The organism is Desulfovibrio sp. TomC (genome assembly GCF_000801335.2).
Lineage (GTDB): Bacteria > Desulfobacterota > Desulfovibrionia > Desulfovibrionales > Desulfovibrionaceae > Solidesulfovibrio.
In genome coordinates, this window is record NZ_JSEH01000009.1 from 1 (window position 1) to 115343 (window position 115343).

General features: G+C 63.6%; 103 protein-coding genes, 3 tRNA genes and 1 pseudogene (1 of these 107 running past the window's edge). 67 read left to right on the forward strand and 40 right to left on the reverse strand.

The features are described from left to right. Positions 1-143: 143 nt before the first annotated feature. From NY78_RS10010 to NY78_RS10020, 3 genes are all read left to right on the forward strand, one after another. Entirely contained in the window at positions 144-2000 is a 1857-nt protein-coding gene (locus NY78_RS10010; RefSeq protein ID WP_043635122.1) for a 4Fe-4S ferredoxin, read from the forward strand. Between the two features lie 303 nt (positions 2001-2303). Further along, positions 2304-3104, forward strand: coding sequence for an electron transfer flavoprotein subunit beta/FixA family protein (locus NY78_RS10015; RefSeq protein ID WP_043635125.1), 801 nt, complete (start codon positions 2304-2306; stop codon positions 3102-3104). A 15-nt stretch (positions 3105-3119) separates the two neighbouring features. Beyond that, positions 3120-4139, forward strand: a complete 1020-nt coding sequence (locus tag NY78_RS10020; protein ID WP_043635128.1) for an electron transfer flavoprotein subunit alpha — start codon at positions 3120-3122, stop codon at positions 4137-4139. A 221-nt stretch (positions 4140-4360) separates the two neighbouring features. Here the strand turns inward: NY78_RS10020 and NY78_RS10025 are convergent, their stop codons facing one another. From NY78_RS10025 to NY78_RS10035, 3 genes are all read right to left on the reverse strand, one after another. Beyond that, complete coding sequence (locus NY78_RS10025; protein ID WP_043635129.1) at positions 4361-4723, reverse strand: STAS domain-containing protein; 363 nt, start codon at positions 4721-4723, stop codon at positions 4361-4363. Positions 4724-4899: 176 nt separating this feature from the next. Further along, positions 4900-5136 (reverse strand): hypothetical protein, encoded by a 237-nt coding sequence (locus NY78_RS10030; protein WP_043635132.1) that lies wholly within the window; start codon positions 5134-5136, stop codon positions 4900-4902. Between the two features lie 133 nt (positions 5137-5269). Continuing rightward, complete coding sequence (locus NY78_RS10035) at positions 5270-5932, reverse strand: CBS and ACT domain-containing protein (RefSeq protein ID WP_043635134.1); 663 nt, start codon at positions 5930-5932, stop codon at positions 5270-5272. A gap of 153 nt (positions 5933-6085) precedes the next feature. On the opposite strand from NY78_RS10035, the gene NY78_RS10040 reads away from it, so the two are divergent. Then, the gene (locus NY78_RS10040; protein WP_043635137.1) at positions 6086-7312 is read left to right on the forward strand and encodes a zinc-dependent alcohol dehydrogenase; all 1227 of its coding nucleotides are present in this window, start codon (positions 6086-6088) and stop codon (positions 7310-7312) included. Between the two features lie 234 nt (positions 7313-7546). Continuing rightward, a complete protein-coding gene (locus NY78_RS10045) occupies positions 7547-8515 on the forward strand; it encodes a bile acid:sodium symporter family protein (RefSeq protein ID WP_047960127.1) in 969 nt (322 codons plus the stop codon). Here NY78_RS10045 and NY78_RS10050 read toward each other — a convergent pair. From NY78_RS10050 to NY78_RS10060, 3 genes are all read right to left on the reverse strand, one after another. Continuing rightward, on the reverse strand, positions 8467-11673 hold the full coding sequence (locus NY78_RS10050) for an ATP-binding protein (RefSeq protein WP_043635139.1): 3207 nt from the start codon (positions 11671-11673) through the stop codon (positions 8467-8469). The genes NY78_RS10045 and NY78_RS10050 overlap by 49 nt on opposite strands. 146 nt (positions 11674-11819) lie before the next feature. Next, positions 11820-12296, reverse strand: coding sequence for a C40 family peptidase (locus NY78_RS10055; protein WP_043635142.1), 477 nt, complete (start codon positions 12294-12296; stop codon positions 11820-11822). A 51-nt stretch (positions 12297-12347) separates the two neighbouring features. After that, positions 12348-13076: an MBL fold metallo-hydrolase gene (locus NY78_RS10060; protein WP_043635147.1), complete on the reverse strand. Its 729-nt coding sequence runs from the start codon at positions 13074-13076 to the stop codon at positions 12348-12350. A gap of 200 nt (positions 13077-13276) precedes the next feature. On the opposite strand from NY78_RS10060, the gene NY78_RS10065 reads away from it, so the two are divergent. The 7 genes from NY78_RS10065 (at position 13277) to NY78_RS10095 (ending at position 18910) form a co-directional block, all read left to right on the forward strand. Beyond that, positions 13277-14329, forward strand: a complete 1053-nt coding sequence (locus NY78_RS10065; protein ID WP_043635150.1) for a class I fructose-bisphosphate aldolase — start codon at positions 13277-13279, stop codon at positions 14327-14329. A 283-nt stretch (positions 14330-14612) separates the two neighbouring features. Continuing rightward, positions 14613-15113, forward strand: a complete 501-nt coding sequence (locus NY78_RS10070) for a periplasmic heavy metal sensor (RefSeq protein WP_043635153.1) — start codon at positions 14613-14615, stop codon at positions 15111-15113. A 13-nt stretch (positions 15114-15126) separates the two neighbouring features. Continuing rightward, on the forward strand, positions 15127-15717 hold the full coding sequence (locus NY78_RS10075; RefSeq protein ID WP_043635155.1) for an RNA polymerase sigma factor: 591 nt from the start codon (positions 15127-15129) through the stop codon (positions 15715-15717). Between the two features lie 10 nt (positions 15718-15727). Continuing rightward, on the forward strand, positions 15728-16192 hold the full coding sequence (locus NY78_RS10080; RefSeq protein WP_043635158.1) for a hypothetical protein: 465 nt from the start codon (positions 15728-15730) through the stop codon (positions 16190-16192). Positions 16193-16201: 9 nt separating this feature from the next. After that, positions 16202-16972 (forward strand): hypothetical protein, encoded by a 771-nt coding sequence (locus NY78_RS10085; protein WP_082139959.1) that lies wholly within the window; start codon positions 16202-16204, stop codon positions 16970-16972. Positions 16973-17143: 171 nt separating this feature from the next. After that, positions 17144-17854, forward strand: a complete 711-nt coding sequence (locus tag NY78_RS10090; RefSeq protein ID WP_043635162.1) for a superoxide dismutase — start codon at positions 17144-17146, stop codon at positions 17852-17854. 261 nt (positions 17855-18115) lie between these two features. Next, positions 18116-18910 (forward strand): acetoacetate decarboxylase family protein, encoded by a 795-nt coding sequence (locus tag NY78_RS10095; protein WP_043635165.1) that lies wholly within the window; start codon positions 18116-18118, stop codon positions 18908-18910. A 100-nt stretch (positions 18911-19010) separates the two neighbouring features. Here NY78_RS10095 and NY78_RS10100 read toward each other — a convergent pair whose 3' ends face one another. From NY78_RS10100 to NY78_RS10125, 6 genes are all read right to left on the reverse strand, one after another. Then, positions 19011-19811, reverse strand: a complete 801-nt coding sequence (locus NY78_RS10100) for a hypothetical protein (RefSeq protein WP_043635168.1) — start codon at positions 19809-19811, stop codon at positions 19011-19013. Then, complete coding sequence (locus tag NY78_RS10105; protein WP_043635170.1) at positions 19808-20059, reverse strand: hypothetical protein; 252 nt, start codon at positions 20057-20059, stop codon at positions 19808-19810. The genes NY78_RS10100 and NY78_RS10105 overlap by 4 nt, the downstream gene beginning before the upstream one ends. An 83-nt stretch (positions 20060-20142) precedes the next feature. Beyond that, positions 20143-20751 (reverse strand): DUF4881 domain-containing protein, encoded by a 609-nt coding sequence (locus tag NY78_RS10110; RefSeq protein WP_043635173.1) that lies wholly within the window; start codon positions 20749-20751, stop codon positions 20143-20145. 30 nt (positions 20752-20781) lie between these two features. Further along, positions 20782-21837 carry a sulfite exporter TauE/SafE family protein gene (locus NY78_RS10115; protein ID WP_043635176.1) on the reverse strand — a complete coding sequence of 352 codons (1056 nt, stop codon included), beginning with the start codon at positions 21835-21837 and terminating at the stop codon, positions 20782-20784. A 31-nt stretch (positions 21838-21868) separates the two neighbouring features. After that, entirely contained in the window at positions 21869-22165 is a 297-nt protein-coding gene (locus tag NY78_RS10120) for a DVU0150 family protein (protein ID WP_043635178.1), read from the reverse strand. 17 nt (positions 22166-22182) lie between these two features. Further along, on the reverse strand, positions 22183-22599 hold the full coding sequence (locus tag NY78_RS10125) for a universal stress protein (RefSeq protein WP_043635181.1): 417 nt from the start codon (positions 22597-22599) through the stop codon (positions 22183-22185). 220 nt (positions 22600-22819) lie between these two features. On the opposite strand from NY78_RS10125, the gene NY78_RS10130 reads away from it, so the two are divergent. Beyond that, positions 22820-25300, forward strand: coding sequence for a sigma 54-interacting transcriptional regulator (locus NY78_RS10130; RefSeq protein ID WP_043635183.1), 2481 nt, complete (start codon positions 22820-22822; stop codon positions 25298-25300). A 13-nt stretch (positions 25301-25313) separates the two neighbouring features. On the opposite strand, the gene NY78_RS10135 is transcribed toward NY78_RS10130, so the two are convergent. The 7 genes from NY78_RS10135 to NY78_RS10165 all read right to left on the reverse strand — a co-directional run bounded on the left by NY78_RS10135 (position 25314) and on the right by NY78_RS10165 (position 29019). Next, on the reverse strand, positions 25314-25643 hold the full coding sequence (locus tag NY78_RS10135) for an AzlD domain-containing protein (protein WP_043635185.1): 330 nt from the start codon (positions 25641-25643) through the stop codon (positions 25314-25316). Further along, positions 25619-26338 (reverse strand): AzlC family ABC transporter permease, encoded by a 720-nt coding sequence (locus tag NY78_RS10140; RefSeq protein ID WP_043635188.1) that lies wholly within the window; start codon positions 26336-26338, stop codon positions 25619-25621. The genes NY78_RS10135 and NY78_RS10140 overlap by 25 nt, the downstream gene beginning before the upstream one ends. Positions 26339-26434: 96 nt before the next feature. Further along, positions 26435-27109 (reverse strand): redox-sensing transcriptional repressor Rex, encoded by a 675-nt coding sequence (locus NY78_RS10145; RefSeq protein ID WP_043635191.1) that lies wholly within the window; start codon positions 27107-27109, stop codon positions 26435-26437. Between the two features lie 83 nt (positions 27110-27192). Continuing rightward, the gene (gene atpE / locus NY78_RS10150; RefSeq protein WP_043635194.1) at positions 27193-27528 is read right to left on the reverse strand and encodes an ATP synthase F0 subunit C; all 336 of its coding nucleotides are present in this window, start codon (positions 27526-27528) and stop codon (positions 27193-27195) included. 62 nt (positions 27529-27590) lie between these two features. Then, positions 27591-28307, reverse strand: coding sequence for a F0F1 ATP synthase subunit A (atpB, locus tag NY78_RS10155; RefSeq protein WP_043635196.1), 717 nt, complete (start codon positions 28305-28307; stop codon positions 27591-27593). Positions 28308-28310: 3 nt separating this feature from the next. After that, entirely contained in the window at positions 28311-28760 is a 450-nt protein-coding gene (locus tag NY78_RS10160; RefSeq protein ID WP_231583908.1) for an ATP synthase subunit I, read from the reverse strand. After that, entirely contained in the window at positions 28747-29019 is a 273-nt protein-coding gene (locus NY78_RS10165; protein WP_043635202.1) for an AtpZ/AtpI family protein, read from the reverse strand. The genes NY78_RS10160 and NY78_RS10165 overlap by 14 nt, the downstream gene beginning before the upstream one ends. A 246-nt stretch (positions 29020-29265) precedes the next feature. On the opposite strand from NY78_RS10165, the gene NY78_RS10170 reads away from it, so the two are divergent. Next, positions 29266-29679 carry a hypothetical protein gene (locus tag NY78_RS10170; protein WP_043635205.1) on the forward strand — a complete coding sequence of 138 codons (414 nt, stop codon included), beginning with the start codon at positions 29266-29268 and terminating at the stop codon, positions 29677-29679. A 115-nt stretch (positions 29680-29794) separates the two neighbouring features. Here NY78_RS10170 and NY78_RS24670 read toward each other — a convergent pair whose 3' ends face one another. The 4 genes from NY78_RS24670 to NY78_RS10190 form a co-directional block, all read right to left on the reverse strand. Further along, positions 29795-31912, reverse strand: a complete 2118-nt coding sequence (locus tag NY78_RS24670) for a methyl-accepting chemotaxis protein (RefSeq protein ID WP_047960128.1) — start codon at positions 31910-31912, stop codon at positions 29795-29797. Between the two features lie 155 nt (positions 31913-32067). Next, on the reverse strand, positions 32068-33261 hold the full coding sequence (locus NY78_RS10180; protein WP_043635208.1) for an MFS transporter: 1194 nt from the start codon (positions 33259-33261) through the stop codon (positions 32068-32070). Further along, positions 33258-35168 carry an asparagine synthase (glutamine-hydrolyzing) gene (asnB, locus tag NY78_RS10185; protein WP_043635211.1) on the reverse strand — a complete coding sequence of 637 codons (1911 nt, stop codon included), beginning with the start codon at positions 35166-35168 and terminating at the stop codon, positions 33258-33260. Before asnB ends, NY78_RS10180 begins: the two co-directional genes overlap by 4 nt. 2 nt (positions 35169-35170) lie before the next feature. Beyond that, the gene (locus NY78_RS10190; RefSeq protein ID WP_043635214.1) at positions 35171-36409 is read right to left on the reverse strand and encodes a glycosyltransferase family 4 protein; all 1239 of its coding nucleotides are present in this window, start codon (positions 36407-36409) and stop codon (positions 35171-35173) included. A 228-nt stretch (positions 36410-36637) separates the two neighbouring features. On the opposite strand from NY78_RS10190, the gene NY78_RS10195 reads away from it, so the two are divergent. From NY78_RS10195 to NY78_RS24680, 12 genes are all read left to right on the forward strand, one after another. After that, complete coding sequence (locus tag NY78_RS10195) at positions 36638-37609, forward strand: chemotaxis protein (protein ID WP_043635216.1); 972 nt, start codon at positions 36638-36640, stop codon at positions 37607-37609. Positions 37610-37909: 300 nt separating this feature from the next. After that, positions 37910-38584, forward strand: a complete 675-nt coding sequence (locus tag NY78_RS10200) for a PilZ domain-containing protein (RefSeq protein ID WP_156180916.1) — start codon at positions 37910-37912, stop codon at positions 38582-38584. Positions 38585-38663: 79 nt separating this feature from the next. Further along, positions 38664-38753 (forward strand) — tRNA-Ser (locus tag NY78_RS10205). A gap of 164 nt (positions 38754-38917) precedes the next feature. After that, a complete protein-coding gene (locus NY78_RS10210; RefSeq protein WP_043635219.1) occupies positions 38918-40132 on the forward strand; it encodes a tyrosine-type recombinase/integrase in 1215 nt (404 codons plus the stop codon). Between the two features lie 108 nt (positions 40133-40240). After that, on the forward strand, positions 40241-41038 hold the full coding sequence (locus tag NY78_RS24675; RefSeq protein ID WP_156180917.1) for a hypothetical protein: 798 nt from the start codon (positions 40241-40243) through the stop codon (positions 41036-41038). Between the two features lie 209 nt (positions 41039-41247). Beyond that, on the forward strand, positions 41248-41469 hold the full coding sequence (locus NY78_RS23685) for a helix-turn-helix transcriptional regulator (RefSeq protein WP_082139960.1): 222 nt from the start codon (positions 41248-41250) through the stop codon (positions 41467-41469). Between the two features lie 417 nt (positions 41470-41886). Beyond that, a complete protein-coding gene (locus NY78_RS10225; protein ID WP_043635227.1) occupies positions 41887-43506 on the forward strand; it encodes a DUF3987 domain-containing protein in 1620 nt (539 codons plus the stop codon). Between the two features lie 126 nt (positions 43507-43632). Then, on the forward strand, positions 43633-44697 hold the full coding sequence (locus tag NY78_RS10230; RefSeq protein WP_197084229.1) for a primase-helicase zinc-binding domain-containing protein: 1065 nt from the start codon (positions 43633-43635) through the stop codon (positions 44695-44697). 35 nt (positions 44698-44732) lie between these two features. Then, the gene (locus NY78_RS10235; protein WP_043635230.1) at positions 44733-44939 is read left to right on the forward strand and encodes a hypothetical protein; all 207 of its coding nucleotides are present in this window, start codon (positions 44733-44735) and stop codon (positions 44937-44939) included. Between the two features lie 86 nt (positions 44940-45025). Continuing rightward, on the forward strand, positions 45026-46024 hold the full coding sequence (locus NY78_RS10240; protein WP_043635233.1) for a hypothetical protein: 999 nt from the start codon (positions 45026-45028) through the stop codon (positions 46022-46024). A gap of 8 nt (positions 46025-46032) precedes the next feature. Then, positions 46033-52563 (forward strand): PLxRFG domain-containing protein, encoded by a 6531-nt coding sequence (locus NY78_RS10245; protein WP_043635235.1) that lies wholly within the window; start codon positions 46033-46035, stop codon positions 52561-52563. Between the two features lie 323 nt (positions 52564-52886). Next, entirely contained in the window at positions 52887-53063 is a 177-nt protein-coding gene (locus NY78_RS24680) for an NrdR family transcriptional regulator (protein ID WP_156180918.1), read from the forward strand. Between the two features lie 678 nt (positions 53064-53741). Here NY78_RS24680 and NY78_RS24685 read toward each other — a convergent pair. Further along, entirely contained in the window at positions 53742-54485 is a 744-nt protein-coding gene (locus NY78_RS24685) for a hypothetical protein (RefSeq protein ID WP_156180919.1), read from the reverse strand. Between the two features lie 405 nt (positions 54486-54890). Here NY78_RS24685 and NY78_RS10250 point away from each other — a divergent pair, with 405 nt between their 5' ends. Then, on the forward strand, positions 54891-55118 hold the full coding sequence (locus NY78_RS10250) for a hypothetical protein (RefSeq protein ID WP_043635238.1): 228 nt from the start codon (positions 54891-54893) through the stop codon (positions 55116-55118). 15 nt (positions 55119-55133) lie between these two features. Here NY78_RS10250 and NY78_RS10255 read toward each other — a convergent pair whose 3' ends face one another. Then, positions 55134-55331: a helix-turn-helix domain-containing protein gene (locus NY78_RS10255; protein WP_043635241.1), complete on the reverse strand. Its 198-nt coding sequence runs from the start codon at positions 55329-55331 to the stop codon at positions 55134-55136. 162 nt (positions 55332-55493) lie between these two features. On the opposite strand from NY78_RS10255, the gene NY78_RS10260 reads away from it, so the two are divergent. The 21 genes and pseudogenes from NY78_RS10260 to NY78_RS10355 all read left to right on the forward strand — a co-directional run bounded on the left by NY78_RS10260 (position 55494) and on the right by NY78_RS10355 (position 80102). Then, positions 55494-55901 carry a hypothetical protein gene (locus NY78_RS10260; protein ID WP_043635244.1) on the forward strand — a complete coding sequence of 136 codons (408 nt, stop codon included), beginning with the start codon at positions 55494-55496 and terminating at the stop codon, positions 55899-55901. Next, the gene (locus NY78_RS10265; RefSeq protein WP_043635247.1) at positions 55894-56226 is read left to right on the forward strand and encodes a hypothetical protein; all 333 of its coding nucleotides are present in this window, start codon (positions 55894-55896) and stop codon (positions 56224-56226) included. The genes NY78_RS10260 and NY78_RS10265 overlap by 8 nt, the downstream gene beginning before the upstream one ends. Positions 56227-56852: 626 nt before the next feature. Then, positions 56853-57190 (forward strand): annotated as a pseudogene (locus NY78_RS25875) (phage integrase central domain-containing protein). A 216-nt stretch (positions 57191-57406) separates the two neighbouring features. Beyond that, complete coding sequence (locus tag NY78_RS23100; protein ID WP_053062182.1) at positions 57407-57829, forward strand: P-II family nitrogen regulator; 423 nt, start codon at positions 57407-57409, stop codon at positions 57827-57829. Between the two features lie 311 nt (positions 57830-58140). Then, positions 58141-59118, forward strand: coding sequence for a hypothetical protein (locus NY78_RS10275; RefSeq protein ID WP_043635250.1), 978 nt, complete (start codon positions 58141-58143; stop codon positions 59116-59118). Positions 59119-59302: 184 nt separating this feature from the next. Further along, complete coding sequence (gene kdpF / locus NY78_RS23690) at positions 59303-59386, forward strand: K(+)-transporting ATPase subunit F (protein ID WP_082139962.1); 84 nt, start codon at positions 59303-59305, stop codon at positions 59384-59386. Further along, the gene (kdpA, locus tag NY78_RS10280) at positions 59383-61197 is read left to right on the forward strand and encodes a potassium-transporting ATPase subunit KdpA (RefSeq protein ID WP_043635254.1); all 1815 of its coding nucleotides are present in this window, start codon (positions 59383-59385) and stop codon (positions 61195-61197) included. Before kdpF ends, kdpA begins: the two co-directional genes overlap by 4 nt. Before the next feature lie 25 nt (positions 61198-61222). Continuing rightward, a complete protein-coding gene (kdpB, locus tag NY78_RS10285; RefSeq protein WP_043635257.1) occupies positions 61223-63298 on the forward strand; it encodes a potassium-transporting ATPase subunit KdpB in 2076 nt (691 codons plus the stop codon). 92 nt (positions 63299-63390) lie between these two features. Further along, entirely contained in the window at positions 63391-63978 is a 588-nt protein-coding gene (gene kdpC, locus NY78_RS10290; protein ID WP_043635259.1) for a potassium-transporting ATPase subunit KdpC, read from the forward strand. Between the two features lie 244 nt (positions 63979-64222). After that, a complete protein-coding gene (locus NY78_RS10295) occupies positions 64223-66901 on the forward strand; it encodes a sensor histidine kinase (protein WP_043635261.1) in 2679 nt (892 codons plus the stop codon). Further along, the gene (locus NY78_RS10300) at positions 66898-67596 is read left to right on the forward strand and encodes a response regulator (RefSeq protein ID WP_043635263.1); all 699 of its coding nucleotides are present in this window, start codon (positions 66898-66900) and stop codon (positions 67594-67596) included. Before NY78_RS10295 ends, NY78_RS10300 begins: the two co-directional genes overlap by 4 nt. A gap of 119 nt (positions 67597-67715) precedes the next feature. Further along, positions 67716-68624 (forward strand): hypothetical protein, encoded by a 909-nt coding sequence (locus tag NY78_RS10305; RefSeq protein WP_043635265.1) that lies wholly within the window; start codon positions 67716-67718, stop codon positions 68622-68624. Positions 68625-69513: 889 nt separating this feature from the next. Further along, positions 69514-69996, forward strand: a complete 483-nt coding sequence (locus NY78_RS10315; protein WP_156180920.1) for a hypothetical protein — start codon at positions 69514-69516, stop codon at positions 69994-69996. A 190-nt stretch (positions 69997-70186) separates the two neighbouring features. After that, a complete protein-coding gene (locus NY78_RS10320) occupies positions 70187-71251 on the forward strand; it encodes a glycosyltransferase family protein (protein ID WP_043635271.1) in 1065 nt (354 codons plus the stop codon). A 78-nt stretch (positions 71252-71329) separates the two neighbouring features. Further along, entirely contained in the window at positions 71330-72508 is a 1179-nt protein-coding gene (locus tag NY78_RS10325) for a BMP family lipoprotein (RefSeq protein ID WP_043635274.1), read from the forward strand. Between the two features lie 22 nt (positions 72509-72530). After that, a complete protein-coding gene (locus NY78_RS10330; RefSeq protein ID WP_043635277.1) occupies positions 72531-74015 on the forward strand; it encodes an ATP-binding cassette domain-containing protein in 1485 nt (494 codons plus the stop codon). Beyond that, positions 74012-75064, forward strand: coding sequence for an ABC transporter permease (locus tag NY78_RS10335; RefSeq protein ID WP_043635279.1), 1053 nt, complete (start codon positions 74012-74014; stop codon positions 75062-75064). The genes NY78_RS10330 and NY78_RS10335 overlap by 4 nt, the downstream gene beginning before the upstream one ends. Then, the gene (locus NY78_RS10340; RefSeq protein WP_043635282.1) at positions 75061-76044 is read left to right on the forward strand and encodes an ABC transporter permease; all 984 of its coding nucleotides are present in this window, start codon (positions 75061-75063) and stop codon (positions 76042-76044) included. The genes NY78_RS10335 and NY78_RS10340 overlap by 4 nt, the downstream gene beginning before the upstream one ends. Positions 76045-76160: 116 nt before the next feature. Further along, positions 76161-78056: a radical SAM protein gene (locus tag NY78_RS10345; RefSeq protein WP_043635284.1), complete on the forward strand. Its 1896-nt coding sequence runs from the start codon at positions 76161-76163 to the stop codon at positions 78054-78056. Positions 78057-78114: 58 nt separating this feature from the next. Continuing rightward, complete coding sequence (locus tag NY78_RS10350; RefSeq protein WP_043635287.1) at positions 78115-79578, forward strand: lipopolysaccharide biosynthesis protein; 1464 nt, start codon at positions 78115-78117, stop codon at positions 79576-79578. Between the two features lie 68 nt (positions 79579-79646). Continuing rightward, a complete protein-coding gene (locus tag NY78_RS10355) occupies positions 79647-80102 on the forward strand; it encodes a hypothetical protein (protein ID WP_043635290.1) in 456 nt (151 codons plus the stop codon). Positions 80103-80182: 80 nt separating this feature from the next. Here the strand turns inward: NY78_RS10355 and NY78_RS10360 are convergent, their stop codons facing one another. From NY78_RS10360 to NY78_RS10375, 4 genes are all read right to left on the reverse strand, one after another. After that, a complete protein-coding gene (locus NY78_RS10360; protein ID WP_043635293.1) occupies positions 80183-81340 on the reverse strand; it encodes a glycosyltransferase in 1158 nt (385 codons plus the stop codon). 245 nt (positions 81341-81585) lie between these two features. Further along, the gene (locus tag NY78_RS10365; RefSeq protein ID WP_043635296.1) at positions 81586-81939 is read right to left on the reverse strand and encodes a hypothetical protein; all 354 of its coding nucleotides are present in this window, start codon (positions 81937-81939) and stop codon (positions 81586-81588) included. 86 nt (positions 81940-82025) lie between these two features. Beyond that, positions 82026-83156: a glycosyltransferase gene (locus NY78_RS10370; RefSeq protein ID WP_043635299.1), complete on the reverse strand. Its 1131-nt coding sequence runs from the start codon at positions 83154-83156 to the stop codon at positions 82026-82028. Continuing rightward, entirely contained in the window at positions 83156-84370 is a 1215-nt protein-coding gene (locus tag NY78_RS10375; RefSeq protein ID WP_043635302.1) for a radical SAM protein, read from the reverse strand. The genes NY78_RS10370 and NY78_RS10375 overlap by 1 nt, the downstream gene beginning before the upstream one ends. A 193-nt stretch (positions 84371-84563) precedes the next feature. On the opposite strand from NY78_RS10375, the gene NY78_RS10380 reads away from it, so the two are divergent. Further along, positions 84564-85007: a universal stress protein gene (locus NY78_RS10380; protein WP_043635305.1), complete on the forward strand. Its 444-nt coding sequence runs from the start codon at positions 84564-84566 to the stop codon at positions 85005-85007. Between the two features lie 188 nt (positions 85008-85195). Beyond that, positions 85196-85654: an SRPBCC domain-containing protein gene (locus NY78_RS10385; RefSeq protein ID WP_053062183.1), complete on the forward strand. Its 459-nt coding sequence runs from the start codon at positions 85196-85198 to the stop codon at positions 85652-85654. A 135-nt stretch (positions 85655-85789) separates the two neighbouring features. Here the strand turns inward: NY78_RS10385 and NY78_RS10390 are convergent, their stop codons facing one another. Further along, positions 85790-87019: a hypothetical protein gene (locus NY78_RS10390; protein WP_043635306.1), complete on the reverse strand. Its 1230-nt coding sequence runs from the start codon at positions 87017-87019 to the stop codon at positions 85790-85792. Positions 87020-87139: 120 nt separating this feature from the next. Here NY78_RS10390 and panC point away from each other — a divergent pair, with 120 nt between their 5' ends. The 6 genes from panC to NY78_RS10420 all read left to right on the forward strand — a co-directional run bounded on the left by panC (position 87140) and on the right by NY78_RS10420 (position 90492). Next, positions 87140-88003, forward strand: a complete 864-nt coding sequence (gene panC / locus NY78_RS10395) for a pantoate--beta-alanine ligase (protein ID WP_043635308.1) — start codon at positions 87140-87142, stop codon at positions 88001-88003. Between the two features lie 137 nt (positions 88004-88140). Further along, the gene (gene metK, locus NY78_RS10400; RefSeq protein ID WP_043635311.1) at positions 88141-89310 is read left to right on the forward strand and encodes a methionine adenosyltransferase; all 1170 of its coding nucleotides are present in this window, start codon (positions 88141-88143) and stop codon (positions 89308-89310) included. Between the two features lie 63 nt (positions 89311-89373). Further along, a complete protein-coding gene (locus NY78_RS10405) occupies positions 89374-89868 on the forward strand; it encodes a DUF721 domain-containing protein (protein WP_043635314.1) in 495 nt (164 codons plus the stop codon). A 40-nt stretch (positions 89869-89908) separates the two neighbouring features. Next, the gene (locus NY78_RS10410) at positions 89909-90253 is read left to right on the forward strand and encodes a hypothetical protein (protein WP_043635316.1); all 345 of its coding nucleotides are present in this window, start codon (positions 89909-89911) and stop codon (positions 90251-90253) included. A gap of 75 nt (positions 90254-90328) precedes the next feature. Beyond that, positions 90329-90402, forward strand: a tRNA-Gln gene (locus tag NY78_RS10415). A gap of 12 nt (positions 90403-90414) precedes the next feature. Continuing rightward, a tRNA-Glu gene (locus NY78_RS10420) sits at positions 90415-90492 on the forward strand. 156 nt (positions 90493-90648) lie between these two features. Here NY78_RS10420 and NY78_RS10425 read toward each other — a convergent pair. From NY78_RS10425 to NY78_RS10435, 3 genes are read right to left on the reverse strand one after another with little or no spacing between them, the layout of a single operon-like run. Next, a complete protein-coding gene (locus tag NY78_RS10425; protein ID WP_043635319.1) occupies positions 90649-90855 on the reverse strand; it encodes a hypothetical protein in 207 nt (68 codons plus the stop codon). 35 nt (positions 90856-90890) lie between these two features. Next, complete coding sequence (locus tag NY78_RS10430; RefSeq protein ID WP_043635322.1) at positions 90891-91154, reverse strand: tyrosine-type recombinase/integrase; 264 nt, start codon at positions 91152-91154, stop codon at positions 90891-90893. Positions 91155-91167: 13 nt separating this feature from the next. Next, positions 91168-91917 carry a sulfite exporter TauE/SafE family protein gene (locus NY78_RS10435; protein ID WP_043635324.1) on the reverse strand — a complete coding sequence of 250 codons (750 nt, stop codon included), beginning with the start codon at positions 91915-91917 and terminating at the stop codon, positions 91168-91170. A gap of 98 nt (positions 91918-92015) precedes the next feature. Between NY78_RS10435 and NY78_RS10440 the strand changes: the two genes are divergently transcribed. Together NY78_RS10440 and NY78_RS10445 are read left to right on the forward strand one after the other, a co-directional pair. Continuing rightward, a complete protein-coding gene (locus tag NY78_RS10440; protein ID WP_043635327.1) occupies positions 92016-92903 on the forward strand; it encodes a LysR family transcriptional regulator in 888 nt (295 codons plus the stop codon). A gap of 929 nt (positions 92904-93832) precedes the next feature. After that, the gene (locus NY78_RS10445) at positions 93833-94633 is read left to right on the forward strand and encodes a split-Soret cytochrome c (protein ID WP_043635329.1); all 801 of its coding nucleotides are present in this window, start codon (positions 93833-93835) and stop codon (positions 94631-94633) included. Positions 94634-95031: 398 nt separating this feature from the next. Here NY78_RS10445 and NY78_RS10450 read toward each other — a convergent pair whose 3' ends face one another. From NY78_RS10450 to NY78_RS10460, 3 genes are all read right to left on the reverse strand, one after another. Continuing rightward, on the reverse strand, positions 95032-95643 hold the full coding sequence (locus tag NY78_RS10450) for a hypothetical protein (RefSeq protein WP_053062184.1): 612 nt from the start codon (positions 95641-95643) through the stop codon (positions 95032-95034). Positions 95644-95676: 33 nt separating this feature from the next. Further along, complete coding sequence (locus tag NY78_RS10455) at positions 95677-96081, reverse strand: hypothetical protein (protein ID WP_043635332.1); 405 nt, start codon at positions 96079-96081, stop codon at positions 95677-95679. 229 nt (positions 96082-96310) lie between these two features. Further along, a complete protein-coding gene (locus NY78_RS10460) occupies positions 96311-96802 on the reverse strand; it encodes a hypothetical protein (RefSeq protein ID WP_043635335.1) in 492 nt (163 codons plus the stop codon). A 657-nt stretch (positions 96803-97459) separates the two neighbouring features. Here NY78_RS10460 and NY78_RS10465 point away from each other — a divergent pair. From NY78_RS10465 to NY78_RS10485, 5 genes are all read left to right on the forward strand, one after another. Further along, positions 97460-99430 carry a sensor histidine kinase gene (locus NY78_RS10465; protein WP_231583909.1) on the forward strand — a complete coding sequence of 657 codons (1971 nt, stop codon included), beginning with the start codon at positions 97460-97462 and terminating at the stop codon, positions 99428-99430. Next, positions 99427-100071, forward strand: coding sequence for a response regulator (locus NY78_RS10470; RefSeq protein ID WP_043635340.1), 645 nt, complete (start codon positions 99427-99429; stop codon positions 100069-100071). Before NY78_RS10465 ends, NY78_RS10470 begins: the two co-directional genes overlap by 4 nt. 393 nt (positions 100072-100464) lie before the next feature. After that, entirely contained in the window at positions 100465-101061 is a 597-nt protein-coding gene (locus NY78_RS10475) for a hypothetical protein (RefSeq protein WP_043635342.1), read from the forward strand. A gap of 93 nt (positions 101062-101154) precedes the next feature. Continuing rightward, positions 101155-101532 carry a hypothetical protein gene (locus tag NY78_RS10480; RefSeq protein WP_043635345.1) on the forward strand — a complete coding sequence of 126 codons (378 nt, stop codon included), beginning with the start codon at positions 101155-101157 and terminating at the stop codon, positions 101530-101532. 174 nt (positions 101533-101706) lie between these two features. After that, a complete protein-coding gene (locus NY78_RS10485; RefSeq protein ID WP_043635347.1) occupies positions 101707-102174 on the forward strand; it encodes a hypothetical protein in 468 nt (155 codons plus the stop codon). 330 nt (positions 102175-102504) lie between these two features. On the opposite strand, the gene cooS is transcribed toward NY78_RS10485, so the two are convergent. Genes cooS through NY78_RS10505 form a run of 4 tightly spaced genes read right to left on the reverse strand, consistent with a single transcriptional unit; the run spans position 102505 to position 107041 of the window. Then, positions 102505-104385 carry an anaerobic carbon-monoxide dehydrogenase catalytic subunit gene (gene cooS, locus NY78_RS10490; protein WP_043635350.1) on the reverse strand — a complete coding sequence of 627 codons (1881 nt, stop codon included), beginning with the start codon at positions 104383-104385 and terminating at the stop codon, positions 102505-102507. A 17-nt stretch (positions 104386-104402) separates the two neighbouring features. Continuing rightward, positions 104403-104936: a 4Fe-4S dicluster domain-containing protein gene (locus tag NY78_RS10495; protein ID WP_047960130.1), complete on the reverse strand. Its 534-nt coding sequence runs from the start codon at positions 104934-104936 to the stop codon at positions 104403-104405. A gap of 47 nt (positions 104937-104983) precedes the next feature. Further along, positions 104984-106249 (reverse strand): NAD(P)/FAD-dependent oxidoreductase, encoded by a 1266-nt coding sequence (locus NY78_RS10500; protein ID WP_043635353.1) that lies wholly within the window; start codon positions 106247-106249, stop codon positions 104984-104986. Positions 106250-106252: 3 nt separating this feature from the next. Continuing rightward, positions 106253-107041, reverse strand: coding sequence for an ATP-binding protein (locus NY78_RS10505; RefSeq protein ID WP_047960131.1), 789 nt, complete (start codon positions 107039-107041; stop codon positions 106253-106255). A gap of 628 nt (positions 107042-107669) precedes the next feature. On the opposite strand from NY78_RS10505, the gene NY78_RS10510 reads away from it, so the two are divergent. From NY78_RS10510 to NY78_RS10530, 4 genes are all read left to right on the forward strand, one after another. Next, complete coding sequence (locus NY78_RS10510) at positions 107670-109355, forward strand: sulfatase-like hydrolase/transferase (RefSeq protein ID WP_043635355.1); 1686 nt, start codon at positions 107670-107672, stop codon at positions 109353-109355. Positions 109356-109586: 231 nt separating this feature from the next. Then, entirely contained in the window at positions 109587-110462 is an 876-nt protein-coding gene (locus NY78_RS10520) for a hypothetical protein (RefSeq protein ID WP_053062185.1), read from the forward strand. A 142-nt stretch (positions 110463-110604) separates the two neighbouring features. Continuing rightward, complete coding sequence (locus tag NY78_RS10525) at positions 110605-112290, forward strand: SulP family inorganic anion transporter (RefSeq protein WP_053062186.1); 1686 nt, start codon at positions 110605-110607, stop codon at positions 112288-112290. 512 nt (positions 112291-112802) lie between these two features. Continuing rightward, positions 112803-115343 carry the 5' portion of a DUF7948 domain-containing protein gene (locus NY78_RS10530; RefSeq protein ID WP_197084232.1) on the forward strand. It continues 672 nt past the right edge of the window, so only the first 2541 of its 3213 coding nucleotides appear in the window; the start codon lies at positions 112803-112805; its stop codon lies off the right edge, out of view.

Consider the following 115343-nt stretch of genomic DNA (forward strand, 5'->3'; position numbering starts at 1 on the left):
GTTCTGGTACTGACGTTACGAAGACCCCTTTAAAAGTTTTTGGGGAAGGTGGGGGTCCGGGGGAGGAAACCCCTTTTTCCCAAAAGGGGTTTCCTCCCCCGGCTCTTCGCCTCTTCTCCTCCCACCCACCCACGGAGGCGCGTATGGATGAGCGGCAGGTCATGGAAACGGACATTGTCTGCGTCGGCTTCGGCCCGGCCATGGGCGGGTTTCTGACCACCCTGGCCAAGGGCATCGTCAACGAAGACGGCTCGGCGGTCATGGAAAGCACTGTCGTGCCCGGATTGCCGCCCCAGGTCATCTGCTACGAGCGGGCCGACGACATCGGCGTCGGCGTCTCCGGCGTGGTCTCCAAGGCGCGCGGCATCCGCGAAAGCCTGCCCGGCCTCGATTCCGCCGCTGTGCCGCTGTGCACGCCCATCACCGAAGAAAAGGTCGTCTATCTCGTCGATCCCCACGGAGCCAGCCGCCGGCCGCTGCCCCTCAAAGCCGCCGATGCGGCGCTCAAGCTCCTCGGCGGAAAATTTCCGGGCTGCCGCTACAAGGACATGGCGGTCGAGTTGCCCTATATCCCGCCGTTTCTGGAAAAGCACGGCGGCCTGACCTTTTCGCTTGGCCAGTTCAACCAGTGGGTGGGCAGCACCATCATGGCCACCGGCGCGGCCCAGATCTGGCCGTCCTCGCCGGTTGCCGCCCCCATCATCGAACATCGCAAGGTGGTCGGCGTGCGGCTGGCCGACCAGGGCGTGGACAAGGCCGGCAAACCCGACGCCGCGTTCATGCCCGGCATGGACGTCAGGGCCAGGCTGACCGTCCTTGGCGACGGGCCGGTCGGGCCGGTCGGCCGGGCCATCGACGACGCGCGCGGGTTGCCCATGGGGCATCACCAGCGCGACTACGCCGTGGGCATGAAACTCGTGGTGGACCTGCCCGGCAACTGCTCCTGGAAGGTCGGCACGGTCATCCACACCATTGGTTTCCCGGAACCCGAAATTTTCGGTTTTCTCTACGTGTTGCCCGGCCATGTGGCCTCCCTTGGCATCTTCGTGCCGAGTTGGTTCGACAACCCCGTGCGCACCGCCTACCGCTACCTCCAGCACTGGATGCAGCACCCCTACCTGTGGAAACAGCTCAAGGGCGGCACGATCCGCTCGTTTGGGGCCAAGACGCTCCAGGAATCCGGCAAAAACGGCGAACCGTATCTGGTCGGCGACGGCTATGCCCGCATCGGCGAAGGGTCCGGCACCACCAACGTGCTGACCGGCTCGGGCGTGGACGAGGCCTGGACCTCGGGCGTGCAGCTGGGCCAGGCCGTGGTCCAGTTGTTGGAACAGGGCCTGCCCTTTACCGCGGAAAATCTGGAAAAAACCTACGTCGCCCGCCGCCGGGCCTCCTGGGTCGAGGCCGAAGCCAAAATTGCCGCCCGCTCCCGTGAAGGCTTTGCCTCCGGGTTTATTCCGGGCATCGTCGGCATGGCGCTTGCCGGCCTGACCAAGGGCGCGCTGTGCTGGCCGGCCGATTCCGAACCCGTGCACAAGCGTATCCCGTCCATTGAGGAATACTACCGGGGCCGCGTCTCGTGCGATGAGATCAAACGCATCCGCCAGGAAGCCACGGCCAAGGGGCTGGCCTTGCACGACGCGCTCATGGACAAGGTGGGCTGGCCGGAAATCGCCTACGACGGCAAGTTGCTCATTTCCCACCAGGATGCGCTGCTCCTTGGCGGCAAGGTGCAGGCCGCGCCGGGCTACGCCGACCACGTCACCTTCGAAGACCACGACACCTGCCGGGCCTGTTGCGAAAAGACCTGCATCGAGGCCTGTTCCGGCCAGGCCATCACCACCAATCCCGACGACGGCGTGCCGCTTTTCGACCGCGAAAAATGCGTGCACTGCGGCGCCTGCCTGTGGAACTGCTCCAAGCCGTCCAAGACCGATCCCGAACGCACCAACGTCCGCTTCGCCGCCGGCGCCGGCGGATTACATTCGGCTGAGAATTAGGAAAGACGAAGAGAAGAACTGGAGAGGCGCTGCCTCTCCAGACCTCACCGCCGGGGCGTTGCCCCGGACCCCACCAGGGCGCTGCCCTGGACCCGCCGTGGGGGATAATCCCCCCCGGACCCCCTTGCCGGGGGGTGCAGCCGGGACATTTTGGTGGTCCCGGCTGCACCCCCGAAAAGGGAAAATAGCGGCTTATAAAATTGAGAGTTTTTGGGAGAGGCGGAGGAAACGAGGGAAAAGACCCTTTTTTGCAAAAAAGGGTTTCCTCCCCCGGTTCCTCCTCCCCCGCATAAGGGAGTGCCTATGTTTCATATCGTCGTATGCGGCGGCATCGTGCCTGATCCGTTGCAGACGTTGGAGCCGGTCAAGGGACCGGCCGGCTGGGGCCTGAAAAACGAACTGATGCTGCCGTCGATCCTTGATCCGTGGGCGTCCCATGCCCTGTACGAGGCGGCGCATCTGGCCAAGTCCGCGCCGGGCAGCAAGGTCTGGCTGGTGTCGCTTGGCCCCAAGGCCAAGTTGCAGCAGGTCATGATGACCGTGGCCCAGAAGGCTCCGTTCGAGCTGGTGGTGGCTGACGGGCCGGCCGGCGGTTTCGTCGATTCCTTCGAGGTGGCCGAGGCCCTTTTTGCCGCCATCTCCGGCATTGCCGGCCTGGACGCCTCCAAGCTGCTGCTTTTTGGCGGCTGGCAGTCGGCCTCGCGCGGTTCCGGTTCCACGTTGCAGCTTCTGGGCGAGAAGCTTGGCATCGTGGACCAGTTCCAGGGCGTGGACAAGCTGACGGTGGGCGCTGACGGCAGCCTGGAAGTCATGGAGCGCATCGAAGGCGGCGCGTACCAGATTTCCGCCTGCGCCGGCGCGCCGGCCGTCCTGGGCTGGGCCACGGGCGAGTTGCCCGAACCGCCGAACAATCCGCAAGTGGGCATGGCCAACATGCGGCTCGTCATGCCGGCTCTGCAAAAGGCCAAACCGGCCGCCATCAATGCCGCAGCCATCGACTACCAGTCGGTGACCCTGCCGGCCCAGAAGCGCGAGACGCGCGTGGTCAAAGACACGCCCGTCGATGACATCGCCAAGGAAATCATTGCTTGGCTGCAGAGCTAGCCGGAGGCTTACCCTATGGAAACCATTCTTTTTGTCTCTCCCGTGGCCGCCGACGGGACCTTGGCCAAAGCGTCCCTTGAAGCCCTGACCTGCGCCAAAACCCTGGCCGAAGGCCTGGGCGCGCCCCTGGCTGTCGGACTCTACGGAGCCGATGTCGCCCCGGCCGCCGCTGCCGTGGCTGCCTGCGGCCCGGTCTTCGCCGTCACCGGCGAAGCCTTTGCCGCCTCGCGCTACGCCACCGATGTCGCGGCCATGGAAGCCCTGGCCGCGGCGGCCGCGGCCACTATCGTCATTGCGGCCGACGACTCCCGGGCTTCGCGGGCCCTGCCCGGCGCGGCCGCCCGCCTGGGCGGACGCATCGATGCCCACGTCACCGCCGTGGCCGCCAAGGACGGCGCGCCCGTGGCCACCCGCGGCTACTACCGCCAGCGCATGGCTGCCGAACTGACCCGCACAGCCCGGCCCTGGTGCCTCACCGTCTCCGGCGGCTGCTACGCCGCTTATGACGGCGCGCCCGGCCAGGCGGCCGTCACGGCCGTGGCTGTGGCCGTCACCGAGGCCATGACCCGCACCACGGTCAAAGCCATCGTCGCCCCCTCGGCCGATGAGCAGACCATCCGCCCCGACGCGGCCACGCTGTTTGTGGCCGGCGCCGGCTGGACCAAAAAACAGGCCGACGGCGTGCCCCACGTCACCGAAGCCGGCCAGTTGATCCTGGGGTTCCTGGGCAAGGCCAAGGCGTCGCTTGGCAGCAGCAAGTCCCTGGTCGATATGGGCGGCGAAGGCGAATCCGTGCTGCCGTTTCTCACCCACCTGCATCAGGTCGGCCAGACCGGCGCGACGCCGCGTCACCCCAAAGGACTGGCCACCTGCTGCCACGGCGAAGAACCGCATGTTGTCGGCTGGCGCTTTATTACCGAACGCCGGGCCGTCAACCTCGACGCCTCCTGCGGCTGGGCCCAGGGCAAAGCCGATGTGCTCTACGTGGCCGACGCCTTTGAGGTTATGCGCAAGATCAACGAATTGTTGGGATAAGATAGACCGGGACGCTGCCTGCGCTCCCAAAAAAGCGGCCCGGAAGGATGTATCCTTCCGGGCCGCTGGCATTTTCTGACGCACTCCGGCCGACAGGGCTTTTGCCCGCTTCCGTCCAGGGTCGCGGCAACGCCGTCCCCCTGAAACCATTTGGGGGGTCCGGGGGCCTCAGGCCCCCGGCCGCCGGAGGCATCTTCGCCTTCGCCTTCGCCCCCGCTCCTTTACAGGTCGCTGGCCAGGAGCAGTTCTTCCTGATCCATATCGGGATGCAGGTCGTGGGAGATTTGGAAGAAGGCGTAGAGGTCGCGCAGGCGCAGTTCGTCGGCCACGGCGGTGGTGGGGTTGGCCAGGATGAGTCGTCGTCCTTTGGTGGCCAGGGCGGTTTGCAGGCGCACGAGGGCCCCGACGCCGCTGCTGTCGACGGTGGGCGACTGGGACAGGTCGAGCACGATGACCTGGTAGCGTCCGACGGTGGCGGCTTCGAGCACGGCGGTTTCCAGTTCCAGAGACACGGGCGCGCTCAGGGGGCCGTCGGTACGGGCCCAGAGGACGCCGTGTTGGTTGGCAATGGCTATTCGGCTCATGTGTGTGGTGTGGTCCATGCGGTCGGAGCGGTTGAACCGTTCCGGCGTCGTTGATGGGCGAGAATAGCCGCAAGGCGGCGCGGCAGGCAAGGATAAAAGCCTGAACATGACAGACTGTTCACCTTGGGGCAGGGCACAAAAAACGCCGGCTGGGCCGGCGTTGGGGGAAGGTCTGGCTAGATTTTGTGCCAGGCCAGCAGATTGAAGCTCTTGTAGCCGTTGTCCGGGTCTTCGGCGTAGCGGCAGCCGAGGCTGTTGTCTTCATCCTTGTGCTGGATATCTGTCTTGGAGCAGCGATAGAAGGTGCATTCGTTGTTATTGCACACGAGTATTTCACCCCAACCGGTTTCCGGGGGACCGACCCAGGGTTGGAGTTTGACTTTGCAATGCGGGCAAATACGGTCTTCGGGCATGGGGCACTCCTTGGGGGCGTTCGGCCGGACAGCGCTTGCCGGCCTGCTGCAACAATAGGCATGATCCTGCCGCCGTCAACCGGTTGGCTGGCGGCGGCAGGAATTGGGCGGGTATCGGGGCGGAAAGGGCGGTCTACATGACGTCTTTGGCCCAGTAGAGCAGGTTGTGATTGGCCTTGAGGCGGTCGATGACTTCCTTGGCCTGGGCGTCGTCCATGGGGCGCACGCGGATATAGACGGTGCGGGTCTCGGGCTTGTCGTCGTCGTAATTGGTGAGGATGCTGAGGATGCGCACGTCATGGGCCTTGAGGTCGTCAAGGACGGTCTTGAGGCTGCCGGAGACGTTGGGCAGTTCGAAGGCAAACTGCATGCCGCCGCTTAAGACGCCGGTGATGCTGACGAGCACCTTGAAAATATCGCTGTCGGTGATGACGCCGACCACAAGTCCGCCGGCATCGACCACGGGCATGCCGCCGACGCTGTGGCGCAGCATGAGCACGGCGGCCTTTTCCACGGTATCGTCGGGAGCGATGGTGATGACCGTTTTGGTCATGATGTCGCCCACCTTGATCTCCGAGAGCAGGTAGTACAGCTCGTGCATATCCAGGGTGGTGGCCTTGGAAGGCGAGGCTTCCTTGATGTCGCGGTCCGAGACGATGCCGACCAGTCGGCCGTCGTCGTCAACCACGGGCAGGCGGCCAAAGCCATTTTCCTTCATGAGCTTGGCCGCCTTCATGATGGAGGTGCTCGGCTTGGCCGTGACCGGGGACTTGCTCATCCAATCCTTTATCAGCATGTGCGTCTCCTTGGCGGTCCCTTGAGGGCGGGCCGATTGTGGTATAAGGCCCGGACATCACGCGGCGCGGCAGCGTCGGGACATTTGCCTGACCTATACGTGTTTCCGCCATTATTTCAAGCTATTCCACCCCGCCGGAAAAGGAAAAAACTGATGAAGGCCCTCCTGTACCGTCGCAGCATTCCGCGTTATCTGGCCTGCACCCTGGCCTCGAAGCTGGCGCCCAGGCGGTTTTTTTCGTCTTTGGCCCCGCTTTCGCTTGAAACCGTGCCCTTTGACCCGCCCAAGGGCTGGGTTGCCCTGCGGCCCCGGCTGTGCGGCATCTGCGGTTCGGAGCTGGGGTTGCTGCGGGGGCTCGAATCGCCGTTGCTCGAACCGTACGCCAGCCTGCCGTTTATTTTGGGCCATGAGATGGTGGCCGAGCTTGAAGAGGACGTGCCGGAGCTTGGGCTGCGGTCCGGGGGACGGGTGGTGGTGGAGCCGGGGCTGCCGTGCGCGGTCCGCGGGTTGCCGGACTGCCCCAGTTGCCGGGAGGGACGGTACAACCGTTGCGAGCGGTTTCTTGACGGCGATCTGCCGCCGGGGTCGTTTCTTGGGTTCACGCGCCGGGCCGGCGGGGCCATGGCCGATCGCACGGCCGCCCATCCCTCGCGCCTTGTGGCCGTGCCGGACGAGGTCGGCGACGAGGACGCGGTGCTGACCGATTCCCTGGCCTCGGCCCTGCAGCCGGTGCTTGACCATTTCCCGAAGGACGGGGCCACGGTGCTCATTTACGGGGCGGGGATCGTCGGCCAGCATGTGCTGCGCTGTCTGCGGGCTCTTGGCAGCCGCAGCCGGATACTGGTGGCGGCGCGCCATCCGGTCCAGGTGGCCCTGGCCCGGGCGGGCGGGGCGGACGCGACCATTTCGCCGCGAAGCCGTCAGGAACTGGCCGAGGCCATCGGGGCGCGCTTTGTGCCGACCAGCCTTGGCGGCGGCAATATCGAGGGCGGGGTGGACCTGATTTTTGACTGCGTCGGGTCGTCGCGCACCTTTGGCGACGGGCTGCTGGCCCTGGCGGCCGGCGGCAGCTACGTCATGGTGGGGGCCGGGGCGCGCATTCACGACGTGGATATTTCCAGCCTGTGGTTTCGGGAGCTGACCATTGCCGGCTCCTCGGGCTGCGCCACCGGCCCGGACCCGCGCCGTCCCGGAGAGCGGGTTCGCACCTACGCCCTGGCGCTTGAGCTGCTGGCCTCGGGCACGTATCCGACGGCGGGCCTCTTGACCCACACCTTTGCCCTGGACGCGTGGCGGCAGGCCTTTGCCACCGCCTTTGACAAGCGGGCTTCCGGTAGCGTCAAGGTGGCCTTTGATCTGCGTCCGGCCTTGGCCGGGTGAGGGCGAGGGTGAGAAGCGAAGGCGGAGGATGCCTCCGGCGGCCGGGGGGATGATCCCCCCGGACCCCTGCACTTGGAGAAGTTTGTAAAGGGGTTTGGGGGCTGATCGGTAAGCCGGTCGGCTGCTGACCGGGACAGCCCGCGCTGGCGTCTGTCGGGAATTACCGTTGTTTCCGGCGGCCGGGGGCGCAGGACCCGGGCTTGACCGCGCGGCGGCGGGCCGGTATCGCCGGCCATGCTCACGCGCGTTGCCCATTTCGTTGAAAGATCATTTTTGTCCCTGGCCCTGGGATTTTCCGCCCTGGCCCTGGTCTGGCCGGGACTTTTCACCTGGCTGGCCCCGTACATCTCGCCGGCCCTGGGCGTCATCATGTTCGGCATGGGCCTGACGCTTCGGGTCGGGGACTTTGCCGGACTGTTGCCCAAATGGCGGCTGGTGGTCCTGGGGACGGCCCTGCAATTCACCATCATGCCCGGGGTGGCCATGGCCGTGGCCCGGCTTTTCGCCCTCGACCCCCAGACGGCGGTCGGCGTGGTGCTGGTCGGGGCCTGTCCGGGCGGCACGGCTTCCAATGTCGTCACCTATCTGGCCGGCGGCAATCTGGCCTTGTCCGTGGTCCTCACCCTGGCAACCACCCTGCTGGCCCCCATCCTCACCCCGGCCATTGTGGCTGCCTACTGCGGCACGCGCCTTCAGGTCGACGCCCTGGCCATGGCCGGTTCGGTGTTCTGGATCGTGGCCTTTCCGGTCATGGACGGCCTGATTTTGCGCCGGCTGCTGCGCCAACGCCTGGAGCCGGTGCTGGCGGTGTTTCCGCCGTTATCCATGTTGGTGGTGGCCATGGTCATCGCCTGCGTGGTGGGACTGAACCGCGAGACGGTGCTGGCCTTCCCGGGAATGGTAATGGCGGCGGTGGTGCTGCACAATCTGGCCGGCTTCGCCCTGGGCTGGCTTGGGGCTAGGGCGCTCACCCGGGACCGGGCCGACGTGGCCGCCATTGCCATCGAGGTGGGGATGCAGAATTCCGGCCTGGGCGTGGCCCTGGCCAAGCTCTATTTCACGCCGGCGGCGGCCCTGCCGGCCGCGCTTTTCAGCCTGGAGCAGAATCTGGCCGGGGTGGCCCTGGCCCGGTGGTGGCGTCGCGGCGGAGGCGGTCAGCCTTCGTCGGGGCAGGTCCAGGTTTCCAGGGCAAGCCGGACCTGATTCCAGAGGGCCTGCATCTGGTCCAGGAGGCTCTGGATTTCGGCCGCATCATGACGACCCAGGGCCTGTTCCAGCAGGACGGCCGCCTGCCGGCTGGCGTAGGAGCCGATGGTGGCGGCGGTTCCTTTGAACGTGTGGGCGGCCAGCACGGCCTGCTCATGGTCGCCGTTTTCAACGGCCAGCCGGGCTTCGGCCAGCCGTTTGGACCCTTCGTCATAACTCGTGTGCAGGAGTCCCCTGAATTGGGGCCAGGACAGGCCCATGGCCTCCCGGGCCTTGCCGGGCGCAAAGACTTCCAGGCCAAACGCTTGCGACGGCAGGGACGGGAGCGGGCAATTTCCCCGCCAGATAGCTTCCAGGGTGTCTTGCAGGGTGCGATAGTTGACGGGTTTGGTGACAAATCCGTCCATACCCGATTCCAGGCATTGCTGGCGCACGTCTTCCACGGCATGGGCCGTCACCGCGATGATGGGCACACCCGGGTCCAGGGCCGGGAGACCGGCCGGGCCGCCGTTTCGGATGGTCCGGGTGGCCGTGATGCCGTCGATTTCCGGCATCTCGATATCCATGAGCACGGCGTCAAAGCGCTGTTGGGCCAAGGCGGCGTAGGCTTGCCGGGCCGAGTCGGCCACGGTCAGCGTGTGCCCCATGCGGCCCATGTGCAGCCGGGTGACGGCGGCATTGAGCTCGTTGTCCTCCACCAACAGGATGCGCAGGGTCTTTTGCCCGGCGGCGACGCCGCCGGCCGGCGCGGCCGCCCGGCGGATCACGGCATCGGCGTTTCCGGGCAGCAGAAACACGGTGAAGGAGAAGACGCTGCCGGCGCCCAAGCGGCTGGCGACGGCGATATGGCCGCCCATGCGCTCCACGAGTTCCTTGCTGATGGCCAGCCCCAGGCCCGTGCCGCCGAAGCGTCGGGCGATATGGCCCGGTCCCTGGTTGAAGCTCTCGAAAAGTTCGGCCGAGCGGGTCGGATCGACGCCGATGCCGGTATCGCTGACGGTAACAGCCAGCCCGACCCGGCCCGGCGGCGTGTCTGGGGCGGCAACCGGGGCAACCGTCAGGGACACGGTCCCGGCAGCGGTGAATTTGACCGCATTGCCGAGGAAGTTGAGCAACACCTGACGCAGGCGGCCGGCATCGCCGCGAAGGGCGGTCGGCACGGCCGCGTCTACGGAAACGGTAAAGGCCAGTCCTTTTTGGCTGGCGGCCAGCGCAACGGTCCGGGCGGCTTCGGCTATGACCTCGCGCACGTCGAAGTCGATGCGTTCCAGGATCAATTTGCCGGCTTCGATTTTGGAAAAATCCAGAATGTCGTTGACCACGCCAAGCAGGTGCCCGGCCGAGTCGCGGATGGTGCGCAGATGCCCAAGCTGTTCCGGGGTCGCTGGCCCGGCCAGCAGAACGTCGGTGAGGCCCATGACGGCATTGAGCGGGGTACGGATTTCATGGCTCATGACGGCCAGAAAGACCCCTTTGGCCTGGGAGGCTTCCTCAGCCACGGTTTTGGCCTGCTCAAGGCTCGCCTGGCGCTGTTTTTCCTGGGTGATGTCGTCAAAAGCCCAGACCACGAGGGAATCCGGAGCTTCGGGGTTTACCCGCTTGCCGTGGATGCGAATCCAGAATTCCTGGCCGTCCTTGCGAACGACCCGGCATTCCTGGCTGATGGAACCCTGGCTGGCGAGGACTTGGTCAAATTGTTCCTTGGCCACCATGTCCTGCTCCTGGGTGCTGAGCAACTCGGCGGTATTGCGGCCGATGAGTTCCTCCTGGGGATAGCCGAGCATCTCCGCGCCCCGGGCGTTGATATCGGTGCAGATGTCGCCGCGGGTGGTGGCCAGCCCGACTTGCGTGTTGCCAAGCACGACGTCGCGTTGGGCCAGGGCCTGGCGCAGGGAATTTTCGGCCCGGTGGCGGGTGGTGACGTCGATATAGGAGAACACCCGGCCGATATAGACGCCGTCCTGGCGGATGGGTCCGCTGCGGCGTTCGATGTAGCGTCCGTCGTGGAGCTCCAGGCAGGTTTCCGACAGGCTTTCGGTGTCGGCCATCAGGCGGTGAAAGAGCAGCCTGACCTCCTGGGCGCCGACAATCTGGTTGAGGATGGGGCTGAAGCGTTGGAAGGCGTTTTCCCCTGTGGCCCAATCCGGCGGCAGGTTCCAGATTTCCAGAAAGCGTTGGTTGAGGGCCAGGACTTCAAAGTTCGGAGGAGCGGCGGAGACGCAGACAACGGCTTCGGCCGTGGATTCCAAAATGGCGATATACAGGGCCATCTGGCGCGACAACAACTCCTCGGCCCGGCGTCGCGCTTCGATCTCCTCCACCAGACGGGTGTTGGCCGTTGCCAGTTCGGCCGTGCGCTCCTCCACCCGCCGGGCCAGCAGCAACCGGTGTTCTTCAACCTCGGCCCGGGATTCGCCAAGCCAGCGCGAGGTCTCGCGCAGCCGGGCGGCCATGGCGTTAAAGGCCGTGCCCACCCGGCCCAGGGCGTCGGCGCTGTTGACGGGCACGGACTGGTCGAGATCCCCGGCCTCCACGGCTTCCAGGGCCTGGCGCAAGGTATCGACCGGCTCAAGCACGAAGCGGTGGAGCATCAGGTTGAGCAGCCCGGCCAAAAAGATATAGGCCCCGACCACGGCCAGGGCGAAGATGGTCCAGACCTGGGCGGCCAGGGGCGAGGTTTCCTGTAAGGCGTAGCGCAGCCGCAGGAAACCCAGATCCTGGCCTTTGTCGTCGCGGATGGGTTCGACCAGGGTGGCGGTCAGCCGGTCGTCTTTGGCCGAAACGGTAAAGACCCGTCCTGTCGGCAGACTGCCGTCGTTTTCGTTGGCCAGCGGTCCGGCTGCGCTGTCGCCGGCCGTGGCCACGAGACGGCCTGTGGCCGTGAACAGGCTGGCTTCGGTGACGCCATCGACCCGAACGAGTCGGTTTAAGATGTCTGCGGCGGCGTTTGCCGCCTGGGCCACATGGAGCAGGGGAGCGAGATTTTCCAGGCGGTGGGCGGCCAGAACGCCAAGCAGGGTGCGGGTCCGATTTTGGGCGGCGGCCTGCCGGTCGTTCATATACAGGCGCAAAACACCGCCGAAAGCTGCCGCAGCAGCCAGGAAAGCGAGTAGAATCGCCGTATTGATCTTGAGTCTCAGGGATACGCCGCGCATGAAGTGTCCGCCGCCTCGCTCCGACAAACCCCGCTGGCCGGGGATTGCCGGGAAAAACCGCGTTGCAGCGGCTGGCAGTATGAATTTCTAGCTTTCTTAAAAACAACCGGGAAAGGTGTCAAAGCCTTTGCGAGGGGGGGGCCGTGTCAGCGCGCCACCCGGTTGGCCGCGTAATAACTGGAGCGCCAGTAGGGGGCCAGCAGATACTCCTGGCGCACCCGGCCGCCCGAGGAAGGGCTGTGAATGAAGCCCCCGTGGCCGTCAAAGATGCCCACGTGGAGGCTGGAGAGTTTGCCCGAGGGCGCAAAAAAGATCAGATCGCCGGCTTGCAGTTCTTCCCGGGGCACGGGGCGTCCGGCCATGAGTTGATCCTGGGTGCGGCGCGGCAGGCGGATGCCGTGGCGGGCGTAGACCCATTGGACAAAGCCCGAACAGTCAAAGCCCTGCCCCGGCGACTCGCCCGCCGCACGATAGGGCGTGCCGATCTGGGATTTTGCCGTCTCCAGCAGGGTCTCCTGGGCCGGGGCCAGGGAAACCGGTTCGCGGCCGCCCCCGGAAAAGGCGCAGCCGCCAAGGGAGAGGGCGCACAGGAGCAGCAGGGTGATGCGGCAGGTGACAGACATGATCCCGGACCTCCGTCCAGGAGATGAGCAAATCCCGTGCCGCTGCCCAGGCTAGCGTAAATCCCGGACCCGGACCTCGATGCCGTCGCCGGCCAGAAGGGCCGCGAGCTGCTTGGGGTCGGTGTCGCCGTAGTGATACGGATACAGCACCTTGGGCCGCACCATGCGGGCGGCCTTGGCCGCCATCTCCGGGGTCATGGTGTAGGGCAGGTTCATGGGCAAAAAGGCGATGTCCACCCCGGCCAGCGCGGCCATTTCCGGGATGTCCTCGGTGTCGCCGGCCACATAAACCCGCTTGTCGCCAAAGGTCAGGACGTAGCCGTTGCCGCGGCCCTTGGGATGAAACGGGTCGCCGGAGTCGCGCTTGTGGACGATGTTATAGGCCGGCACGGCGGCAATGGCGATGCCAAGCCGTTCGGTTGTCTGGCCGTTTTCCAGGACCACGCCCCGGCCGAGCTTTTCCAGGCCGGCTCCGGTCAAGATGATCGGGGTGTCGGGGCTGGTGAGATGGCCCAGGGCGTCGGGGTCGAGGTGGTCGCCGTGTTCGTGGGTCAACAGAACCAGATCGGCCGGGGGCATGGCGCTGTAGTCGCCCACTTTGCCGTACGGATCAACATAGATGATTTTGCCGGCAAAATCGAAGCGCAGGGAGCCGTGGCCGATAAAGGTCACGGTCAGCGGTCCGCCGGTGGTCTCGAAGGTGTCGGATGTCGGGGCGGCCGTCGCCGGTTGGGCGCAGGTCGCCACCAGAGCCAGGGCCAGAAGGGTTTCAAGCAGCATGGCAGGCCTCCTTGCCTCAGGATGCATGGTAGCCGGACCGGGAGCCGGGCGCAAGGGCCGGCGCTGCCCCGTCGCCCGTCTTTGGCCGGATCGCCGCGGACTCGTCGCCGGACCCGGGAGAGAACGGATGTTGTTTTTAGTTGTCGTTACGGCGGCACCTGTCCTACTATCCTCGTAATCTGCCAAAGGAGGCGGCCATCATGATCAATGCCATTACCGGATATCTCGGCGGCGAAGCCGATTCGCTTCTGACCCACGTCTGCCAAACCATTGCCAAGGAGTCCCTGCACCTGCCCGGCCCGGACTATCTGGACACGATATTTACCCAGACCGACCGGCCGTTGCCCGTGCTGCGGTCCATGGCCAGTCTGTATGGGCACGGCCGCCTGGCCGGCACCGGGTACATGTCGATTTTGCCCGTGGACCAGGGCATCGAACACTCGGCCGGGGCCTCGTTTGCCCCCAACCCCATCTATTTCGATCCGGAAAACATCGTCAAACTGGCCATTGAGGCCGGCTGCAACGCCGTGGCCTCGACCCTGGGCGTCCTTGGCAGCGTGGCCCGCAAATACGCCCACAAAATTCCCTTCATCCTGAAGATCAACCACAACGAGCTGCTCTCCCTGCCGCCCATCCACGACCAGACCCTGTTTGCCTCGGTGGAGCAGGCCTACGACATGGGGGCCGTGGCCGTTGGCGCGACCGTCTATTTCGGTTCGCCGGAATGCCGCCGCCAGATCCAGGAAATCTCCGAGGCCTTTGCCCGGGCCCACGACCTGGGCATGGCCTGCATCCTGTGGGCCTATCTGCGCAACCCCGGCTTCGTCAAAGACGGCGTGGATTACCACACGTCCGCCGACCTGACCGGCCAGGCCAACCATCTGGCCGCCACCATCGGGGCGGACATCGTCAAGCAAAAGCAGCCCACCAACAACGGCGGCTATACGGCCATCGGCTTTGGCAAGACCGACAAGCGGGTCTACAGCCAGCTGACCACCGACCATCCCATCGACCTCACCCGCTATCAGGTGGCCAACTGCTACATGGGCCGCATCGGCCTCATTAATTCCGGCGGCGCGTCGGGCGCGTCGGATTTCCCCGATGCCGTGGCCACGGCCGTGGTCAACAAGCGGGCCGGCGGCATGGGCCTCATTTCCGGCCGCAAGGCCTTCCAGCGGCCCATGCCCGAGGGCGTCAAGCTGTTACACGCCATTCAGGACGTCTACCTGTGCCCAGAGGTCACCATCGCCTAGGGGCGCGTCCGTTCGCCGCGGCCTCGTCCGGGGTGTGGCCGGGCCGCACTGCACAGGGGTTCCTCCGGCTGCCCGCTTCACCGGCGGGCAGCCCCGTGGATGGGCCGGAACAAAGGCCGCAGCCGGACGCCAGGGCTTGGGCCGTGCCGGCCGCGACCGGCGCTCAGAGGGTCCGGGACGTTTGGGCCAGGGCGTCTTGCCCCTGTAACCAGTCGGTCGGGGCCGGCGACCAACCGCGTAATGGGCGGCAATGCCGCTCAAACCACGCGGGAGGTTAATCCCCATGAAGAAGTTGTTTTATGGAATGCTCACCCTGGCCATCCTGATCGGCTCGGCCTATGCAGTGGCTGCCGGTCCCGGCCCGGGCGGTCCTGGCGGACCCGGACCGGAAGGATTGCTTGACAGGCTGCTGTCGCTTAAACTGACCGACGCCCAGAAACATGATGTGGCCGTGGTGCTCAAGCACAACCGGCCGGCCTTCGAGTCCGGCATGGCGGCCATGCGCGCCGCCTTTGACGGCATGCGCGACGTCATGCGGGCCGATCCCGGCAATGAGACCAGTGTGCGCCAGGCCAGTCGGGCCATCGGCGTCGCCGCTGAGAACATGGCCGTGCTGCGGGGCAAGGTTGAAGCCACGCTGCTGACCCTGCTGACCCCGGAGCAGCGAACAATTTGGGAAGAGGTCGGGAAGCCGCCGATGCCCAGGGACCCCAAGGAGCGATTTCATGCCGGCCGCGAGTTGGTCAATGATTGGATCGACACCCACGCCGGTACGGACAGCTAAACTCCGGAGCGTTATGGTCGAAGCGGTGGTAGACATGGAGGACGCCCGGGTCCTGAAGGCGATTCGGGGCGGCGACGTGGATGCCTACGCGACAATCATGACCAAGTACCAGGGGCGCGTATCCGGGATTGTTTCCGGACACGCGCCCCGGGACCGGGTGGCTGAACTGACCCATGAGGTGTTTGTGCGGGCGTATCGCTCCTTGGACGGCTACCGGGGGGAAAGTCCCCTGGGACACTGGCTGGCCAAGGTGGCGGTGCGTACCTGCCACGATTTCTGGCGGGCGCAGTATCGCATCAAGGAGCGCTCGGAAAGTGATCTGTCCGATGAATGCCGGGCCTTTGCCGAAGAAGCGGCGGCCCTGGCCACGGGCGAGGCCGCCGAGGAGACGGCCTCGCGCCGGGAAGCCGAGGATTTGTTGCGCTGGGCTTTGGACAAGCTGTCGGCCACGGACCGCATGGTGGTGACCCTGACCCATCTGGAAGAGCGATCCGTGGCCGAAGCGGCCGAGATGCTTGGGATGAGCGTCCCCAACGTCAAGGTGCGGGCCTTTCGGGCCAGGAAAAAGCTCCGGGAGATACTTGGCGATGTCATCGGCGCGTAAGGAGGACTCCATGGACGGAAACGATTCACGGCGCATCGACCGCCTGGAAGCGGTGTTACGGGCGGCCCACGCCCGTCGGCCCGCACCCCTGCCCGAGGCCGGGTTGGCCGGCTCGGTACTGGCCGCCATCAAGGCGACGCCTGCTGTCGCAGCGACGCCGGCCGACGCTTCCCAGCGCATCGACCGCCTGGAAGCCGTGCTGCAACGAGCCCAGGCCAATCGCCCTGCGCCGCCCCTGGACCCAGGCCTGGCCGCATCGGTGCTGGCCACGCTTCGGGCCGAGTCGGCCGAGGCGGACGGGGCTGTTGTCCAGGAAAACCGGGTGTTGTGGCGCATGGCCGCCGGAGCCGGACTGTTGGCCGTGGCCACGGTCCTTGTCGCCCTGACGTTTGGTTCGGGGCTTGAGGAAGAACTGGGACGCCTGTTGTTTTATGATCCCAGCGGCCAGGTCCTGGTTTCCCTGCTTGGCGTGTAAGGTGTGCGCATGAATAAGAAAACAGCCATGGTTTTGGCCGGGCTGGTGCTGTTTGCCTCGGGTGCGGTCATGGGCTTTATCGCCTCCCGCCTGCTCGGCGACCGAGGACCCCTGGCCATGATCCACGGCGACCCCCGCCAATTTGCGGCCATGGCCCTGCACCGCATGTCCAGCGACCTCGATTTGACCGACGAACAGCAGGAAAAACTGCGGCCGCTGATCATGGATACGGCCCGCCAGATCCTGGCCATCCGTCGGGAACAGGAACCGCGTATCCGGGAACTCATTACCACGAGCATCGAGCTGACCAAGGCGATGCTCACTCCCGAACAACGCGAGAAATTTTCAGCCACCATGGCCCGGCTGGAATCCCGGCGTAAAGCCATGGACCGTTTTGGTCCGCCGCCGCCGCCGCCGGGCATGGAAGGCTATCCGCCGCCGCCAGGCATGGAAGGGATGCCCCCGCCGCCGCATGGCTTCGGCCCGCCGCCGGGCATGGAAGGTTTCCCGCCGCCGCATGGCTTCGGCCCGCCGCCGGGCATGGAAGGTTTCCCGCCGCCGCCGCCGGATCTGTTTGATCCGGAGTGGGATCTGCCGCCCCCCGGCCCGCACCCGGGACCGCCGCCAGGGGACCGCCCCGGGTCGCCCCCGGCCCGTCCGTCCGGACAGCCTCCTGCGGCAGGTGCCCCGCAACAGTCTGAAACTTCAGGCAAGAGCGCGGTGTCGCCCCCGGCCGAAACCGGTAAGGCCCCGGACCCTGCGCCCAAGACCGCCCCATAATCGTTTTTCTGTTCCCCTGCTTCGCCTTTTCTGGCAATACTGGCCTCATCCTCTGGCGGACCGCACCCCTGGCGCGGTCCGCCACAACGCCAACGCGCGCTCTGCCATGGCTGCGTCCAGCGGCTTTCGCCTCACCCGTCGTTTGGCAACGGGCGCGCCAAGGAGAAGAACATGCCAGTACCGTGCGACGCATCCCCTTCCCGACGCCAGGTGTTACGTCTTGCCGCCGGAGCAAGTCTCATGCTTTTGGCCGGCGGAATGCTCCGTCCCGGACAGGCCCGGGCCGCCACTTTTGCCGCCCCGCCCCTGCCGTATGCCGAAAACGCCCTGGAGCCGGTCATTTCGGCCAAAACCGTGGGCTTTCATTACGGCAAACATACCCTTGGCTATTTTGACAACGCCAACAAGCTGGTGGCCGACACCCCGCTGGCCGGGCAGCCCCTGGACAAAGTGTTTCTGGCGGCCGCCAAAGACCCCAAGCTGGTGGGGCTTTTTCGCAATACGGCCCAGGCCTGGAACCATGTGTTTTACTGGAACGGCCTTACGGCCGGCGGCGGCGGCGCGCCTTCGGGCAAGCTGGCCAAGGCCGTTGAGACCTCGTTTGGCAGCCTTGAGGCCTGCCAGAAGGCCCTGGCCGAGGCGGCCGCGACCCAGTTCGGCAGCGGCTGGGCCTGGCTGGCGGCCGATGGGGCCGGCAAATTGTCGGTGGTCAAGACCGGCAACGCCGACAATCCCATGCAGGACGGGTTAAAGCCCCTGTGGGTCATCGACGTCTGGGAACACGCCTATTATCTGGACTACCAGAACCGGCGGGCCGACTACATCAAGGGTGTGTTGGAAAAGCTTATGAACTGGGACTTCGCAGCGAAAAATCTCGGCTGAGCCCGCGACCAATCCCGCTCCCCGGGTGAGCCGACTGCGGCCGGTCCACCCGGGCCAGCCGCCCGGCGGATCGTTCGACCGGAAAAGGACAAGGAACCATGGACTGCCATGGTTCCTTTTTTTTTGCTTCTTTGGCGTTCCCTCATGGAATTGACCCCTGCGCAGGTTGGGGGTAGCGGTCTCTTCGGAGGAGACTTCCTCCCTGTTGCATGGCAGTTGCGTCATTCTTGCAGGTAGGCCGACGACCAATGAGGAGATGGCATGGAGTTCGCCCTGACCAGTTTCACCGCGCCCTTTACCGCCAGCGGCCGCGCCGCCCTGGTGCCGCCGCCGCCCTGGCATTATGCCGGATGGCTGATCAATGTGGCCATCACCTGCGAAACCGTGAACAGCCAGCGTATCATACCGCCCGGGCTTGGCCGGTTGACCGGAAACGGCTGCATCCATTTTGCCGATTGGCAGGCCACCACCGACGGCCGGGAAATGGTCGATCCCGTGTACGCCCAATACCGTGAGACCATCGTCATTGTGGAGATCGAACGCCCGGATGGGAGTCTCGCCAATTTCTGCCCCTTTATCTGGGTGGACCAGGACATCTCGCTCCTGCGCGGCCTCCTTCAGGGCTGGCCCAAGAAGTTTGGCTCCACCTTTCTCACGCGCTCCATGCCCCTCGAGCATCCGGCGGCGGCACCGCTGCGCGCCGGCGCCCGGCTTGGGGCTTCCCTGTGCGTCAAGGACAGACGGCTGGTGAGCGCCGCACTCGAACTCACGGGCAATCCTGGGCCTGCCCTGGGTTTTTTGGCCAATAAAACCATTGGCACGGTGGGCTGGCCGGATCTGACCGCACCGGGAAATTCCCCGCAGTTGCGCTGGCTTCTGCCCGACATCCAGGACAAGGTCGCGTCCGGTTGGCACGAAGCGGCGGCGACCATCACGGTAGAGGACCATCCTGTGGAGGAACTGTCGCTTCTTGGCGCAGTGCGGGCGCAAACGGCGAGCGTTGGCTGGATCGGGATCACCGTCGTTGGCGCTCGGGAGCTTCGCTGCGGCGAGTAACGTCGGGGAGCGGCAGGAGAATCAGACGCCGGCGGGCGGGGCGACGCTGACAAGGTGAGCCAGGGAAGCCTTGCCTGACAACCAGGGCGGCGGCAGGGAATCAACCGCCGGCAGGCGGGGCGATGCTGACGAGGTTGCCCAGGGACACCTTGCCGTCCCCGACAACCAGGGCAGCGGCATCGTCCGGGGAGCAGCGCATCACCGAGGCCATGGCCACGGGCAGGCCGGATTGGTCGTGGACGGCGACCGAGGAGCCGATGGCCAGTCCCTGGTCCGAACCCAGGCCAAAGGAAATGAGGAGTCCGTCCGGAGTCTTCTTGGTCATGTAGACCACGGCCTTGCCGAGTCTGGTCCAGATGGCCTCCAGGCGGCGGGTGGTCAGGTAGACGCACAGGCCAACCAGACAGGCGGCAATCAGGCAGTAGGCGGCCACGCTCATGGGGGTCAGGCCCAGCAGGCGCAGGCTTTGGGAATTGGAGGCGGCGTTGAGCGCTGCCCGATCGGGATAGATATGGATGACAAAGGCCTGGACCGGGGTGTTGGCCTCGCCGCCAGGATTGCGCAATACGACGGTGGCTGTGCCGGGCTTGGCGTCCGGGGCGACCTTCAGCGTGCCCAGCCACATGCGATTGCCCATCCAGAAGCCCTGGGCCTGGGTCGTGATGGAAAAGCTCAGTCCGGGGTGGTCGATGACGGCGACCATGGCTGTGGCGTCGGCGGCCTCCACCGGCAGGGGGCCGGAGAGACTTTCTTCGCCGCCCACCAGCACCGAAAAGGTGTTGGGTCCGGTATGAAAACTGTTGACGAAGCTGTCGGCCAGGGCCAGGGCGGCGCACAGGCAAAAGGCGGCGGCTATCCAGCCCAGAAGTTCGCGCAGCCGCGTCAGCCCGGCCTCGTTCACGCTTCAGCTCCGGTTTCGGGGGTGCGATCGCGGAAGCGGCGGATGGCAAAGATGCCGATGGCGATGGTGGGGATGAGCATGGAGAAAAACACCTTCATGAAAACCGGGGTGAAATCGTCAGGTTGTCTGGATGCTAAATAGACGGAAAGGGTGACTTCGGCAAGCATGGCCACATCCATGCAGATAACGGCCCAACGCTGGCGGCTGTTGAGTTCCGGAGCCGGGGAGGAGGAGCGTTCAAACAGCATGGCGGTCTCCTTGGGTTTTTCGCAAGGGCCGTCCCGGCCCCACGGGCGAACCGGGACGGCTTGGCGGGGTGTGGGGTTGATTCCTACTTCTTGAAGATGTTGGTCTTGGTCACGTTCATGAGACGCAGGGCCTTGCCGTCGTCCTTGTAGTAGACGCGCACTTCGTCGCCGGAATCCCAGGCCGCGGCGGGCAGGGCCAGGTACTCGTCGGGGATCACGAAGGTGACGAGCAGCTTCTGGCGGCCGGAGTAGATGGTGACGGTCTTCTTGTCCTTGTCCAGGGCCGGGAAGGGCTTGGCCTTCTCAGCGGCGGCGTCGAAGACCAGCGGGTGCTTCCCGTCGATGCCTTCCTGCTTGTCCACGATCTGGATGGCAATGGTTTCGAAGTTCTGCTTCTTGGGATCGTACAGCACGATCTGGCTCTTGTCGGCATCCAGTTTCATGCGCAGGCCGGCTTTCGGCATTTCACCCATTTCGGCCGGATTGGTCGGGAACGAGTAGGTCAGGGCCGGCAGATAGGTGTAGTCGGGCTTTTGCCAGTCATTGGCCTTGTCGCGGATGAAGGTCAGGGTCTGTTTTTCCTTGTCCACGGCCACGGTGCGGCCCTGGTCAACCTTGCCGTAATCCACGCAGCCGGCCAGGAAGACGACGGGCAGGGCGGCCAGCAGCATATTCTTGAGCATGGTACGCATGGCTTTCTCCTTTCCTTTTGCTGTTGCGCGCTAGGCCTTGGCCTTCTTCATGGCCAGTTCGTGCTTCGCTCCCTGGACCATCTTGATCGTAATGTAGAGAGCCATGCCCGACACCAGTCCCAAGATGAGGTAGGTGGCGATGATGTCGCAGGTGCCTGCGATGGATGGGACGTAGACGCCCATGAGCTTTAAGAAGATCGAGATGCCGCAGCCGATGACGGCCAGGCCGAAGACGTAGCGGATGCCGTAGCCCTTGATGTACTTGGTGGCCACAGCGCCGACCTGGGCGCCCATGGCTGCGCCAATGAGCATGATGATGGCGGCCACGAGTTCGGTGCGGCCCTTGTAGGTGTAGGAGGCTGCGCCGTAGAGGCCGGAGATGGCGACTTCAAAGAGGTCGGTGCCGACGGCGACGTGGGTCGGGCAGCCGACGAGATAGATCAGGGAGGGCATGCGGATGAGACCGCCGCCGATGCCGAGGATGCCGGCCAGCCAGCCGGTGAAGAAGCTGACGGCAATGGGCAGCCAGGCGGAGCAGTAGATGCCGGCCACGTTCAAGTGCACCATGGGCGGGATCTTGATCTTGTGCAGGGCCTTGTGCCACTCGAGGCCGGTGGCGTTCTTGTCCACTTCCTGGCCGGCGGCGATGGCGGCGCGGTCCTTGGCCTTGCGGCGGGAGATGTCGGCAAAGACCATCCAGGTGATAAAGGCCAGCAGGCCGAGGTAGATCCAGCGCACGACCATGTCGACCTTGCCGATGCGCTCGAGCCACATGATCATCTGGGCGCCGACTTCAAATCCGGCGATTGTTCCAAAGAGCATGATGAAGCCGAGTTTGTAATCGACGTTGCCGAACTTGCCGTGGCGCATGGTGGAAATAAGCGATTTTCCGGCCATGTGGGCGATGTCGGTGCCGATGGCGAAGGCCATGGGGAAACCGAGGATATTGAGGCCCGGGGTGACCATCCAGGCGCCGCCCATGCCGAAGAAGCCGCCGATGACGCCAACGCCGATGCCAAGAATGATAAGGCCCGGCCAGAAGATTTTAACGCCCGCGATGGGCATGAGGATATAAAGCCATTCCATGTGGATTCTCCTTTTCGCCTAGCGGTCCGGTTTAATGTTCGGCCAGGTCGCGGGACTTCAGGTCGATGCCGATGAAGTGCATGATGATGTCGGCCAGCACGCCGAAGATGACGCCGATCAGCGGAATAAGGATGACGGTCAGGATGGTGAAGTAGAGGTGGGACTCGTTATAGAGGTTGCCCCACCAGGCCATGATGCCGGAGAGCTTTCTGGTGTCGGCCACCATGACGATGGGCGCTCCGCCGCCGCCGGCGGCAAAGGCCATGGCCGGGGCCATGAGGACGAAGGTCAGGACGGTGGCGAACAGGACCTTGATTTTGGCGTTCATCTCTTCCCCCTGGAGTGTTAGCGGATCACGAGAACCGAACACGGCGCGTGGGAAACCACGCGGGCGGCCACGCTGCCGATCAGGTATTTCGACAGGCCTTTCTTGCCCTGGTGGCCCATGACGATCATGTCGATGCCGTTGTTTTCAGCATGGGCGATGATCAGGTCGGCCGGGGAAACACCCTGTTCGACCACAACCTTGGCGTCGATGCCGGCCTTTTTGGCCACGGCAGTGTAATTCTCAGCAGCCACTTTGGTAGAGGCTAAAATTTTATCGCTTATAGAGTTGACGTCCAGGTAGTCGCCCAGATCGAGAAAGTCCTCGGCCACGGTCATGATGGACAGGGTCGCTCCCTGTTGCTTGGCCAGGGCGATGGCTTTATCCAGAACGGTTACGGCAAAAGGTGATTGATCGAGTGCCACGAGAATCTGCATGAGAACACCTCCTTTTTGATCCGGCGCGTTGCGGGTCGCCGGTTTCGCTCCTATTAAAGCAAGGGGTGTGCCATCGTGATTTATATGTTGAATTTATTGATTAAAATAGTTTCGTGAAAAAAAGCGCTTGACAAAGTTGCGGGTATTTTGCGCATTAATAGCGCCAGATCAGTGGTATCCCGCAAAACGCGCCAGTCGGTTTGGCCGCCCCGGAGTCCCCATGCTGCACCTGTTTCGGCGAAACCCCCGCGTCGTATTCCCGGTGACGTCCCCAAGCGGTCTCTCAGACTGGAGCATCCGCAAAAAACTCCTTGTCTTCCTGATCCCGCCGGTCATCCTGACCCTTGGAGCCACGGGGTTTGTGCTCAACCTCTTTTCCAACCGCTATATCGATCTGGCCCTGGGCCGCAGTTCCCTGACCATGACCCTGGCCCAGGCCCATGAAATCGAGATCGTCCTGGAAGGCTGCCGGGAGGATATCGTGGCCCTGGCCCATCGCCCCATGACCCGGGAGCGGTTGCGCAATTTCATGGACGCCTCGGCCTCCGCCCGGGGGGAGCTGTACGCCGAGGCGGCCTATGTCGGCGAAGGGGCCGACAACCAATATGCCTTTTTGACCAATGGCGAGCGCGTTGAGGAGGTGCCGGCGGAATACGTGCAGCAGGCCAAAAACAGCCCGTTTGTGGTATCGCGCAAAGCTGTCGGGCTGGGGCGGGGGCAGGTGGCCCTGTCTGAACTGCTGGACGTGTATTATCCGCCGACCGGGTTTGGGACCCAGCCGCGGCAGCGGGATCTGACGGTCCTGCGCCTGACCACCCCGGTGCTCGAAGAGCACGGCCGGCTGGCCGGGTACCTGATCCTGTCCATTGATGCCCGGCAATTGCGCAATGTCCTGTCCCTTTACAATTCGCCGCGTTCGCCGCTGCTGGGCTTCAATCGCACCGCAGAGAACCGTCTGAGCCTGTTTCTTGACGAGCGGGGCTGGTTTCTCTTCCAGTCGGAAAATGTGGATGATCCCCAGCGCCAACTCTCGGTGGAAAGCGCCAAGGTCGGTCTGTCCGGGGATCACGGCAAGCCCGGCTATGACGGGGCGTTTCGGCCCGGACCGCGCCACGAGACTTTCTGGCGGATGATCAGCGCCATGCAACAGGGCCTTTCCGGCATCGAACGCGGCGAGGCCGATTTCGGTCCGTCCAAGATTGCCTCCAGCGAGGATTATATCGGGTATGCCCCGGTCCGCTTCCGGGGAGGCGATGCCGAGGGTTCGGAGATTATCGGCGGCATCGTCTATATCGACCGCAGTCTGCTGCCTCGGGCGGCGGAGTTCGGCCAGTTCAACATTCTGTTCGTCACCACGCTTGGCGCGATTGTGACGATGGCGGGATGTATTATCCTGCTGGCCCGGGTCATCACCAAACCCATTCTCCGCTTGGCCGAGGAAGTCCGGTCCATGCGCCTGGAAGGGCGGCTGCACGAGATAGAACTCCCGGACAGCGACCTGGATACCTCGACGCTCAAGCGCGCCATCAACCGCCTGGTTGCGGCCTTGCTCTCCAAGGAAATGGAAATCAAGGTCCGGGACGAACGATTGCGGTCGGTTCGCGCCAGAGAGCGGGTGCAGCTTGTCACGCCACTATCGCGCCAAGGATTGCCAAGCGAGGCCTTGGAAGATCTGGTGGGGGAAAGCTCGGCCATGAACCGGCTCCTGGAGCGTATCCAGAAAATTTCCGCCACCGACGCCGATGTGCTCATTATCGGTGAGACCGGGACGGGCAAGGAACTGACGGCCGAAGCCGTACACCGCCTGAGCCGGCGCAAGGACATGCCCTTTATCTCCATCAACTGTGGGGCCCTGGACGAGAATCTGCTCATGGATGCCCTTTTCGGGCATATCAAGGGGGCCTTTTCCGAGGCCAAGAGCGACCGCAAGGGCGCGTTTCTGGCCGCTGACGGCGGGACGTTGCTCCTCGACGAAATCGGCAACGCCTCGCCCCGGGTGCAGCAGGCCCTCCTGCGGGCCTTGTCCGTCCGGCGCATCAGTCCCCTGGGCAGCGACGAGGAACAGGCCTTCGACGCCCGGGTGATCGCCGCCACCAACGTCAATCTCAAGGATCTCGTGGCCTCGGGGACCTTCCGGGAAGACCTCTTCTACCGCTTGCAGGTCCTGGCCGTCTCCACCCCGTCTTTGCGCGAACGCCAGGACGACATCCCGGTGCTGGCCGGCTATTTCCTGAAGCTGGCGACCCGGCGCATGGGCAAGGGCGAGCTGTCCCTGTCCCGGGGAGCGTTGGACAAACTGCTGCAGCATGGCTGGCCGGGCAACGTCCGGGAGCTCAAAAACTGCATCATCCGGGCCGCAGCCCTGGCCGAGCGGGAACTCATCCTGGCCGAAGACATCCATTTTGAAGACGAGACGCCCGGCGAGACCGCGGTTGGCGGGCAGCCCCAGGCCGGCGGGCCTGGCGAAAGCGAACCGCAGGCTCTGGACGCCCCCTTGTCCGCCCGGCAACGCAAGGCCCTGCGCTCCCTGCTCGACCGGCCGACGTTTTCCCGGCAGGATTATCAGGATTCCGTCGGCAACGATGTGCCCCAGCGCACCGCCCAGCACGACCTGCGCGATCTGGTTGCCCGGGGAATCGTACTCAAGGAAGGGAAAGGCCCGGCCACCCGGTATCGGCTGGTCGGACGCCGCATGAGCTGAGCCGGCCGGCCGGTCAGCCGCCCCAGATGTAACGGGCTGCGGCCACAAGCCCCATGCCCAAGGCCACCGGGCCGAAAAAGCCCTTGGTCCGAAGGGCCAGGGCAAAGGCGGCCAGACCGGCCCAGAAAATGACGTTGCCGGGACTGGCGTCGAAACGGCCCTCGGGCCGCAGCAGGGCCGGGGCAGCCAACGCAGCCAGCACGGCTGCCGGGACATGGGCCAAGAACCGGATGGCTCCTTGCGGCAGGGTCCGGCCGGCCAGAAAGAGCAGCGGCCCGCTGCGGGTGGCGTAAGTGACCGCCGCCATGCCGGCGATGGTCAGGAAGGCTGTCGCGTCATCCATCGTTCCACTCCAAGGCCGCAGCCGGCCCCGATCAGCCCGGCCGCCAAGGCTCCGTAGCCGGTGAGCCCCAGTCCGGACGCCAGCAGGGACAGGCCGCCGCCGCTGACCGCCGCCGCCACCTGGGACCGGCTGCCGAGCTGGCCGGCCAACAGGGCCAGAAACATGCCCGGCAAGGCGAAATCCAGGGCAAAGGCCCGTCCGTCGCCCAGGACGTCGCCCAGGGCCACGCCCAGGGCCGTGCCGGCCACCCAGGAGGCCTGGGCCAGGACATTGATCTTTTGCGTCACGGCCTTGTCCCGGTCGCCCCGGCCAAAGCGCGCGGCGTGCAGGGCAAAGCTCTCATCCGTCAGTTCAAAGGCAAAGGCTGCCAGTTCCCGCTTGCGCCAGCCGGCGAGCAGCGGGGCCATGGCCGCCGAAAAGAGCACATGGCGCAGATTGACGGCCAAGGTCGTGGCGATCAGGGCCGCTGCGCTCGCCCCGGCGGCAAAAAGGCCCACGGCCACCAGTTGGGCCGAACCGGCGTAGACCAGGATCGACATGAGCAGCACGTTTAGTGCCGACAACCCGGCCTTGCCGGCCAGGACCCCATAGGCCATGCCCACCGGCACATAGCCCAGGGTGACGGGCAGCGTCAGGGACAAGGCTTTTTTCCAGGCGCTGCCGCTCCCTGCGGCCCCTGGCTGGGCGTCGTGCATGGTTGCTCCTTTTCGCTGGGTGGGCGGCCCAAAAAAGAAACCCGGCCGCAGCCGGGAGTCAAGGAACCTGCCTGAAGGCGTCGGACGTCTGTGGCGTCAATCGTCGTCGTCGGCGGCGTTTTCGCCCCCTATCCGATCCTGGTGGCGGTCCAGCGTGATGGAAAAGGCCACGGAATAGAAGTGGTGGAAAAAGTCCACGTGCTCGACGTAGATGTCGGCCGGCACGGTCAGCATGGCCGGGGAGTAGTTGATGATGCCCTTGACGCCGGCTTCGATGAGGAAGTTGGCGGCGCGCTGGGCCCGGTTGACCGGCGTGGTGATAAGCCCGATCTCGATGCCCAGTTCCTTGACGGCATCCTTGAGACGGCGGGTGCAGACCACTTCCAGACCGGAGATTTCCTCGCCGATCTTAAAGGGGTCGCAGTCGAAGGCCCCGACGATGTCAAAGCCGCGGAACTTGAAATCCTGATGGCGGAGCAAGGCCTTGCCCAGATTGCCGACGCCGACCAGGGCGCATTTCCAGACGCGGTCAACGCCCAGGGAATGCTTGATGGAATAGATGAGATCCTGGACATGGTAGCCGACGCCGCGAACGCCGAATTCGCCGAAATAGGCCAGATCCTTTCGAATCTGTGAGGGATTGACAGAGCAGGTACGGGCGAGCAGCTCGGAGGAAACGACTTGCGAACCTTCGCGCTTGAGCGTTTCGAGCACTTGCACGTACATGGCCAGACGTTTGATCGTGGCCTTGGGGATGTGTTCGCTTTTCAAGGCGCGGCATCCTTTGGTGCGTGCAGGGTGGGTGGAAAAAAAAGGAGGCCGGAAGCCCGGCCTCCTTTCGGGTCATACCGTCATTAGCCGGTGATGATCTTCGCGAACGGGTGGGCGAAGAGCAGGATCAGGCAGACGACCAGGGCGTAAATGGCCAGGGATTCGATGAAGGCCAGACCGAGAATCAGGGTGACGGTGATTTTTCCGCCAGCCTCGGGGTTACGGGCGGTGCCTTCGCAGGCAGCCTTGAGGCCCAGACCCTGACCAAGACCGCAGCCGGCGGCGGCCAGACCCATGCCGATGGCGGTGGCCCAGGAGATGGTGCCGATGGCGCCCATGGCGTCGCCGGCGGCGAAGGCAACGGAAGCCAGGGACAGCAGGGCAGCGGTCGAGAAGATGGTCATGAAAGCCTTACGCATGTCGATCCTCCTGAAAACAGGTGTTTAAAGTTACGGTCCTAAGGACCATTTCCCCACGAATTCTAATGCGCGTGTTCCAGCGAGCCCTTGAGGTAGATCATGGCCAGCATGAAGAACACGAAGGCCTGGATGCAGTCGGCCAGCGAGAACAGGAAGTACATCGGGAACGTGCCGACGACCGGGGCCAGGGCGAAAAGCAGGACCAGGACGATTTCTTCACCGCGCACGTTGCCGAACAGACGCAGGGTGAGCGAAAGGGGCCGGGCCAGGTGCGAGATGATTTCGATGGGCAGCATCAGGGGCACGAGCCACCAGAAGGGACCCATGAAATGCTTGATGTAGCCGGCGCCCCACATCCGGATGCCCCAGAAGTTGTAGTAGGCGAACACGGTCAAGGCCATGGCGGCGTTGGTGTTCACGTTGTTGGTCGGGGAATCGAGGCCGGGAACCAGACCGATCAGGTTGCCGGTGATGATGAACAGGAACAGGGCGCACAGGAACGGAAAAACCTTGCGGCCCTTTTCGCCGATGTTTTCGACGACGAAGGATTCGAGTCCGCCGACGACGACTTCAAAAAAGTTCTGCAACCCGCTCGGCACCATGGCGAGCTTGCGGGTGGCGAGCATACCCAAGATGATGAGCAGGCCCATGGCGAACCAGGCGTAAATGACGTTGGTGTCGATGACCTGGGCGTGGAAGACATCGTTGAGCTTATACAGCCCAACGTTCTTCGCGACCTCGTCGACGAGCAGAATCGGATGCGGCAACCCACCAGCCATGTCCTATGCCTCCTTTCCCGTAAGCGTTTGGTGCGTCTTGGAGCCGGCGTGGCGCGCGACGCCCCAGACGAGGAAGTTAACCACCACCGTCGTAATGCCGGCCAAAAGCGGCAACGGCGAAGCCCCGAACCAGACAATCAAACCAAAGAGCACGAAACCAGTCAGCGCCAGCCGAGAATAAAACCGGACCAGCACCGCCGCGATGGCCTCGCGCTTGTTCCCATATCCCGTGATCTGCTGGCCGAATTTGGCCAGCGAGCAAAAGTTCAAACTGATAATGAGCGTGCCGGCGGCCAGGGACCAGGCTGCCGCGGATACTCCGGAAAACGGCAGACAGGCCGCGCAGACCAGGGCGGTAATGACCACCTGATTGCGCACCAGCTCGCGCACCTCGGGATGGACGTAGCCGCGCCGAAAAAGCCAGCGCTCCAGTCCGTCCCTAAGGTTTCGCATCCGTGTCGCCATGATCTTCGTGTTCCTCGGCGTCAGCCTTCTGGATTTTTCTGACCTCAATTACGACGTTTTTAAAACCGGCGGCAATGCCCAAAATTAAAAACGTCAAAAGAAGCCAGGGCTTGGTGTCAAGCCAGCGGTCCAACCACCATCCCAGGAGCAGTCCCACGAAGGTGGCCGAAACCAGATTCAGTCCGATCACCGAAGCTGAGGCGATGGACTCGCGAACATTTCTGTCCTTGATCAACTTGCCAAGCATTGGAAAGGCTCCCGCCTTGCGACAGGCGACGCGCCCCATGGCCCGTCGGGCCTGCGCTCGTGCACAACTTCACAAGTCGCGAAGGCCTAGCACAGGCCCCCAGAAAAAGTCAACGGGGATCAGCCCATTTCCAACGGTTCCAACTCCCGCGCCAACCGCACTTCTCTAAACCAAATTCATGACAACAGCCAGAATTTGTTGTAGCCCTCGGATAGCGGAGAACCGTTCCGCAAGGAGGAAACCCATATGAAACGTCTCGTCGTCTCGTTTTTCGTCATGGGCCTGCTGCTCGCGGCCACCGCCGCCTTTGCCCAAACCCAGCTGTATTGCGTCAAACCCGACGGCGCACCCGTCGCGGCCATTGTCATGCCCTACGGCTCAAACCATGATCCGAGCGTTGTCTGCAACGCCGTTGCCCCCCAATGCTACCTGACCTGCGGGGCTGTCCTGCAAATCACCTCGGGCGCAACCATCGCCCCCAATCTGCCCACCATCCAGGTCACCCAGCAAATGCTCGCCTCTATCGGCAACGGCGCGCCGGAAACCCCGGAACAATGCGCCAAACAGTACCAGTCCTGCGTGGCCAAATGCCGCGGCGACAGAGCCTGCGTCGCCTACTGCCAGTCCGTGCGCTCCGGCTGCGGCACCGGCGGACGGTAATCCTAGGGGCGTTGCCCCAGCCCCCACCCGGAGAGGCGCGGCCTCTCCGGGTGGGGGCTGGGCGCTGCCCTGGCGGTCCCGGGGCAACGCCTGGGGGGAGGGGCCGGGGACCGGGTTACGATTTTCGCCCCGCCGGCAGCCCGGGCCGCCCGGCGGCCGGCCCACCGGGCAGGGCGGTCGTTGTGGCGCTGCCTTCAGCCTGCAGGGCGGCGACCAGATCCCGCAGGGCCTGGACCTGATCGGCCAGCTCGCCCACGGCCCGGTCCGCCTGCAGCATGATGTCCGCCGTTTCGCTGGAAATGGCGCTGACGTCCGCAATGGACCGGTTGATCTCCTCCGAGGCGGCCGACTGCTCCTCCGAGGCCGTGGCGATGGAACGCACCTGATCCGTGGACAGGTCCACCAGGGAAACGATCTCGCCCAGGGACGTCCCGGATTGGTTGGCCAGACCCGTGGTCTGGTCAATGCCTGCAGCGGCGCTGTCCACGCCCTCAATGTTTTTCCGGGTTCCCGCCTGGATGGCCCGGATGGCGTTGCCCACCTCCGAGGTGGCGGTCATGGTCTTTTCGGCGAGCTTGCGCACTTCGTCGGCCACCACGGCAAAGCCCCGCCCGGCTTCACCGGCCCGGGCCGCCTCAATGGCGGCGTTGAGCGCCAACAGATTGGTCTGGTCGGCGATGTCGGAAATGACATTGATGACCTGGCCGATGCCGTCGGCCTGCTGGCCCAGCTCGGTCATGTCGCTCTTGAGATCAAGGGTTTCCCGCTGCACCCGGGTGATGCCCGTCAAAACCTGGGACACGAGCTGCGCCCCATCCTGGGCCTTGCCCCTGGCGTTGTTGGCCGTGTCGGCGGCGTTGGCGGCGTTCTTGGCCACCTCCAGCACCGTGGCGCTCATCTCTTCCATGGCCGTGGCGGTCTCGTCCAGGCGTCGGGCCTGGGTTTCGGCCCCTCGTCTGGACTGCTCCACCTGGGAGGACAACGCGCCGGACACGGCGCTGATGATGCCGACGACATCCTCGATCTTGTCGGCAGCGGCGCACATGCCCTCGGCCTTGGAGCGTTGGGCCAGCTCCAGGGCGTCCTTGGCCTGGCGGGTGGCGTCGACGGCTTTTCGAGTCTCGGCCTGGGCCAGGACTTCTTTTTCGGCAATATCGGCCAGGGCCTGTTTCTGGGCGGCCACCATGCTGCCAAGGGACTGAGCCAGTTCCCGGAACTCCGTGCATACGGCGTCGGTCCGCAATTCCCGGTCCAGGTTTCCGGCCATGACCTCCCTGGCGAAGGCCACGCAGCGGGTCAGCGGGGCGCTCACCATCCGGGCGGTCATGGCCCACAGCACCGCGATCAACACCACGACGATCAGGCCGGCCAGCAGGGCCAGACGTCCGACCGTGGACTGCACCCGGGCGTGCAGATCCTCCATCGGGGCCATGACCGCAAAGACCCAACCGGTAAAGGCGTCCCGGGTCACCATGGCGATCCGGCCGTCCGGAGCGGTCCGCAGGCCCTTGTCCTGGCTGGCAAGCGCCTGCTGGATGAAGGGGTCGTTGGCCGCATCCTTTTTGAGTATCTGGGCCGGATCAGGATGGGCGATGGCTGCCCCGTCGGCTTCGAACACCAGGACGCGGCCGGTGGAGCCGATGCGGATGGCGGTGATGGAGTCGGTCAGGTTTTGGAGGTCCACCGTCGCCGTCAGCAGCCCGACCAGTGCGCCCTGGGGGGATTTGACGGCCTGGGAAAAGATGGCCACCGGTTTTTGGGTGAGATTGCTGATCAGGGCCTTGGACAGGAACTGGTCCTTGCCGTCCTTGATCACGGCCTGAAAATAGTCACGGCTGGCGATGTTGGTCCCGGCCAGCGGTCCCGGCCTGGAGGAAGCCACCTGATTTCCGTCCATGGCGTACAGGTTGGTGTAGGCGACGCCAAGGGAGGGCATGACGGCGATGGTGTCGCCCATGAATTTCTGGAAGGCTTCATGCTGGCCGCCGGCGGCTGCGGCCTGGACCACGGGCAGGCTGGCCCAGGCACGAAGTGCCTGGGCTTTGAGCTGCATGGATTCGGAGACATCCCTGACGATGGCCGATGCGATGACCGGGAGATCATCCCGGAACGTGGCTGTGGAGGCGTCTTCGGTGCTGGATGCACCAAGCCAGACCAAGCCGCCCAGGCCGGCCGCCACAATCAGCAGCAGCGGGACCAGAAAGACCGTCCTGAAGGTCTTTTTCAGATGCATCGCACCATGCCTCCTCAGGTTTGGATCAGAGTCCGGGGAAGGACAGAATGCAATCAATCATACAGGATATGGCTGGCAACGCAACAGACTGCGCATGTTGGTTGTTGTGGCAATGATGGGTGGGTGCCGCCGGGGTGCGCCCCGGCGGCGGGTTGCTACGCCTTGGCCGGCGTGCGGATGAACTGGGTGAAGGCCAGGGAGACGACGCCCAGGCCCACGCCGATGAAAAACGGGATCTTGTAGTCCACCATCCACAGGATGCCGCCAAGGACAGGCACGACCACGGCGGCGATGTGGTTGATGGTAAAACCCATGGCCATGCCCGAGGCCATGTCTTCGGGAGCGGCGATCTTCTGGTAGTAGGTGCGCACGCCCACGTTGAAATTAAACAGCAGGTAATCGAGCACGAACATCGTCCCGGCTATGATGTGGGAGTCGGTGTAGGCGTAGACGAGAAAGACGACGATCATGCCGGCGTATTCGATGGACAGGAGCTGGCGTTCGCCGAAGCGGTTGATGGCCCGGCCGATCATGGGATTGAGGAAATAGTTGATGGCGTTGTTGATGACGAACAAAATGGTGATGGACTGGATGGAGTAGTCGAATTTCTTGACCAGCAGATAGACGGCGAAAACGATGAAAATCTGACGGCGTGAGCCTTCCAGGAAGGTCAGCAGGTAGTAGAGCCAGTACTTGCGCCGCAGGTACATCTTCTTTTTCTGGGGCGCGACATTGGTTTCGCAGGGTTTCTTGCAAAGCCCCCACACGCCGACCATGGCCACCACCGCGCCGACCACGGCGAACATGCCCTTGTAGCCCATGGCGTCGGCCATGAAATAGATGAGGATGCCAACGGCAATGTTGGCCAGGGCCCCCACGGCCCGGATGCGCGAGAGCACCACTGGGGCCTCGAAGGTGTTGAAATGCTGCAGCGTGAGCGATTGGTTGAGCGGCTCGTAATAATGAAAGCCCGTGGACATGACGAGCGTGGTGGCGGTCAGGCCCCAGAAGCTTGGGAAATAGCCGGTGGCGGCCAGTCCGATGCCGAGCACCAGGATGGACAACGAGGCGGCGCGCTGTTCGGTCAAGAGCAGCAGCACATAGATGACGAGCATGGAGAGAAAGCCCGGCACCTCGCGGATGGACTGGACGAAGCCTACGGCGTCGGCCCCGAGGTGGGCGGTTTCCACGGCGAAGTTGTTTATAAGCGTCTGCCAGGCCTGGATGCCGGCCGTGGAGGCGATGGTCGAGACGAGCAGGAACAGGAGGATGTCGCGGCGACCCGTGGCCTGCAGGGCGTCGCGGGTCAGCGCATATTCCGGGCGGGCCGGATCGAGGTGTGCTTTCACGGGATGATGGTTGGCTTGTGGGTGGCGAGCCAGAGTTGCAGGACAAGGAGCGTCCAGAGTTTTTTGCGATGATCGGCCGCGCCGGTGGCGTGTTCGCTCACCAGGCGGGTGATTTCCTTGGGGTTGAAGATGCCCTGGTCGGTCAGATGGCGTTCCCCGAGCAGGACATCGACTTGCGGGCGCAGTTGTTTGCGCAGCCAGTCGGCAGTGGGGATGAGGAACCCACGCTTGCCGCGTCCCAGGATGCCCTTGGGCAGCAGATCGGCCACGGCCTTTTTGAGCAGATATTTGCGTTTGGTCCCGCGCAGTTTGTAATGCGAGGGCAGGCGGCAGACGAATTCGGCCAGATCGCGGTCCAGGAAGGGGGCGCGGGCTTCCAGGGAGTGCATCATGGAGCAGCGGTCGACTTTGACCAGGATGTAATCGAGCATGTACTGGCGGGCGAAGACGTAACCGACCCGGGCCAGGGGATCGTCGGCGGCGTAGCTGTCAAAAAGCTCCCGGGTGGGGGCAAAGAGCTGTTGCGGGGCGAGCATTCCCGGGGCGGGATTGCGCCACAGGCCGGCCTGGGCCTCGGCGGTGAAGGCGGACAGCCAGGTCTGGACGCGCAGCCACTGGGGGGCGGTTGCGCCGGCCAGGAAGGTGTCGGCCACAAACCGGGGATTCACGTAGCCGGCCGAGTGGGGGAGCATTTTGGCCAGCGGTTCGATCAGGCGGCGGCGCACGAAGGCCGGCAGCTTGTCGTAGCCGGCGGCCAGACGAAAGGCCGGGAAATATTCATAGCCGTAAAACAGTTCGTCCGGCCCGTCGCCGCCCAGGGCCACGGTGACGTTTTCCCGGGTCACCTGGGAGAGCAGGTAGGTGGGCACGATGGACGGATCGGCCATGGGTTCGTCGAAGCGGGCCACGATTTCCGGCAACAGCGAACCGCAGGCGTCGGCCGAGAGGATGCGCTCGTGGTGGTCGGTGGCAAAGCGCGAGGCCACGAGCCTGGCGTAGCGCGATTCGTCGTAGGAGGCTTCGGTGAAGCCGATGCTGAAGGTCTTGATGCGGCTGACCATGCCGGCGGTCAGGGCGGCCACGGTGGAGGAATCGAGGCCGCCGGAGAGAAAGACGCCAAGGGGCACGTCGGCCACCAGCCGGCGTTTGACGGCCTGGGCCAGGAGCAGGCGCAGCTTTTCGCAGAGTTCCTCTTCCGACTCTTTGGGCTCGGGACCGGGCAGGGGCATTTCCCAGTAGGGCGCGGTGGTCAGTTGGCCGTCGCGCCACAGGAGATAATGCCCGGGGCGCAGCTTGAAGACGTCTTTGTAGATGGTCTCCGGGGTGGGCACGTATTCGTAGGCCACAAAGCGCATCAAGGCGGAAACCGGCGTTTCCAGGCGCAAAAAGGGCAGCTTGGCCAGGGCGGTCAGTTCCGAGGCAAAGGCGAAGACGCCGTTTTGGATGGTGTAGCAGAACGGCTTTTTGCCGAAGCGGTCCCGGGCGGCAAAGAGCGTGCGACTGGCCCGGTCCCACAGGGCAAAGGCGAACATGCCTTCCAGGGCGTTCAGGCCCTCGGGGCCGTCGAGCAGCCAGGCGGCCAGGATGACCTCGGTGTCGGAATTGGTGCGGAAACGAAAGCCCCGGGCGGCGTAGCGGGCCTTGAGTTCCCGGTAATTGTAGATTTCGCCGTTAAAGGTGACGACGGCCCGGCCGTCCGGATCTTCCATGGGCTGGGAGCCGGCGGCCAGATCGATGATCGACAGGCGGCGGTGGCCCAGGGCGGCCGGGCCGTCGATGAGCAGGCCTTCGCCGTCCGGGCCGCGATGGGCCATGGCCCCGGTCATGGCGGACAACAGCGCCCGACGTTCGTCCGCCGGCGGCGGCGTTGCTGTCCCGGGCCAGATGAAACCGGCAATGCCGCACATGGCTAACGGGACCTCCTGACGGGCATGGTGGCGAAGAAATCGAGGATCGACCGGGTGTTGGTTTCGGGGTCGAACAGGGCGGCCACGCGGGCCTGGCCGGCTTTGGCCAGGGCCAGGGCGGCGTTGCGGTCCCCGGCCAGGGCCATAATGGCCTCGGCAATGGCTTCCGGGTTGCGCTGGGGGACGAGCCTGCCGGTGACGCCGTCTTCCACCACTTCCGGGATGCCGCTGACGTTGGTGGCCACCACGGGAATGCAGTGGGCCAGGGCCTCCATGATGACGTTGGGGATGCCGTCGCGGTCGCCGGAGGCGTGGATGACGCTTGGCATGATGAAGATGTCGGTTGCGGCGTAGAGTTCGCTCATGCGGTCGTGGCTGACAAAGCCGGGCAAAAAGACCCGGGCGCGCAGGCCATGGGCCCGGATGCGGCGGCGGATGCGGGCGGTCGGCAGGGGCAGCCCGGCTCCGACCAGGGTGAGCTGGAAGGGGAAATTGCGGCGGGCCAGGAGGGCGCAGGCGTCGATTAAGACGTCAAAGCCCTTGGTGCGGCAAAACCGGCCCACGGCCAGCAGGCGGTAGGGCGGCTCCATGTGCACGGGCGAGGGGGTGCGGCCGGTCAGTGTCAGGCTGTTGTAGATCTGGCGGATTTTGCCGGCCGCCTGGGGGGCCTGTCCGGCCAGATAGGCGATATTGGCCTTGTTGTTGGTGTGGACAGCCACGGCGGCGCACAGTTTTTCGGCCAGTGCGCCGTCTGGCGGGTAGATGTCGCCGGCCCGGGCGGAAAAGGAAAAGGGCAGGCCGGTCAGGCGCGAGGCCACCCAGGCGGCCGTGGCCGGACCATTGGCCCAGCCGGCATGGATGTGTTCGATGCCGTCGGCCAGAAACCGCCGGGCCAGGGAAAATCCGGCGCACATGGCCAGGATGTTCTCGCCGGCCACCTCCAGGCAGCTCCAGCGCCGCCAGGGAATCGTGGCCAGGATGCGGGCCGATTCGATGGGCTTTGTAAGCAGCCACCAGGCCATGTCGGCCAGGACGGCGGGAATGGCCCGCGCGCCGAGCCGGGTGACCGACGGAGCCACGGCAGCCATCTGGGGCGAAAGGTGTTTGCGGGCCTCGCCATAGAGGGAATAGACCGAAAAGGGCATCCCGGCGGCTTTGGCGTTCTCCACCTCGCGGAAAATAAAGGTTTCCGAGGGCAGTGGATACCACAAGAGGATATAGGCTGTTTTGGGAAGGCTCAAAATATGTGCTCGCCGGACAGGGCTTGGCGTTTGGGACTCCGGCGGCGTTGTAGTCCAGGGAAGCGGTGCCTGTAAAGGCGTGGGTTGGAACGGCAAAGGCTTGCGTGTCCGGCTGCGAACGGCTAAAGCTTATGGTGGGGCCTGCCGCATCCGGAGGCTTCGGGCAAGGGCAGGCGGACGGATACATCACAAATAGCCCACAGGGGCCAACGGCATTCGAGGGCGGCGATGGCGCAAACCAATATTTTGCTGGAGACGGGGACCAACGAGCTTGAGATCATCGAGTTCTACATCGATGAGGATACCGAGCCGGGCGGCAAGCCGTACCGGGCGTATTACGGGGTCAACGTAGCCAAGGTGCTGGAGATCATCCGGTTGCCCAAAGTCACGGAGATGCCCCAGACGCCGCACCCCTGCGTGATCGGCACGTTCAACCTGCGCTCGCGGGTCATTCCGCTGATCGATCTGAGCCTGTGGCTCGGCAAGCCCATGGCTCGGGACGAGAACACCAAGGTCATCGTCTCGGAGTTTAACAAGGTCATTAACGCCTTCATGGTGTCGGGCGTCACCCGCATCCACCGCCTGAGCTGGTCCGAGGTGGAACCGCCCTCGGGCTACGTGGCCCAGTTTGCCGCCAATAATTTCACCGGCGTGGTCAAGTTCCCGGACCACATCGTGTTGCTGCTCGATATGGAGCAGATCATCTGGGATTTAAATCCCGCCCTGGCCATGAAGACCGAGCGTGAACGGGAACAGCTGTCCGTGCCCGATCCTGCCCAGGCCCCCTTGAAGACGCTGGTGGTGGACGACTCCAACTCCATTCGCCGGCTCATCGCTTCGTATCTGGAAAAAGACGGATTCGAGGTCATTCAGGACATTAACGGGCAAAACGCCTGGGACCGGCTGGCGGCATGGCGCGAGGCGGCCGCCAAGGGCGGCGCGCCGCTCACGTCCAACGTCAGTCTGGTTGTGACCGACATCGAAATGCCATCCATGGACGGGCATACGTTGTGCAAGAAAATCAAGGACGACCCGGTGCTCAAGACATTGCCGGTGATCCTTTTCTCGTCGCTCATTAACGACCAGCTGTACCACAAGGGTTTGTCGGTCGGCGCGGATGACCAGGTGACCAAACCCGAGGTCGGCACCCTGGCCGAGCGGGCGCGAAAGCTCATCGAGGCCAGCCGGGCCAAGGGGTAGAGCAGCCCCGTCCGGCCTGGATTTCGGGGCTGCCCGGGGCCGGCTGCGGCGATCTCAAGGCCTGCGTCAGCTGGTCTTCGCCCTGGCCGGGGGCTGGTTTCCGGCCGCGGGCTGCGACGACGTCAAGGCCGGCGCCTGGCTCGATCGGCCGAAATGGTGCTGCGGTCGGGAGCGGCAGTCGCCTGCGCCGGCCTGCCAGGCTTGGCAACGGCCGACAGGCGGTGCAGGGCATGCGGGGTACCCGCCCTGGTACGGACGGGTTGTTTGTCCGGGACTTTGACGTGTGGGCGGTCGCAATCCATGCATATGCTGCTTGTGGTTCGCAAGGGACGGGCCAGGGACCGATTTGTCGAGGAGCTTTCCCGGCTTGGCGCAGGGTGCGACGTGGCCGATACGCCGGAAGCATTGGTGCAGGCGGCCCGGCGTCGGCGCTACAACGGGGTGCTCTTTGACGTGCCGACCCTGGTTCGGGAAAAACAGCTGGACAAACGGCTGTTGCAGCATCTGGCCGAGATTTATCCTTCGGCGCGCCTCAAATATGATCCGGTCTCGGATCTGGTCTATGCCCTGGGCACGGACGCCGGGCCGCCGTCGCGGGACGGACTCTCGGTGTTTGTGGCGGCCTGCCGTGATTTCCTGCCGCGCAGCCTGCGCCGCGGGGAGCGGGTGGAGGCGAATCTGCCGGCGGTGTTGCGGCGAAGCCCTCCGGGGGACGGGAGCCTCGGCGCAAGCGGCGAAATGACCTGCACGCTCAATGTCTCCTATCTGGGCTGTTTCCTTTTTACGACCGCCCTCTGGGCTGTGGGGGACGCAGCCTGGGTGGAGTTTCCGGATGTGCTGGAAGGGGCGGTGCCGGCGCGGGTGGTCTGGCACGAAGCCTGGGCGCGGCGTCGGGCGGTGCCTGGGGTGGGCCTGGCCTTTTTGGAGATGCCGGAGGCGCTGCGCGCGGAATTGAGCCGGCTCGGCTGCGAATAGGATGTGCCTGCCAAACCAGCGGAACCCGCTGAAATGGATATTGCATGTGCGGGCAAAGGGCTTTAAACAGCCTTTCTGCGGAGGGATGGCCGAGCGGTTTAAGGCGGTGGTCTTGAAAACCATTGACGGGGTAACCCGTCCGGGGGTTCGAATCCCTCTCCCTCCGCCAAATGATGATCCAGCCAAGTCCGATACGATCCAAAAAGTAAGTAAATTCAGCGAGAAGTCCCGGAAAGATAGTCCGGGACTGTCTTTTAACGTCCATTGACATCCGGGGGCAAGAGGGGGCAGGAATGGGGGCAGCGCCACGGAATGGCAAAGGAGTTGCCCCCGATGCTCACAGATACCGCAGTACGAAACGCAAAACCGGGAGCCAAAGCCGTCAAGCTGTTTGACGGTGGCGGCCTGTACTTGGAAGTTGCCCCGTCTGGGGGCAAGTGGTGGCGGCTCAAATATCGCCACGGGGGGAAAGAGAAGCGTATTTCCCTCGGCGTCTACCCTGCTGTGGGATTGAAGGACGCCCGTACCCGCCGTGACGAAGCGCGTAAACTCATTGCCAATGGCGTGGACCCGAGCAAGGCCCGTCAGGAAGAGAAGGCAGAGGCTGCAGCCGAGGCCCTGACCTTCGAGCATGTGGCCCGTGAATGGTATGAGCGCTTCAAACCCAAGTGGTCCGCCTCCCACTCCCTGGACGTGATCCAGCGGCTTGAAAAGAACGTCTTTGCCTCCCTTGGTCCCAGGCCCATCCGCGACATTACCGCTCCCGAGCTTTTGGCCGCCGTCCGACTTATTGAAGGCCGTGGAGCCGTTGAAAGCGCCCGCCGCATCCTGCAAATGTGCGGTCAAATTTTTCGCTATGCCATCGCCACGGGACAGGCTGATCGGGACATTGCCGCCGATTTGCGCGGATCGCTGCCTCCTGCCAGGGAGAAGCACCACGCCAGCCTCACGGACCCCAAGGCCGTGGCACAACTGCTGAGAGCCATAGACGGTTACGAGGGCTCTATGGTGGCTCGTTGCGCCTTGCGTCTTGCCCCGCTTGTTTTTGTCCGCCCCGGCGAACTGCGCCATGCGGAATGGTCAGAAATCGACTTGGACAAGGCCGAATGGCGCATTCCCGCTGCCAAGATGAAGATGAAGGAGCAACATATTGTGCCGCTGTCCCGGCAGGCCGTTGCCATCCTGCTGGAACTGCATCCCCTGACCGGGGCGGGCAAGTACGTGTTCCCGTCCGTGCGGACCTCGGCAAGGCCCATGTCCGAAAACACCGTTTTGGCCGCCCTGCGTCGCATGGGCTACACCAAGGACGAAATGACCGGCCACGGCTTTCGCTCCATGGCAAGCACCCTACTCAATGAAATGGGCTGGAACCGGGATGCCATCGAGCGCCAGCTTGCCCATGCCGAGCGCAACGCTGTCCGGGCGGCCTATAACTTTGCGGAGCATTTGCCCGAGCGCCGCAAGATGATGCAGGCCTGGGCCGACTACTTGGAGAAGCTCAAAGCCGGGGCGAAGGTGACGCCGCTGCACGCGGCGGCTGGCGAGTAGACGACATTTCCAGGGCCTAGCCGGGGCCTCATGAACCCCGGCGAAAAGCCGCTTCCCTGGCGGCCTGGCCCTGGATCAATTCAGGGATGAAGCCGAGGGGGGCTTAAAATGCCTGACGACGTTGTTAGCCGCGAGGATGTTTTTACCGCAAAGGAACTCCTGGCAAGGTGGAAATGCTCCACATATGATCTTCATTGCATGTCGATGGAAGGAGTTATAAAACCTCTTGTCGTAAATTCGATTATCGACAATGGCGGAGAACTGTATTTTGTATGCAAACAAGGGTATGGAATTGTTCAAATTAGATCGAGTCATCCACACATAAAATCGTACTGGCAACCTGAGCTATATGTATACTTAAAGAAAGAAGTTGATGATTTTTACGATGAATATAAATCAGTAATGAATGAAGTGTTTATTGGCCATGAGCAAACACTTTCCTGCGATGCCCCCCCTGTAGAGACTTGCCAAACAATAGCCGACCTTGAGCTCCGGCTTGAAGAGGCCACGCGAGAACGTGACGAAGCCATACGGGTCAGGGACGCCTTGGCGGGCAGGGCAGCTGCGCTTGAGGCCGAGCAAGAAGCGCCTGCAAGCCAAGAAGCAACTCCGGGGAATGCCAACATGCAGCTCGGTAGCCTCAAAACCCGGGTTAAAGAACTGACGGCCGGCTACGCAGGTGCCGCTAGGCTGGCCCACTTCATAACGTCCGAGGGGCCGAAGCAAGGCACCAACCCCTGGTCGGAGTCGGAAGTCTTGGCCCTGGCTGGCGAGCTTGGCGTCACTATCAAGGGTGACTGCCTGAAAGCCTTCAAGGCAGGGATGCCACCCGAGCTTGTGAAGAAGGGCGCTGGAGCACGCCCGACGATTCCCCGCGAAGAATCCACCGACGTCGTGGGAAGCTAGACAGAACAAGGCTTCCTGGCGATTCCAAGAATTACCTAGCCTCGTGGAGAATGCCCCGGTGTCGTCAACGATGCCGGGGCATTTTGTTGCGATGCCTGGGTATTATTTACGACGCGGGGGGTATTTTTCGCTTGAATAGTCCAACAAATATCAGGGCCAAGTGATCCGGGCCACCTGCATTGGTGGCCATACACAAAGGAGCTTGGCCCATGACTACCCCACAGAACCTTTCCGATTCGGCTTTGTTGCGCCTACCCCAGGTGGTGGGCGACCAGAAGCGCGGTATTGCCCCCCTTGTCCCTGTCTGCAAAAGCACCTGGTGGCAATGGGTCCGTGAGGGCAAGGCCCCGAAGCCTGTCCGCATCGGACCGCGTTGCGTCGCCTGGCGCGCCTCTGAAATTCGGGTCTTTCTTGATGGCCTGAAAGCGTAGGGGGCGTAGCATGTCGCGCAAGAAAAAGGCCTCACGCCCTGACCGGGGGCACGAGGCCAAAAAGAAAAGCGGAAACACGTTCCCCGCCCTCATAGCGCTCCCAGGCAAATGGTGCAACGCCTACATGACTGGTCATGTTCCCCTGGCCGTAAGGGCAGCAGCCCTGGACGTGCTTGGCAAGCCCTGTGTGCTGTGTGGACGCTTATCTCGGTTCGCCGGGGCTATGGAATCGCCCGTAGTACTTGTGGGGCCGCCTCCCGGACCGGCAACCGTCATAGTCGGCCTATGCAAGGCTTGCGCCCCAAAAGAGTTGAGGGAGGGACGCGTAAATGCGTTGCGGGAATCTCCCGAAGCCGTTGAGAAGATCCTTTCCGCTGTCCTCTTCGCGCTGGTCCCGCCGGCATCGGGGGCGGATCAATGATCGACCTCAACGCCTATGCGGCCGAACGCTCCGGCCGCCATCCTCCTGAGGGTGGACCCGGACAGGCGTCCAACTTTTGCGACCCTGTCGTCATCGCCGCCGCGCTCCGTGAAGCGGCGGCTGAGGAAGTCAGGCCGGGGGAGGAACCGGGCCAGGCGGCCGAGGTCGCCAGACTGCCGCCACCTCCTGCCGTGCCGATTCATGTATTTCCAGCCCCCATTCAGGATTCTCTCACGGCAGCGGCCGAAGCCTTCCGTGTTCCGTTGGAAGTTCCTACCTGCGCCGTCCTGGCCATGGCCGCTGCTTGTATCGGCCGGGCTCGAGGCGTCATCATCAAGGCCGGCTGGGTAGAACACGCCAACCTGTACCTTGCTCTGGTAGCAAAAAGCGGGCTGGGCAAGTCGCCATGTACCCGGGCTTTCCTTGGGGCCATCTACAGGGCGGAAAAAGGTTGGAACGCGGAATGGAGCGAGAACCAGGACCGTTGGCAAGAAGAAATGGATGCTTGGCAGGATGCCAAGCGGAAGCACCGTCGCGGAGAAGGAGACGATCCCGGTCCCAAGCCCGATCAGCCTCGGCGGCGGCAACTGGTCCTTGATGACGCCACCATAGAATCCATCACCGACGCCCTGACCGAAAATCCCCGCGGGCTGCTCTGGTGCCGGGATGAACTGGCCGGGTTGCTGATGGACATGGACAAGTACGCCGGCAAAGACGGGGCCACAAAAACCCGCCTCATGAGCGCCTACGACTCCGGGTCCTGGAAAGTGTCGCGCACGAATAAGGCCCGGATCGGGTTCATTGAACACGCAACCTTGTCTATCTTCGGCACCGTCCAGCCTAAGACTTTGGCCGGGATCTTCTGCGGACACGACGCGGCATCCGGTTTCCTTCCCCGGTTCCTTTTCATTCGAGCCGTGCAGGATAAGCCGGCCACGTGGACGGACGCGACATTCGACGGCCGCGACCGGGAACGTATCGACAGCCTTGCCGCGTCCCTCCTTGCCCTGGACTTCGGAGACGATGGGAAGCCGGTCATTATTGGCGTGGATGGCGCGGCGAAGCGGCTTTATCGGGCATGGCATGACCGTCTTGCCATGGAAGCGTGGATGGGCCCCGATGACGATTCCGATTCCCTCCTGTCCAAGCTGCGCGGCCAATGTTTGCGCCTGGCTTTGATCCTCCACGAAATGCACGCGGCAATCCTTGAGCGCGATGATCGAGCGCCGGTTGAGGAAGAAACCATGGCCGGGGCCATCGCGCTTTCGGATTGGCTGCGGGAGCACCAGGGCCACGCCTGGAAGCTCATTGGGAGCGCCGGCCAAGTGGTGGAAAGCGCTCCTTTGGATGTCCGGGTAGCGACCGCCATCGTGTCCCTTGAGGGGGAGATACAAGGCGGCCGGCTGCCCACGGCCAAGGTGGCCGAGAAAGTCAACGCCGGCCTCGACCCCTCATTGCTGGTCGACGTGCGAGCCGTGGGCAAGGCTTGCTCTCGGCTCGGCCTAACCATGGTCAAGACGAACGGTCCTCGGATGATCGAGGTCTTCCCCCATGTGCTCACACGGATGCGCGTTATCGGAAACGCCACAAACGCCACAAACGCCACAAACCCATGAATAGTGCGGTTTCCCGGGCGTGGCGTTTCCAACACAAACGCCACAAACGCCACTCGCCCCGTGGCATTTGTGGCATGAGTGGCGTTCCCCTAGAGGTAAATTAAGATGCCGACAATTTTGGATTTTATGCCTTCTGGAACCTTGAAGCACGTGGCCGGGACCGATGGCGGCGAATGGGCCGGCCCTTGTCCGCAATGCGACGGCCGCGACAGGTTTCACGCTTGGCCCAACAAGGGCCAGTCGGGGAAATTTTGGTGCAGGGCCTGCGGTTGGAGCGGCGACGGCATCCAGTTCCTTCGGGATATGGACGACCTGTCCTACCCGGAGGCCTGCCGGCGCTTCGGCGCGACGCCGCGTCCCGGCCGCCGGGCCATGGCTCCCCAGCAAAAGGCGGTCTGGACTCCCAAGCCTTCCGTTCTGCCGTGCCCGGCCTGGCTGGCCACGGCTGCCGCGTTCGTGGACTACGCCGCCGGCGTGATGGCCGCGTCTGCCGAGGGCCAGGCCTACGCCCTGGGGCGCGGGCTGACGCCGGAGACGATCCGAGCGTGCCGCATAGGTTGGAACCCGGCCACGATCTACGATCCCCGCGAATCCTGGGGGCTGCCGCCCGAGCTCAACCCGGAAACGGGCCTCCCTCGGAAGGTGTGGGTTGCTCGGGGCCTAGTCGTGCCGACCTTTCACGCCGGGCATGTGGTGGCCCTGAAGGTGCGCCGGCCGGATTGGCGCGAAGGGGACCCTTTGCCAAAGTACGCGGCGGTCAAGAGGAGTTCCCAAGGCCCCATGGCCCTGGCCGTGGCTCCAGGCCGCCCCGTGGCCATCGTCGAGGGAGAGCTTGACGCGCTTCTCATCCACCAGGCGGCCGGCGACCTGGTTGCGGCCATGGCCATGCGCACGGCCGAGGGCCGGCCCGATGCCGAGGCCCATGCGCTCCTCAAGGATGCTCCCATGATCCTGTGCGCCTTGGACGCCGACGCCGCCGGCCGCAAGGGCTGGTTGTGGTGGCGCGCCAATTATCCCCAGGCCAGGCGGTGCCCGCCGATCATGGGCAAGGATCCGGGCGAAGGCATGAAAGCCGGCCTGGACCTGCGAACCTGGATCATCGTCGGCCTTTCACTGTTCGAGCCGCGGCCCAACCCCGAAACTCTCCACGCACCTGCCCGGCGGGACGAACTCCCGGCCTGGGCTTTGTGAACAGTTCTAGTGGGATGACCAAAAGGAGGAATAACATGCTGGACCAAAAGCACATTACCGCTTTGCGGGAGGAAATGGCCGTAAGTCAAGGCTGGGTCAATTTGGCGAACGCCGCGTCGTTTCTCTGGGACGTCATTATGAGTGACCAGCCCTTGAGCGAAGCCGGCACGGAAGAGTTTTTGCGCTTGGTCCGGGAGAGCATGGCCGCCGTTCGGACCAACAACACGCGAACGGTCCAGTAAAGGAAGGATGGCTGCTTTCTCTCTGTAAAAGTAGCGATAATATCAGATACATTTAAATGAAACCACGACGAATAGGAGAAGTCACCATGGCCAATTTTCAGACTCCGACGCCTGTGCAGATTACCCCCATCGATTTAGGGGAGATCAAGAAAGAAAATACCCTGGCCGCCATGTACAATCAGCGGCTTCAGGATGCGCAATACGAGACGGGTTCGAGGAACGCGTTAAACGACGTCCTCAAGGCAGACCCGAATGCCACAGGTCAAAACGTCCTCAGCCAGATGGCGGCCAGAGGGTTTGGCAAGGAGGGGCAATCTTACTCTTACAATTGGGCGAACCGGCAGCATGCCAACCTGCAATACGAAATGGATCTTCGCAAAGAGGTGTCCAATCTGATCGGTTCGGTCACGGACGAGAACAGCAAGAATCAGGCAATCGACTATATCCAGTCGAAGTTCCCGGACGCCGACTTCAGCCAATTCCGGGCCATGCCCTGGCAAGATGCAGTGAAGCAGGGGAACAACTTCGCCCTTGGTGCTGCCGGTAGGGTTTCCCGAGAGCGTCAGGACAAGGCCGCCGTCGCCGCTGGTTATCAGCCGGGCATGGACCTCTCTACCCTGCACACGGCCCAGGGGATGGAGAACGCAGCTGCCGCCGAGGGGCGGGCACAGGCGGTGTTCCCCGGCCAGCAGCAACAGCAGGCCGCGACGCTGGAGCACACGCAGGCCAGCACGGATGCCCTGAAGGATCGTCGCAAGGTCGTCATGATGCCTGATCCCAGCGATTGGACTGGAAAGAAGAAGATCCCCGGAATCCTTATCCCCGGGCAGAATGGGGAACCCGACACCACCATGCCCTTAAACTCTAATGCCGGCGGCCAGGGTTTCGGCGGCAACGCTCCGCAATCTGGAAGCATGACTCCGGGTGCTTCTGCCGGGGCGCAGAATGGAACCGGACAGGTGTACGTCCAGCGCGGGAACGGTCAAATCCTGACGCCTGATACGGCAGCCAAATACGCCAAGGCGGCCGGGGGTGACCGGGCCAAGGCAGAAGAAATGGCCCGCGCCGACGGATGGGGCTGGTAGGAAGCACTATGGGAAATCCATTCGACGAAGTGTACGCGGGCCAAAACGCTGGGCCGTCGCCACAGACCAACCCCTTCGACGCGGTCTTCAGCGGTGGCCAGTCGCAAGGGGGCAATCCGTTCGACCAGGTCTTCGCCTCCGATGGCCAGACGGTCACCGACTACGGCGTCACGCTCCGCAAGGCCCTGGATCGGACCGGCGCGGCCATGGGCTACGGGATGCAAAAGCTCGGATTCGATGAAACCGGCCAAGCTGTCCGGGACATTTACCACGGGCGCGAGGCGACCGCGCCGCCGCAGTCCGAGAGCTTTAAGCGTCAGGAGGCCATGCCCTGGACTGAGGCCATCAAGCATCCGGTTACGGCCGCTGGGAAGCTTGCCGGGGATGCTCTGTCCGCTGCGCCTGACATGGCCCTGGCTACCGGGGCCACCTTGGCAACAGGCGGCCTTGCCCTGCCTGGAGTCGTTGGAACGGTTGCCGGCGGCGCGGCTGGCGGCGCTGCCTTCGGTCTTTCTGGGGCGGAACGGGCAGCCCATGAAATCGAGACGATGCCTGAAGACCAGCTTCGGGGTACGCCTGCTTTTCTTGACGCCTATGCCAAAACTGATCCCAACCTTCCCGAGTCCGACCGTCTGGCCCAAGCGCGCAAAGGGGCGGCCGATGCCGTAGCCCGGGCCACCATGGGCGCGAATGTCGGCGTTGGGGCCGTGGTCGGACCTGCCGGCGGTGTGGCCGGCGGTCTGGCAGAAAAAGCCCTCCCTGGTCTTGCCGGGCGCGTGGCCTCGGGCGCTGTTGGCGGATCGTCCTTCATGGGCGGCATGAAGGTGGCGGAAAACGCCGTGCACCAAGGCTATATCGATCCAAACACCAGCCTGACAGAAGGAGTGCCTGACGCTCTGGTCGGCGGTGGTGTCTTTGGTGGTGCGCATGGTGTGGTCAAGGGCAAGGGAGTAGCGGCCGGCGATCAATCCGCCCGCATCGACACCCGCGCCACGGCGGATTCGCTTCACGGCGTGGCCGATGCTTACGACGTGGCGAAGCTCAACGCCACGTCGTTTCCTGGATCTACGGATGGCAATCACCTTTCATCGGATCAGCTTGGCCAGTTCATGGCCGCCACGCCTGCCGGACAGGCCTTGGGCAAAACCATCTCCGACCTGCGTGCCGCCGGCTATGCCGCCCTGGCCGACAAGCTGCAGATCACCAGCGCCAACGCCGGGGAACATGCACCAAAATCGCTGCATTATCGCGGCGAGGCCGTGGACACCAACGCCCGGGGATTGACACCTGACGAACAGGCCACAGTGGCGCAGTTCGCCGGGCAAAACGGTCTTATGCGCGACGTTGCCGGCGAACCCTGGCATTACAGCTACCGTGGACAGGTGCAGCAGTCTGGAACGGCGACTGCTGGCCAGCCCGCGCCTTCCGGACCGGTCGGCCCGGCGCAGAAAGCCGCCGACGCCGTGGGGGCTTCCGATATAGGCCCGTTCCTGTCCCGGGTGATCGATGCAGAATCGAGCGGCGACTCCAACGTCAAGGCCGGAACTTCTTCGGCGTTTGGCCTGGGCCAGCTCACCCGAGACACCCGGCAAGCTGTCCTGGACAAGTACGGCGTCGATGCGTGGTCGAAAGACCCGGAACAGCAAATGCTGGCCCTGGCCTATCTCGCTCGGGACAGCCGCACGGGCTTGGCAAAATCCCTGGGTGTCGAGCCGTCCCAGGTCACGGACGGGCAACTCTACATGACCCATTTACTTGGGGAGGGTGGTGCTCGGCGTTTCTTCACCGGTATGGCTGCGAACCCGAATGACTTGGCCACCAAATACATTAGCCCGGAGGCAGGGACCGCCAATAAGTCCATCTTCCTCGCCAAGGATGGCCGGCCGCGCACGCTCCAGGAGGTCTATGATCTCATGGCGGCCAAGGTCGCGCCGAAGGACGGGGAGACGTCGGCCCGGCCCGAAACATCGGCCCCGGCCGGCCAGATCGGCCCGGAGGCATCGGCCGCGCCCGAGTCCTGGCCGGTGCGCCCTGAACTGGACGCCTTGCGCCAGGACATGGAGACGCGCGCCCCGGGCATCGTGGAAGGCCAGGGCAGTCCCTGGGACACCCGTCTGCCGGCTGATCGCATCAATGAAGGCCTGGGCCTGGACACGCCGCTTGGCCGCCGGGCCGAGCTTGAGTCTCTGCGCCAGGACATCCAGGGCCGGGACGTGGCGGCCAGGGCGGCCGACGAGATGGGCGCACCCGTGCCGGCGACCGAAGCCGCCAGGATCAATGAGCGGCCGGCACTGCCTGAGGGCCAGGGTTTTGACCTGGTGCCCGACGGCATGCGCCAGGACCGGCTACCGGCGAAGCTCGAAGACGCCCCGACCATGCCGGCCCAGGACATTCGCTTCCACCTCAACGACAAGCCGGCCGAAGCCTTCCAAGGCATTCGGCCCGAAGACGTCGCCCACGGCATCAAGGGCTATACCGAGGCGGCCCCGGGTGCGGCACCGGTGCGCATCGTGCGGTCCATGGACGAACTGCCGCCGCACATTCTCGATCAGTACCGCCGGTCCGGCGAGACCGGGGCCATTGAAGGCGTCTACGACCGGGGCAGCCGGGCCGTGTGGCTGGTGGCCGACAACCTGGAGAGCAAGTCCCGGGCCGGGGAAATCTGGCTGCACGAGAACGTGGCCCACCACGGGCTCCGGGCTGTCTTCGGATCGGACAAGGCCTTTGACGGGTTCCTCAAACGCAGTGCGCAGTTCTACGGCTACGGCAGCGACCATATTGCCATGGAAGAGCACATTGCCCGGCTGGCCGAGAAGATGAATGTGGGTCAGGCGCTGACGCCCAAAGAGCGCAGCCTGTGGGGCAAATTCGTGGACTACGTGCGCGGCTGGCTGGTCAAGCACGGCTGGGCCACGCCGAAGGACGCGGACCTGCACAGCCTGCTTCAGGACTCGCTGACCCGCATGGCCAGGGGCGGAGAGAGGGGAGCTGGCTCATTGTTCCCGGACCAGAGTGCGGCGTTCAGCGCGAAGGAAGACCCCAGGCAGTACCGTGCATTTCTGGAAGGTGAACCCGTTGTCCGGTTGCGGGGAGATGAATTTCCACGGTTTCCGAAGCTCGGGCAGTTGGCCCAGGCCGTCGGTGATTGGTGGGCGAAGAAGTACGGGAACAATATCCAGAATCCCGAGCTAGGGGACATCACCATCGATCAGCGCGGCGCAAAATCTTCCGTCGCTCATGGGATGGGGGCCGAGAAGGGCGCGGCGTTTGCGGCTGTCCCGGATATCCTCTCGAAAGGGAAGGTGATCGGCCACGAAATAAGAGGAGATGTAGACGGCTATTTCGTGGGCGCTCCCGTCCATATCGCGGGGAAAGAATATGTGGGTATGGCCTTGGTCAAGAGGGACGCCAATGGCCAGAGGTTCTATCTGCACGAGGTGGTCTTAAAAGAAAAGCTCCAGCGATCCATCAAAACCGGGGCCCCCGATTTCTCGGGCGAGCGGACCGGAGGAGTCGCTGGAGCCTTCAGAGAAATATTAAGTCGCATTTTTGCCCCTGGCAAGCCCGGCGACGGCGAGGGGCGGTTCTCGGCGCGGCCCGAAGACCGACTTGAGGCCGATACCGACGCGGCGGTCAAGTCCATAGCCGAAGGCATGAAAAAGGACATAGGTCCCCTGGCCCGCTGGCTGGGAACCCCCGACTATACCTTCCAGAAGCACCCGGTGGCCAAGGCGATTTATGACGTCTTCCGCAACCGCGTGAACCGCGCCCACGAAATTCTCCATACTGCCCTGGACCTCCCGGACGGCGCCACGGTCATGGACAAGTGGAAATCCCTTTCCGAGAAGTCCAAGGCCATGGTCAATCAGATCATCGACGTGGCCGACGTGCGGGAGATTCGCCGCCCGGCCGTCGAACCGTGGATGGCCGAACAGAATATCTCCGAGCCTGTCAGGGAGATGTACCGGATCATGCGGGACAAATACGACGCCCTGCTTGATGAGCGGCTTCGTCCCTACAAGGAGATGCTGGAAAAAGGCGTCAACCCGGACATCCAATACCGGGACTCTGACGGCAAGCTGGTAACGATGAGCCTCAAGGAGGCCGTAGGCGAGATGGGGCAAATGCGCGGCTTCTATGCCCCGCGCATCCGTCAGACCGGCGACCTGGCCGTGCTGGCCCGGCGCAAATTGCCCGGCGGTGACTTCGAATATGCCCGGCACCATGTCGAATGGAAGCGCCAGGCAAAGGGGCTGGAAAAGGAACTCCGCGCCAAGGGCTGGGAGATCACGGGCATGGAGCCTGTGGCCCGGCTGGGTGAGGGCACACAGCAGGCCATTGCCCGACTTGGAGAGGTGGCCAAGGTCGTGGAGAGCACGGCAAAGGGCATGAAGGGCGTTCCCGACGACGCCAAGAAGGCGTTCCTTGAACAGTTGGTGGCCGAAATATCCGACGACATCAAAGCCCGCGGCTTCCGTTCTTCGGCCATCCGCCGCACCGGCCGGGAAGGTCGCGTGGTCCGGGGCTACATTGAGGACGCCGGGGAACGCTTCGCCCAATACGCCCAGCGGACTTCCTACGGCATCGCCAAGATGGAAGCGGCTCAAAACGCCGTGCGGTCCATGTTCGCCACCGGTCAGGACGGTAAGTTGCTGCTCGATCCCCGCCGGGAGCCTCGCACCTTTCAGATGGTGCAGAACTACCTGCAGGACCAGCTTCGGAACTCCGAAAAGGCCGACCGGGTCATATCGCTTGGCAAGTCCATCGCCACGTTCAAATTCCTGGGCTTCAACGCCAAGAGCGCCTTGCTCAACCTGACCACCCTGGCCACACAGGTTCCACCGGCCATGCGGGTTTATGCCGGGGACAGCAAGGTTTCCTTGTTGCGTTGCGATGCCGAGCTTGTCCGGTCGCTCCCCGATGCAATAGCCTTCATGCTCGGCAAGAGCAGAAAGAACCTGTCCCCTGACGAGCGGGCCTTCCTGGGGGAGATTCAGCGCAAAGATCTGGATGACCCGCAGTTCGCCCGGGAGGCCTTCAAGAGTTATCAGGCCACAGCTGGTCGCGTCTGGTCCGGGGCAATGAACAAATCCATGCTGATGTTCGGGGCCACAGAGCAGTTCAACCGCCTGTCCACCCAGCTTGCCGGGTACCGCGTGGCCCGACTGGCCGGGTTCGGCCACCAGGAAGCCATGGAGCGGGCCTTGACGGCCTCTGACCGGGCGCACGGCGTCTATGGCCGCGAGGCCATGCCAGAAGCCGCCTGGGGCACCAATGGCGGGGCGCGGCTTATGCAGCTTGGGTACGTCTATAAGAAATACGCCCACAACACGCTTCAGCTTTTAGCCGACGTGTGGGGCAAGGGCGATGCCCGATCCTTCATGCACTTGCTTGCCGCGCCCTTGGCCCTTGGCGGCGTCTCCACCGGCATGGGGGCGCTCGGCTGGGCAGCGGCCAAAGCCATCTATTCGACCCTGGGCGATTCCCGCGACCCCAAGGAAGCGTTCTTCTCCTGGGTGCGGAACGTGCTGGGCCAGGACGCTGAGCAGTATGCCCGCTTCGGCGCGTTCGGTGCGCTCGGCATAGACGTGTCCGGTTCCATGGACACGCAGGTCAGGATGCCCGGAACGCTCAAGGATCTGGCCGGCCCTGTTGGCGGTGTGGCCAATGACCTATTTGGAGACCAGGGGGCCGCCCATTACCTCGCCACCGGGCAGCCAGGGAAGGCCCTGGAAAAGACGTTGCCGACAGGCATTGCCAAGCCGCTCCAGGCCATGCGCGAGGCGGAAACGGGCGTCACGTCCAGCAAGGGCTATCCGCTGCGTGATGAGCAGGGGAAGAATTACATGCCTACGCCCGAGGAGACGACGGCGAAGGCCCTGGGTTTTCGACCGGCCAGGGAAGCCCGACTCAAGGACATGGATCAGGCCGCCCGGACAGAGGAGCGCGCCTTCCAGGAACGTCGCCAGGACATCATGGAGGCCTACCGGGCGTTCACAGCGGCCGGCGGCACGGATCGGTCCCGCATGGACGTCATTGTTTCGGACATCGCCAAGTTCAACGCCGACGTTGACCGTATGGACCGGGCCGATATCCAGCCCATCACCCAGCGTTCCATTGAAAGCTCCCTGGCCAGCTTCAGGAACCCCAGCAAGCAGGAGCTTGGCCGGCGTGGCATTGGGGACGCATCGGAGGCTGACCCCATCGGTCCGGAGAACTTCGCCCTGGCTGAACAGATGGTGCGGTTTCGGGAGGTGAAACACCAGATCAGCCAGCTTTACGCCCAGGCCCAGGAATTGGCCGATGCCGGGCGCGTTGCCGATGCCCGGGAGCTTGCCCAGGGAAACGGTTTGATCCCCAAGCACGACCTGATCGAACAGGTGCAGGGCGTTTTCCGGGATGCGGCCGAGCTTCGGGAAGCTGCCGAGAAAAACCCGCGTATCTCCGGGGCGCAGCGCGAGGCGGCGCGACTGCAAGCGGACCATATGGTGAAGCGGGCGCTTCACGAGTTCGAAACCAGATCGGCCGGCTGGCGGTAGGCCCGGCAACGCAGAAGGCCCCGGCGAGGATAGCGTGTCGGGGCCGTGTTTTGCCCAAACGCGCGGCACCTAATAAAAAGGAGGAGGCAATGGCGGAGATTATGATTCGCAGCGCACAGGCCATTGCGAAAGCGATAGGAGAGCATCGAGGTGCGATCCCCGCGTTGGTCAAATTGGAAGGCCTGCCGGCTTGACAGAAGAACGGGAAAGGCCCCTGGTGAGCTTTGCCCGAGGACCTGGCCGAATGGTTACGCGGGCAGCGCATGAAACATGCCCCCGCTTCCCGCCAAACGCTCCGCGCTTAAAAAAAACGGGGAGAAACGGTGGTGACCTGCGAATTGAAAGTCTGCCCGGCCTGCGGCGGCAAGATCGGCGTCATTGACACCCGGGCGCTCGAAAAGGAGATCGTGCGCATTCGCCTCTGCCGGGGATGCCGCCGGCGGCTTGAGACGGTGGAGGCGGTGGCGCGAGTGGTTTATGCGGGTGAGGTGCGTTATTGATTTTGAAAGCCTATTATCTTGCAATCAGGGGGGCAAGAACATGGTCAAAGAGAGGGAAAAGCCAACAGTCGGCGTGTCGGACCGGATTTATTTTGACTTCAAAGGAGGGAAATCCGCGACCTCCAGCGAGGGCGAAGGCTGGCTTGAAGGATCGTCAGAGCCAGGCCAATACCGCCCGTTGTCTCGATTCAAATGGTTGCGGGTTCTGATTGGCCGGTTCCTCGGGCGTTGATGTCAGCCTCTATCTATTGCGAACCAATGGTTGGTCGCTACGACCTCCGAGGCCGCAAGGCCATTCTGGCGTTCTGGGGGGTGGCTGCTTGGTCTGCTGTTGAACGGAAGCGCAGGGCCGGCGCACCCGTACTGAAAGACTCTCGCGGCGTATGGACGGCCTGCAGCGCCGACCTGGATGCGTGGAGCGCGGGGAAATGGCCGCCAGGCAGCCCGGCAGGTGAGGGGCAGGGATAGGCTGGCCCGCGGGCTACTTTCCCCGCGCCCGCAACCACCCAGCCAAGGCATCCCGGCCAAGCATTCCCTTGCCGAGCAGCTCGAACACCATGACGCGCTCCGATTCGGGGGTCTGGACAGTGTCCGTCGATCCGCTGGAGGCTCAGGGAGGTTGAGACGGTGACGTGACTGGCGTATAGCGGGCAATTTTACCTGCCCCAATAGCCAATGTTATTTTATCCCTCTATTCCTCCTGTAGCCGAAAAATCCTAAGACTCCGCCAAGTAATGACCAAGCTATCGCTTTACCTATGGCTTCGCCCCAGTTTATATCCACAATAAATGCGGGGAGTATGTCGTATATAGTTGTCCTGTAGGCAAACTCTTCGCTGGGGATTACAGATGATATTATCGACTGAAAAATAGGTTGGTATAATATCGCATGTTCATCAACAGCATAGCAGAATATTTTTATATATCCAGTATTGGTAGGTATGATTCCTTCTACTATAGAAACAGAACCGACGGCAGGTATGTTTGCCTTTGAAAACACCCATAGAATTTTCTGGTTTTTATCGTAGTATTTCCTTCCTTCTCTAAAATCAGATACCAAGCCATTCATTTCTTTTTCTTCTTTATCGTAATGATTTTTAAATGATTGTTCTGATATTTTTTGTAATTTTGCCTCTTGAATCCTCCCTGGGTTGCTTATATTGATCAAAATATATGGATAAGAAAACCATCTATTTGTATCTTTTTGCTGAAATGCATAGTTATTGCGCGGAATAGATGGTTTGTTTGTGCGAGCAATAATTTCGTCTTCTGTTGATTTGATTACGTCTGCCGGGACTGATATCCATCCAGGTGGAAGTGTAATGGAGAAGTATTTGTTTTTGAATGTTTCGCAAGCGCCATTTATTGGGGAAAAACATGAAATTAATATTGCTGCGATGGCCATGAAGCTAGCATACCCCATGTCTTATCCCTCCTAAGGCCTGAATGATATCGACTGTGTAAACCAGTCGCCTGATATCTGGCATCTGATCCCGATGTTTGGCAAGAACTCCTCTTCGATATCCGCTCCTTTGGTGACGGGTATGACGGGCCATTTCAACCCGTCATGCCCGGGAACCCGCGTGGTTCAGCCATTTGTGTCGGGTGTGACGGGTCTGACGGGTTACAGAATGGAAAAAGAGAAAGTGCCCGTCGCCCCATCCTGTCCGGCTTGCCCCGTGGCGTTAGTGGCATGACGAAACAAAACGCCACGCCCGGGAAACCGCACTATTCATGGGTTTGTGGCGTTTGTGGCGTTTCCCGGAAGGGAAAAATGGGAAACGCCACCATCGTCACCCTATTCCCTCAAACTTCACCAGGAGTCCGTATGGAAATCCAAGGCCCCTTCTTCTCCCTGGCAAAGGCAGCCGAATATTGCGGGTACAAAAGTCCCGAACATTTTGCCGATCTTCTCCGGGGCTACGCTGTCCCAAAATACGGTCCCAAGAAAAATCGCTACGCTCGCTCTGTCCTGGATGCCTTCATGGCTGATCCGAAGAGCCTCAAACGGGGAGCGCCGGCAAGGCGGTATGTCCCCAAAAAAGTTATGGCATAAGCCAATCCCTGCCGACTACTCCTCGCCGAACAGATCCTTGGCCCGGCAACCGAGCGACCCAGCAATGGTTGCCAGGGTATCGAGGGTGCACCGGCCGATCAGGTCACCACGGGCGCGCATGATGGTTTTTTCTGTAAGCCCTGAAGCCTGAGCCATCCCCCTGACCGTTATACCTTTGTCTTCCATTAACCCCTTGAGCAAGCTGGTAATCATCGTGGCCCTCTTTGTTGTTGTGGGAAAGAATTACTACAAACCTTGACTTTGTCTGTGGGAATAAAATACCACAAGCAGGACGGCAACAAAAAACAGCCCGGCAAGGAGGTAGAGACTCCCGGCCGGGCCTGACCACAACCCTACCTGCAAGGAGGTAACGTCATGGTTGGTCTTGAACTATCTATTCCCCGGGCCATCCGCAAGGCTGCGCTCCACGTGGCCGGCTACGTTGAAATTCCCACTGGTGGCAGCATCGGACATCGCGAGAGCGAAGAGGACGGCTACCGGCGCATGCTACGGAACTTCCGCCTTCTCCACTACCCGCACGATCCGCGCCTTCGGCACTGGTCGGCGCTCACGACAGGGAACGAGGACCGGCAAGCTACGCCCGAACAAGTGGCGTTCCAGCTCGAACAACAGCGCCTTGACCTGGAGAAATTCGGGTTGGTCTACGCGGTCCCTGGTGACCCCGATGCCTTTTGCGTGAAATGGAAGGCACGTCCAGAGAGCGAGTGGGCCGAGACGTTCATGCGCGACGTGGCCGAGGGCCGAGAGGTGCGTCATGGTTAACCATTCCCACGCCCTGGTGGCGACATCCAAGCGCCCCGAGGGGATGAGCGATACCGAGGTGGCAATGCGAATCCATGAAATCGCCCACACCATCTACCACGCGAAGGAAGAATTTCTCGGCAAGGTGGATGAGTTGGCCCAGGAAGCCATGGGGCTGGCCCTGGTGCCCCGAGTAAATGGGAACCCTTCCGACGCGGAAATGCTCCAGTGCGATGCTTACAAGCTCATTCGCCAGGGGGTGGAATCAGCGAACACGGGGCTTGATGCCGTGAAGACGGGCATTGAAATTGCCGGCCGGGCCTACAGGATGAACAAGAAGGCATAGCCCTGGGCCTCGGCAACCGGATCAAGGGCGGCCTGTCTCCTGGTGGAGGTGGGCCGCTTTCTCGTTTGCCGGGCTGATTGGGGTACTCACGAAAACTCACGTTGCCGAGGCTTATTCCGCCCTTTTCCGCGGCCTAGTGGCCGACATGGGGAAAGTGCTATGGACGGGGCTTGCATTGAGCCTGGGGGCAGAATGGGGCATCTGGGCCAGCGAGGGAGGGGCGTCCGAGATAGCGCCCCTGACGGGCAAGCCCCAAACCCTTGGCGCTTAAAAAAACGGGGAGAAAACGGTGGTGCTGTATGTGGTGTTGGCGGTGACCCCTCGGTATTAGGCTCACCCATGTTGTTGAAGAAAACTTTGTTGGGGGCAACTTTGGGGGCAATAGAGAAAATGTGAACAGTAAAAGTAATTTTATATTAAGTTGATACGATTCAAATATGGAGTCCTCTCCCCCGCCAAATGATGATCCCACCTAGTCCGATACGATCCAAAAGTAAGTGAATTCAGTAGTAAGTCCCGGGAGTATGGTCCGGGACTGTCTTGTGGCGTCTAGTGACATCCGCCCTTGAACCGGACACGATACCGGACAACAATCCGAGCCGCCGGACAACAGCCGGTGCCGCTCCATTGCTGGAACAAGGACGGTTGTCCGGTATGTCCTCGCACGGGCATGTCCCCGTGCATGGTACGAGCGTTTCAAGACCAAATGGTCCGCCTCCCACTCCCTGGATGTGATCCAGCGGTTTGAAAAGAATGTCTTCTCCTCCCTTGGACCCAGGCCCGTCCGCGATATCCCCCCGTGCTTATGGTCGCCGTGCGACTCATTAAGGGACGTGGAGCCGTAGAAAGCGCCCGCCGCATCCTGCAAATGTGCGGGCAAATCTTTCGCTGCGCCATCGCCCCGGGACAGGCCGACCCATTCGCGACCTTGGGCAGGCCGTTGCCGGAGGCATCGCCGAATTGATCCTCCCCGGCCTTGTCGGCGGCCTTGGCTCGCCCAAGTTGGGATTCCACGAAAGGGACCCTCTGCGATAGCCTCGAGTGAATTTCCAGCAGTCGTTCTTAATAGAATAATTATGCCCCTGGCCTATAAATTGACACTATTTTTATATCGATCCGGATAATTTCGCCCGAGTGGTGTGCTTTTTTAGCAACGCCGAAAAGTGGAGGCACGAAATTTATGGATCGCACGCATATCGACCACGATCAGCAAAGATGGTTCGGTGTATTCAGTCATGAGGATACATGCTTTCCAAACTGTGTTGCGAAAGCAAAGCTGGAAATTATTGTTGCCGCCGACTCGGTGGCAAAACTGTATGCTGTAAAAGCTGCCTTGCAACAAATGGGGGTGGATGAGTTTCTGGAAAGTTCACTCTTGTGCCATGGACACCGGATGGGACGGCAGGCTTCCTATCGGGGTGTGGCCTATACGGCAAATTTTGTGGAAAAACTCAAGCTCGAGATGCTTGTGCCCCTCGACGCGGTTGTCCCCGTCGTTGAGGCAATCGGGAACATTGCGAAAGCGGAGGGGATGGAGGATTGGCGACTCTGTTTAACTCCCCAGGTGTTCCCGATTGATTTGACGGCTTCGCTGGGCTCCTAAACGGGAGTCCGGGACATTCGCGAGGGTATGGGGTGCCGGGCAGGAGGCGATATGCCTTCCGCCCGGCGAGCGTTCATGGAAGTTTTCAAAGGTTACCGGGCGGTTATCGTCCGGCGCGCTCGATGCCTTGCATCTGCCTGAGCGATCATATCCGTCCCGGAACCGGCTTTAACTCTTTTTTTATGCCCCGGATGGATACTTTAACACTTTTTTTACGTGCCCCTTTGTAGTCTTGGGCAAAAGCGAGGGGCGTCCCGGCGGACGCCTGGGCAGGCCGATGGCCGCCGTTTGGTCTCGCCACGGAGAATGCCATGCGCAGATACAGAAGTTTCCTGGGCAACATGGTGTGGATGGCCGTCGGTGCGGCCTTTTTAGGTGTCGTCCTGGCTGCGGTCGGCGTGTTGCGGCCGGCGGGTCTCTCCCCTGAGGATCTTTCCATTCGGGCGGCAAAACACCGGCTGGCCGCCCAGATGCGCCTGGATCTGGCCCGGGAGTCCGAGGCCGAAAAAAGTGCCGTCCTGACCGAGGAGGATCAGGACTCCGTCGCTTTCGCCGACGAGGCCAAGGCGGCCCTGGCCGAGGTCGAACGCAGCCGGGTGGAGCTGGAGGAGTTGATGCGCTTTGGTGCGACCGCCCGGGAGAAGGAGTCTTTCGACCAATTTTCCCAGTCCTTTGCCTCGCTGACCAAGGTGGATGCGGTCTTGCTGGAGTTGGCCGTCCAGAACACCAACGTCAAGGCCTATGCTCTGGCTTTCGGGCCGGCTACCGAGACCCTGCGCGATCTCGACGCCAGCCTCTCAAGCCTGATGGCGGCCGATTCTGCGGGGCGGCAAGCCAGCCGGGTCGCCATGCTGGCCTTTGCCGTGCAGACCGGGGCCTTGCGCATCCAGACCATGCTCGCCCCGCACATCGCCGAAAAAAGCGAGGCCCAGATGGATGCGCTGGAAGCGCGCATGTCCGCCGAAAACCAAACAATCAAAGCTGCCTTCGCGGACCTGTCGGCCCTCTCCGCCGTCAAGGACCAGACGGCCTTTAAGGCGGCCCAGACCGCCTATGCCAGGTTTACGGAACTCACTGGCCGTATTTTGCACTTGTCGCGCGAGAACACCAATGTCCGCTCCCTGGCCATGTCCCTGGATCAGAAGCGCAAGGCCTTCGCCCGGTGCGAGGCCGCCTTGGCGCAGCTCCTTGACGTCTTGCCCGAACCGCTGCCGGCTGGCGGAAAATTCGGACGGCAACCGGCATCTCCCGGAACCAACCGGGCACAGCCTGCCCGGGAGAATATATAAAATTTTTACACATCCCGAGTGCATTTTAACACCGTTTTAATTCCGGAATGTCTATGTTGGAAGAAATCAAACGGAGGCTTCCCGTCATGTTCGAGGATATCGTTTATTCGGGTCTGGTCATCGCCGCCGTGGTCGCAACCATCGCCCTGGCGGGATTTTTCGACCGTCTGCGGAGGGTGTGACCATGGAAGTCGTGAGCGTCATTTTGGCTGTGGCCCTGTTCGTCTACCTTATTGCCGCCCTGCTTAAACCGGAGATGTTCGAATGACATCCAACGCCATACTCCAGATTGTCCTGTATATGGCCCTCCTCCTGGGACTGGCCTGGCCGCTCGGGGCCTATATGGCCAGGGTCTACACGGACCGTCCCTGCGGTCTGGACCGTCTGTTGGGTCCGGTGGAGCGGCTCCTGTACCGCCTTTGCGGCCTGGACCCGGAAAAGGAAATGGATTGGAAGGGCTACGCCGTGGCCTTGCTTGTTTTTACCGGTTTTTCCCTCCTGCTCCTCTATCTGCAACAACGCCTGCAGGCCTTCTTGCCGCTCAATCCGGACGGCATGGCCGCCGTGCCCCCGGATCTGGCCCTGAACACAGCGACCAGCTTCTCCACCAACACCAACTGGCAGGCCTACGGCGGCGAGTCCACCATGAGCTACCTGACGCAGATGGTCGGGCTCACCTCGCACAATTTCCTGTCGGCGGCCGCCGGCATGTCCGTGCTTACGGCCCTCATTCGGGGCCTGACCCGGCGCGAGACCGCCAATCTCGGCAACTTCTGGAAGGACCTCACCCGGTCCACCCTGTATATCCTGCTGCCGCTGTCCATGATCCTGGCTTTGGTTCTCGTCTGGCAGGGCATGCCCCAGACCTTTGCGGGCGCGGCCACGGCCACCCTGATGGAGCCCACGGGCTACGAGGCCCCGGTCAAGGACGACGCCGGCGCGCCGGTGCTGGACGAGGCCGGCAAGCCCAAGACGGAGCCGGCCCGGATGACCGAGCAGACCATCAGTCGGGGGCCGGTGGCGTCCCAGGTCGCCATCAAGCAGCTTGGCACCAACGGCGGCGGGTTTTTCAACGTCAACTCGGCCCATCCCTTCGAGAATCCCACGCCGCTGACCAACTTCCTGGAGATGCTGGCCATCCTGCTCATCCCGGCGTCGCTGTGCGTGACCTTCGGGATCATGGTCCGGGACAGGCGTCAGGGGCTGTCCCTTTTGGCGGCCATGACGCTCATCTTCGTGGTCCTGCTCGGGGCCTGCGTACTGTCCGAACAGGCGGGCAACCCGAAGCTGGCCGGACTTGGTCTTGACGCCCAGGCCTCCGATGCCATGTTGGCCCAGGCCGGCGGCAACATGGAGGGCAAGGAGGTCCGGTTCGGCATCACCGACTCGGCCATCTGGGCCACGGCCACCACCGCGGCCTCCAACGGCTCGGTCAACTCCATGCACGATTCCTACACGCCCCTTGGCGGACTTGTTCCCATGCTGCTCATGCAGCTTGGCGAGGTGGTCTACGGCGGCGTTGGTTCGGGGCTTTACGGCATGCTCGTCTTCGCCATTGTGGCCGTGTTTGTGGCCGGACTCATGGTCGGGCGCACGCCGGAATATCTGGGCAAGAAGATCGAGCCTTTCGAAATGAAGATGGCCTCGCTGGTCATCCTGATTCCGCCCTTTTTAAGCCTCATGGGCACGGCGCTTGGCGTCTTTCTGCCCGGGGCCAAGGCGGCCATCGCCAATCCCGGGGCGCACGGGTTCAGCGAAATCCTGTATGCCTTCTCCTCCATGAGCAACAACAACGGCAGCGCCTTTGCCGGGCTGTCGGCCAACGCGCTTTTTTACAACACGGCCGGCGCGGCCTGCATGTTCCTTGGCCGTTTCTGGCTGGCCATCCCCACCCTGGCCATCGCCGGGTCGCTGGCGTCTAAAAAGATCGTGCCCCAGGGCGCGGGCACGCTGCCCACCCACACCCCCTTGTTCGTCGGGCTGCTTGTCTGCGTGGTCCTGGTGGTTGGCGCCTTGACCTTCTTCCCGGCCCTGGCCCTCGGCCCCATCGCCGAACACCTGGATATGGTCGGCCGCTAGGCTGACCCCTGAAGTGAGCATTGTCATGAGCAAACAGAAACAAAAAGCGCGTCCGCTCTTTGAGCCCGCCCTGGTCCGGCGGGCCATAGTGGATTCCTTCCGCAAACTGACCCCCCAAAACCAGGTCCGCAACCCGGTGATGTTCACCGTTTACATGGGCTCGCTGTTGACCACGGCCCTTTATATCCAGGCCCTGGTCGGACACGGCGAGGCCCCGGCGGGTTTCATCCTGGCCATTACGGTCTGGCTGTGGTTCACCGTGATTTTCGCCAACTTCGCCGAAGCCATGGCCGAAGGGCGCGGCAAGGCGCAAGCCGATTCCCTGCGCCAGGCGCGTCGGGACATCCAGGCCAAACGACTCGCTTCCCCAAGCCGCGAGGCCCCGGTGGACATCGTGCCGTCGGCCAGCCTGAAAAAAGGCGAAGTTGTGTTGGTTGAAGCCGGCGATTTCGTCCCCTGCGACGGCGACATCATCGAGGGCGTGGCCTCGGTGGATGAATCGGCCATCACCGGCGAGTCGGCTCCGGTCATCCGCGAGGCCGGCGGCGACCGCAGCGCCGTTACGGGCGGCACCCGCCTGCTGTCGGACTGGGTGCTGGTGCGGGTGGCGGCCGAGGCCGGCGAAACCTTCCTGGATCGGATGATCGCCCTGGTCGAGGGGGCCAAGCGCCGCAAGACCCCCAACGAGATCGCGCTCAACATCCTGCTGGCCGCCCTGACCCTCGTCTTCCTGGTCGTATGCGCCACGCTCCTGCCTTTCTCGGCCTTTGCCGTGGAACAGTCCGGGCATGGCGCGCCCGTGACCATCACCGTGCTGGCGGCGCTTTTTGTCTGTCTTGCGCCGACGACCATCGGCGGGCTGCTCTCGGCCATCGGCATCGCCGGCATGGACCGGCTCATCCAGGCCGGGGTCATCGCCACCTCGGGGCGGGCTGTGGAGGCGGCCGGCGATGTGGACGTGCTGCTCTTGGACAAGACCGGCACGATCACCCTCGGCAACCGTCAGGCTGATGATTTCCTGCCCATGCCCGGGGTGACGGAAAAGGAATTGGCTGACGTGGCCCAGCTGGCCTCCCTGGCCGACGAGACGCCCGAGGGCCGGTCCATCGTGGTCCTGGCCAAGGAGCGCTTCGGCATCCGGGCCAGGGACATGAATGCTTTGGACGCCGCCTTCGTGCCCTTTACCGCCCAGACCCGTCTGTCCGGCGTAGACCTCGCCGGCCGCGTCGTGCGCAAGGGCGCGCCGGACGCCATCAAAAAATTCGTGACCGAACAGGGCGGCGCGCTGCCCAGGGAAGTGGACGAACAGGTGCGCGCCATCGCCGAATCCGGCGGCACGCCGCTGCTGGTGGCGGAAAACGACCGCGTGCTCGGCGCGGTGTGGCTCAAAGACATCGTCAAGGGCGGCATCCGGGAACGCTTTGCCGCGCTTCGCAGCATGGGCATCAAAACCGTCATGGTCACCGGCGACAATCCCCTGACGGCTGCGGCCATTGCGGCCGAGGCCGGCGTGGACGACTTTCTGGCCGAAGCCACCCCGGAAGCCAAGCTGGCGCTCATCCGCAAGACCCAGGCCGAGGGCCGGCTGGTGGCCATGACCGGCGACGGCACCAACGACGCGCCCGCCCTGGCCCAGGCCGACGTGGGCGTGGCCATGAATTCCGGCACGCAGGCCGCCAAGGAAGCCGGAAACATGGTGGACCTGGACTCCAACCCCACCAAGCTCCTGGAAGTGGTGGAGATCGGCAAGCAATTGCTCATGACCCGCGGTTCGCTCACCACGTTTTCCATCGCCAACGACATCGCCAAGTATTTCGCCATCATCCCGGCGGCCTTCGTCGGCATCTACCCCCAGCTGGGAGCCTTAAACGTCATGGGACTGGCCACGCCCCAATCGGCCATCCTCTCGGCGGTTATTTTCAACGCGCTCATCATCGTTGTCCTCATTCCCCTGGCCCTGCGGGGGGTGCGCTACCGGGCCTTGGGCGCGGCCCGGGCCTTGCGCGACAACCTGCTCATCTACGGACTTGGGGGCGTTATTGTGCCGTTCGTCGGCATCAAGGTCATCGACCTGACCCTGGTCGCCCTTGGGCTGGCCTAGAGACGCGAGAGGAAAGAGAGAAGACGCCTCCGGCGGCCAGGGGGATGATCCCCCCGGACCTCCAAAGGGGGACGTAAGTGAAGGAGACCGCTATGTTTTCTTGCGCATTGCAACAGATGAAATCGGCGTTGCTCATACTGGTGATCCTGACGCTGCTGACCGGCTTGGTCTATCCGGGCATCGTGACCGGCGTGAGCCAGGCCCTTTTCCCGGTCCAGGCGGCCGGCAGCCTCATCGAAAAAGACGGCAAGGTCGTCGGCTCGGCCCTGATCGGCCAGCCCTTTGCCGATCCGGCCCATTTCCAGGGCCGGCCCTCGGCCACCTCGCCCAAACCCTACGACGCTTCGGCCTCCTCGGGCTCCAACCTCGGGCCGACCAACCCGGCCTACCTGAGCACGGTGGAGGAGCGGGTTGCCGGCCTGCGCCAGGACAACGGCGACGGCCCGGTGCCCATCGAGCTGGCGACAGCCTCGGGCAGCGGCCTGGACCCGCACATCTCCCCGGCCGCGGCCTTCTATCAGGTCCCCCGGGTGGCCAAGGCCAAGGGGCTTGACGTCAAAACACTGCACGAGCTGGTGGAAAAGAGTGTAGAGGGGCGTCAATTCGGGATGTTGGGCGAGGCGCGGGTCAATGTGCTCAAGCTCAATCTGGCCTTGGACGCCCTGACGGGGCAGAAGTAAGACTAAGTCGACAGGGCTGGCCCCCGCTTGCCGGCGGAGGCCAGCCCTGGTTCCCGGAGATCGCCTGTTGGCAGGGCGGCGCGTTTGCGCGACCCTGACCGATGGCCCGCCGCCCCCGGCCTTGTCCGGTGGCGGGAGCGCGCGCCGCTTGGCCAGACCCTGACCGAAACGGGCGTGCCGCACTTGGCGGAAAGAGAAGAACGGCCGCGGCCTTGTGCGCCGCAGGAGGCTTGCCCCCGTGTCCATGGATGCTGACCATCGCCCCGATCCGGATCGACTCCTGGAGTACGTGAACCGCGAGGAAAACAAGAAGCGCGGCGGTCGGCTGCGCATATTCCTCGGCATGGCTCCAGGGGTCGGCAAGACCTATTCCATGCTCGAAACGGCCCGGCTCAAACAGGCCGAGGGCGTGGACGTGCTGGTGGGGGTGGCCGAGACCCATGGTCGGGCCGAAACCGAGGCGTTGCTCACCGGTCTGGCCATTTTGCCGCGCCAGCGCATTGACTATCGCGGCCACACCTTGTCCGAGTTCGATCTGGACCAGGCCTTGAGCCGCCATCCGGAACTGCTGCTGGTGGATGAACTGGCCCACACCAATGCTCCGGGCTGCCGTCACGACAAACGCTGGAAGGACGTCGTGGAACTGCTCGACAACGGCGTCGATGTCTGGAGCACGCTCAACGTGCAGCATCTGGAGAGCCTGGGCGACATTGTGGCCCAGATCACCGGCGTGCGGGTGCGCGAGACCGTTCCGGACACGCTGCTGGAACGGGCCGAGTCGGTGGTGCTGGTGGATTTGCCGCCCGACGACCTGCGCCAGCGGCTCAAGGAGGGGAAGGTCTATTTGCCGCAGCAGGCGGATTGGGCCTCCACGAACTTTTTCCGCCAGGGCAACCTGATGGCCCTGCGCGAACTGGCCCTGCGGGCCACGGCCCAACGGGCCAACACGGAAGTCCTGGTCTATCGGCACGGGCGTTCCATCCAGACCACCTGGCCCACCTCGGAGCGCATCCTGGTGTGCGTGGGGCCTTCGCCCAGTTCGGCCAAGCTGGTCCGGGCGGCCAAACGGCTGGCTTCCGAATTGCACGCGCCCTGGCTGGCCGTCTCCATCCAGACCGCTTTGCCGCAAAAAGCCCGGGACAGCGCCTTGCGCCATTTGAAGCTGGCCGAGGAACTCGGCGCGGAAACCTTTGTGATCCAGGGCGTCAGCGTGGCCCGCGAGATCGTCGCCTTTGCCCGGCAGCAAAACGTCACCAAAATCATTGTCGGCAAACCGGTGCGGCGAAGATTTCGGGATCTAATAACGGGCAGCCCGGTGGACCAGCTTATCCGCGAGTCGGCCGAGATCGACGTTCATGTCATCCGGGGGGAGACCGGCGAGGCGGCCGTGGCTCCTGTGGCGAAACGGCCTCCTCTGGCGCTGCCCTGGCGACAGTATCTGGCCGCCGGCGGCATCCTGGGGGCTTGCACCGGGATCAGCTTCGCCATGTTCCCGTTCCTCGACCTGGCCAACCTGATCATGGTCTACATGTTGGGGGTCATGGCCGTGGCCATCTGGCTTCGCCGGGGACCGGCCGTGGCCGCCTCGGTGTTAAGCGTGGTGACCTTCGACTTTTTCTTCGTGCCGCCGCGTTACAGCTTTGCGGTTTCGGACGTGCGCCATCTGATCACCTTCGTGGTCATGTTTCTGGTGGCGCTGGTCATGAGTTCCATGGCCGGCAAACTCAAGCGTCAGGCCGAAACGGCCGGGCAGGCGGGACGCCAGAGCGTGGCCCTGGCCGCCCTGGCCCGGGAGCTGGTGGCCACGCGCGGCCTGGACAGTCTCCTGACCGTGGCCCAGCGGCATCTGGTGGACGTCTTCAGGGTTCGGGTTGTCTTCCTTTTGCCCGACGATGCCGGCGGTTTGCTGGTCCGGGCCAAAACGCCGGGAACGCCTGCCCTGCACGGCAAGCAGCTCGGCATGGCCCAGTGGGTGCTGGCCAATGGCCAGCCGGCCGGCTGGGGCACGCAAACCCTGGCCGACTCGGATACGGTGTTTTTGCCGCTCAAAGGAGCTGGGGGCGTTGTGGGCGTCGTGACCCTGGAGGCAGGGGCGGCAGAGACGAAAAACCAGATGCAGCTCCCGGATCAGCAGCGACTCCTGGAAGCCTTTTTGGCCCAGATCGCCCAGGCCCTTGAGGTCGACCGCCTGGAAGACGCCGCCAAGGCCACCCTGGTTGAGATGGAATCGGAAAAGCTCAAATCGTCGCTGCTGTCTTCGGTGACCCACGACTTTCAAACGCCGCTGGCCGCCATTGCCGGTTCGGCTGAAACGATTATGCTCTTGGGGAAGTCTGCGGAGTTTGACGTCCTGTTTGGCCTTGCGCAAAATATATACAATGAATCAGCGCGGTTAAGCCGCCTTGTGGACAATCTGCTGCGCCTTGCCCGGCTTGAGTCGGGAAAATTCAAGCCCAATCTCCAGGCCGTTCCCCTGGAAGAGGTGCTCGGAGCGGCGCTCAACAGGTTGGAACCGTCTCTGGCGTCCCGCCCGGTGACGGTGGACCTGGCGCCCGATCTCCCCCTCGCCGTCGTGGACGAGGTGCTTATGGAGCAGCTTTTCGTCAATCTCCTGGAAAACGCCGTGAAGCATACCCCGGCCGGCACGGCGGTGTCTGTTTCGGCCAAGGTCCGGGAGGCGCAGTTGCTCATCCAGGTGGCCGACCAGGGCCAGGGCCTGCCGCCTGAGGAACTGGAACGGATTTTTGATCGGTTTTACCGGGTGAATCGGGGCTCCGGAGCCGACGGCTACGGGCTGGGGCTGGCCATCTGCCGGCTCATCGCCAAGGTGCACGGCGGGGACATCACGGCCCGCAATGTTTCCGGGGGAGGGCTGCGCTTCGACTTGACATTGCCGCTGCGCACAGGGTTCAACGAAGCATGAGCGCAACAGCCCAAGAAATTCTTCTCGTGGACGACGAAGCGCCCATCCGGCGTTTTCTGCGCACGGTGTTGGAGGATCAGGGGTACAAGGTCTCGGAAGCGGCGACCGGCAAGCAGGGACTGGCCATGGCCACCGGCGCGAACCTTGTTTTGATCCTGCTCGATCTGGGATTGCCCGACCTGGACGGACTGACGGTCCTGTCCCTGCTTCGGGGCGTGACCGACACGCCGGTCATCGTCCTGTCCGCCCGGGAGGGGCAGGACGACAAGATAGCCGCCCTGGACGGCGGGGCGGTGGACTACCTGACCAAGCCCTTCGGCGTCGGCGAGCTGGCCGCCCGTATCCGGGTGGCCCTGCGTCTGGCTGCGGCCAAAAGCGGACCGGCCAAGCAGGAGGTAGTGTCCGGGGAACTCCGCGTGAACCTGATCGACCGTCAGGTTTATCTTGGCGGAAAGGAAATTCACCTCACGCCCATCGAGTTCAATCTCCTGGCGTATCTGGCCAAAAACGCCGGGAAGGTGGTCACCCACCGGCAGTTGCTCCAGGAAGTATGGGGGCATAACGCGACGGACAAGGAACACTACCTGCGCATCTATGTCCACCAATTGCGCCAGAAGGTGGAACCCATCCCTTCGCAGCCCCGGTTTGTACGGACGGAATCCGGCGTGGGGTACCGGTTCGTTCAGGGCGAGTAGGCAGGACCACCGCGGCAGCTTGGCGTTTTGTCCTGACCGGGACATGCTGTGAGTGGGCATGTGCCGGACTGTGTCTGGAAGCCGGGCCGGATTCATTACTGATCCATAAGGGGAGCGCCATGAGCAACCATTTCCGCAGAAACGTGATTATCGCCGGTATCTGTGTCGGCGTCCTGGTCGTGTATTGGGGTTTTACCTCCTACGATGCAGGGAGCGGGTTCAAAGGCGTCGCCGCCTCGCAACTGCGGAAATCACGGCAGGTGACCCAAATGCTCTCCGATCTGCTGGCTTCGGTCGAAGCGGAGAAAGATGCCATCCTGGCCGGCTCGGATGCAGAATCCGGGGAATTCGCGGCGAAGGCCAAGGCATTCTCGGAGAAGGTCGAACAGGGCCGGCTCGAGTTGCTGTCCGGTTCCAAAAATGATCTCACCGGGGCAGAAACCAAACTTATTGATGAATTCACGGTGGCCTGGGGGGAGTTCCAGGCCATCGACAAGGAACTGCTCGGACAGGCGGTCCTTAACACCAATCTGAAGGCCTACCGCATATCCGCCAGCGAGGCGGTACAATCCTTCAAGGATTTCGAAGCGGCCATCCGCCAGACGGTGCAGGCCGAAAGCCAGTCCGACGAGATCGGACGCATTGCGACCCAGGGCTTGCTCGCCCTGGGCATGACGGCCAGGATTCTGGCCATGCAGGCTCCTCATATCGCGGAGGCTTCAGATGCCAGAATGGACGAAATGGAACGGGAAATGGCCATAAGCGCCAAGGCTGCGCAAGATGCCCTGGATGCGATGGGAAAAATGGTCACGGGCCAGAGCCGTGCATCGTTCCAGGCGGCTTTGCAGGCGTTTGCGACATTCGATGCGGTCAACACCGAGGTGGTCAGGCTTTCCCGCATCAACTCCAACGTGAAGGCTTTAGCGCTTTCCATGGGGCAAAAGCGTCGGGTCACAGCCAGGTGCGAAGAGCTGTTGGAAACGCTTCGAGACCTGATAGACACGCGTCTGTCCAAGGCCACCCGGTAGCGTACTCGTCGGCCGCAGTTCTTTTGCCTCCTTGTCCCCCGCAAGCGAGGAGCGACTCGGCCGGTCAAGAGCATCGTACGCGGCCAGTCTCGGTCATGGGCAAAGCCCTGGCTGATTTGGAGCCGCTGCGAAGCGCCAAGAAATTGGCCGTGGGCCTTACACGCGACGGGCGTCTCATCACCCTGCAGGACGCATATGCGGTCCAGGCTGGGGAGCTTCTGGGCTATTTCATAACGCATGGATCGTTGTTTGCGAGTGTAATCAGTATGTTATAGGTCAAGTGTGGAGTCCTCTCCCGCCAACGTGTCGCTTCTGACTCGATTTAAGCACTGTTCTTCCACTATCCCCGGCACACCACACCACTCTGACCAAACGCTTCCAGCCCGGCGGCCGGGTTTTGGGTGTGGGCGCTTTCTCCTCCTCCTTAAGCCCCGAGCTTGTGCGGTACGGCCGTGCCTGTCCCCTGTCGGTTCAGCCTATGGTCCCCGAGGAGTTGGCCCGGTCTGGGCCACGGGGAGCCATACCTGCCAAAGCCCGCCTGAGCGGTTTGTCAGAGCAGGGCAGGCTTTTCACGTTACAAAAAACTTTACTAGCAGAAAAATTGCCATGGAAACTTGCTTGAAGGAAAGGTTGGTAACCAAAGGCTTTTACCCGGCGACCATAAGCTAAATTCAATATGAATAAGAGACTTCCAGTCTCGTGTATAAATGATGAAATACCGACATTTTTGAGATTCGAAAACCGAACAAATTTTAATATCAAGGTTGCTCTGGTATTGATTTTCCGTATTCACCTGATACCTTGCAGTATAATCATGTACTTCTTGTGTTGGAATCGTCTTGTTTTGTGTTTGATCTCGCCACGGGATCTGTAAAATGGGGAAAAATCAGTGTTGCCCGTAAGCGTGCTTATCATCTGCTCGGATCTCGTAGAGATGGCGGCCATCGCCTGTATGCTGTCCGAGCATTTCGGCGTTCTGACCGCCCATAACCTGGAGGGGGCCATGCGCCTGATCGAGCGCCCCCATGCCTGCCGGCTGGCCTATTATGAAGTGGGAGACGATGCCGATGTTGCACGGGAGGCAATACACGTTCTCGGCAATGCCGGGATGGAGGTTATTGCCCTGTTCCGGCCGCCCTGTCCGCAAATCGTGCAGGAAGCAGCGGCAAGCGGCCGTATCCAGGGATGCTGCGCCCTGCCCATCTGCGCGGAATCGTTTCTGGCCCAGTCCAGGGAGATTCTCTGCCGGCTCTGTCCGGCTCCAAGCCGTGAGCCGGCGCAACCCTGCCTCCTGACCCGCGAGGAAGTGAAGTTTCTCCTCGGTCCGCCGGGCATCGGCCAGAGGGATGCCCGTCTTCATTCCCTGGGTTGATGGTGCCGCGCCCGGTCTGGCGGCCTGACGGAGTGTCCCTCCGTCCCCCAGGGAGCATGCCGCAGTTGACGCCGGCGGCCTTGCCGTTTAGTGCTCCCCGGGCTATCCACCGTCCGATCCGGGCCGCCGCGTCCCTTCCCCGGGGAGACGGCCGCGCCCGAGACTGCCCCGGAGGCGACAGACCGCACCCATGGCCCGCATTCTTTACGGCGTCCACGGCACCCAGCACGGCCACGCCATTCGCGCTCTGATCCTGGCCCGCCATCTGGCGGCGCTTGGGCATGAGTTCCTCTTCGTTTCCAGCGAAGAAGGGGCCGGTCTTTTGGCGCGCGAATTCCGGGTGGAACGGTTTGAAAATCCCGGCACGCGCTATAAGAACCAGCGTCTGGACACCCCAGCCACCCTCAAACTGGCCGCCCGGACCCTCCTCAAACGCCCGGCGGAACTGGCCCGGCTGGCCCGGCTGATTGCCGAGTTCCGGCCCGACGCCGCCATCTCCGACTACGAATATTTCGTGCCCATTGCCGCCAAAAAAGCCGGCATCCCCTGCCTGTCCATCGACCACCAGCACGTCATTTCCTGCTGCGACCACCCGGTGCCGCCGCGCCTTTGGCCCGACTACTGGGGCATCCGGGCTTCCATCCGCTTCCTGTTTTCGGCCTGCTCGGACTATCTGGCCATCTCCTTTTTCCAGCCGCCGGCCAAACCCGGCGCCCACGCCCTGGTGGCCCCGCCGATCCTGCGCCAGTCGGTCATGGCGCGCGCCCCCAGCCAGGGCAGCCACATCGTGGTCTACCAGAGCTGCGGCATCTGCGACGCCTTTGCCCCGTATCTGCGCACCATTGATCGGGAATTTCGGGTCTACGGCTACAAGATGGACAAGGTCGACGGCAACCTGACCTATCGCAACTACTCCGAAGAGGGGTTTCTCGACGATCTGGCCTCCTGCGCCTACGTGGTCTGCGGCGGCAGCCACAATCTCATGAGCGAGGCCCTTTTTTACGGCAAGCCCGTCCTGTCCTTTCCTGTGGCCGGGGCCTTTGAGCAGCAGCTAAACGCCATCTATCTGGAGCGCCTGGGCTATGGCCGGGGCGCGTCCATGGATCGTCTGGAGCCGGGCCTGCTGCCGGATTTCGAACAGGACCTGGAGGCCATGCGCCAGCGCATTGCCACCGGCCGGTTTTGCGGCAACGACGAAGTCTTTGGCCTGCTCGACAGTTTTTTGCGCCACGGCCGGCTGCCGGGGCGATCCTGATGGTTTCGGTCCTGGCCTATTGCCCCTGGTTTTTTTAAGGTGCCCCCACGCCAATCCCATTTCAAGGAGATCTGCCCTATGCGTCGCCCCCTGTCCCTGGCGCTTGCCGCCGTCTTTGTCCTGGCCTGTGCCGCCCTGGGCCTGGCCGCCGACAAGCCGCTCACCTTCGGCCTGCTCCTAGTCGGTCCCTACAACGACAAAGGCTACAGCCAGGCCCAGTACGAGGGCGGCAAGTACGTGGAAGCGCACCAGCCCGGCACAAAGATGCTCTATCTCGACAAGGTCAATCCGGCCGACCGGCCGGGCGTGACCATTCCCCAGCTGGTGGATGATCTGGTGGACAAGGGGGCAACGCTCATCCTGGCCGGCTCCGACGACATGAAAGACGGCATCCGCGAGGCGGCCGAGGCCCACCCCGACCTCACCTTCGTCCATCTTTCCGGCGACGACGCCCTGACCGGCAAGGCCCCGAAAAATCTGGGCAACGTCTTTTCCAAGATGGAATATGCCAAGATGCTGGCCGGATTTTCCGCGGCCATGACCACCAAGACCGGCAAGATCGGGTTCCTGGGACCGCTCATCAACGACGAGACCCGCCGGCTGGCCAACGCCGCCTACCTTGGCGCGCGCTACGCCTGGGAAACCGTGCGCGGCCAAAAGCCCGAGGCGCTCAATTTCAAGGTCAGCTGGATCGGCTTCTGGTTCAACATTCCCGGCGTCACCTCCGACCCCAACCAGGTGGCCGGCTCCTTTTTCGACCAGGGCTACGACGTGGTCATTTCCGGCATCGACACCCCCGAGGCGCTGACCGTGGCCGGGGCGCGCAAAAAGGCCGGGGCGGCCGTCTTTGCCCTGCCCTACGATTACAAGCTAGCCTGCGAGGCTGCGCCCGACGTCTGCCTGGGCGTGCCGTACTTCAACTGGGGACCGCCGCTTCTGTCCATCGTCAAGGATGTGGCCGCCGGCACCTACAAGCCCGGGTTTACGTGGCTGGCCCCGGATTTCGCCGCGCTTAACAACCCCGACAAAAGCCCCATCGGCTTCACCGAGGGCGCGGCCCTGTCGCCCGAGGCCAAAAAAGCCCTGGATCAGTTTATCGCCGACCTCGGCACGGGCAAGGTCAACCTCTACGCCGGACCGCTCCAGTACCAGGACGGCACCACCTTTGTGCAGGCCGGTTCCGTGGCCACGGACAAGGACATCTGGTTTTGTCCGCAGCTCCTTCGCGGCATAGAGGGCGCCAGCGCCTCCAAGTAGGGGGCGACCGGGAGTATCGCGCATGGATGTCGTTTTATCGCATATCGTCAAGCGGTTCGGGCCGCTTACCGCCAATGACGACATCTCCGTGCGCTTTGCCCCGGGAACCATCCACGGGGTCCTGGGGGAGAACGGGGCCGGGAAATCGACGCTCATGCGGGTCGTGTGCGGCGTTCTGGCCCCGGACGGCGGCGAGATCACGGTCGGCGGCAGCGCCTACGCCCGCCTGACCCCGGAAGCGGCCGGGAGCCTGGGCATCGGGATGCTGTGCCAGGACCCGTTGGATTTCCCGCCGCTTGCGGTCTGGGAGAACTTTGCCCTGGGCGGCGGCCCGGTGCTCGCCCGGGGCGAGGCCAAGGCCCGGCTGGCCGCCGTGTGCGCGCGTATGGGTTTTGTGTTGCCGCCAGACGGGCCGGCGGCCCGTCTGAGCGTGGCCGAGCGCCAACAGTTGGAGCTGGCCCGGCTTTTTGACCGCGACGTGCGCCTTTTAATTCTCGACGAACCCACCACCGGCATCTCGCCGGCCCAGAAAGAAGCGCTTTTTGCCGTCCTTCGGGCCTTTGTGGCCGACGGCGAGCGGGCGGTGGCCCTGGTCACCCACAAGCTCACCGAGGCCAGGGAGCTGTGCGACACCGTGTCGGTGCTGCGCCAGGGCCGGCTGGTCGGGAGTTTTGACGCCCCCCTTTCCACTCCGGCCATCCTGGCCTCCATGTTCGGATCGCAGGCTGCCTGCGTTGCCGCGCCCCCGTCGCCGCGACCCGACCCGGTCACGGCCGCCGCGGCCCTGGTGGTGGTCGAAGACGCCGTCATTGCCGACGAAAAAGTCGTTTTGGAGCCGTTGTCCGTGGCCATCCGGCCGGGTGAGATCGTGGGCGTGGCCGGCATTTCCGGCGGCGGCCAGGAAGTCTTTTTGCGCGGACTGGCCGGCATAGCCCCGGTGGTCGCCGGCCGTCTGGCCGTGGCCGGCCGGGAGCTGGCCGGCCGGCCGCTCACCCGGTTTCTGGACGCCGCCGTCCACTATCTGCCGGCCTCGCGGATGGAAGAGGGCCTGTTCCCGGGACTGACCCTCCTGGACCATGTCCGGTTGGCCTTTCCCGAACGCCGGGATGCGGCCCGCGAGATTTTCGCCGAGCGCTGCGTGGGCCGGTTTCGCCTGACCAATGTGCCCGATTCCCGGGCGGCCCGGCTTTCCGGCGGCAACCAGCAGCGCCTGCTTCTGTCGCTCGTGCCCGACGACACCAGGCTTCTTTTGGCCGACAACCCCACCCGGGGCCTGGACGCCGCCTCCATCGCCCAGATCTGGGACCATTTCCGGGAACGGGCCGCAGCCGGCGCGGCCGTGGTCTTTTTTTCCGAAGATCTCGACGAGCTGCTTGACCACGCCGGCCGGGTGCTGGTTTTTTACAACCGCGCCCTGGCGGCGGATCTGCGCAGCGGAACCTACGACGCCGCCTGTGTGGGTGATCTCATGACCGGCCGGATGGCCGCCGGGGAGGTGCGCTCGTGACCGGCCGCGCCTCGCCGTTTGTGCGGGCCGGGTTTTCCCTGGCCCTGGCCGTGGTCGTCACCCTGGCCATTGTGGCCGCCGCCGGCGCGCCGCCCTTTGAGACCCTGGCCGTCATGGCCGAGGGGGGCCTCGGGTCCGGCCAGGCCTGGCTGCGCACCCTGTCCGCCCTGGTCCCGCTGCTTTTGTGCGGCGCGGCCCTGTGCGTGACCTTTGCCGCCAACCTCTGGAATATCGGGGTGGAAGGGCAGATCACCATGGGTTCGGTTTTTTGCCTGTGGTTTCTGCGTGTGGCCGGGCTTTCCGGCCTGCTTCCCGCTCCCTTGGCCGTGGCCGGGTCGCTGGTCGCGGCCATGGTTGGCGGCCTTGTCTGGGCGCTGTTGTCCGGCGTGCTGCGCACCCATGGCCGGGTGCATGAGATTTTTTCCGGCCTGGGGCTCAATTTCGTGGCCATGGGCGTGTCCCTGTGGCTGATCCTGGGCTTTTGGAAACGGCCGGGCATGGCCTCGATGTCCGGCACCGAGCCTTTGCCGGCCGAGCTGTGGCTCCCGGCCCTTGGCGGGCGTCCCATGAGTTTGTGGGGGCTTATTCTGGCTGTGGCCGCCTTTGGGCTGGTGGCCTTTGTGCTCAACCGGACCTTTTTCGGGCTGGCCTTGTCGGCTGTTCGCCAAAACGTGGTGGCGGCCGAGCGCCTGGGGCTTCGGCCCAAGCGCCGGATGCTGGCGGCCATGGCCCTTGGCGGGGCCCTGGCCGGTCTGGCCGGCGGCATCCTGGTGGCCGGCCTGTATCACCGCCTTATCCCGTCCATTTCCGGCAATTACGGCTACACCGCCATCATGGCCGTGCTGCTGGCCTCGGGCAGCCTGCGCTTTTTGCCCCTGGCCTGCCTCTTTTTCGCTGTCCTGACCGTTGGTTCCATCCAGCTGCCCCTGGCCCTGTCGCTCGACTCCTCCCTGGCCGGCGTGGTGCAGGGGGTGCTGGTGCTCACCCTGTTTGCCGCCAGACGGCTGTGGCCGGCCGGCAACACCGGCGCTAAGGGAGGTGGGGCATGAGCTTGGAGTACCTGACCGCGCTGATTGCCGCCGTGCTCTTTGCCGCGGCCCCGCTCATTCTGGCCGCTCTTGGCGAAACCATTTCCGAGCGGGCCGGGGTCATCAACCTGTCCCTGGACGGCACGATCCTGTTTGCCGCCATGGCCGCTTTTGCCGCGGCCCGGATCACGGGCAACCCCTGGCTGGGACTGGCCGCCGGCGGGCTGGCCGGAGCGGGCATTGCCGCCATTCTCGGCGTCTTCGGGCTGCTCCTTGGCGCATCCGAACTGGCCGTCGGCTTTGTACTGACGCTTTTTTGCCGGGAGCTGGCCTATTTCATGGGCCATACCCAGGCCCGCCAGCCCGGACCCGATCTCGGGGCCTTGCAGCTGCCGGGCCTGTCCGACATCCCGCTGATCGGGCCGGCGCTTTTTCGCCAAAGTCCGGTGGTCCTTATAAGCCTCGCGGCCGTGGGGCTGGTCTGGTTTTTTCTCATGCGCACGCGCCCGGGCTTGGTGGTGCGGGCGGTCGGCGAATCCCCCTTGGCCGCCGGCACCCGGGGCATTGCCGTCAAGCGGGTGCAGTTCCTGGCCTGTCTGGCCGGCGGGGCGCTTGGGGGACTGGCCGGCGGCCTCTATTCCCTGTCGGTCAAACCCGGCTGGGGCCATCCCCAGGGGTGTGAAGGGGCCGGCTGGATCGCCCTGGCCATCGTCATCTTCGGCGGCTGGAAGCCGGTGCGGGTGGCCCTTGGGGCGCTCTTTTTCGCCTCCATCCAGGTGGCCGGCATTGCCCTCCAGGACGTGCTGCCCGGGCTTTCAGGCACGCTTTTTCAGATCGCCCCCTTCCCGGTCATGATCCTGACCCTGCTCGTGGTCAATCTGCGCCGCTCGGCCGCCTTTCGCGAGGCAGCCCGGCGGGTGCCGCTGCTTGGGCGGCTTGTGCCGCGCACGGCCGGCGGCGCGCCCGGGGCCATTGTCGGGGCCCTGGACAAAGGCTTTTAAACCGCGCCCAAGGCGGATTTGCCGGCCCTGCGGTTGCAAGCCTCGGCCATTTACGATAACGCAACGCCAAGTCGCCATGAAAGCGGCATAATCTTCGCCCAATGGATGCAACTGCCATGAGAAAACGCCCGCTGACTCCGGAGACGTACTACCGGCTGCCCTGGAATCTGGCCGACAACGCCATTACCTGGCTTGAACCGACCACCAAATGCAATCTCTATTGCGAAGGGTGCTACCGCGAGAACGATCCCTTCGGCCACAAGCCGCTCTCCGAGGTCATCGCCGATCTGGAGCGGGTCAAAAAGATGCGTCGCACCGACGGTATTTCCATTGCCGGCGGCGAACCGCTCATTTACCCCGACATCGTGCCGCTGGTGCGCTATGTCGCGGCCCAGGGCTGGAAGCCCATCATCAATTCCAACGGACAGGCGCTCACCCCCGAATTGGTGCGCGAGCTGGCCGCCGCCGGCCTTGTCGGCTTCACCATGCACGTGGATTCGCATCAGGTCCGGCCGGGGTGGAAGGGGGCTAGCGAGAAAGACCTGTGCGCGCTTCGCCTGAAACTGGCCGAGATGATCCGCGAACACGGCGAAGGCAAGGTGTCGTGCTCCTTTAACGCCACCATCTACCGCGATACCGTATCCGAAATTCCCATGCTCACCCGCTGGGCCCATGAGCATATCGATATTGTCCAGACGATGGTCTACATCCTGTTCCGCTCGGCCAGAAAACGCAGCAACTTCGACGTGTTCGCCAATGGCCGTCCGGTTGACGTGGGCAATCTGGTCTACCAGCTCGACCATCAGGAAACCCACGAAGACCTGGACTCCCAGGAAATCGCCGACGCCATCCGGCTGGCCTATCCCGAGCACGAGCCCTGCGCCTACTTAAACGGCACCGAGGACTCCCGGTCCATGAAGTGGCTGCTCACCCTGCGCGCCGGCACCAAGGACGAGATCATAGGCTACCTCGACGACAAGTTCGCCGAGTGGATGCAGATTTTCCACCACCTCTTTTTCGGCACGTATCTGGCCTATACCCGTCCGTGCTGGACGGCCTGGCTGCAAAAGCTCATTTTCCTTGCGCCCTTCAACAAGAGCCTGGGCAAGATCTTCGGCAAGCTGCTCCTGCGGCCCAAGATGTGGACCCAGCCGGTGCACATCCAGTCGATCATGGTCATCCAGCCTTGCGATCTTTTTGACGACGGCCGCCAGAACATGTGCGACGGCTGTCCGGACGCCATTTTCTACAAGGACAAGCTGGTCTGGAGCTGTCGGGTGGACGAACTGGAGAAGTTCGGCGCGTTTATCCAGTGCGCCCCGCGCGGCTGCTGCGGCGGCGGCTCCTGCGCCCCCCAGCCGGCCCCGGCCGCGGCCCCCGCGCCTGAACCGGCTCCCGAGCCGGTGAAAGCGCCCGAGCCGGCCGTTGCCCCGGAACCGACCCCCGAGCCGACGCCGGAACCCACGCCCGAACCGGTGCAAGCGCCCGAGCCGACACCGGCCCCTGCGCCGGCCCCGGAACCGGCTCCTGCGCCGACCCCCGCGCCTGAGCCGGTGAAAGAACCGGCCCCGACGCCGCAGCCCGAGCCGGTCAAAGCGCCGGAACCGGCCCCGGAACCCGCGCCAGCTCCCGAGCCTGCGCCGGCCCCTGCGCCGCCGTCGGAACCCGCGCCTGAGCCGGTGAAAAAGCCCGAGCCGGTGCCTGCGACCCGCATGAATACCGTCCCGGCCACCAAGGGCATGACCGAACCGGCGATCAAGGTGGAGACGCCGCCGGCCGTGGTTGCCTCCAAGTCGGCTGCGGCCCCGCAGCCAGCGCCTGAACCGGAGAAGAAACCCGCGTCGCAGCCGGCCACGGCTCCCGAGCCGGCCCCGAAGGCCGCGCCGCAGCCGGCCAAGGACGCTGCGCCGGCTCCGGCCAAGGCCGCCAAGCCCGCCGCCGACAAGCCGGCCAAGGCTGCTCCGGCCAAGAAATCCGGCAAAACCGCCAAGAAAAAATCCAAGGCTCGCTAGCCGTATCGCTTGAGCATCCCTTCCGGCCGCCCTGCGCGGCCGGAAGGGGGAAAACCCAATGCCCCAAAAACCGTCCCCCGCGCCGACTGTCGTACCCAAGCCGTCCTACGGCATCTTCTCAAAATTTGTGCAACTTGCCGGCGCCCAGTGGATTCACGACGCCCTGCATACCTTTTTCCTGATCTATCTGGCCCGGCTCTCCACCAGCGACTACGGCGAATTCATGGTGGCCTTCGGTCTGGCCTCCATCATCCTGTTTCTCGGCGAATTCGGCCTCAACCAGCCGCTGGTCGCTTCCCTTTGCAAGAAATACAGCCACAAGGGCGACATCCTGGCCCAGTACACCCTGCTGAAAGGCGTGCTGCTGGTGGCGGGCTGGGTGGGCGTGGTCATTTTCGTCTATTGGCAGGGCTATACGCCGGGCCTTAAAAACCTCGTCATGGTCATCTCGGCCGGCGTTGGGCTGGAAGCCATTGCCAGTTCCTTTTTCGTGGCCATCCGGGTGGAAGGCCGCCAAGACCTCGAAGGCCGCATCCGGGTCGTGGCCGGCGTTCTGGGCTACGGCTACGCCATTTCGCTCCTTGCCCTGGGGGCTGCGCCGCATTGGATTGCCCTTTTCAAACTGATTGAAAACGTGGTCAATCTCTTCGGCGGCGTGTGGATGGCCCTGCGCACCACCGCCTTTACCGGCTTGTCGCTCAAGCGCAAGTCGCTGGCCCGGACCTGGGCCACGGCCAAAAACGGCACGGTGTTCGTGCTCATGGCCCTGGCCGCCATCCTGTACAACAAGGCCAACCTCTATTTCCTGCAAAACCAGGGCGGCCCGATCAAGGTCGCCCAGTACAGCGTCACCTGGGAGCTGGTGGACGGCATTTCCATCCTGGTGTCCAACCTGCTTTTGCGCAGCATCCTCTATCCGCTGTTCGTGCGCTTGTGGAAAAGCAACAAGTCGGAATTCACCCGACTGGCCAACAATTCGGTGCGTTGGCTCATTGGCGCGTCGATCCCCATCATGTTTGTGCTGTTCGTCGAGTCCGACCGCCTGATCGGGCTGATTTACGGCGGGGCCTATTACGACGCCATGTGGATGCAGAAATGGCTGGTCGGCACGATTATCTGCGGCTTTGTCCACAACCTGGCCGCCTATCTCATGATGAGCCAGGGCAAGCAGCGCCTGCTCCTTTTCGTCTACATCGGCGGGTTGCTCCTCAACCTGACCCTGTGCACCACGCTCATCCCCATGGACCCGCTCCTTGGCACCTGTCTGGCCATGCTCATCACCAAGGCGGCCGTGGCCGTGACCACCACCGCCTACTGTCAGGCGACCATGCGCATCATCGACGTCAAATCCATGTGGCGCATCGCTGCGGCCTGCGCGGCCGGGGCGGTGCTGTATCTGGCCACCTACCGCTTCGGCATCCGCGAAATTCCCGAGGTCTTGGCCTTGACGCCGTTTTTCTTCCTGGTGCGCCGGTGGCAGCGGGAACTCAAGGCCCAGAAGGCGCAGGCCGGCATCGCCTGATTTTGCGGTTTTCCTGTCCCCGATCCTTCCCTTGTGCTAACAGCCCTGGGAAGCGAGGACCCAAAGCCATGAATACCATGTTGCGTCATCTTGTCGTGTCGCTTTGTCTTGTCGGCTTGTTGCCGGCAACATCCGTACTGGCCAAGAAGGACCAGAGCCCGACGGGGCAGGGGGGGCAGCCGGGCCAATACGGCGGGGTGCAACAGAATCAGGGCCAAGGCCCAATGAACCAGGGCCAGTCGAACCAGAGCCGGATGATGCCTCAGGGCCAGCAGAATCAGAGCCAGCAGAATCAGAGCCAGTCCAACCAGGGCCAGTCCAACCAGGGCCAGTCGAACCAGGGCCAGATGATGCCTCAGGGCCAGCAGGGCCAGGGGCAGCAGAACCAGCTGGGGCAAAGCCAGCAGCATGAACAGGGCCAGCAGGACCAGGACCAGCAAAAGTCCAAGAAGAAGTCCAAGAAGCACAAGAAGCACGGTCCGCCCGACCATGCGCCGGCCTGGGGCTATCGCAACCAGCAATAATACGTGCGCCTGACGCAAAACGGCCGCCGCTCCCATTGGGAACGGCGGCCGTTTTTTTCGCTTGTGCCTGCGCCCTGAAATCAGTCCCGGATGACCGACTTGACCACGCCGCCCCAGCCGACCTTGTAGCGGATGCCGCGCCAGGACATGGTGTTGGTGGCAAAGGTGCGGCCAAAGCACCAGGCCAGCATGGCAAACGTCGCAAAGTAGCCCCGAAGCCAGGGCAGTATGCCCACCGGCCGGGGGCTCAGGCTGCGGAAACACAGCCCGAGACCGGCAAAAGCGGCCAGATAAAACGCCGAAACAGCCGCCGCCTGGGCACAGCCAAAGCCGGCCATCCAGGCTGCAAGCAGCCCGATCGCCGCTGCCGGCGGAGCGGAGAGCAGCAACACCGCGAAGATGGACACCAGCCAGCCCGGCGGGATGCAGAACTTGAGATAGAGCAGCTGGCGGGTCAGCCAGTCGTCCCAGCGGGTCAGGCTCACCTTGGCAAGCGGGGTGTGCAGACAGGCGGCCGCCACCGGCCAGGCCGTTACGCCGAAGCGGTGCAGATGCGGGCCCATGGAAAAGTCGTCGACAATGTTGTGCCCCCACAACTTGACCAGCCCGAAGCGGTCGAAGGCCGGCCGGGAGATGGCCATGGCCCCTCCCCAGGGCTGGGTGATGGCCCGGATGGGCTGGAGCAGGTGCAGGGCCAGACAGGTGACGGCCATGCCGACCGTGGCCGTGGCCCCGTCGTTGGTCACGATCTTGTGGAAGCCGCTGGTCATGGGCGCATCGCCCCGCAGGATGGGCGCGGCCAGATTGGACACGAAACCGCGGTCGGCCACATGGGTCGAGTCGCAAAAGACAAACACCTCGGCGGTCTGGGCAGCCCGGACGCCGGCCAGGATGCTGTGGTTTTTCTGGCCGCAGGTTGTGGCCGGGCCGGCAACGACCTGCATGACCCGGGCGTCGTTTCCGGCCACGCCGGCAACCAGGGCCACAGCCGGATCATCGGCCTGGGCGGTGACGAAAATCGCCGAATAATCGGGATAGTCCTGGTCAATGAGCGAGGCCACGGCCTGGCGCATGCCGGGCGTGTCGCCGGTGACCGGCACGATGGCCGTCACCCGGGGACGGCGCTCGGGCAGCGTCTCGGGACCGTTGCCGCCGCGCACATGTTTCTGTCCAAGCAGATAGAGGGCGGCCAGCACGCACAGCTGTGCGGCCATGACGCCGTAAACGAACAACTCCACAGATCCTCCTGGTGATCGCCCCGGGCAAAGAATACATCCGGCCCGGGACGCAGCCGCAAAATCCGGTGTTCCGGATTCCGGGACATACTGACCCTTTTTCTTCCTGGCTTTGCCCAGATCCCGCTTCCGGCAGGGGCAAGGCCTCACTGTCAAAGCAATCGAAGCCCGGGTGGGATTCCAAAGGGCACTGCCCCTTGGCCGCCGGAGGCATTCTTCCCTCTGCTCTCTCTCCCACACCCCACGCCCTATGGCGTGCGCGTGGCGTGCAGTTCGATTTTACTGCCGCCCTTGGTGGTCAGGACGCCCTCCAGCTCGTTGCCTTTGGCGTCGCCTTCGAAGACGTGGCCGCTGCCGTGGAACATATAGACGTGGCCGTTAAGGATGACCCCGACCACGTGGTAGACGTTGGTTTCGCCGGTCAGGGCGCAGACCACCACCTCGGCTTTGACGGAATTGCCGTCCTGTTCGACCATGGCTGAAAGCGAGGAACCATAGAGCGATCCGCGCCACATGCCGGCCATATCGGTTTCGGCCAGGGCCAGGGTGGGCAGGGTCAGGAGCAGGCAGGCCAGCAGGGTAACACGCAGGGTTCGACTCATCTGAGACTCCATCCCGCGCGTCCGGTGAGGGGGCTGGCGCGGCAACAACGAGCGACGAATTTCCGGGAGACGCGCCAGAGGCGTGGTCAGGCGTCTGCTCCGGGACCGGCCGAAACGGGTTCCGGGGCCGGCCGGCCGGAGAGCACCTGCTCAAAGACCGCTTCGTGGCGACGGACCATCGCTTCCATGGAATAGAGGGTCTCGGCGCGGGTCCGGGCGTTTTTGCCCATGGCCAGCCGCCTGTCTTCGTCGGCCAGCAGGGCGGCAATGTTCTCGCCCAGGGCCTCGGGATTGCGCGGCGGGCACAGGAGGCCGGTTGCATCGGGCACGACCAGATCAGGGATGCCGCCAACCGCCGTGGCTGCAACCGGCAGCCCCATGGCCATGGCTTCCAGGAGCACGTTGGGCAGGCCTTCGCGCACCGAGGACAACACGACCACCGAGGCCTGCTGGAAGAAGGGGCGCGGGTCGGGCGTGGACGGATAGGTGCGGATAAGCCCGCGCACGGGGCTTCGGGTGGCCAGCGTGCGCACCCGGGTCCGCAGCGGCCCGTCGCCGACCAGCCACAGTTCGGCCCGGGGCCGTCTGGCCGCAACATACTCAAAGGACCGGACGAGGGTTTCGTGGTCCTTGTCCTCGCAATACCGGGCCAGACACAGCACCACCTCGCGCACCGGGCGCAGTTCGTCGGGCGGCGGCAGAAAATGGTCGGTATCCACGCCGTTGGGGATACAGGTTACTTTCGACGCCGGCCGGCCCATGGCCGTCAAGGCCCGGGCCAGGGGCGCGGCATTGACGATGTGATGGGCGCAAAGACCCTTTAAAAACCGCTCATGCTGGCGTTTGACGGCGCCGCCGCCGCGGCAGGTGCCGATCACGGCGGATAGGCCTTGCGCCTTGGCAAACAGCCGGCCCCAGATGTTGGGCAGGGCGGTCAGGGGGACGAGCAGGTCCGGGCGACGGGCTTTGAGGGTCCGCTTCAAGGCCAGCAGCGACCCCAGACCCACCGTGGGGTAGGGCGAGAGCCAGGTGAGCGGAATGCCGGCGGCCTCGGCCCGGGGCGCGAAATCGCGCACATCGGAGAGCATCCAGAATTCCGGGGCAAAGCGGGTGCGGTCAAGTCGCAGGCCCAGCTCCAGGGCCTGGCGCTGGGTTCCCCCAAAGGCCAGATCCTGGAGCAGGAAGACAACGCGGGCAGGTGTCGTCGCGTCGGCCATCAATAGCCCATCAGGCCGCAGCAGCGGGTACACGAGGGCATAAGCCCCTCGGTGTGCAGGCTGGCCCGGAACTTGCGATACGATTCGCTGTTCCACAACTCGGTGATGGTGTGGTCGCGCACGTTGCCGACGATGTAGTCGTGGTAATCACGGCAGGGCGACATGTCGCCGTTGGAATCCAGCTCCACGGCCTGATAAATGGAGATGCACTGGTTGTAGCCGAAGGTGGAGTCGTGGTTGCTGTAGTATTCGCGCAGATTGTCCACGCCCGTGATATTGGGAATGATGTTGATCGGGGGATTTTTGAATCCGCTGGAGCGGCGCTTGAGTTCGAGGAGCTGCTTGTTGAGCGTCTCATGGTCCTTGATGGTCCAATCGCCCACCCAGCCCCAATGGAGCTTGGGCTTGAAGCCGAAACGACGTTCGAAATCCTCGTCATGGGCCTTGGCGCTCTTTTCGTCGATCCACCAGGACAGATAGTAGACGAACAGGTCCACCCGGTCTTTGTAGGCCTCGTAGATGTCCACCAGATGATGGACGTTGGCGCTCGATATGGTGGCCAGGGCGGCCACCAGCGGCAGATTGGTCTTGTGGGCCTTCTTGGCTTCCTTGATGGCGGAAAGCGATTCCTGGATGACCTTGTAGTTGTCGCCGCCGCCGGCCGAAGGCCGGGCCGCGTTGTGCGTCTCGGGCGAATGGCCGTCGATGGAAATCTGGAGCAGGAACATGGGCGCGGCCGCCAGCCGGTCCGCCGCCGCCACCAGTCCGGTGGCATTGGTGGCAATGGACGTCGGCATCTTCAGTTCCGTGGCCCGTTCGATGATGTCCAGCCAACCCTTGTACATGGTCGGTTCGCCGCCCCACAGGTACACCGACGGCCGGTGTCCGTTGGCAGCCAGATCTTCCAGCAACGCCAAGTAGCGCTCCGGAGAGATCTCCTGTTTTTTCAGATCTTTGAGGTTACACCCGTGCAGGAAGCCCTGGTCCCCCCACTGGCCGCAGGTGTGACAGCGCAGATTGCACATGTCGGTGATGCGGATCGACAACTGCCGGATGCTGCGGGCATGTCCGGTCTGGGCCTGGGGATTGAGAAAGGAAAACAGGAATTTCTCTTTTTCCACGGCTGCCAACCGACCGGCAATCCAGGGATGACGGGCCACCTTGACCGATTGCTTGAGAATCGTGCCAAGGGCGACGCTGCTGCGTTTGCTCATGAAGCCTCCAAAATAAGCCTGACGGCGAAATGTCGCCTTACGCCGAAAAAGGCTGTGGTTCAAGCTTTGTGAAAATAGCCCCCTGGCCGTTGGGGTGAAAGCCTGGGCAACCGGGCCGCCCTGGAAAACACTTGCGGCCGCCAACCCCTGGGGATACCATGCAATTGCGGTGGAAAAACCCGGGAGACCGCCTATGCTGCCCCAAGTCAAAACCATTTTGCTGGCCGTGGATTTCTCCGAGGCCGCTTCCCCGCTGGCCCAATACGCCAAGCTCTTCGCCACGAAACTTTCCGCCCGGCTCGTCGTTCTCTACGTCTCGCCCAGTATGAATCGGTACGCCAGTCTCTACGTGCCCGCCACCAGCATCCAGGCCCTGGTCGAACAGATCCTCGAAGGGGCCAATCGCGTCATGGGTGAATTCATGGTCGAGCATTTTGCTGACGCCAAGGCCACCGGCCGGGTCGAATACGGCTACGCCCCTGAAAAAATCATTGAAATCGCAGCGACAACCGGCGCGGACATGATCATCATGGGGACGCATGGCCGGCGCGGCGTCAACCGTATCCCCTTTGGCTCGGTAGCGGAGAAAGTGGTCAAGACCGCCAAAATTCCTGTTTTGACCATCCGTCCGGAGTAACCGGGGCATGGCCCGGCCCAACCAGGCGTTGCCCTGGACCCACCGGGGGGATCATCCCCCCGGCCCCTCGGATGGGGGCGCAGGAAGGGGGCGTGAATTTTCCAGCAGGAAAGGGGGTCAGGCGGCCGTCAGGAAGGGTATCCAACGGCGGCCGGTAGTGCCCTGGGCTGGAGAGAAGGAGGTTTTCCATGCGGCCAGATGGACCCAGACACAGCTATGAACTGTATATTCGCGCCTCGGCCGGCGCGGTATGGGCCGTATTGACCGACGACGCGAAGACGCCGCTGTACCAGCATTTCAACATGCGCTCGCAAAGCGAGTTCCGGGTGGGCGGCGCGGTGTCGTGGCTTATGGGCGAGATGACGGCCGTAGCCGGCGTCATCGAGGAGTTCGTCCCGCCTGCGCGGATGGTCATGCGCTTTCGCGCCCTCTGGTCGCCGGAAGTTGCCGCCGACAAGCCGTCCCGGGTCACCTGGGAACTGACTCCCCTGGCCGAAAACGCCTGCCGGTTGCGCCTGATCCATGATGATTTCGGCGGCGAGACCGCAACAGCCGCCACCGTGACCGACGGCTGGCCGGAAGCGCTGTCCCGGCTCAAGACCCTGGTGGAAACCGGGGAGCCATTCTTCCTGCCTGCCCGGGGCTGAACCGTCCCGCAAACGACAGCGCCCCCGGCCGCAGCAACACTGTCGGCGGGGGCGCGGCGCCTTGCGGCGGCCTCCGGGAGATCCCGGGAATCGCGTGTCGCGTCCGTTCCTGTGCGTGAACGCGACGCCTGGCGACTAGCCCCGCAACCCCTCGCGCAACTGCACCACGGTCCAGCCGGCTTTTTTGAGGTTTTTGGCGGCCAGGGGGCTGACTTCGCCGGTGACGACGAGTTTCCTGCTTTTCGCGCCCTGGGCTTTGGCGGCGTCGCCAAGCGTCCGGGCGATATCGGCCAGGGTGGGGGTCCAGGCCAGATAGTCCAGGGGAAAGGCGGCGAGAATGCCGTTGTTGGGGGTTTCGGCCACGATGAATTTTCCGGCGTAGACGAACCCTGTGACGGGGTCGGTGGTGGCGTTTAAATTGGCATAGAGTTCGGCCATGCGGGTGCGGAAAAAGGCCAGATCGTCGTTGTCGGTGAGAATGGAGAATTTGATGAAATTGGCGCGTCCGGCCACATTGGTCATGCGGTCGAGGGCCAGGACGAACCGGGTCTGGGTGATGGGGTCGAAGTGGGCGTTGTCCACGAACAGGTCCGCCTGGGCAGGGCTGGCACCCATGGCTTTGAGGCGTTCGCGGTTGGAGGCAAACAGGTCTTCGGGAGGGATGGACACGTCAACGGCGCTTTCCGGGGTGATCCTGGCGTTGTTGAAGACAGCCAGGGCCGCGCCGCCGGGGATGGCGGCCGAGGCGGCAAAAGAGCCGAAGAAACCGGCTCCGGCCAGCCGCTTGAGGCCGGCCTGGAGAATGGGGTTGGCGGAGTAGGGGTTCACGTTGAAGGCCTTGGCGTAGTCGCGTTTGGCCTTGTTGTAGCCAAGCAGTTCGCCGACCGTGCCGTCGTCGCTTTTGGGCCGGTCGCTTTGGGCGCTGGCCTGGGCGCGGGAGAAGGATTTGCCCACGCTTGAGAAGCTGTCGACCGGGTGGACAATGAGGTTGAAGGCCCCGGTGACGGCTCCGGCCGCGGATTTGGCCACGGATTTGCCGATTTCCGCGCCCGCATTGACTTGCCCCATGGCGGCGGCGGCGTTGAGTTCCTTGATGCGGGTATAGAGCAGGGCGGTGGATTCCACGCGCAGGTCGCCTTTGGGCGAGTGCAGGGTGTAAGTATTGATGTAGCCGTCGTTGTCGACCTTGTCGTCCACGCTGTGGTTGGGTCCGAGGAGCACGGCCTCGGGCAGGAGGCTTGCGGCCGAGAGGGTGGGCGGCGTTTCAGTGGCCTCGGCCGGCGCAGGTTTGGCGGCGGCCGCGAGCGTGGGCAACAGGCACAGCATGGCGGCGAGGAGGGCGGCTGGCAGTCGGAAAGCGGGCATGGGGGCTCCTTGGAGGCGGAATTGGGGCACAGCCTACGCCCATACGTTGCAATTGTCATGGCCGGCTTTACAGTCCGGCAGGGCGGTATTAGATGACGCCGGAACCCAAAGGAGGCTTTTTTGGACATCATCACGGAACCGTCGGCCCTGGGCGAACGCGCCAGGGAGTGGACGCGGGCTGGCCGCACGGTGGGGTTCGTGCCCACCATGGGGTATCTGCACGCCGGCCACGAGAGCCTCATGGCCCTGGCCCGGAAGCGGGCCGAAGTGGTTGTGGCCAGCGTGTTCGTCAACCCCACCCAGTTCGGACCGGGCGAAGACCTTGAAGCCTATCCGCGCGATCCGGAGCGTGACGCCGCCCTGGCCAAGCGCGTCGGGGTCGACGTGCTGTTTACGCCCCAAGCGGAGGCCATGTACGCACCCGAGGCCGCCACCTGGGTGGAGGCGCCGAGCCTGGCCCGGCATTTGTGCGGGGCCTCGCGGCCGACCCATTTCCGGGGTGTGTGCACCGTGGTTGCCAAGCTCTTTTTGCTGGTGCGCCCGACCGTGGCGGTCTTTGGCCAGAAGGACTGGCAGCAGCTGGCCATCATCCGGCGCATGAACGCCGACCTGGGTTTTGGCGTGGAGATCGTTGGCGCGCCCATCGTGCGCGAGTCCGACGGGCTGGCCCTGTCCTCGCGCAACGTGCGGCTGACCCCGGCCGAGCGGGCCGAGGCCGTCGGCATCAGCCGGGGGTTGGCTCTGGCCGAGGCTATGGTCCAAAGCGGAGAGCGCGACGCCGGACGTATCGTGGCCGAGGTCCGGGCGCGGTATGCGACGGATATGCCGTCCGGCGTTGTGGATTATCTGGAGTGCGTCGATCCGGCCGCCATAGAGCCGGTGGCCGCCATTGCCGGGCCGGTGCTTTTCGCCGCAGCGGTGAAATTTGCGGCGGTCCGGCTTATCGACAACCGATATGTGGACGTGCAGGCGGCGTCACGGTAACGTCATGCCGCTCCATCTTGCAATTTTTGCGATGGCGGGGTAGTGGGGCAAATTTCTGAATCCGAAGATGTAGACATTTTGTATATTGAGCTACGCGCCGCCACAGGCATGCGGCCGGCTCAAGGAGGATATCCTGTATGATCAACGCCAAGGGCCGGTATCTTTTCAGTTCGGAATCCGTGACCGAAGGGCATCCTGACAAGGTTGCCGACCAGATTTCCGACGGCATTCTGGATGCCATTTTAGCCCAGGATCCGGATGCGCATGTGGCCTGCGAAACCCTGGTCACCACCGGTCTGGCCTTTATCGCCGGCGAAATCACCACCAATGCCTATGCCGACTTTCCGTCCATCGTCCGCGAGACGCTCAAGGAGATCGGTTACAACAGCTCGACCATGGGGTTTGACTGGGAGACCTGCGGCGTCATTTCGTCGGTGGGCAAGCAGTCCGTGGACATCGCTCAGGGCGTTTCCCGGGTGAAGCCCGAAGATCAGGGCGCCGGCGACCAGGGCATGATGTTCGGCTTTGCCTGCGACGAGACCGAGACGCTCATGCCCGCCCCCATCTACTGGGCGCACAAGCTGTCGCGCCGTCTGTCCGAGGTGCGCAAGACCAACGTGCTCGACTTCCTGCGCCCCGACGGCAAGACCCAGGTGGCGGTCGAGTATGTGGACGGCAAGCCCGTGCGCATCGACAACGTGGTGGTGGCCTGCCAGCACGCCGAAGAGATCTCCCACGACGATCTGTGCGAAGCGGTGAAAAAGGAAGTCATCTTCCACACCCTGCCCGAGTCGATGGTGGACAAGAATACCAAGATCTACATCAACACCACCGGCCGTTTCGTCATCGGCGGCCCCATGGGCGACTGCGGTCTGACCGGCCGCAAGATCATCCAGGACACCTACGGCGGCATGGGCAACCATGGCGGCGGCGCGTTCTCCGGCAAGGACCCTTCCAAAGTGGACCGCTCCGGCGCGTACATGGCCCGCTATGTGGCCAAGAACATGGTGGCCAGCGGCGCGTGCTCGCGTTGCGAAGTCCAGATCGCCTATTGCATTGGCGTGGCCGAGCCGCTGTCGGTGCTGGTGACCTCCATGGGTTCGAGCGACATTCCCGACGAAATGCTGACCAAGGCCGTGCGCCAGGTCTTTGACCTGCGCCCCTACTACATCACCAAGCGCCTGGACCTCAAGCGCCCGATCTACAAGCCGACCTCATGCTACGGCCATTTCGGCCGCGATCTGCCCGGGTTCACCTGGGAAGTGACCGACGCCGCCGGCGACCTGCGCACGGCGCTCAAGATCTAAGCCCGATCCACGCCGGTCGCGGCCTGCCTGATCGGGCGGGCCGCGGCCGGACAAGGACAAACAATGTTGCGTCGCCTGTCGGAAAGCGTGGAGCGGTTCATGGCCGCCCAGGAAGCGTCGGCCCGGCGCAATTTTGTGGAGGTGTGCCGCCGCTGGTCCGAGATTGTCGGGCCGGAAACGGCGGAACTCCTGCGTCCGCTGGGACATAAGCGACGGGATCTGTATCTTGGGGCGGATGATCCGGTGGCGCTCCAGGAGATGCTTTTCGCGGCCCCGGAAATTTTATCGCTGGTCAATGCGGCTTTGGGGAACGAAGCCTTTGACAGAGTGCGGTTTGATCTGCTAGGAGGCCGGGTTCCTTTGGATGCGTTGCGGACGACTCCGCCGCGTTTTTCCACGCCCGCACAGACACGGCCGGACCGGCTTGGCGGGCTTGCGGGAAGGCTTGATCCGAACTCGCCGGTCGGTCGCTGTTACGCCAAGTATGTAGCGTATTTCGATTCCGGGCCAAGTCCGTCCGGCGCACGTCGCCGGGGACGCCGCACGAAGGCGGGCTAGGCAGACCACAATGGTGGGATAAATTTTTTTGGAGGCGAATATGAGCGACGGGATGCAACTTGACCTGAAGAAGCCCTTGGACAAGATGACGGCCAAGGAACTGCGCGAGCTGGTGCTCAAGCAGGTTCCGCAGGTGACGGGCGCTTCGGGCCTGGGCAAGGACGAGCTTCTGGTGCAGATCAAGGAAGCGCTTGGCATGGGCGGCGAGGGCGGCGTGAAGACGTCTCCGTACAAGACGAAGATTCTGTCGATGAAGCAGAAGATGCGTTCGCTTCGCACGAAGCGCACGGAAGTGGCTGGCGATGGTTCGCGCAAGCAGAAAGAGATCCTGCGTCGTCAGATCAACAAGCTCAAGAAGCGCACCCGTCGTCTGGCCAAGGCCTAGTGTTCGGGTTGAAAAAGTTTGAGAAATTTCTTGACAGGTACCGAGTGAGAGTATAGTCTGCGCTCTCTTGGTTGCTGGGGGATCGTCTAGCGGCAGGACTGTGGACTCTGACTCCACCAACCTAGGTTCGAATCCTAGTCCCCCAGCCAAGAATTGAAAACGTCCCCATCGTCTAGCCTGGTCCAGGACATCGGCCTTTCACGCCGGTAACAGGGGTTCAAATCCCCTTGGGGACGCCAAGCAAATTCAGCGGTTTACGTCAAAAGCGTAAGCCGCTTTTTCTTTGGTCCACATCTCGTCCACATCCCCCTCTGTTGTTGCCTCAAATCGGCCGGCGTCTTGTGCTACAACGGGGGGCGTAAAGCCCACCATTGTTTGTCAGCGTAAGTCGCTGCCTATCCAATGTCCTTCACCTCCGGTTTGTTTCCCCCGTTGTCCAGCCAGGTGCGATTGGCCTTGTTGCGACTCGCGTTGACGCCGCGTCCGAACATGAGGATGCCGTCGTTCTTGTTGTAGGCGAAGTTGTCGCTGCGCGCTGATGTTTGCTCGAGCAGAGACTTGAACAGCTCGATTTCGCATTTAACTTTCGAGGACATAGGCATGATGGACCTCTACGGTTATGGGTTGAAGAAACGGATCATCCTTGGGCTTCAGCGGCCGGCTTGGTGGAAATGATCTTCCCGGGACCACGGTTGCCCATAACGGCTTCCATTGCCTCCTGGGTCTGCTTGAGGCCGAGGCTCTGGAGGTGCCGGGTGGTGGTCTGTGGGGACTTCTGCCGGAGCATGGCCTGGATAACGGACACTGGCGGCCCCGCGCGGTACATGATGTTCGCGGTGAGGTAGCGGATGGCGTGGAACCTGAACGCACGGACGCCGGCCTTCTTGCACCGCCGGTCCATCAGATGCTGCCGGTCAGTGAAGCGACTTTACGAACATTTCAGCGCCGAGAAGAAGAAGCCCAATCAGGAACCACCGCCGGAAAGTCGCTGGGCGCACGTTCTTGCGGATGGCCTGCCCTATCCACATTCCAGCCAGGGCAGGGAGTATTGCCAGTGTCGACAAAAAGAGACTGTTGTAATGGAAGGCATCGCGCAGAAGCAGTCCAGCCGCGAGCGCTAGGGTGGAGACGGTGAACGACAATCCCAATGCCTGGACCAAGTCGTCCTTCTGAAGACCTAAAGCTTGAAGATAAGGCACGGCAGGAATGACGAAGACTCCCGTTCCTCCAGTCACCGTCCCGGTCGAAACGCCGATAAGAAGCGAAAGCCACGTTTCGTGTCGCGCCGGAACCAGGATTTGACGGGCAAGAAGGGTATAGCCGGCGTAGAGGACCAAAGCCGCTCCGAGCGCACAGGTTGTCAGCCGCGTGTCACCGCTCGCCAAGAGGGCGGTGCCTGAAACAGTACCGGCGACGATGGCGAGCATCATGGGCCAAAGTCGCCTGGCCAAAGCCGCGAAGTTAGGTCCAGCCAAAAGCTGCCAGATATTTGTGACGAGCGATGGAACAACAAGAAGAGCCGCCGCCGTGACTGGAGAGAGCAGCGTTCCGAGTACACCCATGGCCACTGTAGGCAGCCCCATTCCGGTGACTCCCTTTACGATGCCGGCGACAAAGAATGTGGCCCCAACCTCTATAATCATACATGTCGTTGTGCTGAGCATGGCCTCACAATGCGTTATCGCCCCGCGAGGCACAATGCGGAATTCTCGTAGCGTGACTTCGGCTGGACCGAAGGCTCGCTGTGTCGTATCATCCTTGTATGCGCTACGATCTCACCGATCTTCGGCTGTTTCTCGCGGTCATCGAGGCCGGGAGCATCACCCATGGGGCTGCAGGGGCCAATCTGTCACTGGCTGCCGCCAGCGAGCGGCTGCGGGACATGGAAGAAGCCGGAGGGGTGAAGCTGCTTGAGCGCGGACGAAGGGGGACCGTCCCGACAGAGGCTGGCGATGCGTTGGCTCACCATGCACGGATTGTCCTTCGTCAACTCGAAGAGATGCATGCTGAGCTCGGTGACATCGCAAAGGGCCTGCGTGCCACTATACGTCTGCTGGCGAACACGGCCGCAATGACGGAATTTCTGCCCGACCGCCTTGGAGCCTGGCTTGCCGCGCACCCGCACATTGATGTTGACCTGAAGGAACGGCAGAGCGCCGATAGTGTCAAAGCCGTGTCCGCCGGGTTGGCCGAAGTCGGTATCATCGCCGATGCCGTCGACACGGCGGGGTTGGAACTCCAGCCCTTCGCCGTCGACAGGCTGGTGGTCGCGGTTCCGCGAGGCCATGCCCTTGCCGCAAAAAAGAAAATTCTTTTCAAGGAGATCCTGCACGAGCAGTTCGTGGGGCTTGCCCGGGGAGCTTTGCAGGAGCACATCGACGGACATGCCGCCCGCCTGGGCAAGAAGCTGATCTTCCGTGCCCGAGTGCGCACCTTCGAAGCCATTTGCGGCATGGTTGCGCAGGGCGTAGGCCTTGGCATCGTTCCGCAAAGAGCCGCTCGCAGGTGCCGCGGTTCACTGCCATTATCATTGGTCAGCTTGCTTGACCCTTGGGCGACGCGCCACCTCTCGGTCTGCTATCGTTCAAAGGATGATTTGTCTTCACTCGCCCAAGACCTTCTCATGCATCTGGCAGCGCGCACGGAGTAGACCGCGAGTTCCGCACGAAGTAAGCATCCTCCCCTGGCAGTTGGTCAGATCGACCGGCTTCTTGTGATACAACGGGGGGCATAAAGCCCCCCATTATTTGCCAGCGTAAGCCGCTGCCTATAGAGGCAGCCGGTCAGACCCCGACTGCCTCTTTTGTTTTGAACTCGATCGCCTTTCCCCGTCCGCGTTGGCCCATGACCCCTTCCAAGGCTTCCCGGGTCTGTTCAAGCCCCAGGCTCCCGATGTGCCCAATCGACGGTGATGCTGCCCTTAAGGCTGGCCAATGGCTCATGGGCGATAAGCCGCAAGGATGCGTCTCCCAGGCCTTCGACTGCGCTCTGGGTGTCGGCCGGCATCAGAGTAGAGGGCGACGTAGATTCGCCGGCTCATGCAGGCCACCATGGCTTTCCCATTCAGGGCAACCCCTCCCACACGGCCGCTAATGCTACTTTCGGTTGCTCCACCGCTAACTCAAGTTGGCGGTCTCCGCTGTTTCGTTAGAAAAAGAGCACGATACTCCTGCGTTTTGCGAAAGGTCGGATGTTGGCACTTAACTTGCGTAAGGGCTTATCGGGTATGTTTGGCGTCGAAGCACAGCAGTTTACGGACGCAATCGTTCCTTTTTTAGGCATCGAACGTCTCATTATAGCAAGAATGCGCCGAGATGAGGCGGATTTGTTGGTGCGTCCTGAGCTAGGCAATGCATGGTGTTGGCGTGACAGACCTTTACAGCAGGCACGGCTGAACTTGGGCGACATCTTGTCTGAATCGGCCGAGGCCCTGGCCCTGGCCGAACAGGCCGAAGCGAGATGGTCAGGCAGACTCAGGCGCTGCACACACGGCTGGAGTCGAAGTGAAGGGTGCCACATCCTTGTTCAATCCTTCCGGCTCAAGTGGCGGGAGCAAACGGGATATATAAGGAGTACTGTATGGTTTTGAACAGACGAGCGATGCTTGGCACATTGGGTGGACTGGTTGTTGGTGGCGCACTTGCCGCGACGGCTTGGCCGGCGGCGGCCGCGACGTTTGATCAGAAGAGCGCTCCGTTTGGTTGGACGCCACACAAGCTTGATCCGGTCGCCTGCGCCAAGGTGGCCTACGATGGTTATTGGTTTAATGACTACGGCTGCTGTTATGGGGCCTTTTATGCCATCATCGGCACCATGGGCGAAACGTTTGGCGCGCCCTACAACCAGTTTCCTTTTACCATGATGGAAGTTGGCAAGAGTGGTATTTCCGATTTTGGAACCATCTGCGGGGCGCTTTTGGGCGTGGCCAGTTCCTATTCTCTGTTCTGGGGCCGTAATGAGCGAAACCCCATGGTTTCCGATTTGTTCCGCTGGTATGAAAAAACTTCCTTCCCCATGTACGATCCGGGCGATGCGGCCCAGGGCGTGAAAGGTCCTTTGCCCACCAGCCTGTCCGACTCGGTCCTGTGTCATATTTCCGCAAGCCGCTGGTGCACCTCCTCCAAGCGAGCCCAAAGCTCCAAGGACCGCAATGAACGATGCGCCCGCGTCACCGCTGATGTGGTGACGCAGGGTATCGCCATTTTAAATGCCAAGATCGATGGCACGTTCAAGCCGACGGGGAAATCCGAGGCCGTGGCCTATTGCGGCGAATGCCATGGCAAGGACAAGCAGGCGGATAACGCGAAGGGCCTTATGGATTGCAGGCCCTGCCATGGCGGCAGCGAACATGTGCAGGACAAGTTTCAAAATCATCCGTAGCCCTGTTCCTCCCTTGTTTGCCTCTAGTGGTCCACGCTATTGTCCACATCACGCCATGAGCGTGGTGCGTTTCTTGAGCCTCATGAACGGGAAAAGTAAAAGTATTATATTAGGATGTTTGGAAAAGTATTTGCGTCTGCTCTGCCCTTCGACGCCGGGAACAGGGGTTCAAATCCCCTTGGGAACGCCAAGCAAATCAGGGAGTTGTGAACTCCCAGTCTTCGAATCGCCCACTGGATAGCGTGGGTGGAGAGAGAGGCAGCCGGCTAGACTCCGACTGCCTCTTTTGTTTTGAACTCGATCCCCTTTTCCCATCCGCATTGGCCCATGCCGTCACCTTTTCGGCTTGGCTTGCTCTGGCCTTCCGTAACGTCACGTCGGCGAGATAGGCGTTGGCCTTACCTGTGCCATGCGAATGCCGGGTCGATGCGAAATGAACGAGCCAAATCGGCGAGGACGGGCGTCAGCGTCTCTATCAGGGACGGATCGTAAGTCAGCTCAAAGCTGGCCTGAACCCCATGCTCCAGGATCGTCTTGCGGTAGAAGATCTTCCCGTCTCTTGTGCCGGACAAGACAAAGAAGTTCTTGCCCTGATGCTTGTAACTGATCTCCTGCCCGGACTCCCGTAGCGCCTGATCGTAGACGGCGGACAGTTTCTTTCCCTGAACATTCGTATACCCGGCCCAGCAGGTCAGCCGGGCCTTGTCGTCCGGCGCGACGAACAACTGGCCGTCGCCGGCGTCCGATTCGCCAAGGGCCTTGAGGAGTTTTCTGGGCCAAGCCAGCACGTAGCCGTACGTGTGGTTGGCGTAGCAGTCGTACACGTCCGTCCGGGCACACACCGCCTCGATCGCCGACGCCGCTTTCGGATCAGTCGTTTGACTTCCGGCCCAGGCTTCCGGGCTGCCTGCCGCCATGGACACCGCCAGCGCCAAGGCCAGGGCCGTCGGCGGCAGACTTGCCCTGGTCGTGTTTGCCGCTATTTTCCCCAATGCGTGCCGAATCGTCATGGCGGCGTCTCCTGGGCCATAAATGCCGTCCGTCTATTTCGTTTTACGGTAACTGCCGCCAAAATAGCCCGACATGCCGCATTCGCCGCCCTTGGATTCCATGTCCACCACAGCGGTGTCGCCTTTAAAGGAAATGGCGAACTTGATGCCGTCATCCTCGGTGCCGCCTTTGGCCGGCAGATCGTCGTTCACGCGGCCGCCGCCCTGGTCGATGGGGGTCTCGTAGGTTTCGAAGTCGCACATCTGCCCGTTGCTTTTGCTCTTGGTCTTGAACTTGAATACAAAGCCCGGTCCCATCTGCGAAATGGTCATGGTTCCTTCGTAGCCCGGTTCGACGTAGGCATACCGACCCGCAACGCCCTTGGCCTCGCATTCCCCGGACAGAGCCAGACTGATCGCGACCGCAGCCAGACCGGCCGCCAGATACCCTTTGCCCATGTTCCTACTCCTGTCTGTTCGTTGAGGCGTCTTGCATCCCGGACCGCGTTGCCGCGTCCAGGTGCAAGCGCCGTTGTGGCCAAAATCCCGGCCGCGCGCCGCGCCAGGGCCGGCGACGCCCCAGCGCCCCGAGTGCCGCGTTGGGGAAGGACTGTTGTATTTTGGCGCCACAACAGACCGTATTTCCAATTTTTATTCGTAAAACAGCAATGTTCTTGCGAAGGCGACACTACCGGGTTTGGCGGTCGATGCACATGCGGTAGGCGGACTCTTCCCCGGCCGTTTTCACTTCAGTCAGCCGGAAGCGAAATCCGCCGTGGGTCCAGAGCCTGTCGCCCTTGCTCCGCAGGCCTGTGCCCGCCTTGGCGGTCAGCCAGGCCGCGAGTTGCGCGGCCACGGGATTTTGCTCCTTGGCCATGGCGTCGATGATCGCGCCCGTGAACAACCCCTTCGCGTCAAAATCAAAGGCCAGGCTCACCGGCCCCTGGCCCGGCACGGCAATGACGTCATACTGGATCCGTGTTGGAGTCAGCACCGACGGTTGCTCCTGCGGCCAAACCCGGCGCAGGGCCGCCGCGACGTCGCTTCGCCGTGAATCCCGATCCAGGGTCAGGCTCTGGCCGCCCACCGACAAGGGAAAGCCGGACTCGCCGCCGGCCGCCGAGGCTGCGATGACCAAGAGAAGCAAGAGCACCCCGGGAAGCACGCTGCTGGTACGCATGAATCTGTCCTTGTCCGGCTGAATGTTTCGCTTTGACCGGAGTGCCGCCGGGACGCGCCCGGCACGTGGAGCGCCCTGGCCGCAAAACCGCCCGGATTGCCTGTGACGCCCGGACGAATGCCGTCGACACCTGTTGCTGGATGATACGGCACGGGACGCCCCAGGTCTGTACGGGGATTCCCGGACAGGCCGGATCAGCCGCCATGTCGTCCGGGTTGGTCAATCCGCCCGGTGAACCAGCAGAAAAACCAGTCCGTACCAGGCCGCCACGGCCGTTATCGCCAAGAAAATGATTGCCCTGGCTCCTGCGCGAAGGTATTTTTTGACTGGATGTTTCACGTTTTTTTCTTTTTCGCCTGCGGTGCTACGATGTTTCGACACGGCCGGGCGCTCCCAAGGGCCCGGCCGTGTCGCGCCCTGGCCTCTGACGGGGCCAAGCTCATTGCCTGGGCCAACCGGCCGTGCGCGCCAAGGGCGTCCCCCCGGTCTGGCGGCGCGTTTGCAGAGCAGACGCCGACGCGAGGCAGGGCCGCAACCCTGTCCGAGTCTCGCTCCAGCCAGAACCGGCTCCGAAGACAAGAACCGCTGGCGTCTCCAGCCGCTCCACCGCGCTCCCGTCCGGGGAGACGTGCCTGGACGGCTCCGGCGGCGTGTCTTGTGCTGGCGATCGTTCTGCTCATGGCCTGCTGCAGCCCGGGCCAGGCCGAAACGCCGCCGTCCGCGCCCCGGGCCAAAAAAGGAGTCGTCAACCTCGCCGGTTGGGACATGGCGGTCCACGGCCCGTTGCGCCTGGACGGCGAATGGGAATACTACCCGCGCCAACTGCTCACCCCGAAAGATTTCCAGGCCGGCGCGCCCCGCAGCGAGGCCGGCCTCTACGTCGTGCCGCAGCCCTGGAACCGGAGCCGGTCCGACAATGAAGCCATGGGGGCCGACACCGGGTTCGCCACCCTGCGCCTGCGCCTGGAACCGGCCCCGGGCCTGTCCCGGCCGGCCCTGGCCCTTTTCAGCCTCAATGCCGCCTATCGCCTGTGGATTGACGGCGTGCCAACGGCCGGCAGCGGCACGGTCGGGACGGACAGCGCCACTGAAATTCCCGCGCCGGCCAAGCAGATTGTTCCCTTTGCCGGCGCCGGGCGTCCCGTGGACATCCTTTTGCAGGTGTCCAACCACCACGCCCGCGACGGCGGGGTGGTCGCCCCGGTCTGGCTCGGCTCCCAGTCGACGCTGGCGGCCTGGGCCGACCGGGACATGGCCACGGCCATGTTCTTTATCGGCGCATTTTGCCTCATGGGCTTGTACCATGCCGTGTTGTACTGGTTTCGCCCGGCCAATAGCGCCCCCCTGTATTTCTCCCTGTACTGCTTTGGCTGGATGGGAAACTATGCCGCCTCGGACAGCAGCGGCTGGGCGCTGCGCCTTTTTTTCCCCAACCTGACCGCCCGGTTCCTGGACCCGCTGGCCTTGTCCTGTTTTTTTATAACAATTCCAGTTGGCTACGCTTTTTTCCGGTCCCTGTATCCCTTGGAATTCTCCAGACAGCTGCAATGGTTTTGCAACCTGCTGTGTATCGTGTTCGTCGGCGTGGCCCTGTGCGCCTCGGGCTTGACGCTCAACGCTGTTCTTCCCTGGCACTATCTCGCTTCCAGCCTGCTTATCGTCTCTTGCGTACGCTGTCTGTACCGGGCCTGGCGTCGGAAACGGGACGAAGCAGGCTTTCTCCTGGCCGGATTTTGCGTGCTGGGCCTTATCGGACTCAACGACATGCTGGTCGACATGCACCGCCTGCCGTCTACGCCGCTGTTGCCGGTGGGCATGCTGGTCTTCAGCCTGAGCCAGGCCTTTGCCCTGTCGCACCGGTACTCCCAGGCCTTTGCCTCGGAAGAAAAACTGGCGACCGATCTTGTGGACAAAAATCTGCGTCTGGAAACGGAGATGGCCGAAAGGACGCGGCTTGAGCAACGGATTGTGACCGTTAGCGAAGAGGAGCGGCGGCGTATCAGCCTGGAACTCCACGACGGCCTGTGCCAGGGCCTGACCGCCGCCCGGCTGCGCTGCGACGCCCTGTCGCCTGGGGGCAGCGCAGCCGGCGCGGACGGCGAGGCCCTGGGCCGTCTGTCCGGTCTGCTCGATACCCTGGTCGATCAGGCCTATGACCTGTCCCGGGGGCTGTGGCCCCTGGAACACGACGGCGTCGGCGTCGGACCGTCCTTTCGGGAAATGATCCGCAGACAGGCCGAATCAAGCGCCGTCCCCATCGAGTTTCATCGGGAGCTGTATTGTCAGGCCTGCCGCCGTTCCCATCTGGCCCAGCTGTACCGCATCGCCCAGGAGGCCGTGGCCAATGCCCTCAAACACGCCCGGGCCGGGCGCATCGTGGTTTCCCTGGCCTGCCCCGCCGGCCAAGGGACGGTTTTGGCCGTGCGCGACGACGGTTGCGGCCGCTGCGGGGCCAAAGCCTCGGCCGGCGGTCTCGGACTGGGCCTCATGGCCCACCGGGCGCGTCTGATCGGCGGGGAACTGCACATTCAAGACGCCCCTGGCGGCGGCACGGAAGTGGTCTGCACGGCTCCCTGCCCGGACCTGGCGGGCGGGGTCGGCCTTCCCGAATCCCGGAGGCCGAAATGACCGCGAATCCGGAAAACGGCGTGCGGATTTTTTTGGCCGACGACCATCCGGCCGTGCGCGAAGGGCTTACCCTGCGCCTGCTCCAGGAAGGGTTCGTGGTCTGCGGCGAGGCTGAAAACCGGGCCACGCTGCTGGCCGGCATCGACGCCAGCCGGGCCGACATCGCCCTGGTGGACCTGACCTTGTGCGGCGAAAACGGCCTGGATCTCATCGCCGAGCTGGACGCCCGGGACATTCCCGTCCTTGTCTATTCCATGCACGAAGACGCCGAGACCGTGCGTCTGGCCTTGGCCAGAGGGGCGCGCGGGTATGTCGCCAAGCGCGAGACCTCGGCCGTGCTGGTGGACGGCGTGCGCTGCGTCCTGGCCGGGCAGCGCTACCTAAGTCCCCGCGTCGAGGCCGCCCTGGAGTCCTCCCCGGCCCTGGAGCCGGCCGCTGGCCAGACCGGGGCGCTGAGCGAACGCGAGCGCCAGATACTGAAACGCCTGTCCCAGGGCGAAGGCAACACCGAGATCGCCGCTGCCCTCGGGGTCAGCGTGCGCACCGTGGAAAGCTACCACGCGAGAATCCTGGTCAAGCTGCGCCTCGACGGCATGAAGGCCCTTCGCAAGTACGCCATCCGCCAATACAAGCCGGACTGATCCGCTTTGCCGCCGGCTGCCCCGGCCAGTGTTGCCCGGCAGACACGCCGCTTTTCCCAGGCACGGCCCTGTGCCGCCCCGTCCACCCGCTCCTCGTCCCAAATCGCGAGTGAAGCCCCTTCGCCCGAACCAACGCAGACCCTAACGCTCCATCCTCGCCCGCCCCTCGTCCCGAACCGCCAATGAAGCCGCTTCGCCCGAACGAACGCATACCGCAACGCCCCGGGCAATCGCCGGTTCCAGCCCCGGTCCAGGCAGCGCAAGCGCCCCTGTCCGGGAAATCCCGGACAGACAAAACACCCGACGCCCCGTAGATGACTCGCGGTTGCCGGCTTGGGCCGGCGTTCCTGCCGCAGATCGCGGACATGGGGCCATACACCGTTGGATGTTGTCATGAAACGACTGTTCGCGCTGCTGTTGTTGTTTGCCGTTCTGCTCCCGGGCCAGGCCCAGGCCAACGCTCCCTTGTCGCCGGAAACCCGCAAAGAACTCAGCGATTTCTTCAGCCCCTTTGCCGCAGCGAACATGAAAAGCTTCGATCAGGGCACGCTCACCGAAAAGGACCTGCTCTCTTTCGCCATATGGCATTGCATCATGCACCCCGACCCCGCGCTCAAAAGGATCAACAGCGGCAACGGCATTGTCATACCGCCGCAGGTTATCGACACCATCACCCGGACCTTCTTCGACCGGACCATAAAAAAACACCGCAAAGCCCAATACGTCGAATCCCTGGGCAGCGGCGAGGCCTTCGTGTTCGCCCAGGCGGACAGCCTGCGCCAGCGTGACGACGGCACGTTTCTGGCCGCCGGGACCATCTATTATACCGGAGCCGGAGAGACCATCGATCCCTACGCAACCCGGGCGCAGTGGAAGCGCTCGGGGGCCGACGTCCGCGTCTGGGGAACATTCACCGGCGTTCTTCGGCGCACGGCCGCCCCCCAGGCCCGTTGGGTCCTGCTCCAGTACGCCGTGAAGGAAACACAATAGCCCCAAGGCCGGCTTCGCCGACGCCCCGGGAGGCGGCATCCCCCCCGTGGCGTTGGCATGACCCGATACAACCGTATTGCAAAGGAGAGTCTCATGCTGTTTAGATCATTCGTTGCCGCTGTCCTGCTCTTTGTCGCCAGCACTGCCACCTGTTTTGCCTATTCCGACGAGATCAAATGGCTTCGCAACCAAAGCTTCAAAGCCTGCCCGAAATATTACGTCTGGAGACTTGTCGACAATTATTTTCCCGACGCCAAGTGGGATTCCGGCTGGTCCGACGAAGGCGACTACATCGTCAACGTCCGGGGCGCAATGTCCTTTAAGGGGCAGAATGTCAAAGCCCTGTTGCAGTTTACCATCGACCCGAAACAGGGAAAGTTCAACATGAACGCCCTGGAGTTCAACGGCCATCCCCAGGACAAGGACATGCGCGTGGAACTCATCAAGGCCATGTGCCAGGACGTGCAGTAGCCCGTTGCAGGCAACCGGCCCTGGTCCACGCGTAGAGGGCCGGTTGCAACTGGGCGATCAAAACAGGCGGCTCATCCATCAGGGCCGGTAGCAACGGCCGGAGAGCTCCGGCCCGGCCGCGTTCCCGAAGCCCGGCCGGGCAGGCGACAGGAAACCCGGAGGAGGGGAGAAAATATGGCGAAGCGGAACATGCAGCAGGACCGGAGACCGGCGTTGCGGGCGATCTGGCTGCGATGCCTGGCCCTGGGCCTGTTTCTGGCGGCCGGCCTGACGGCCGTGCCCGCAGATTGCCAGGCCAAGGCGGACTATGCGTTCATCGGCATCAAGGACGCCTCCCAGGTGCCGAAATTTGTCGCCAGCCTGCAAAAGGCCTTGGCGGCCGACGACAGGAACGCCGTGGCCGGGCTTGTGTCCTACCCCCTCATGGTTTCGGCCGGCGGCCAGGACCTGGAGGTCGAGGACAAGGCTGCTTTCCTGCGCCACTACGACCGGATCATCACCGAGGCGATCAAGCAGAACATTCTGGCCCAGCGCCTGGACGATATCTTTGTCAACAAGCAGGGCGTGATGGTCGGTTCCGACGGCAAGGTCTGGGCCTTGCCCGACGGCAAGGTCCTGCGCATTGGCGTCATCCGGGACTAGGTCACGAAAGCGCCAGGAGCGTTGACAGCAACTGGCATCGCTTGGCCGGCGAGCCTCCAAGCAAGCGGAAGCGCCGATGCGAGGCGAAGACCCCGGGAGACATGTTCGTCCAGAATACGTCTCATGCGAGGGCTTCGGATGATTTGAGCCCTGTTCCAGGCAAGGGCGGCCTGGAGCGGTTGTGCCGCCGCGCCGGGCGGCGCGGGCCGATGCCCCTGCCCCTGTCGCCCAAAGCGGCAGGGGCAGGGTGGGAAGCGGCATCGCCGGCCGACCGGCCGATGCCGCCCGCGACGCCGGAGAGCGCCGCACGGGCGGGGGGAAGGCCTGGGTTTAGGGAGTAAGCCCCAGGGCTGTGCGTTTGGCCCGAATGCGGGCGTCAATGAGTTCGGCTGCCTTGACCGGGTCGCCCTCCACGGCAAAGCTCGCCCCCACAACGCCCTCCAGCCCCGAAACGGCCAGATCGGTGACGGCTTTGCTGCCGAGAATGGGCGGGGCCAGTCCGAGTACGGTGAAGATGCCGCTGGCCACCGCGTAGAGGCCGATGGTGGCGGCTTTTTCCGAATACCACTCCGGCGCGGCCGCAGCCACCGGCAGATCCGAGATGTCCACGCCAAGGGCCGTGGCCAGCATGCCGCACAACTGCATGATCCTGGAGTTGTCCACGCAACTGCCCACATGCAGGACCGGGGGGATGCCCAGGGCCTTGCAGACTTCGGACAGGCCCGGACCGGCCAGATCGGCGGCGGCCGGCAGTAAAAGCCCCTGCTTGCCGGCGGACACGGTGACGCAGCCGGTGACCAGGACCAGCAGGTCGCGCTTGATGCACTCCCGGATGAGATTGGAATTCTGATAGTCCTGCTTCACTTTCGGGTTGTTGCAGCCGACGATGCCGACGGCCCCGCGGATCTTGCCGGCCTTGATGGCCTCGATCAGCGGCCCGGCCGTGCCGCCCAGGGCCGTGAGCACGGCTTCGTTGGAAAAGCCGGTCATGACTTCCACGGGTTCGACCGGGATTTCCACCCGGCCGGGGTCGCGGACCTTGAAGCGTTCGATGGCCAGTTCCACCACTTCCACGGCTTTTTGCCGGGCGTTGTGCACGGTAAACTCGATATGGGTCGCCCCGGTGAACTTGGCCTTGGGCGAGGTGGTGACGATGCGGCTGTGGTAGCAGCCGGCCACGGTCACAAGGCTCGGCATGATGCACTGGTAGTCGACCACCACCACTTCCACGGCCCCGGTGACCAGGGCCAGCTCGGTCATGAGGTGGTTGCCGGCCATGGGGATGCCCTGGCGCATGAGCAGCTCGTTGCCGGTGCAGCACAGCCCGGCCAGATTGAGGCCCGAAGCGCCGGCCGCCTTGGCCTTGGCCAGCAGGGCGGGATCATGGACGGCGGCCAGGATCATTTCGGACACGATGGGGCTGTGGCCGTGGACCAGGATGTTGACCTGGTCGGCCTTGAGGACCCCGAGATTGACTTTGGACATCCGGGGCGTCGGCGTCCCGAACAGGATGTCCGAAACCTCGGTGGCGATCATGGACCCGGCCCAGCCGTCGGCCAGGGAGAGCCGGGCGGCGTGCAGGCACAGGTTCGTTGCGTCGTTGTCCACGCCCATGTGGGTGCGGTGCAGCATCTCGACCACGTCCCGGTCGACGCCGCGCGGGGTGATGCCCACCTTTTCCCAGAGCGCGCGCCGTTTGGCCGGAACCCGGCCGATAAAGGAAATCGAACCGCGCCGGCAGCCGAAGTCGCCAAAAAACTGCTCGGCCAGTTCCACGGCCACCGCTTTGGCGTCCTTGCCGGCCGTGGTCAGGCCGACCTCCTCGGCGATGCGGCGCAGCTTGGCCTCGTCGCGGATGCCGTAGTCGGTGGTTGTTCCCTCGCCCACGGCCAAAAGCGTCTCGATGAGGTCGCGGCCGTGATCCGAATGGGCCGCCGCGCCGGCGGCCACCATGCGCCCGAAGTTGCGCGCCACCACCACGTCGGCGTCGGCGCCGCAGACCCCGCGCGAAGGGCCGTTGCCAAAGGGATCGATGCGACAGGGACCCATGATGCAGTTGCGGCACGACAGGCCGAGTTCGCAGAAGCCGCAGTGGGGTTCCTGTTCCCGCAGGCGGTCCCAGACCGTCTCGACGCCGTCCTCCCGGGCCTTGGCGATCATGGCCTGGGCGTCCTTGCAGATGGAGTATTCGCTCAGATCTTTCTTGCCCATGAGTTCCTCCGGCAGGATCAGGCCTTGACGCCGTACACGGCGTTGGCCAGTCGGTTCGTGCCTTGCTTGAGATACAGGTTCACCTCGTCAAACGTGAGCGCCCCTGTCTTGCAGGCAGCAACGCAGGCCGGGATCGCCCCTGCCGCCACGCGCTCATGGCAGCCGTCGCATTTGACGGCCACGCTCGGCCGTTCCGGCGCGCCCGCGTCCTGGAAAAAACGAATGACGTAGTAGGGGCAGGCCATGGCGCACATGCCGCACCCGATGCACCGCGTCGGGTCCACGATTTTGAGACCCTCGGCGATATCGTCGCGAATCGCCCAGGGCATGCAGGCTTCCTGGCAGGGAGCCGGTTCGCAGTGGCGGCACTTGTTGGGGAAGGGTTTGTTTTCCGGCCCCACGCCAAGATGGATGCGCGGCTTGGCCAGGATCTCCTCGCCGATGGCCGAGGCCAGGGATTTGGACTGGGAATGGGCCTCGGCGCAGCGGATCATGCACTGCATGCAGCCTACGCACAGTTCGGGCCGGACAATGACGGTTTTTTTGAGCATAGTTCCTCCTTGCGGATCGGACAGACCGCCGGGGCGGCGGCCGCAACTCAGCCGTAACGAGCGTTTCCGGCCAGCGCGCCGCCCGGCGCGGCCAACGGCGCGGCGTTTCGGACGTTGGACAGCCAGCCGGCCGGGATGTCCCGGCGGCGCAGCCCGCGTTTGACGGCAAAGGCCAGTTCCCCCAGCCGGGGGGGAGCGTCCAGGCCCACCGCGCCGACCAGCCGCTCCTCGCGAAAGACCAGCCGGAGATAGGAGCCGCGCGGCGTGCCGACATCCACGAAGTCGCAGCCCCGGGTCAGGGAGGGGTTGACCAGCCCGACCGAGATCATGCGCGAGCCGAAAACCGGGATGGCGTTCATGGCCAGGCTCCCGGCGTAGCCTGCCTTCAGGCCGGCCATGTTGCGCGCGGCCACCCGCCCCTGTTCCACCGCAACCGGCCAGATGGCGTTGGTGCGTCGATCCCCGTGCACGATGTCCGGGGCCTGGGCCAGATCGCCGGCCACATACACCCGCTCGTCGGACGACCTGAGGGAGGCGTCCGCGAGCACGCCGTAATCGCACTCCAGGCCGCTGCCGGCCAGCCAGCCCGTATTGGGGAGCACCCCCTTGCCGGCCGCGACCAGATCCACGTTAAGGGTCGCGCCCGAGTCCAGGGCGAGCCGAAGGGGCTTGGCCGTCCCGGTGTCGATGGAGGTCACCGAGGTGCTGGTCAAGAGTGTGACGCCCGGCGTGTTCTTGAGACGCTCCCCCACCCACTGGCCCACATGGGCGTCGACGTTGAGCGACAACGGGCGGGGCGAGGTCACGATCAGGGCCACCTGCATGCCGCGTTTGAGCAACCCCATGGTGAGCTTGAAGCCCACCAGGCCGCCGCCAAGGACTGCGGCCGTCCCGCCCGGGCGCACCCGGGCCAGGACGTTGTCCAGATCGCGCCGGCCCCGGAAAAAACAGACTTCGCCGGCCGCGTTGCCGGCGGCCGCAACCGGTCGGGGCCGCGCGCCGCAGGCCAGCAGCAGGCGGTCGTAGGCCAGCTCCTGGCCCGAGGCCAGAAGGAGACGGCCTCGGGCGGCGTCGAGGCCGACGGCCTTGTCGGCCACGACCGAGACGCCCAGGCGATCCCAGAAGCCGTCGTCCGCCACGCCCATGCCGTCCTGGCGCATCTCGCCGGCCAGGACGTAGCTGATCAGCGGGCGGGAATAGACGGGCAGGGGAGAGGGGTCCACGCCGATAATTTCGGCGCAGGGGCTGGCCTTGCGAAGGCACTGGCAGGCGCTGCGACCGGCCGCGTGCAGACCGACGACAACGTGGCGCATGAGCTACCTCGGCGGTTGAAGTTCCGGCGTGCATCCCGCATCGGCTGCCGCCTGGTCGGTCAGAGCGTTCAGGATGGCGCGACAGCCCTGGTCGACGCGGTCGCGCTGGGAGAGATGGAGCACGGAAGGTGAAGCGAGTTGGCGCTCGGACAAGCTCGAAAGCAGCGGGAAAGACGCGGCCAGGGCAGGAAGTCCGGGGATGTCCGGCAGCGTCGTCCCCTCCGGGGCGCGGTTGAGGACCAGGGCCTGGCGGACCAGACCCAGCTCGGCCGCCAGACCGGCGATCTGGGCGGCGACGGCGAGGCTTCGCCAACTCGGCTCGGCCACGACAATCAGCCCGTCGACGGCGGCCACGGTGCCCCGGCCCAGGTGTTCGACCCCGGCTTCAAGATCGACGATGAGGCATTGGGTCCTCTCCAGCAGCAGATGGGCCAAAAGCGCCTTGAGCAGGGCATTGGCTTCGCAGGCGCATCCGCCGCCGGCTCCCGCCACCGAGCCCATGACGAGCAGGCTCAGGTTGCCAAGGCGCACCCGCAGGCGTTCCGGCAGATCGGACACCTCGGGGCTTAAATTGATGAACCCGTTGCCCACGCGTTCGCGGATAAGGGTTTCGTCCTGGACAAGGGGCGGGGGGATGCTTTGCGGCGCAAGGCCGAGGGCCGAACCAAGGGAAAGGGCCGTGTCGGCGTCCACGAGCCAGGTTTCCCGGCCGCATCGGGCCAGGTAATCGCCTATCCAGGCGGCAAGCGTCGTCTTGCCCACCCCGCCTTTTCCAGCCACGGCCAGCTTCAAGAAAACCTCCAGCCAGGAAAGAGGTCCGAAGAGACAGTCTGAAATGCATAGGCCCAGAATTCGGGCAGGTCAAATACCCCGGCCCCGGTTGTCCGGCCCGGCGAAAACGGCGCGGTTCCTGACTGCGGCCGCTTTGCGGTCATCTCTTCGCGTATCGGACGCCCTCCTGACCGCTTTGGGCACACGGTCTGGAGGTTGGGGCGGGTCACAGGAAAACGCCAGCCGGTTATTTTCCGCATGCAATGTCCGGACAATTGCAATGACGATTGACTTTTGCAGACGAGGCTTCATCCGCAAAATGCCGTATTGCCCTGTCGTATCCCTCTTGTGAAGACCACAGTGCGGCCTGGTTCCTACGTCGGCTTAACGGCACTCTTTTAGTATGAAATAACTGCGCGACACGACGACCCATTGGCCGGCATGTGGCGCAAGCAGTCCATTGCGCCGACAATTCCTCCGCCTGCCTCGACGCGGTCTGAATGGCAGAATTCTGCAAATCGGATGGGTGATTGCGCCAACTTGTTCTTGACAAATGGCGATTTCTTTTGCTTAAAATAGAAGCCAATCTCCATTGCTGCATCCTCTTTTGTTGCGCTTTGACAGCTGTCCCGAACAGCAGGAGGACGACATGGCTCGACGCCCGGCATTTTCCCTGGGATCAATGGTTGTCGTCGGCTTGTTTCTGCTCTGTGCGTTGTTGGCCGGCGGCGCGGCCTCGGCCGAGAACATCCGGGGGACCACCACCGGTCCCGCCACCGCCAAAGGCTATTCCCACCCGGACCAGTATCTGCATCTCCCCTCGGTCAAGATCGCCGACAACCTGGAGCCGGTCATCCCCCACCCGGACCAGGACAAGGCCGCGCGTGAAAAACTCGCTGCCCTGGAAAAGAAATTCGGCAAGAAACCCAACATCGTGGTGTTCCTGCTCGACGACGTCGGCTGGATGGACGTCGGCTTCAACGGCGGCGGCATTGCCGTTGGCAACGACACCCCCAACCTGGACACGTTCGCCGCCGGGGGCCTGATTATGACCTCGGCCTATGCCCAGCCGAGCTGCACCCCGACCCGGGCCACCATCCTGACCGGACAGCTGCCGGTGCACCACGGTCTGCAATACCCGCCCATGTACGGCCAGCCCGGGGGCCTCGAAGGCTCGATCACCATCGCCAGCCTCTTGTCCGACCAGGGTTACGTGACCCAGGGCATCGGCAAGTGGCACATGGGCGAAAACGAGGGCTCGATGCCCAACAATGTCGGCTTCGACGACTTTCGCGGTTTTCTCACGGTCTCCGACGAGTACACCGAATGGCGCGACCTGTCGGTCAACCCCGAAATCGCCCTGAGCCCCGAGCGCTTCGCCCTCATGGAAAAGATGCCGTTTAGTCACAGCGAGGTGCATTGCGTCAAAGGCGAGAAATCTTGCCAGGAATTGCGCGAGATTGATCTGGACGTGATCAAGGTGCTCGACCAGGACTGGGCTGCCTACGGCGAACAGTTCATCCAGGCCCAGGCCGACGCCAAGAAGCCGTTTTTCCTGTACTATGGCACCCGGGGCTGCCATTTCGACAACTATCCCAACGACAAGTTCGCCGGGAAGTCCAGGGCCCGCACCAACTACTCCGACTGCATGGTGGAGATGGACGACGTGTTCGGCCGGATCATGAAGGCGCTCGAGACTTCGGGCCAGCTCGAGAACACCCTGGTTCTCTTCTCCTCCGACAACGGACCGGAAGGCGAGGTCGCGCCCTATGGCCGTTCGCCGTTTCGGGGCTACAAGGGCACGACCTGGGAAGGCGGCGTGCGCGTGCCGACCTTTGCCTACTTCAAGGGCGTGATCGCCCCGCGCAAGTCCGAGGGCCTGTTCGATCTGGCCGACATCTTCCCAACCGCCCTGTCCCTGGCCGGCAAGCCCGGCCCGGAACTGGCCAAGCTTGTGCCGGCCGACCGCTACGTGGACGGCATCGACCAGACCTCGTACCTGCTGGCCGACGGCGGCAATTCCAACCGCAAGAGCATCCTCTACTGGATGGGGTCGACCTTCGCGGCCGTGCGCGTGGACGAATTCAAGGTCCACCGGGCCGTGCAGATCACGGACCTGATCACGAAGAAGGGCTACAACGCCGGCTTTAGCGGCGGCATCGTGGACAAGACCGGTGGTCTGGTCATGTTCAACCTCTACACCAATCCCCAGGAAGACGACTCCATCGGCATCCGCCATATTCCGATGTGGAATCTGGTCAGCATGGAATTTTCACGTTATCAGGGTGTGTTGCAAAAGTTCAGGCCGAACTTCAAGTTGCCCGGCGGTTATTAACCCGCATGAGCCCGGGGCCGCACTGTGCCGGTTGTCGCCTGCCCAAGACGCGCTTTGGCCGCCTGCCCCGCCGCGACCACGCCCTGTTCCGGTTGACCCCGGCCGCTTCGGCCGGGGTCTGCGACGGCCCTTTGCGTCTGGCGCGCATCCGGGCGGCCAAAGCCCTGGCCGGCGACCCCTGCGGTTCACTGGCAAAGAAACAGCCCTCTGGTTTGCCAAAAGGAGGCAGTCATGTTGCGTCGTCGTAAGCGGCCGTCAATCATCTCGGTCTGTCTTTTGGTCTTTTTCCTCGCCGCCGTCGCGCGGGCCGAGGACCACGCCGCCACCCAGGAGGAGCTGCAAAAGCTTTCGCAAGAGGCCAGCAACCCGGTTGGGCAGCTGTGGATGGTCGCCAACCAGTTCAACTTGAACGTGCTCAAAAGCGACACCATCAAGTTGTTCAAGGGCCAACAGAACCAGTTTGTCTGGAACTTTCAGCCGGTCATGCCCATTGGTCTGTCCGAGAGCGTGCGGGTCATCGTCCGGCCGGTGGTCCCCTTGATGAACTCCCCCTATATGGCCGGCCCCCGGGAGCTGCATTACACCTCCGGCATCGGCGACATCGGATTCCAGGCCCTGCTTGCCCCGAACACCAACGCCCTGACCGGCTTCATGTGGGGCGTTGGCCCGAGCCTGATCATGCCCACCGCCGCCAACAACTACCTCGGCAAGGGCAAGTGGCAGCTTGGCCCGGCCGTCGCCGCGCTCTATCTCTCCGAAAAGTGGGTCATCGGCGTCTATCCGCAGCAGTGGTGGTCCTTTGCCGGCGACTCCAAGCGCAACAACGTGAGCTACTCCAATATCCAATATTTCCTCTGGTACAGCCCGGCCCCCACCTGGCAGGTCGGCATGAGCCCCAACGTCACCATCGACTGGCTCCAGGAGAAACCCGAGGATCGTCTGACCCTCCCCATCGGCCTGGGTGTTTCCAAGATGTTCCGCCTTGGCAAGCTGCCGATCAAGCTCTCCTTCGAGGCGGACTATGCGGTCATCCACCCGCACAACGGGCCTGGGAACGAATGGACGTTCCGTCTCAATTTCACCCCGATCATCAAGAATCTGTTCTAGTGCCGTCAGGCGTTGGCGCAGCGGCCGGGCAGGGGGGCCGCCGGCCGGCCGGCGGCCCGGTCGGAACGGGCCGGCCCTGGAGCAAGACACGGCCGCCCTCCGGGGCCGGCGGGGCTCCCCTGGCCCCCAGGGCGGCAGTCGCGTGAAGAAAACCGGCAAGGCATCAGGCGGATGGATCGGCCCCGGCGCGTTTTCGCGGCCCTTTCTTTGGACGGACATCCTGGCCGGCCTGACTCTGTGGGGCGTGCTCGTCCCGGAGGGGCTGGCCTATGCGGGCATGGCCGGCCTGCCCGTCCAGGTGGGGTTGTACACCCTGATTGCCTCGCTGCCGCTGTATTTTCTACTGGGCCAAAGCCCGGTCCTGGTCTGCGCCGCCACCTCCGCCGAATCCATCATGCTGGCGGCCATCGTGGCCCCCCTGGCCGGAGCCGATCCGGTTCGCTACGCCGTCCTGGCCGGCCTGCTGGTGTTGCTGACCGGCGTCATCTTCCTGGCGGCGGGTCTGCTGCGGCTTGGCCGCGTCTCGGCGTTTCTGTCCAAACCCGTCATGACCGGTTTCATCTTCGGGCTGGCGATCTCCATCGCGGCCAACCAACTGCACAAAATCCTCGGGCTGCCGCGCGGCCACGGCGACATCCTGGCCCAGCTCGCCCATCTGGCCGGCGGCCTCGACCAGTGCAACCCGGCCACGGTCGCGGTCGGCGGCGGCGCTTTGGCCCTGGTCCTTGTGCTTGAGCGCGCCCTGCCGCGTCTTCCGGCCGGCCTGATCATCATGGCCCTGGGCATCGGCCTGTCCAGGCTGCTCAGCCTGGGGCCGCAGCATGGCGTTGCCATTGTTGCGGCCTTTCCGGCCGGCCTGCCCGGGATCGTCTGGCCGCAGCTGCACCGGCAGGACCTGACGGCCCTGGTCCCTTCGGCCTTGGGGCTGGCTCTGGTGGCCTTCTCCCAGGCCCTGGGCGCGGTTGCCTGCTATGCCGGGAAGTTCGGCCGGCCCGTTGCGGCCGACCAGGAACTCAAGGCCCTGGGACTGGCCAACCTTGGCTCCTCGCTCCTGGGCGGCTTGCTGGCCGGCGGCAGCATGTCCTCGACGGCCGTCAATGTCGCGGCCGGGGCCAGGACCCGGTTTTCCACCCTGGTAACGGCGCTTATGGTCGTGCTCACGCTGTGCTTTTTCACCCCGGCCCTCACCGGGCTCCCCGAGGCCATCCTGGGCGCTGTGGTGCTTCATGCCGTGCTCGGGCTCATGAAGGTCGGGGAGATGCGACGCTACTACCGCCTCAACCGCATCGAGTTCTGGCTCGCCATGGTCGCCCTGTTGGGGGTCGTGGCGTTTGACATCCTGCCCGGACTCGTCCTGGCGGTGGTCGCCTCGCTGCTGCGCCTGATCCTCTATGCCGGCACGGTGAACCTTTCCATCCTGGGCCGGCTCGACGGCTGCGCCCCGGTCTGGGTGGACACGAGCCAGTATCCCCAGGCCAGGGAAGTCGCGGCCATCCGGGTTGTGCGCCTCAATCTGCCCCTCTTTTTTGCGAACGCCGAAAAATTCCATGCCGCCGTCACGGAGCTGTGCCGGCAACAGCCCAAGCCGCGCGCCCTGGTGCTGCATCTTCCGGCCAACCCGCGTCTGTGCGTCACTGCGACGGACATGCTGTTGGCCCTGGCCAGGGAGTTGCGCGCGGACTCGGTTACGCTCGCCTTTGTCGATCCAGCCCCCCAGACCCTTGGCATCCTGCGCGCCAGCGGTCTGCTGGCCCTGGTTGGCGAGGCCCGCGTCTACCAATCCATCGGGGAGGCGGTGGCCGCCCTGGACCCGGGCACTGCCGCTTAGCTGCTGTACTGCGGCATGTGCCTGCCCCCGTGCGGGGCGGGCACAAGAGGCCAAGACCGGTCGTTTCGCTGCTGCACGGCGGCATGTGCCTGCCTGGTCAGGCTTCTTCCCGGGCAACAGGCCCCGTCGCGGCAGCGGAGGCTTGGACTTGTGCTTGGACCAGGGCTGGCCCGGCAGCTTTGCGCCGTGCAAAATCATCGCACCGGGCGGCGTCGAGCCTGGACACAATCCCCGGCGTCATTCTAAACTTTCTCCGTGGATGGCCGATAACATTGGGGCAAGCCGCAATTGTCATGCGCACAATCGTCATACATGGCGGAGGCCGCGCATTTTATTATTTTGCCGAAGTGCCTTGTCAAACAACACCCGGGCAACACCCGGGCAACACCCGGGCAACACCCAGGCAACATCCAGGAGGCGACATGACACCGCAGAAACGGCATCGATATTTCTTCTCCGTCATATTTGTTGCGGGAATATTCCTCTGTTGCTTGCCCTGGAATTCCCAGGCCATGACGCCAACAACAAGCGACAGCCGTCAAACAGTCCTGGATCTTGCCAAGCAACCGCAGGGTTCGGACGCCGCTCCGCAAAATCCCATAGTCTTCATCCGTAACGATGGTCAGATCGATCCTTCCGTGGCCTACCATGTAAAAGCCATTGGCCAGGACTATTTTTTTGCCCGCGACGGCGTCAGGATTCCGGTGCCCGGCCCCAAAGGCGGCCGCAGCCGGATGGTAAGCCTGCACCCGTTGTGGTTCGACGAGACTGCCGCCATCGTCCCCGGCCAGCAGTCCCCGACGCAATTCAATTTCTACAAGGGCCAGACGGCGTCCGACTGGCGCACCAAGGTGCCCGCCTATGCGTCCCTGACCTACCGCCATGGGGCAACGGGCATCGACCTTGTCTGGTACGCCCGGGGGCAGGAACTTGAATACGACGTGGTCCTGCCGGCCGGCGTCGAGCCCGGACAGGCCCGGTTCCGGGTGGAGGGCGCGCGCACGGTGCGCCTGGACAAGCAGGGCGCACTGGTAGTCGAAACCGCGGACGGCGGCCGGCTGATCCAGGCCCCGCCCCGGCTGCATCAGGTGGTTGACGGCCAGGACATTCCGGTCAAGGGGCGATTTGCCGACGTCAGAAAGAGCGCGGACGGCTGGAGCTACGGCTTTGTTGCGGCAGCCTACGACCGCAGCCGCCCCCTGGTCATCGATCCCGCCCTGACGTTTGGCGTGCCGCTCAGCGGCAACGCCACCGAGACGATCAACGCCGTCACCGTCGGCAGTGCCGGCGAAACCTACGTCAGCGGCACCACAACCTCGTCGGACCTCGGCGCCGTGACGTATAGCGTCCTGCTCAACGATGCCTTCATCGCCCAGTACGACACGGCCGGCAACCGCATCTGGACCAGCTACATCGGCGGGACCAAAGACGAACTCGGCAACGCCATGGCCATCATCCCGGCCACGGCCACGGCCAACGCCGGCAACATCGTCATCGTCGGCCAGACCAACTCGCCAAGCGGCCTCCCCATCACCAACGACGCCTTCAACAAGAGCCTGCACGGCACCGGCATCGACGCCTTCCTGGCCATTGTCGACCCCACCGGCGACCTCGTCTACTGCAGCTACTTCGGCGGTTCCGGCACGGACATCGCCCGGGGCGTGGCTGTAGACGCCTCGGGGAACATCTCTATGGCCGGTTCCACGGACTCCGTCGATCTGCCGACCACCTCCGCCCTGTATCCCTCCAGGGTCGGCGGTACGGACGGGTTCATCGCCAAATTCAACGCCACCGGCGCGTACCTGCGCTCCCTGACCTACTTCGGCGGGGCCGGGACCGACACCATCTATGCCATCGCCCTGGACAGCCAAGGCAACGCCTACGTGGCCGGGGAAACGACTTCCGCCAACTTTCCCGTCAAAAACGCCATCATCGCCGCCCGCCCCGGCGCCACCTCCGGGTTCGTGTCCAAGATCAATCCGTCCGGCTCCGGGCTGGTCTACTCCACCTACCTCGGCGGCAAGGGCGTGGACGGCGTCCGGGCTCTGGCCCTGGACGGCTCCAGAAACGTCTACCTCACGGGCAAGACCACGTCGTCGGACTTTCCTGTGACCAACGCCCTCTATCCGACCCTGGCTGGCGACAGCGACGCCTTTGCCGTCAAACTCGACACCTCGGGCCGCTTCCTGTGGTACGCGACCTTTCTTGGCGGCGGCGATACCGACATCGGCCTGGGCGTGGCCGTGGACCAGACCACCGGCGCGGCCTATTTCACCGGCAACACCGATTCCGCCAACTTCCCCGTCGTCGACCTGCTGCAATTTAGCACCGGGGTCCTGACCTACACCTTCGGCACGGGCCTTGGCGGCAGCACCGACGCCTTCATCACCAAGATCGACGCGGCCGGTTCCCAGGCTGTTTACAGCAACTACCTCGGCGGACTGGGCATCGACGAAGGCCACGGCGTGGCCGTCGATCCCAGCGTCGCCAATGTTTCCATTACGGTCGGCTCAACCATTTACTCTGGCAAACCGATCTTCCCCTACAATCCGGTCATCACTCCCAATAACGCCAGGAAACACGGCTTCCTGGCCAAGATCACCGACACGGGCAGTCCCCCGGCCAACTATCCGATGCTGACCCTCGACAGGCCAAGCGCCCGCTCCGGGCAGCAGGTCACCCTCACCCTGAACCTAGTCAACGCCACGGCCACCGGCGTCGGCGCCCTGGCCGCCAATCTCGTCTACGACACGGCCGTATTGGCCAACCCCGTGGTGACCTTCGATCCGAGGCTGACGGTTCTCAAGAAAACCGCCGTTTCCCAATCTCTGGGAATCAACACCCTGCGCCTGTCCGTCTACTCCGATCCGGCTTCGGCTCTCGCTCCCCTGGTCATAACGGCCGGGGCCGTCGCCACCGTCACCTTTGATGTCCTCAACAACGTGGCCTCGCAGTTTAACGGCGTGACCCTCGCGCCCACGGCGTCCACCACCGACGGCTTGGACATCCAGATCGGCCAGGTCAACGGCGGGGTGCATATCCGTCAACGCTGC

Coding starts and splice junctions, on each gene's coding strand:
- NY78_RS10010 (WP_043635122.1), top strand. CDS start 144: ATGGATGAGCGGCAGGTCATGGAAACGGACATTGTCTGCGTCGGCTTC.
- NY78_RS10015 (WP_043635125.1), top strand. CDS start 2,304: ATGTTTCATATCGTCGTATGCGGCGGCATCGTGCCTGATCCGTTGCAG.
- NY78_RS10020 (WP_043635128.1), top strand. CDS start 3,120: ATGGAAACCATTCTTTTTGTCTCTCCCGTGGCCGCCGACGGGACCTTG.
- NY78_RS10025 (WP_043635129.1), bottom strand. CDS start 4,723: ATGAGCCGAATAGCCATTGCCAACCAACACGGCGTCCTCTGGGCCCGT.
- NY78_RS10030 (WP_043635132.1), bottom strand. CDS start 5,136: ATGCCCGAAGACCGTATTTGCCCGCATTGCAAAGTCAAACTCCAACCC.
- NY78_RS10035 (WP_043635134.1), bottom strand. CDS start 5,932: ATGCTGATAAAGGATTGGATGAGCAAGTCCCCGGTCACGGCCAAGCCG.
- NY78_RS10040 (WP_043635137.1), top strand. CDS start 6,086: ATGAAGGCCCTCCTGTACCGTCGCAGCATTCCGCGTTATCTGGCCTGC.
- NY78_RS10045 (WP_047960127.1), top strand. CDS start 7,547: ATGCTCACGCGCGTTGCCCATTTCGTTGAAAGATCATTTTTGTCCCTG.
- NY78_RS10050 (WP_043635139.1), bottom strand. CDS start 11,673: ATGCGCGGCGTATCCCTGAGACTCAAGATCAATACGGCGATTCTACTC.
- NY78_RS10055 (WP_043635142.1), bottom strand. CDS start 12,296: ATGTCTGTCACCTGCCGCATCACCCTGCTGCTCCTGTGCGCCCTCTCC.
- NY78_RS10060 (WP_043635147.1), bottom strand. CDS start 13,076: ATGCTGCTTGAAACCCTTCTGGCCCTGGCTCTGGTGGCGACCTGCGCC.
- NY78_RS10065 (WP_043635150.1), top strand. CDS start 13,277: ATGATCAATGCCATTACCGGATATCTCGGCGGCGAAGCCGATTCGCTT.
- NY78_RS10070 (WP_043635153.1), top strand. CDS start 14,613: ATGAAGAAGTTGTTTTATGGAATGCTCACCCTGGCCATCCTGATCGGC.
- NY78_RS10075 (WP_043635155.1), top strand. CDS start 15,127: ATGGTCGAAGCGGTGGTAGACATGGAGGACGCCCGGGTCCTGAAGGCG.
- NY78_RS10080 (WP_043635158.1), top strand. CDS start 15,728: ATGGACGGAAACGATTCACGGCGCATCGACCGCCTGGAAGCGGTGTTA.
- NY78_RS10085 (WP_082139959.1), top strand. CDS start 16,202: ATGAATAAGAAAACAGCCATGGTTTTGGCCGGGCTGGTGCTGTTTGCC.
- NY78_RS10090 (WP_043635162.1), top strand. CDS start 17,144: ATGCCAGTACCGTGCGACGCATCCCCTTCCCGACGCCAGGTGTTACGT.
- NY78_RS10095 (WP_043635165.1), top strand. CDS start 18,116: ATGGAGTTCGCCCTGACCAGTTTCACCGCGCCCTTTACCGCCAGCGGC.
- NY78_RS10105 (WP_043635170.1), bottom strand. CDS start 20,059: ATGCTGTTTGAACGCTCCTCCTCCCCGGCTCCGGAACTCAACAGCCGC.
- NY78_RS10110 (WP_043635173.1), bottom strand. CDS start 20,751: ATGCGTACCATGCTCAAGAATATGCTGCTGGCCGCCCTGCCCGTCGTC.
- NY78_RS10115 (WP_043635176.1), bottom strand. CDS start 21,837: ATGGAATGGCTTTATATCCTCATGCCCATCGCGGGCGTTAAAATCTTC.
- NY78_RS10120 (WP_043635178.1), bottom strand. CDS start 22,165: ATGAACGCCAAAATCAAGGTCCTGTTCGCCACCGTCCTGACCTTCGTC.
- NY78_RS10125 (WP_043635181.1), bottom strand. CDS start 22,599: ATGCAGATTCTCGTGGCACTCGATCAATCACCTTTTGCCGTAACCGTT.
- NY78_RS10130 (WP_043635183.1), top strand. CDS start 22,820: ATGCTGCACCTGTTTCGGCGAAACCCCCGCGTCGTATTCCCGGTGACG.
- NY78_RS10135 (WP_043635185.1), bottom strand. CDS start 25,643: ATGGATGACGCGACAGCCTTCCTGACCATCGCCGGCATGGCGGCGGTC.
- NY78_RS10140 (WP_043635188.1), bottom strand. CDS start 26,338: ATGCACGACGCCCAGCCAGGGGCCGCAGGGAGCGGCAGCGCCTGGAAA.
- atpE (WP_043635194.1), bottom strand. CDS start 27,528: ATGCGTAAGGCTTTCATGACCATCTTCTCGACCGCTGCCCTGCTGTCC.
- atpB (WP_043635196.1), bottom strand. CDS start 28,307: ATGGCTGGTGGGTTGCCGCATCCGATTCTGCTCGTCGACGAGGTCGCG.
- NY78_RS10160 (WP_231583908.1), bottom strand. CDS start 28,760: ATGCGAAACCTTAGGGACGGACTGGAGCGCTGGCTTTTTCGGCGCGGC.
- NY78_RS10165 (WP_043635202.1), bottom strand. CDS start 29,019: ATGCTTGGCAAGTTGATCAAGGACAGAAATGTTCGCGAGTCCATCGCC.
- NY78_RS10170 (WP_043635205.1), top strand. CDS start 29,266: ATGAAACGTCTCGTCGTCTCGTTTTTCGTCATGGGCCTGCTGCTCGCG.
- NY78_RS24670 (WP_047960128.1), bottom strand. CDS start 31,912: ATGCATCTGAAAAAGACCTTCAGGACGGTCTTTCTGGTCCCGCTGCTG.
- asnB (WP_043635211.1), bottom strand. CDS start 35,168: ATGTGCGGCATTGCCGGTTTCATCTGGCCCGGGACAGCAACGCCGCCG.
- NY78_RS10195 (WP_043635216.1), top strand. CDS start 36,638: ATGGCGCAAACCAATATTTTGCTGGAGACGGGGACCAACGAGCTTGAG.
- NY78_RS10200 (WP_156180916.1), top strand. CDS start 37,910: ATGCATATGCTGCTTGTGGTTCGCAAGGGACGGGCCAGGGACCGATTT.
- NY78_RS10210 (WP_043635219.1), top strand. CDS start 38,918: ATGCTCACAGATACCGCAGTACGAAACGCAAAACCGGGAGCCAAAGCC.
- NY78_RS24675 (WP_156180917.1), top strand. CDS start 40,241: ATGCCTGACGACGTTGTTAGCCGCGAGGATGTTTTTACCGCAAAGGAA.
- NY78_RS23685 (WP_082139960.1), top strand. CDS start 41,248: ATGACTACCCCACAGAACCTTTCCGATTCGGCTTTGTTGCGCCTACCC.
- NY78_RS10225 (WP_043635227.1), top strand. CDS start 41,887: ATGATCGACCTCAACGCCTATGCGGCCGAACGCTCCGGCCGCCATCCT.
- NY78_RS10230 (WP_197084229.1), top strand. CDS start 43,633: ATGCCTTCTGGAACCTTGAAGCACGTGGCCGGGACCGATGGCGGCGAA.
- NY78_RS10235 (WP_043635230.1), top strand. CDS start 44,733: ATGCTGGACCAAAAGCACATTACCGCTTTGCGGGAGGAAATGGCCGTA.
- NY78_RS10240 (WP_043635233.1), top strand. CDS start 45,026: ATGGCCAATTTTCAGACTCCGACGCCTGTGCAGATTACCCCCATCGAT.
- NY78_RS10245 (WP_043635235.1), top strand. CDS start 46,033: ATGGGAAATCCATTCGACGAAGTGTACGCGGGCCAAAACGCTGGGCCG.
- NY78_RS24685 (WP_156180919.1), bottom strand. CDS start 54,485: ATGGGGTATGCTAGCTTCATGGCCATCGCAGCAATATTAATTTCATGT.
- NY78_RS10250 (WP_043635238.1), top strand. CDS start 54,891: ATGGAAATCCAAGGCCCCTTCTTCTCCCTGGCAAAGGCAGCCGAATAT.
- NY78_RS10255 (WP_043635241.1), bottom strand. CDS start 55,331: ATGATTACCAGCTTGCTCAAGGGGTTAATGGAAGACAAAGGTATAACG.
- NY78_RS10260 (WP_043635244.1), top strand. CDS start 55,494: ATGGTTGGTCTTGAACTATCTATTCCCCGGGCCATCCGCAAGGCTGCG.
- NY78_RS10265 (WP_043635247.1), top strand. CDS start 55,894: ATGGTTAACCATTCCCACGCCCTGGTGGCGACATCCAAGCGCCCCGAG.
- NY78_RS23100 (WP_053062182.1), top strand. CDS start 57,407: ATGGATCGCACGCATATCGACCACGATCAGCAAAGATGGTTCGGTGTA.
- NY78_RS10275 (WP_043635250.1), top strand. CDS start 58,141: ATGCGCAGATACAGAAGTTTCCTGGGCAACATGGTGTGGATGGCCGTC.
- kdpF (WP_082139962.1), top strand. CDS start 59,303: ATGGAAGTCGTGAGCGTCATTTTGGCTGTGGCCCTGTTCGTCTACCTT.
- kdpA (WP_043635254.1), top strand. CDS start 59,383: ATGACATCCAACGCCATACTCCAGATTGTCCTGTATATGGCCCTCCTC.
- kdpB (WP_043635257.1), top strand. CDS start 61,223: ATGAGCAAACAGAAACAAAAAGCGCGTCCGCTCTTTGAGCCCGCCCTG.
- kdpC (WP_043635259.1), top strand. CDS start 63,391: ATGTTTTCTTGCGCATTGCAACAGATGAAATCGGCGTTGCTCATACTG.
- NY78_RS10295 (WP_043635261.1), top strand. CDS start 64,223: ATGGATGCTGACCATCGCCCCGATCCGGATCGACTCCTGGAGTACGTG.
- NY78_RS10300 (WP_043635263.1), top strand. CDS start 66,898: ATGAGCGCAACAGCCCAAGAAATTCTTCTCGTGGACGACGAAGCGCCC.
- NY78_RS10305 (WP_043635265.1), top strand. CDS start 67,716: ATGAGCAACCATTTCCGCAGAAACGTGATTATCGCCGGTATCTGTGTC.
- NY78_RS10320 (WP_043635271.1), top strand. CDS start 70,187: ATGGCCCGCATTCTTTACGGCGTCCACGGCACCCAGCACGGCCACGCC.
- NY78_RS10325 (WP_043635274.1), top strand. CDS start 71,330: ATGCGTCGCCCCCTGTCCCTGGCGCTTGCCGCCGTCTTTGTCCTGGCC.
- NY78_RS10330 (WP_043635277.1), top strand. CDS start 72,531: ATGGATGTCGTTTTATCGCATATCGTCAAGCGGTTCGGGCCGCTTACC.
- NY78_RS10340 (WP_043635282.1), top strand. CDS start 75,061: ATGAGCTTGGAGTACCTGACCGCGCTGATTGCCGCCGTGCTCTTTGCC.
- NY78_RS10345 (WP_043635284.1), top strand. CDS start 76,161: ATGAGAAAACGCCCGCTGACTCCGGAGACGTACTACCGGCTGCCCTGG.
- NY78_RS10350 (WP_043635287.1), top strand. CDS start 78,115: ATGCCCCAAAAACCGTCCCCCGCGCCGACTGTCGTACCCAAGCCGTCC.
- NY78_RS10355 (WP_043635290.1), top strand. CDS start 79,647: ATGAATACCATGTTGCGTCATCTTGTCGTGTCGCTTTGTCTTGTCGGC.
- NY78_RS10365 (WP_043635296.1), bottom strand. CDS start 81,939: ATGAGTCGAACCCTGCGTGTTACCCTGCTGGCCTGCCTGCTCCTGACC.
- NY78_RS10370 (WP_043635299.1), bottom strand. CDS start 83,156: ATGGCCGACGCGACGACACCTGCCCGCGTTGTCTTCCTGCTCCAGGAT.
- NY78_RS10375 (WP_043635302.1), bottom strand. CDS start 84,370: ATGAGCAAACGCAGCAGCGTCGCCCTTGGCACGATTCTCAAGCAATCG.
- NY78_RS10380 (WP_043635305.1), top strand. CDS start 84,564: ATGCTGCCCCAAGTCAAAACCATTTTGCTGGCCGTGGATTTCTCCGAG.
- NY78_RS10385 (WP_053062183.1), top strand. CDS start 85,196: ATGCGGCCAGATGGACCCAGACACAGCTATGAACTGTATATTCGCGCC.
- NY78_RS10390 (WP_043635306.1), bottom strand. CDS start 87,019: ATGCCCGCTTTCCGACTGCCAGCCGCCCTCCTCGCCGCCATGCTGTGC.
- metK (WP_043635311.1), top strand. CDS start 88,141: ATGATCAACGCCAAGGGCCGGTATCTTTTCAGTTCGGAATCCGTGACC.
- NY78_RS10405 (WP_043635314.1), top strand. CDS start 89,374: ATGTTGCGTCGCCTGTCGGAAAGCGTGGAGCGGTTCATGGCCGCCCAG.
- NY78_RS10410 (WP_043635316.1), top strand. CDS start 89,909: ATGAGCGACGGGATGCAACTTGACCTGAAGAAGCCCTTGGACAAGATG.
- NY78_RS10425 (WP_043635319.1), bottom strand. CDS start 90,855: ATGCCTATGTCCTCGAAAGTTAAATGCGAAATCGAGCTGTTCAAGTCT.
- NY78_RS10430 (WP_043635322.1), bottom strand. CDS start 91,154: ATGGACCGGCGGTGCAAGAAGGCCGGCGTCCGTGCGTTCAGGTTCCAC.
- NY78_RS10435 (WP_043635324.1), bottom strand. CDS start 91,917: ATGCTCAGCACAACGACATGTATGATTATAGAGGTTGGGGCCACATTC.
- NY78_RS10440 (WP_043635327.1), top strand. CDS start 92,016: ATGCGCTACGATCTCACCGATCTTCGGCTGTTTCTCGCGGTCATCGAG.
- NY78_RS10445 (WP_043635329.1), top strand. CDS start 93,833: ATGGTTTTGAACAGACGAGCGATGCTTGGCACATTGGGTGGACTGGTT.
- NY78_RS10450 (WP_053062184.1), bottom strand. CDS start 95,643: ATGACGATTCGGCACGCATTGGGGAAAATAGCGGCAAACACGACCAGG.
- NY78_RS10455 (WP_043635332.1), bottom strand. CDS start 96,081: ATGGGCAAAGGGTATCTGGCGGCCGGTCTGGCTGCGGTCGCGATCAGT.
- NY78_RS10460 (WP_043635335.1), bottom strand. CDS start 96,802: ATGCGTACCAGCAGCGTGCTTCCCGGGGTGCTCTTGCTTCTCTTGGTC.
- NY78_RS10470 (WP_043635340.1), top strand. CDS start 99,427: ATGACCGCGAATCCGGAAAACGGCGTGCGGATTTTTTTGGCCGACGAC.
- NY78_RS10475 (WP_043635342.1), top strand. CDS start 100,465: ATGAAACGACTGTTCGCGCTGCTGTTGTTGTTTGCCGTTCTGCTCCCG.
- NY78_RS10480 (WP_043635345.1), top strand. CDS start 101,155: ATGCTGTTTAGATCATTCGTTGCCGCTGTCCTGCTCTTTGTCGCCAGC.
- NY78_RS10485 (WP_043635347.1), top strand. CDS start 101,707: ATGGCGAAGCGGAACATGCAGCAGGACCGGAGACCGGCGTTGCGGGCG.
- cooS (WP_043635350.1), bottom strand. CDS start 104,385: ATGGGCAAGAAAGATCTGAGCGAATACTCCATCTGCAAGGACGCCCAG.
- NY78_RS10495 (WP_047960130.1), bottom strand. CDS start 104,936: ATGCTCAAAAAAACCGTCATTGTCCGGCCCGAACTGTGCGTAGGCTGC.
- NY78_RS10500 (WP_043635353.1), bottom strand. CDS start 106,249: ATGCGCCACGTTGTCGTCGGTCTGCACGCGGCCGGTCGCAGCGCCTGC.
- NY78_RS10510 (WP_043635355.1), top strand. CDS start 107,670: ATGGCTCGACGCCCGGCATTTTCCCTGGGATCAATGGTTGTCGTCGGC.
- NY78_RS10520 (WP_053062185.1), top strand. CDS start 109,587: ATGTTGCGTCGTCGTAAGCGGCCGTCAATCATCTCGGTCTGTCTTTTG.